This window comes from Variovorax sp. GW821-FHT09A10 (genome assembly GCF_059418385.1).
This window is the reverse complement of record NZ_JBWKPT010000004.1, coordinates 54,662-164,510: the sequence shown is the minus strand read 5'-3', so window position 1 is coordinate 164,510 and position 109,849 is coordinate 54,662. Positions and strand designations below refer to the sequence as shown.

Genomic DNA, 109,849 nt, shown 5'->3' with positions numbered 1-109,849 from the left:
CAGAGCAGTGCCGGGGTTATCCACAGAGTTGCCCCAGTTTTGTGGGGAGAACGCACAGAGGAACCTTCGGGCGCGGCGCGGACCCAATCGGCTCCTTCACATGACGAAAAATCTCGAACATGACACCTTCTGAAACAAAAGCGATCGTCACTTTGAGCCTGCTGGCGGCCTTCGTCGACGGCGAAAAGCACGAACGCGAGCGCGCCGAGATCAAGCGCATCGCCGAGGGCCTGTCGCAGGCCGACGGCGTGAACCTGCCGACGATCTACCAGGACGTGCTCATGAAGCGGGTGTCGCTGGCGTCGGTGGCCGGCGAGCTGAAAAGCGCCGAGTCGCGGCAGCTGGCGTACGAGATGGCGGTGTGCATGTGCGACGCCGACGGCGTGCAGTCGGAGCCCGAGCGGCTCTTCCTGATGGACGTGCGCAGCTCGCTGGGCCTGGACGCCTCGGCGGCGCAGTTCTCGCAGCGGGCGGAAGACATTGCCGCCGCAGTGCCGGCGGCGGTGGCGGTGACGGCCGGAGCGGCCGCAACCCCCGCGGCGCCGCAGGCGCCCGACAGCACCGAGCTCGACCGCGCGATCCTCAACGCCGCCATCCTCAACGGCGCGCTCGAACTGCTGCCCGAGACGCTGTCGACCATGGCGATCATTCCGCTGCAGATGAAGCTGGTCTACCGCATCGGCCAGGCGCACGGCTACCAGCTGGACACCGGCCACATCAAGGATTTCCTGGCCACCGTGGGCGTGGGCCTGACCTCGCAGTACCTGGAGCAGGCGGGGCGCAAGCTGCTCGGCGGCCTGTTGGGCAAGGTCGGCGGCGGCCTTCTGGGCGGTCTCGGCAAGCAGGCCGTGAGCTCGGGCATGAGCTTCGCGTCGACCTACGCCCTGGGCCATGTGGCCAAGCGCTACTACGCGGGCGGTCGCACGCTTTCCACGCAGATGCTGAAGGACGCGTTCTCCAGCGTGGTGAAGGAAGGGCAGGGCCTGCAGACGCAGTACCTGCCGGCGATCAAGGAACGGGCGCGCACCCTCGACACGAGCCAGGTGCTGTCGCTCGTGAAGAACGCCTGATCACAGGCTCGCCCCCAGGCTTCGCGCACTTCGTGTCGCTTCTCCAACCCCCTACCGGGGGCAACACCTGAGGCCCGGCAAAGCCGGTTCCTCGGTGTTCCACGAAGGGAGCGCCGGCTAGACCTGGCTGAGGTCGTCGAGGATCGGACAGTCAGGCCGCGCATCGCCATGGCAGCAATGCACGAGGTGCGCGAGCGTGCTGCGCATCGACTGCATGTCGGCGATGCGCTGCTCCAGTTCACCGAGGTGCTTTTGCGCGATGCGCTTCACGCTCGAGCTGGCGCGGCGGCGGTTGTGCCACAGGCCGACCAGTTCGGCGATTTCTTCCATCGAGAACCCCAGGTCGCGCGAGCGCTTGATGAAGCGCAGCGTGTGGATGTCGGCGTCGTTGTACTGGCGGTAGCCGCTCTCGGTGCGCGCCACCGCCGGCAGCAGGCCCAGGCCTTCGTAATGCCGGACCATGCGCGCCGACACGCCCGACAACCGCGCGGCCTCGCCGATGGCGACCTGGCGGCCGGGGGCGGAGGTCGCCGTCATCATTGAACGGTGTAGCCGGCGTTCTCGATCGCGGCCACGATGTCCTGGCGCGGCTGCTGGCTCAACACGTCCACATGGCCGGTTTCGAGATCGACCGTGACCTGCGCATGCGGATCGACCGTCTGTACCGCGTCTTGCACTGCGTCCACGCAGTGGCCGCAGCTCATGCCGGAGACCTGGAATTTCTGGCTCATCGTCGTTGCTCCTTGTGGGAATGAATGAAGGGTGGAAGGATTGAACACCCGAATCGGGGACAACGCCAATTTCAACCCTCTCACGATGTCAACGTCCAGCCCAGGGCTTTGAAAAATCCGCGCTTGACCTTGCCATGGTGTCAGGCTTTAGCCTCGGGACCATGGAACACATTCAGCCCCAACCTTCCGCAGTCGCCGCCACGCTGGACCTCTCGGTCGGCGGCATGACCTGTGCCTCGTGCGTGATGCGCGTGGAGCGCGCGCTCAAGAACGTGCCCGGCGTGCAGGACGTGAGCGTCAACCTCGCGACCGAGTCGGCCCGCATCGTGGCCACCGGCGGCGAGGACATGGCCTTGCTGCTGCGCCGCGCCGTGCGCGCCGCCGGCTACGAACCGCGGGCCGAAAGCACCGCGCAGGACGAAGCGGCCGCGATGTCGCCCTGGCACGGCTTCATGCCCGTGGCCGTCGGCCTGGCGCTGTCGATCCCGCTGATGGCGCCGATGCTCGGCAACCTGATCGGCCAGAGCTGGATGCTGCCGCCCTGGGTGCAGCTGCTGCTCGCGACGCCGGTGCAGTTCTGGCTCGGCGCGCGTTTCTACCGCGCGGGCTGGCATGCGGCCAAGGCCCGCACCGGCAACATGGACCTGCTGGTGGCGCTGGGCACCAGCGCGGCCTTCGGCCTGTCGCTGTGGCTGTGGTGGCGCGCCGCCACCGGCGAGCATGCGGGGCACGGCATGGTGCCGCACCTGTACTTCGAAGCCTCGGCGGTGGTGATCACGCTGGTGCTGCTGGGCAAGTGGCTCGAGGCGCGCGCCAAGCGCCAGGCCACCTCCGCGATCCGCGCGCTGCAGCAGCTGCGTCCCGAAGTGGCGCACCTGATCAACGCACGCGGCAAGGAAAGCGACGTGCCGCTGGCCGACGTGATGGTCGGCGACCGGCTCGCCGTGCGTCCCGGCGAGCGCGTGCCGGCCGATGCGCGCGTGCTCGAAGGGCAGTCCGAAGTCGACGAATCGATGCTCACGGGCGAACCGCTGCCGGTGGCCAAGAACCCCGGCGACAACTTGACCGGTGGCGCGGTGAACGGTGATGGCCGCATGGTCATCGAGGTGCGCGCGGTCGGCGCCGAGAGCGTGCTGGCACGCATCATCCGGCTGGTCGAGGACGCGCAGGCCGCGAAGGCGCCGATCCAGCGCATGGTCGACCAGGTGGCGGCGGTGTTCGTGCCGGTGGTGTTGCTGATCGCGCTCGTCACCTTCGCCGGCTGGATGGTCGCGGGCGCCGGTGTCGAGACCGCGCTGATCCATGCGGTGGCGGTGCTCGTGATCGCTTGTCCGTGTGCGCTGGGCCTCGCGACGCCGGTCGCGGTGATGGCAGGCACGGGCGTGGCCGCGAAGCACGGCATCCTCATCAAGGACGCGCGGGCTTTGGAAATTGCACACCGCGTCGACACCGTGGCCTTCGACAAGACCGGCACGCTGACCGTGGGCCGTCCGGTGCTCACGGCACTGCTGCCCTCGGCCGGTGCGCTGGCGAAGGAGAACGACCTGCTCGCCACGGCCGCCAGCCTGCAAGGCGGCAGCGAGCATCCGCTCGCACGCGCCGTGTTGTCTGCCGCTGCCGAACGCGGCGTGCAGGCGCCGCCGCTCGGTGCAATGCAGGCGATGCCGGGACGCGGCGTGCGCGGCGAAGTCAACGGCGCGACCTGGGCCATCGCCAGCCTGCGCTGGTGCCGCGAACTCGATGCGATGCCGGCTGAAGCCGACATCGAACGCCTGCAGTCGCAAGGCGCGACAGTCTCCGCACTGCTGCGCTTCGACGATGCCGGTTCCGCGCACGTGCAGGCGCTGCTGGCCTTCGCCGATGAGCCAAAGCCGCAGGCCGCCGAAGCGATTCGCACCTTGCGTGCGCGCGGCCTGCGCGTGGTGATGATCTCGGGCGACAACCTGCGCGCGGCGCAGGCGATGGCCGCGCGCCTGGGCATTCCGGCCGAGGACGTGCGCGCCGACGTGCTGCCGGCCGACAAGGCCGAGCAGGTGAGCGCGCTGCGCAAGAACGGCCATGTGGTCGCGATGGTCGGCGACGGTGCGAACGACGCGCCCGCGCTCGCCGCGGCCGATGTGGGCATCGCGATGGCGCCGTCGGGCGGCGGCACCGACGTGGCGATGGAAGCGGCCGGCATCACGCTGATGCGCGGCGACCTCGCGCTCGTGGCCGAAGCGCTCGAGCTCTCGGGCCGCACGGTGGCGAAGATCCGCCAGAACCTGTTCTGGGCCTTTGCCTACAACGTGGCCGGCATCCCGCTCGCGGCTTTCGGTTTGCTGAGCCCGGTGGTGGCCGGCGCGGCGATGGCGCTGTCGAGCGTGAGCGTGATGGCCAATGCGCTGTTGCTGCGGCGCTGGAAGCCCAAGCACCAACAACATTGACCCGACAGCGGATCAGTCGAACAGCAGCGCCATCAGGTGCTCGTCGATGAAGTCCGCTTCACCGGCCCGGCGGTAGAACTGGCGCAGCGTGCCCTCCTGCACGAAGCCCAGCCGGGCATAGAAACGCAGGGCCGTGGCGTTGTCGCTCTCGGCCATCAGCTCGACGCGGCGAACGCCTTCGGCCTTCAGCCGCGCGAGCACGTTGGTCACCATGGTCTGCGCGACGCCGCGGCCATGCAGATTCGGATCGACCGCGAGCGTGCCCAGGCTCGCCACATGCTGCGCACGGCCGGGGTAGCGCGTGACGCGGTAGAAGCCGGCGACCTGGCCATCGACTTCGAAGATGAAGAAAGCACCGCTGTCGAGCAAGCCCTGGAAGATCGGGCGAAAGTCGTCGCGCGGCATCGGGTCGTAGCCCAGGAAGGGCACGACTTTCTCATGCATGTAGAGATCGAAGACGGCGTCGAAATCGGAGGATGTGGCGAGGCGGTGCAGGGGCATGTCGCGCTTCTTCTATGAGGTCCGCAAGGATGGATGCGGCCGAGCATAGCCATGGCAAGGTGGTGCTGACAACCGCCCCGCTTTTTTCCTCCCCCGAAGTTCAACCCTCCGGGAAGCGCCGGCTGGCCACGATCACCGCGTTGGTGCCACCGAAGGCGAAGGAGTTCGACAGCACATGGCGCAGCCCCCGCGCCTCGCGCGCCGCGCCGCGCACGAAGTCGACGTTGCCGAATGCGGCGTCCGGCGTGTGCAGGTGGGCGATGGGCGGCAGGGTCTCGCGGGCCAGTGCGCGCAACGCGGCCACGAGTTCGATGGCACCGCCGCCGCCCAGCACGTGGCCGTGGATCGCCTTGGTCGCGCTGACCGGCGCGGCGTTGCCGAACAGTTCGCCGATCGAGGCAGCCTCGGCCGCGTCGCCGGCGCTCGTGGCCGTGCCGTGGGCGTTGATGTGGCCGATGTCCGAAGGCACGAGCCCGGCATCGCGCAGCGCGGCACGCATCGCGCGCACCTGGCCGGCCGGGTCGGGGTTGGTGATGTGCGTGCCGTCGCAGTTGCTGGCGTAGCCGCTGAGCACCAAGGGCTGCGCGCCGACACCACGGGCGCGTGCATGGGCTTCCGATTCGAGCACCAGCGCCGCGGCGCCCTCGCCGATGGCGAAGCCCGCGCGATCGGCCGAGAACGGACGGCAGGCGGTGGCGGGCGCATCGGCCGGCGGTGGCGCCATGACGCGCATTGCGTGCCAGCTGGCCATCACGCCGGGCGTGAGCATCGCGTCGTGGCCGCCGACGATGGCGATGTCGATCCAGCCGCCGCGGATGGCGCGCATGGCTTCGCCGATCGCCACCGCCGACGAAGCGCAGGCGCAGGCATACGCCAGCGCCGCGCCGCGCGCGCCGAAGTGCAGCGCCAGTTCGGCGACCGCGGCGTTGGGCATCACGGTGAGCACGGTGGTGGGACGCATGCGGCGCTGTTCGCCGTAGAGCGCGCGCGTGGTGGCGTCGAAGGTGCCGGCACCGGCCAGGCCGCTGCCCCAGAAGATGCCGAGGCGGTCGCGGTCGATGGCGTCGAGGTCGAGCCCTGCATCGGCCGCGGCATCCTGTGCGGCGGCCAGCGCCATCGCGGTGCCGCGGTCCAGCGGCAGGCGCGAGGCGCTGCGCACGCCGCTGGCGTCGAAGTCGCAGGTGGCGGCGGCGATGGCCATCGGGTCCATGCCCGGGATCTCGAGCGTCTGCGCGCGCACCGCGGAGCGGCCGGCGAACAGTGCGTCGTCGAAGGCTTCGATGCTGCGTCCGAGCGGCGTGACGAAGCCGAGGCCGCTCACGTGCACGGGCGCGGCGGCGGTGTGGGCCGTGGCGGTGGCCGCCAGCACGGCATGGGCGGCGCCGCTGCTCATGCCGCTGCTGCCATGGGCTCGCTGCGGACAGCGGCGGCTTCGCCTTCGGCATCGATCACTTCGCACAGGCGCTGCAGCGTGATGCCTGCCTCGCGCGGGTCGAGCCGGTCTTCGGGAATGCGCAGGTGGAAGGCGTCTTCCACGGCGAAGACGAACTCCATGAGCGCCAGCGAATCGAGGCCGAGGTCCGACAGCGCGGTGGCCGGCGAGATGTTCGCGCGTTCCACGCGGAAGTCGGTCTCGAGGATGGTGGCGATGCTGTTGAAGGTGGGAGAGGACGACATGGTCGGGTTCCTTTCGGTCGGGCCTGGGGTCAGGCGTGGAGAACGAGTCCGCGGGCGCGGAACACGGGTTCGGGCACCGGGCCGTGGGCCACGGTCTCGGCGAAGGCGAGGGTCTCGCGCACCACCTGCTGGCGGTCGTTGTCGATGCTGATCATGTGGTAGCTGTTGTTCAACACCACGGTGCGCAGCGAGGCGCAGCGCAGCCCGCGCACCAGCAGGTCGAGGTTCGACAGGCTGGCCACCTCGTCCTCGCGCGCATGCAGCGCCAGCACCTGCTCGCACTGCACCTGGTCCAGCCGGCGCCGCACGTGGCGGATCAGCCGGTCGTGCTCGCGCAGGTGGCTCACGCCGATCACCGCGCTGCCGGCGCGCGAGACCTGGCGATGGCGCAGCTCGCGCTCGATCCAGGTGCGCACGCGCTCGTTCTTCACGCCGTAGGGCGGACGCTCGCGGTACTGCCAGAGGCGGCCCAGCGGCGTGTAGAAGGCCAGCGGCAGCAAAAAGCGCGTGCGCGGCACGGCCCAGCCGTCGAAGCGCAGCGTGGTCGACATGAGTACCAATGCATCCACCTCGCGCCCGCAACGGATCGCGCCGCCCAGCGCCAGCGACGCACCCGCAGAGATGCCGACCAGCATCACGCGGTCGTGCGTGCGCCGCAGCGTCTTCACGTGCGCTTCGAGGGTGTCGAGCCAGCGCTCGAAGGGCACGGCCTGCTGCAGCGGCGCGGCGGCGTCGAACGAGTAGCCGGCGATGCTCAGCGGCTGCACCGCATACCCGTGGCGCTGCAGGGTCGATTGCACGGTCAGCAACTCGTCAGGCGTGCTGCATAAACCATGGAGCAGGACCACCGCGGTGCGCTGCACGGCGGGGGACACCAGGCTCAAGGGATCGGAGGGATCGCGTGCACTCATCGGGAGGTGTGTCGTATGCTCATGTCGCGTTTATCGCGGGGAGCGACTGACCGGCCGCTGACGCGTCCATCGCCAGGGCAGACCAACAAATCACCCACCACTCATTCACTCACCATGCGAATCCTGCTTGTGGAAGATGACACCGTGCTACGCGACGTGATGCTGCGCAGCCTCGCCGACGCCGGCCACCGGGTCGACGTGTCGACCAACGTCGAAGACGCCGACCACCTGTGGCGCGTGCAGCCCTTCGACGCCGTGCTGCTCGACCTCAACCTGCCCGCCACCGCCAGCCCCACCAGCGGCCTGGCGAGCGGCCTCACGGCCTTGCGACAGGCCCGTGCGCGCGGCGACCGCACGCCGGTGCTCGTGCTCACGGCACGCGGGCGCACCGAAGAACGCATCGCCGGGCTCGACGCCGGCGCCGACGATTACCTGGGCAAACCCTTCGACCTCGCCGAGGTCGAAGCCCGGCTGCGCGCCCTGGTGCGGCGCGCCAAGGGCACCGAAGACATCGTGGTGCTCGGCCAGCTCAAGCTCGACCGCAAGGCGCGGCGTTTCGCGGTCGCGAACGCACCGCTCGACCTGCCGGCGCGCGAGTTCGAGGTGCTGTGGGAACTCATGAGCCCGCCGGGGCGCACCGTGAGCAAGCGGGCGCTGTCGGACAAGCTCTCGGGTTTCGACGAATCGCTGGGGGACAACGCGCTCGAGGCCTTCATCTCGCGCCTGCGCAAGAAGCTGCTCGGCTCGGGCGCGGGCATCCGTACCTTGCGCGGCATCGGCTACCTGCTCGAAGCCGAGGTGTGAGAAGCGACCCGTGAGCGAGGCCACCCCACCGGTCACGCGCACCGCACCTTCGCTCACGCGGCGCGTGCTGCGCAACGTGCTGGTGCCGCTGGCGCTCACCTGGATGACCGGCGCGGTGATCGCGCTGGTCATCGCCAACTACTTCTCCGAGCAGGCCTTCGACCGCGGCATGCTCGACGACGCCTATGCGCTGTCGGCCAACGTGCAGGCCGGCGAGCGCGGCATCGAGCTGCTGCTGACGCCGCGCGAAGTGGCGACCGTGCTGTTCGACCAGACCGACAAGGTCTACTTTTCGGTGCAGCGGCTCGACGGCACGACGATCTCGGGCGATCCCGACCTGAAGGCGCCCCTGCCGGGCGAAAGCTCGCGCTACCGCTTCTCCGACATCGACTACGCCGGCCAGGTGCTGCGTGCCGTGGTACTCGACCACGACGCCGAGCCCGGCCTGCACGTGCCCTACCGCGTGATCGTGGCGCAGACCACGCTCAGCCGCGCGGCGCTCGTGCAGCGGCTGCTGTTCTATGCCATGGCACCGCAGGTGCTGCTGCTGGTGCTGCTGGCCGTGTGGCTCTGGCATGGCATCCGGCGCGACCTGCGACCGCTCGGCGAACTGCAGCGCGCACTCGACACCCGCGACGTGCGCGACCTCTCGCCGGTGACCGTGGCGCAGACCTCGAAGGAGCTGCAGCGCCTGGGCGATGCCGTCAACGCGCTGTTCGACCGGCTGCGCTACAGCGTGCGCGCGCAGCGCGAGTTCGTGGGCAACGTGGCGCACGAGCTGCGCACGCCCCTCGCGGGCATTCGCGCCCTGGCCGAGTACGGGCTCGCGCAGCACGACACCGGCGTGTGGCGCGAACAGCTGACGCGCGTGTCCGAGCGGCAGGCGCGCGCGAGCCACCTGATCGACCAGCTGCTCGCACTCGCACTGGCCGACGAGGCGCGCACCGACCTGCAGCGCACGCCCGTGCAACTCGACATGCTGGCCGAGCAGACCGTGCTGCGGCATCTGGCGCGTGCCGATGCGCGCGGCGTCGACCTGGGCGCACGCGGCCTCGACGAGGGCGGCGTGACGGTGCTTGCGAACGAAGCCCTGGTGGAGGGCATCCTCGACAACCTGATCGACAACGCGCTGCGCTACGGCGGGCGCACGATCACGGTCGAACTCGCGGGCCGCACGCTGAGCGTGATCGACGACGGGCCCGGCATTCCGATCGAAGCGCAGCGCGACCTGATGCAACGCTGGGCGCAAGGGCCCGCGGGCCAGAAGCTGGGGCAGGGCGCGGGCCTGGGGCTGTCGATCGTGGCGCGCTATGCCGAGCTGTTGGGGGCCGAGTTGCGACTCGAAGCCGCCGAGCCGACCGGTCTGCGCGTGAGCGTGACCTTCGGCGACGACGCCTGAGATTTCATGCGGCCGGCAGTGGCTTGCGCAGATAGACGCGCGTGCGCCCGTCGAGGGATTCGCGCCGGAACTCGACATAGCCGATGCGCTGGTAGAGCGCGAGGTTCTCGGTCATCTTCTCATTCGTGAACAGGTAGATCGATGCGTGGCCCTGGCGCAGTGCTTCGCGTTCGGCCAGTTCGAGCAGCGCGCGGCCCGCGCCGCTGCCCTGGTGGTCGGGGTGCACGGCGATCACGTCGATCAGGAAGCCTTCGTCGGTCACGTCAAGCAGCAGTGCCGCGCCGATCTGTTGCTCCGGCCGCTCGGCCACCCAGACCTGCAGGTGCGCGACGGCCTCGGCGTAGTCGCGTGTCATTGGCCTCGGTGTGAGGCCTAGGCGTGGGATGTAGGTGCGGAAAGCCTCGACGGCGCACGCGGTGACGGCCGCCACGTCGTCGGCGTTTGCGCGGCGCAGGGTCCAACGCGTTGCGTCGGCGCTCACACGTCGAACTCGACTTCGCCCTCGATCTCCACAGGGATGCCGAAAGGCAGCTCGGCCATGCCCACGGCGCTGCGCGCATGCGCACCGACCTCAGGGCCGAAGAGCTCGAGGATCAGGTCGGAAAACCCATTGATCACCGCTGGCTGCTGTTGAAAGCCAGGCGCCGAAGCGACCATGCCGAACACGCGTGTCCATGCGGTGATGCGGTCCAGGTCTCCGAGCGCGCGCTGCAGGCTGCCGAGCATCGCGAGTGCGGTGAGGCGCGCTGCGGTGTAGCCCTGCTCGACGGTCAGCTCGGCGCCGAGCTTGCCGAGTGGCGCGGCGATGCTGCCGTCGGCATTCAACGGGCCGTGGCCCGAGGTGATGGCGCGCCGGCCGATGAGGCGGACGAATTGGAAGGGGAGGAGGATGTCGGGAGGTGGCGTGACAGGGGGGGGAAGGATGAGACCCAGAGCGTGGAGGCGTTCGGCAATGCGTGTCATGGTCAGGATGCGTGCAGCAAATGACCAAGGGTACGCGCCGCGTGCTGCGAAGGCAATTCGTTCGGCGTAGGCACGCAGCGGGGAAGACGTGGCCGTGGGTGCGGCCACAGAGCACCGGCTATCGAGTGCCCATCCAATTGCTGCCGAACGACAGATCCTTGCTGAAGATCAGGAGGGTGCCCCAAAGAAGAAAAGATGCACAAAGCAGGCAGATGATGAAGATCAGAGCGCCTGCGAAGCTCGCAAATCCCGTCTTGTTTCGCGCCATCTTGAACCCGAGCACGATGCCACCCACTAGCAACCCAAGAAGAAGCCATGGGATGCCGCATAGAAGAAGGAGAAATGGATCTGTAAAGCAGCCGGTCATGTCGGTCCGATGTGGCAGCCGGCGAGCTTGTACTTGCCTATTTTTTTCGCGTGGGGACGGTTCATTGCGGCAGCTTGATGTTGGATCCGTCGAGCTTGAGACCGCCCAGCTTCTTCAAGTCGGTGCCACCAGTCTTCTTGAATTCGTGGACCTGGGTGTTGGACAGGTCCAGGGTCAAGGCAAAGACAGCCGAGCGCATTTCCAGCTTGCCGATGCGTGCGTCGTTCAAGCGCACGGAGTCCGCTTCGAATTCCTCCAGAAGCAGATGAGTCGCATGGGCGTACTGTAGGTCAAGCCGGGTGAACTTGCTCTTTCGAAAAACAAGGGACTCGGTCTGCGGGCCACCGCCAATGTCCACGAGGATGTTGTCTCCAAGAATGGCGGTGTTCTCGATCAGCACCTCCTGGGCATCATTGCTTGCGAGACTGAAAATGAACCGTCCGCCGGATGTGGGAGGAGTGAACTGGCTGTCTCGCACGGCGAGGCGTTTGGCGCCTTTGACGATCGCCTCGACGCTGCCGCCGCGCACGCGCTCCATCAGCAGTTCTTCCTTGATGGTGGCGCCGGTCAAGTCGAGTGTGTCGATGACGGTGTCGCGGATGGTGAGAGATTGGAGATTGGCCGCCACCAGCTTAAAAGTGCCGCGAAGCTTGGAGCCCTCGATACGAGCGGTGGCAGACAGAAATTCTTGGCCGCTGTTGCCGATGCTGTCGGTCAATATGGTGACGTCTTCGCATGTGCAGTCCGTGATCGAGAGTCTTTCGTTCCCGGTCCATGCGAACCACTTCGATCTGCATCGCACGAATTCCGCTTCGCCGTCTGATCCCACTGCGCCCTGGTGATTGCGGTTTGCGCTTGTCCCTGCGAAATTGCACTCCTCAAAAACGGTGGACTTGCTTCCCTTCTCTGCAAACATGACCGAGTTCCCGACCCAGGCGCAGCGTAGAAAATGCACGTTCGTCGTCACGCCATAGCTCAGAATTCCAGAAAATCGGCAGTCCTCGTAGCGGACATTGGTTGCTGTCTTTGGGTTGATCTCATAGGCGCCGACAAAATCGCAGTTTTTGAAGAGGACGTTGTGCCAATCCATCCCTTCAAACCTCTCGCCGCTGAATTCAGCGCCGTCGACGACAAGCAGAGAATGACCGTTCTCCCTGGTGCGAAGTGCCGGGTCCTTGAGGTGGGCAAAGGCCTTGCCGAAGGTTCTGATGTTTCGTTTGGAGGTCATGTTGCATCCGGTCAAGGCGGAGGCGGCGGAAAGCGCCAGTGTGCAAAGGGTGCTTCGACGGGTCGGAGAGTCGGTCATCGGCGATTGAGCCTGATGGCGCTGATGGCAGGGATGTATCCCTTGCTTCCAAAGTTGTCAGACAGAAATTCCCAATCCGGCACTTCCCCACGCTCTCCCATCGGTCGTCCAAAGTGCCACACAGCGTTCTTCGGACGCGCCGGGTTCGACTTGTCCAGGCTGAACCCGCCCATGTTCACGTTGCCGTCAATGAGTGCGATGTCCAGAGGAAACACCCAAGGGTCCGCATGGAGCATGTCTTTGGCCCAGTTCTCGCCTGCGTCAGTGGGGCTGGGTTCTTTCAGCGTCACTTCGCAGAAAGCCTGAACCAGTCGCTGGCGGAGCGTCACGTATTCGGTATTGGGGTGGTTCTCGACCACTGATCGGGGACTCCACGCCATCGCCAAGGCACCGTTGGAACTCACCGTCTTGGAACTCATCATCGACAACAGCATTGCCGTGTCTTCATCCTTGAAGCTCAGTGTGGTGCCTTTCAAGCTGGGCGCGATGAGATGCCAGGTCTTGGTTTCGCCGCGCGAACCGTCGGGACGCTTTGGGTTGTTCTTGTCGAACACCCACAACTTCACTTCTGTCACACACCCCAGCTTGCGTACTTGCTCGCTCAAGACCAGTTCCAGCTGACCGCTCTTGCCGAAGTACTCAGGCTTGAAGCGCAATGGCACACGGATGTTGCCTTTCTTGGGCAAGCCGCTCATGGCGTGCAGGTAGTCGAGTGCCACCGCCAACCGCGGCTTTTCGTTGAAGCCTTTCCCTTGAAATTCGCCCTGGATGTGACACCGATCGGTCTTCACCTGCCGGATCTCACCCGTCGCGGGATCGAGCGCGGTCCCCGCGGGTGGCCGGCCAGTCCAGGCGCTGAGTTCGCCGTCCAGGTTCTGGTAGCCGATGGGTCCGCCGCAGCTGGAGACGATCAGCGCCGTCACGGTGTTCGGTTTGACGGTTTGGGTGTTGTGGATGCCTGGGTCCTTGGCTTCTCGCACCTCGACGCGCCAGCCGTCTGACGCGTAGATGCCACGAGGGTCCCAACCGAGCTTGTAGACGCCCGAGCGATGGCTGTGGCCCGACAGATGCCAATCCACCTTGGGGTTGGGGCCGGTCTTCGCCTGCCCCATCGGCTGAACGTATTGGGCCAGGTAGGTGGCCTGGTTTTTTTCGCAGGTGCCCACGTTGACGTGGTTCAGCGCCGCCTTCATGCCCCAGACACCGGTGGCGCCGTCGCGGGGGTGGAAGAAGACCCGGTCCTTCTTCTTGGCCACGTTGCTGTAGGGCTCGGGTTCATCGAAGCTCACGATGGTGAAGTGCGTGGCAACGGTGAGCGTGCTCTCGCTCGCGGCCTTGTAGCTTCGAGCCTGTGTCAGCAGCTTCAGCTGGTCATGGCTGAAGGACTCGGTGGCACGTGGGAGTATTCCTGACCCTTGGCGGTCTACTCCCGCCTCGGCAACGCCCAGCAGGTTCTTGAAGTTTTCGTCGATGCCCCAGCCCAGCGCTGCAATCACTTGTCCGGCGTTGGCGCCCGGCTTGTCGGTGCTGTCCGCGCCGTAGGCATAGACCACGTCCGCGAGCGGCGTGAACAACGCATAGAACCAGTCGAACTGGCCGCCGTCGAAGTTGTACCCCGTCAATGCGTGACCGTAGGTGGGGCCATAGGCGAGACAGGCCTCGTAGATGGTCATGTTGTGGTCGCGGCTCATGCCTTCATTGGCCTTGCCGCGCGTCCAGGCGCTGGCCGCTTCGAATTGGGTGCGGTGGCGCTCCACGGCATCGGGCTGCGCAAGGGCTCGTTTTGCCCGTCGGGCCTCTGCCGGAACGTTGCCGTCGGGCCAGGACGTGCGGGCGTTCTCTTCCATGCGCTTGCGTGCGTCGCGGCTGTTGGGCGTAGTCGTCTCGAGCACGCCGAGCATGAACGCCCAGTTGTGCCGGTCACCTGCCTCCACGCGTGCGCTGATGCCGTAGGGCACCTGGTAGGCCTCGTGGTTGCCGCTGGTCATGATGATGGGCAACTGGTACTTGGGGTTGCGGTACATCTCGCGCACCAGGCTGAAGACCATCATGTCGTCCAGGCCCCTCGGATAGAGGCGGCGGCCTTTTTCCTTGTCGAAAACGTTGCCCAGCAGGTTGAAGGCTTTCCACTGCTCGCCGATCCTGCCCGGGCCACCGGGTTCTGCCATGGGATTGAAGTTGCGGTTGTAGTCGATCAGGTCTCCCGTGAGGAGCACGGCATCGACCCGGTCGCTGCCCGTGGCCATCGTCTCGAACAGCTTCTTGAGGGCCTCGAAGCTGTTGCAGACTTTGCTGCCGACGGGTCGGTTCCAGGCCGCGTCGGCCTCCTCGAGCACTTTGGCATCGCTGCGGCCCATGGCGTTCTGGCGCACGTTGATATGAACGTCGGAGAGATGCCCCAGCTTGAGCCGCGGCTTGGTCATGCGCTTGACGGGGTGCCAGCTCTTGAGCAGGGTGTCCAGCTCGGGGCTCTGGCCGGGCTTGCTCCAGCTGAAGGGCACGTCGGGCGGCGGCATGGCGAATTCGTGGAGCTTGTCGAAGTGCCAAGGGTCGCGCGTGGCCTGCTGTTGCAGGAAGCGTGCGATGGCAAGGTCTTGGGCCTCGGCGTATTTGACGTCTTTGAAGGTCTCGAGCTTCCTGTCTTCGGCGCTCAACCGGATCATCCAGGCGAGGCTTTTCATGGCGCCGGGCGTCTGCAGATCGGCGAAGGGCGGTGCTGACAAGTCGAGTTCGATCTCGTAGACGTCCTGCGCCTTGGTGTAGATCTGGGCCGCTGCAGGGGCGATGGTGGCGAAGGGGCGGCCGTGTCGATCGCTGACGAGCGCCCCAGGCCCGAAAGGGCCAACGAGCCAGGCCTTGATGCAAGGCTTGGCGACGGCGCACGCCATGCCGTCCTTGAAAAGGGTGCCGGTCCGCGTCGATCCCTCGACCTGCTCAGCCTCCTGTTTGCTTGCGAGGTCGACCACACGCAGGTGCTGGTCGACCAGCCTGTACATCTCGACGGCTTCACCGGTCGGGACGGCCGACTTGGCCTTGCTGCGCATGCTCGAAGGCGCGGCGATGAAGATGCTGGCCTTGACCTGGCCAGGGGCCAGCAGCAAAGGTGTGCCTAGGTTGGGGAACAGGATGACGGCTTCTTCTTCAAGCAGCGGTGTTTCGGAACAGTCGCAGACGCCGGGCTTGGGTTGGTAGGGCATGACGGATCGATCTGGGGTGAGGCGAGTGGGGAGATGTCGGCATCAGACGAGGGGCAGCGCGGCCGAAAACAGCGTGAAAAACGCATGGACGGCGTCGGGTGTGCTGCGTCGCGCTTGCAATGGCGCGAGAAAGCCAGACGCCCTCTGGGCCCACATGTGGGGCGCGGCATCCTGTTGTTGTTGCCACCACCTGGCCGGCTGCGCTTCAAGCACGTGGGCGAGCGTGCACCCCGCAACTCGCGCGTCGACCAGGCCTTCTGCAAGGCCGGGCAGATATGGCAGTTCGGGGTGCAGGCTCAATGACCGGTGCAGCAGCGTGACCCCGTCCTCGAAATCGGTCAGGCCGAGTTGCTGCACGGCTTGAAGCTGATCGAGAGCGATCCACCGCTGCAAGGCAGGGGCGATGTGCTGGAACGCTTGCGACCCGAGACAGTCGTGCACATGGGCGAGGAGCGCATCGGCCCGGTTGAGCGGAGCCATGGCGAGCAGCAGTTCCTTGTCCAATTGCAAGGGCTCGGTGCGTGCGGAACGTTGAGGCGCATGTGGTTTGCTGCACCGAAGACCACGCGGATGGAATTCGGCGCTCCATCCTGCCCAGGTGAACGCGCTCAAGAAGTCTTGCCGAGCGTCGTCGGGCCAACGGGCCACCATGTCGAAGCCGATGCGCGGATCGAACCAGCGAAGCACGGCGCCGACGGCCTCGTCGTCGTCGAGAGCCGGGTCCGGGGGTATCACGGCATCGAGCCAGCTGCGAAGGTGCGCGGCCAGCGTGATCGGCCGCAGTGGCGACGCCACGAGACTGAGTGCCTGCACGGCACCTGCACCGCGTGCGAGGTCATACAACCATGGGGCTGCGCCTGGCGATGTGGGCATGGGTGGCAGTTCAATCAGCCAAGGACCGACGCCGGCCGCGTCTGCTTCTTGCGTGTGGAGGAACAGGGGCATCGCGTCGAGTTGGTACTGCGCCACCAGACGCGCCGCCCACCCATCTTCTTGCCGGTTTTCTTCGACCGCCCCGCATTGGCCTGCGTTCACCAGTGCGTGACAACGTTGGCCCGTCTGGCGCGCGAGGCGGGAAAAACTGCCGATGTCCTGTGCGATGGTCTGCGAAATCTCGTCCTCGAACGCCTCGCGTTCGTACGCTGGAATTTCCATCGGTGTCGGTCTTGTCAAACGCGGGGCGCCACAGGCGAGGCCTGACGTGCGGCACGTGCCAGGCACTCCCAACACACGCTCTGAGCCGTGGGCCCCGGCTTCTTGTCCGGCCCCGGCGTTCCATGCATCGCGGCATGTTCGATCCATGTGCCCAACGTGCCGTGCCGGATGCCGCCTTCGCTCCATTCGCTGAAGCTGGTGCCGCCGTTGATCGTGACCTTCTTCTTGGCGGTGATGTACACCGTGTCTTCGGTGCTCACGATGTCGATGTCTTTCAAGGCGGTGGCCTCGATGGCGTCGCTTTGCGCTTCGATGCGGATGTCGCCTTGCGAGGCAAAGGCCTTGATGCCGCTCTTGAGCGTGAAGATGCGCATGCCTTCCGCCACGCTGGCGAGGATGCGCTGGGCGGCGCTCAGGGAGGTGTGGCCGGCGCTGGTGAGCTGGAGGTGTGTGCCGGTGTGCGCATGCAGGTGAGTGGTCGCCGTGGCTGCAATGCCTGCGGGACTGGCGAGCACGAGATGCGGTGCGGCCAACTCGGGGAAGCAGCCTTCGGTCGATGGACTGCCGTGGCCCCGGAGGTCTTCGTTCTGCTGCTTGATGGCCTGGGCGACGGTGGACTGGTCGTCGTTGCCGTCTTGAGCTTCGGCTGTGCGGGCCGCTTCGGCCAGACCTTCGATCTGGTCGCGTGCGCTCGTCAGGCGTTGGATGGTTTCGCCCATGTCCTTGGCGTGGCGGGCCGCATCGGGGCGGCCTTCGGTCGTGATGAGCATCCCGTCCTGCGCCCTGAGCACGCCATGGGCGTCCGTGCGCAGCTCGAAGCCCTCACCTCTTGGATCTTTTCTGCCCGCGTTGTCCTCGATGCGCGTGATCGCTCCCAGGCTCAGGCTTGAACTCTGGTGATCACTCTTGAGCTGCGCTTGGATCTTTTCGGCCGTGTCGTCCAGGATCAGATGGTTCGACCTGCCTGCCGCACTGTTGCCTCCACCTTCCGTCAGCTCCCGGCTCCTGAACCCGCTCAATGCGCTCTGGCCAGGAAGTTGCCACGGCGGCAGGTTCACCTGGTTGTGCACCCTGCCCATGCAGATCGGCAGGTCTGCGTCTCCCGCGATGAAGCCAATGACGACTTCCTGCCCGATGCGCGGAATCTGAATGCCCCCGAGCTGGTTGCCCGCCCAGGGTGAGCTCACCCGCACCCAACAGCTGCTGTGCTGGTTCTTTTCTCCCAGTCGGTCCCAAGGAAACTGCACCTTGATGCGGCCCAGCTCGTCCGTCCACAGGTTCTGCCCCTCGGGGCCCACCACCAGCGCCACCTGGGGGCCGACCATGGCGGGCTTGGGCTGGGTAGGCTCTGGGCGCAATGGTTCGGTCACCGGGTGGGCCGTGAAGTCCACCTGTACGCGCCACTGCTGCTTGCGGTCGACAGTGGCTTCGCGGTTCTGGCTGTCTTCGGCCACGTCCTCGATGAGGAGGCGGGTGTCCAGGATCAGGTACTCGGCATTGGCTGACTCCCTCGGGTGCTTCTTCAACTGGAAGGTGCATCCGGGCACCATGCCCCGCAGGTTGCCGCTGGCCTGGGCTCTGGCGCCCTGGGTGCGCAGTGCCTGCATGCGCAGCAGGGCAAGCAGACGGCCTTCGCCGTGAGGGTCGGTGCTTGTGTCTGCTCCTGCATTGGGCTGGGCGTAGTGGCTACCTCCTGCTTCGGATGCATGCCACTGGTAGACCTCGCCATCGGCCTGCCCCGTGGGGCGCGGATCAGTTCGAGAAATACTCAGGTCCGCCCTGGGCCGGGTGTAGTCATAGTCCCGAGTCGCGTACTTCCCACTCGTGAGTTGATGGGCAGGCACGAAGCTGTGGATGTACTCGGCATCGATCTTCCAGCCCGGGGCGTGATATTCCACCTGTTCGTACAGTGGGTCGCCAGCCGCATAGGCCCCCATGGCGTCCGAGAGCACCAGGCGGTGTTTGCCGTCCGAGTGTTCGAAGTGGTAGCTGACGCCCCATTCCTGGCACAGTCGGACAAAGAAGGCGAAGTCGCTCTCGTTGAACTGGGTCTGGTAGTCGCGCACCGGGTAGTGCTCGATCAGGCGCTTGTCCACGGGGAAAGCGTAGCCTGAGAGCTGGGCGTCCAGGATCTGCACGACGCTGAGGTTCTGGAAGATCCTGCAGTCGGTGCGCAGGGTGGCCAGGTGCAGCCAGGGGCGAAGGGTGAGCTTGTACTGGACGTGGCGGCCTTCTTCGCCCCACAGGGCCGCGTCGGTGATCAGGGCGTTGATCTGGCGAGGGGCAGAACCATCGAGTTCGATCTCGCAGCTGATCTCGCGGCCGATGAACCCATCGAGGTCGAAGTCGGCGCCAGAAGAGAAACCAGACAGGCCCAGCGCATCCGGGGTCTTGAGGAACAGCTCATAGGCAAACAGGCCATTGACCCCCTCATGCCCCGACAGCCGCACGGGCGCCAGTGCAGCCTGACCAAGAACAACAGGGATCGCAGCAGAAGAGACAGACAGCGTGCGCGGCATCGACGACTTCCTTGAGAGGAGGAGAGGTCGGCGCAGTCTGCAGGGACTGCGCGGCGCACACTGCGAACAATCGTCACCTCACGCGCTGCCCGCGAAAAAGGGCGAAGCAAGCGCGAAGAAGTTGACGCCGAAGGGCCGGCTCAGCCCAACGCCGGATAGTCCGTATACCCCTTCACCCCACCCCCATACATCGTCGCCTTGTCCAGCTCGTTCAGCGGCGCGTGCTCACGCAGGCGGCGCACCAGGTCGGGGTTCGAGATGAAGGGCTTGCCGAAGGCCACGAGGTCGTCGCCTTCCTTCACGGCTTCTTCGGCCAGGGGGCGGTCGTAGCCGTTGTTGACCATCCAGGCGGCCTTGCCGCCGGCGGCGCGGTAGGCGGCCTTGAGGGCTTCGTAGTCGAAGGGGCGGTCGGCGATTTCGCGCGGGCCGCCGGTGGCGCCTTCGATGATGTGGATGTAGGCCAGGTTCAGCGGCGCGAGCTGCTGCACGACGTAGGTGAACAGCGGCTGCGGGTCGCTGTCGTGCACGTCGTTGGCGGGCGTGACGGGCGACAGGCGGATGCCGGTCTTGCCGCCGCCGACGGCGTCGACCACGGCGCGCGTGGACTCCAGCAGCAGGCGCGCGCGGTTCTTGATGGAGCCGCCGTAGTCGTCGGTGCGCTTGTTGCTGCCGTCCTTGAGGAACTGGTCGAGCAGGTAGCCGTTGGCGCCGTGCAGCTCGACGCCGTCGAAGCCCGCGGTCTCGACGGCGTTGCGTGCGGCGGCTGCATAGGCGTGGACGATGCCGGGCAGCTCGGCCGCGTCGAGCGCGCGCGGCTCCGAGGTTTCGACGAAGGTGGGCACGCCGTCTTTGATGAGCACGGTCTTGGTCTTGGCGGTGATGGCCGAGGGCGCGACGGGCTTGCCGCCACCGGGTTGCAGTTCGGTGTGCGAGACGCGGCCCACGTGCCACAGCTGCACGACGATCTTGCCGCCCTCGGCGTGCACGGCGTCGGTCACGCGCTTCCAGGCGTCGAGCTGCTCGGTGCCGTAGAGGCCGGGCACGTCGGCGTAGCCCTGGCCCTGGTGGCTGATGGCCGTGGCCTCGGTGATGAGCAGGCCGGCGCTGGCGCGCTGGGCGTAGTAGGTGGCGGCGATGTCGGGCGGGATCGCGTTGGGCGAGCGGTTGCGCGTGAGAGGCGCCATCACGATGCGGTTGGCGAGCTGCAGGTCGCCGGCCTGGACGGGGTCGAAAAGGGTGGACATCGTGGATTGAGGGGCAGAGTTGAAACAGGCGCAAGGCTAAGCCGCCCGCCTCAACCCTGCTGTCGCACGGTTGTCCCGATTGGTGCTAGGGACGACAACAGGTCAGGGCAGCGCCAGGGCCTCGGGGATCAGCGACGCCCCGGCGTTGGCCCAGACGGCGAAGGGCATCTCGATGTCGGACACGAAGCGGTCGCCCCGGTACCAAAAGCGTCCCGCGAGCGCGATGCGGCCCTGGGTGTCGAACACACGCCGCTCCATGTGCGCGATGGGGGTGGCGAAGGAGCAGTGCAGGTACTGCGCGAGCAGCAGGTCGGCCGGCGCCACGGTGAGCGTCTGCTGCACCTTGTGCATGCGCTCGGCGGCGTGCTGTTCGAGCAGGTGGGCGATCTTGTGGTGCTGCTCGCTGTCGGGCGGAAAGAGCGCGTGGATCTCCGATGCCACATGGATTTCGACGAGGCAGAAGGGCTCGTCGTCGTGCACGTGGATCTTGCGGATGAAGGCGTAGTCCGCAAAAGTGGCGCTGCCGCGTGCCAGCCCGTCGGGCAGCGGCTGTTGGCGGCGCTGTTCGAGGATGTCGAAGCGGATGTTGCGCGCCCGCGGATCGTTGATGGCGTTGCGCAGCAGCGGGTCGGCGCAGGCAGCGGGCTGGGCGGCGACGAAGGTGCCGCGGCCGCGCTGGCTGGTGAGCAGGCCTTCGCGCGCGAGCACGCCGTAGGCCTGGCGCACGGTGACGCGCGCGAGCTTGTAGTCGGCCGCGAGCTGCGCCACGGTGGGCAGCTGCTGGCCGGCCTGCAGCTCGCCGTGGGCGATGCGGTGGCGCAGCACGCTGGCCAGCTGCAGGTACTGCGTGACGCCCGCGCCATGGTCGCCGCCCAGGGGCGAAGGAAGAGGGGACGCGGCGGGGAGGTTCATGTCGGGGGCGGTGCGCTGGGCGGCGTGGCGTGGCGGGACTGCGCCTCAGGGAGTGTCGATGCGCAGCGAGCGGATGAATGGTACCCATCGCGCGCGCTCGGCCCGCCCGTAGGCCTCGGCCTGCGCGGGCGTGGTCGGCCCCAGCGGGTCGGAAGCCCCTTGCGCGAGCCGCGCCTGCACGGCCGGCAGCGCCAGCGCCTGGTTGAGCGCGGCATTGAGCTTGGCGAGCACCTCGGGCGGCGTGCCGGCGGGTGTCATCAACTCATTCCAGGTGTAGGCCTCGTAGTCGCGCAGGCCCTGCTCGGCGAAGGTCGGCAGCGTCGGCGCCATCGGGCTGCGCCTGTCGCCCGAGATCGCGAGCATCTTCAGCTTGCCCTGCTTGGCCAGCGGCGCGGTGGAGATCAGCCCGTCGAACAGCAGCTTCACGTGGCCGCCCGAGAGGTCGACCAGCGCGGCGCCGTTGCCCTTGTAGGGCACGTGCAGCAGCTGCACGCCGGCGGCCTTGGCGAAGGCTTCGCCGACGACGTGGCTGATGGAGCCCGGGCCGCCCGAGCCGTAGCTGACCTGGCCCGGCCTGGCCTTCGCCAGCGCGATGAGGTCCGTCAGCGTGCCCGGCATGTCGGCGCTGGCCACGAGCACCAGCGGCGTGCGCGAGACCAGGCCGATGGCCTGCAGGTCTTTCTCGACGTCGAAGGGCAGCGAGCGGTACAGGCCCACGTTCATCACCAGCTGCGAGCTGGTGCCCAGGCCGATGGTGTAGCCGTCGGACGGGGCCTTGGCGACGGCCTCGGTGCCGATCACACCGCCGCCACCGCCGCGGTTTTCCACCACCACGCTCTGGCCGAGGCTTTGCGTCATCGCGACCGCGAGCTCGCGCGCGATGGTGTCGTTGCCGCTGCCGGTGCTGAAGGAGACGATGAGGCGGATCGGTCGCGACGGCCAGGCCGGCTGCGCCAGCGCATGCAGCGGCGCGCCGAGCACTGCGGCGCCGCAGCTGCCCAGCACCAGCTTGCGCCGCTGCATGCGCGCGGCGTTCATGGCAGCAGCGCCAGCAGGGCGGTGCTTGCGCGCACCGGCATCGCGAGCAGGATCTGTCCCATGCCCTTGCCCAGCGGGTCGTTGCGCAGCGAGGCCATGCCGCCGCCGCCGAGCGCCTGCTCGCAGACGAAGTTGAAGGCGTCGATGCCGGGCACGTCGTAGCGCGTGACGCGGCCCTTCACCAGGTGCGCGAGCCATGCGGCCACGCGGGCCTCGGTGAGCTGCGCACGCAGCAGCGGCAGCAGCGCGGGGTGGCGCGCGATGATGCCGATGTTGGAGGTGTCGCCCTTGTCGCCGCTGCGAGCCCAGGCCAGGCGGATCAGCGGTACCTCGATGCTGTCGGCGGTGTCGACGTCGGCCACGGTGGCTGCGGGGGCGACCGCCGCGCGTGCGGCGCCATCGCCCGCCAGCGTCGGCGGCACCTCGACCGGCGCGCCATCGACGGTGACGCGCGGTTGCACGCGCGCCTTGTCGAGCAGGAACGCGTACTGCCGGATCGACGGCGAGACCGACGCGCGTCCGCCGCCCGAGCCCGTGGTGCCCGGCGCCCACGAGGTGCCGGCCGGCGCGACCTCGCGTGCGAACAGCTCCAGGGCCTCCTTGCGCGGGTGCGTCACCGCGAGCCGGAGGATGGCTTCACGCGTGTGCGTGGCCTGGGCGTGCGGTCCGTAGCAGGACTCGGCGCCCAGCACTTCGAGCTGCGTGCCGCTGTAGGGCCCGAAGCCGGCGGCTGCGATCAGCTCGCTGGTGCGCGTGAGGATCGCCTCGCCGGTGCGCCGCGCCTTGGCCACCGCGTCGAAGCCCACGATGGTGAGTTGCGCCGCGGTCTTGAAGCCTTCGACGTAGGTGGCGCAGACCTTGTAGGTGGCCGTCGGTGCGCGCCCGCGCGCGCCGTGCACGGCCACGCGATGTTCGCCGGCCTGTTCGATGCGCACCTGCGTGAAGTCGGCCACCACGTCGGGCAGCAGGTAGCTTGCGGGGTCGCCGATCTCGTAGAGCATCTGCTCGCCGACCACCGCGGGCGTGAGCTTGCCGCCGGTGCCGGCGGGCTTGGTGACGACGAAGCTGCCGTCGGCGCTGCACTCGACGATGGGGTAGCCGATGTGGGGCCAGTCGGGCACGGTGTCCCAGTCGGTGTGCAGGCCGCCGGTGGCCTGGCAGCCGCATTCGATGATGTGGCCCGCGAGGCTGCCGGCCGCCAGCAGGTCGTGGTCGCCGGGTTGCCATTTGAATTCGTGCATCAGCACGCCGAGCGTGACGGCCGAGTCGACACAGCGACCGGTGATGACCACCTGCGCGCCCGCATCGAGCGCCGCCTGCACGGGCCGCGCGCCGAGGTAGGCGTTGGCGGTGAGCACGCGCTCGGGCAGGGCCGCGCCGCTTTGCAGTTCGCGCACGGGCGGTTGCGATGCGCGCAGCTCGGGCAGCAGCGGCGACACGTCGTCGCCGCTCACCACCGCGATCTTCAGCGTGATGCCTTGCTCGGCGGCGAGCGCAGCCAGTGCGTCCGCGCAGCCTTGCGGGTTGACGCCGCCGGCATTGCTCACGACACGGATGCCTTGTGCCACCACGTCCTTGAGCACGGCCTTCATGGCGACCGAGACGAAGTCGGTGGCGTAGCCCAGTTCGGGCTTTTTCAGCCGTGCGCCGGCAAGGATCGACATGGTGAGTTCGGCCAGGTAGTCGAACACCAGGTAGTCGATCTGTCCGCTGGCCACGAGCTGCGGCGCGCCCACGCTGCTGTCGCCCCAGAAGCCGGAGGCGCCGCCGATGCGGACGACGCGGTCCTTGTGGTTGCTGGTCTTGCTGTTCATCGGCCACTCCATTGCGGTTTGCGTTTTTCGCGGAAGGCGAGCTGGCCTTCCGCGGCGTCTTCGGTGAGGGCGAAGAGGGCGATCTGGCTTTCGGTGAAGGCCATCGATTCCTCGAAGGCCATGGCCTCGATCTTCTTCATGGTGTACAGGCCGCGGCGGATGGCGGCGGGCGACTTGTCGAGCATGCGCCCGAGCAGCCAGTCGACGCTCTCGTCGACGTCGTCGCTCACGCGGTTGACGAGGCCGTGTTCGAGCGCCTGGGCGGCGGTGATCGGTTCGCCGGTGATGCACATCTCGGACAGCACGCGGCGCGGCAGCAGGTCGCCGAGCACGCTGAGCACCTGCGCGGGAAAGAGGCCGACCTTCACCTCGGGCAGGCCGAACACGGCCTGGCTGCTGGCCACGGCCATGTCGCACATGCCCATGAGCCCCATGCCGCCGGCCATGCACGCGCCGTTGACGCGCGCGATGAGCGGCACGGTCGATTGCTTCGCCTGCCGGAACAGGTTGGCGAAGCCCTGGTAGGGCTGCGAGTAGTCGAACTTGAACGCGCTGCCGCTTTGCAGGTCGGCGCCCGCGCAGAAGGCGCGCGTGCCCGCACCGGTGATGACGACGGCGCGCACGTCGGTGTTGCGGTTGGCGCGCGCCAGCGCGTCGGACAGGCCCGCGAGCACGTCCGCGCTGATGGCGTTGCGGCGTGCTTCGCGGTCGATGGTGAGCCACATCACGGACCCGCGCATTTCCTCGCGCAGTTCGGTGGTGGACGGGGCGTGATCGGTCATGCGGTGGGTCCTTGAGTCAAGAGGAAGAAGAGGAAGGCGAGGCGGGCCACTGGAAGCGCGCCGGGCGGCGCTGCGTGAAGTCGTCGATGGCCTGGCGGTGGTCGTCGGTCGCGAAGGCCAGGCCCTGGGCCATGGCTTCGAACTCGAACATCGCGGCCATGTCGCTGTCGAACGTACGCTGCAGGCCCTGCTTGGTGAGGGCGATGGCGGTGGCGGGGCCGTTCGCCAGCGCGGCGGCGAGGGCTTGTGCATGCGGCAGCAGCGCATCGGCGGCGATGACTTCATGGACGATGCCCCAGTCCATCGCGGTCTGTGCGTCGAGCTCGCGCGCCGACAGCATCAGCGCCTTGGCGCGGTTCAGGCCCACGTTGCGCGCGAGCGTGAAGAGCGCGCCGCAGTCGGGCACGAGGCCGACCTTCATGAACGACATGCAAAAGCGCGCGCTGGGTGCGGCGAGCACGATGTCGGCCGCCAGCGCAAGACCGAAGCCGCCGCCGTAGGCGCAGCCCTCGACCGCCGCGATGACGGGCTTGTCGCTGTGCATCAGCAGGCGCATGCCGGCCTGTGCGTCCTTCATGCGCAGGCGGCCTGCGGCAGCTTCGAGGCGCTCGATCTCGCGCATGCCCTTGACGTCGCCGCCCGCGCAGAAGTGCCCGCCGCGCCCGGTGAGGACGATGGCGCGCACCTGTGGGTCTTCGACGGCATGGCGGATCGCATCGAACATCTGCGCGCGCATTTCGAGGTCGAAGGCGTTGCGGCGTTCGGGCCGGTCGAGCGCGAGGGTGGCGACGTGGCCGTCGATGTCGCAGGCGACGAAGGAAGAAGTGGTGGTGGTCATCAGGATGTGCGCACGGCGCGGTTGTGAATGAGGGTGTCGATGCGCGCGTCGTCGTAGCCCGCTTCGCGCAGCACCTCGCGGCTGTGCTGGCCCAGGCGCGGCGGCGGCGTGGCGGGGCCGGGCGGCGTGCCGGACCATTCGCTGGGCACGGCCATCTGGCGGATGCGGCCGACGTCGGGGTGGTCCATCTCGCTGAAGAAGCCGATGTCCTGCAGGTGGGCGTCGGTGAGCAGCGTGTCGAAGGTGTGCATCGGGAACACCGGGATGTCGGTGTCCGCGAGCAGGGCCTGGCACTCGGCGGTGGTGCGCGTGGCGAGCGCCTCGCCGACCATCGCGTAGAGCGCGTCGATGTGCCGCGTGCGCGCGCGGATGTCGGCAAAGCGCGGGTCGCTGTCGAACAGCGCGGACTGGCCGATGGCCGCGAGGAAGGCGCGCCACTGCGGGTCGGTGTAGATGAGGCAGCAGACGTGGCCGTCGCGCGTCGGGTAGGGGCGGCGTTCGGGCGAGAGCAGGCGCGGGTAGCCGAAGTCGCCCTGCGGCGGCACGAAGGTCTGGTTGTAGAGGTGGTCGCCGAGCACCTGCGGCACCATGGTCTCGAACATCGGCACGTCGATGCGCTGGCCGCGGCCGGTGCGCTCGCGGCCGTAGAGCGCGGCGCTGATCACGCCGAAGGCGTACAAGCCCACGCTGCGGTCGGCGATGGTGATGGGCAGGTAGCGCGGCGTGCCGTCGGGACTGCCCATGGCCATGGCCTGGGGCAGGGCGCAGGCGGCCTGGATGAGGTCGTCGAAGGCGGCGCTTGCGGCATGGCGTCCGCGCTGCGAGAAGCCGAACATGCCGACGTAGAGCAGGCGCGGGTTGAGCGCGGCGAGCGTGTCGTAGCCCAGGCCCAGGCGCTCCATGGCCTGCGGGCGCACGTTGTAGGTGAGCACGTCGGCGTCGCGCACGAGGTCGAGCAGCGCGGCGCGGCCTTCGGGCGACTTCAGGTCGAGCGCGATGCTGCGCTTGTTGCGGTTCATGCCCAGGAACAGCGGGCCCATCTTCTGCTGGCCCTGGGCGCCGATGCCGCGCACCACGTCGCCTTCGGGCGCTTCGACCTTGATCACGTCGGCACCGAGGTCGCCGAGCATCTGCGTGGCCGACGGGCCCATGAAGATGGTGGTGATGTCGACGACGCGCACGCCGGTGAGCGGGCCGCGTGCACAGGGTTCGTCCTGGGGGGAGGAAGGAGAAGACATCGGCCTCAATCTCTAAAGTTCTATTTATAGAGTTTATGAGGCGAAAGAAAAGCCGCGCAAGGCGGCTTCTGGCTGAATCGATCCGGGTTTTCCCCCAGATCGGTGGGCTTCGGCTTACTTCAGCAGGCCTTCGGCCTTCATCGCTTCCTGAACGGCGGGGCGGGCGGCCACGCGGGCGTGCCAGGCCAGCACGTTGGGGAAGCCCGAGATGTCCAGGCCCGTGGGCTTGGTCCAGTTGGTCACGGTGAACAGGTAGCCGTCGGCCACGCTGAAATGCTCGCCCATCAGGTACTGCTTGTTGGCGAGTTCGCTGTCGAGCCATTCGAAGCGGGCCTTGAGCTTGTCCTTGGAGATGGTCTTGGCTTCTTCGGGCATGGCCGGGTTGAACAGCGGGCTGAAGCCCTTGTGCATCTCGGTGCCGATGAAGGTCAGCCATTCCTGCAGGCGGTAGCGCGGCATCGTGCCGTTGGCGGGCGCGAGGTTCTTGGTGGGGGCGAGGTCGGCGATGTATTGCACGATGGCCGGGCCTTCGCGCAGGCGGGTGCCGTCGTCGAGCTCGAGCATCGGCACGTAGCCCAGCGGGTTGATGCCGTAGTAGTCGGTGCCGTCCTGCAGCTTGTGGCTCTTGGTGCTGGCCAGCACGGGCTCGAAGGCGATGCCCGCTTCGTGCAGCGCGATGTGCGGGGAGAGCGAGCAGGCGCCGGGCGAGTAGTACAGCTTCATTCGAAAACACTCCAATGGATAGAAGGAAAAGATCTGTGTGACCGCAGGGGATGCTAGCGGGTTTGGCCGCATCGCGTTTTTGTCCTACGGCGGCTTGCGCGCGCCGACTATCGGGTGGCTGGTCGGGGCTTCCTACAGTCCGGACACGGCGGCACATGCCCGCTGCAAAGCAACCAAGGAGTGGTTCACCATGCTCAAGTACGCGATCATTTTTGCGGTCATCTCGCTCGTGGCGGGTCTGCTGGGCTTCGGCGGCGTGGCGGCCGGTGCGGCAGGCATCGCCAAGCTGCTGTTCGGCCTGTTCCTCGTGCTGGCGGTGCTGTTCGTGGTGCTGGCCGCACTTGGTGTGGGCGCGGTGAAGAAGGCGCTCGATTGACCGCCTTGCCGCATGCCATGCACCTGTCGCACATCGACCTGCGCCTGAACTACGAGGTCGACGCCCTGGCGCATCTGCGGCTGAACATCGAGGCCGCGCGCACGGGCGCGCAGGCGGTGCTGGCCGAGACGCTGACCATCGAGCCGCCCGCGCGGCTGCGGGTGGGCTGCGAGGCCGACAGCGGCAACCGCTTCGTGCGTTTCGACGCGGTGCCCGGGCCGCTGACCATCGCCTACCGCGCGACGGTGCGGCGCCCGGTGGTGCATGTGCCGGCCACCTTGCCCGAGGCGCCGGTGAGCCAGCTGCCCGACGCGGTGCTGGGCGACCTGTTGCCCACGCGCTATTGCGAGTCCGACCTGCTGGCGCGCTGCGCGCAGCAGCTCTTCGGCGACCTGCCGCCGGGCATCGGCCGCGTGCAGGCGATTGCCGACTGGATCCACGACAGCATCGTCTACGTGCCGGGCAGCAGCGACTCGACCACCACGGCGCGCGAGGTGTTCGTGCAGCGCGCCGGCGTGTGCCGCGACTTCGCGCACCTGGGCATCACCTTCTGCCGCGCGCTCAACATCCCGGCGCGGCTGGTGGTGGGCTACGTGTGGTTCGACGAGCCACCGCAGGATTTCCATGCCGTGTTCGAGGCCTGGCTGGGCGGGCAGTGGGTGCTGTTCGATCCGACGCGCATGGCGCCCGTCGACCGGCTGGTGCGCGTGGGCACGGGGCGCGACGCGAAGGACGTGGCCTTCTCCACGATCTTTGGCGCCGTGCGCATGACCGACAAGAAGCTCACGGTGCAGGAACTGCAGGACGAACGCGCGGCGCCGCCGCGCACGCCGGCGCCCAGCGGCGAGTTGCGGGGCATCGAAAAGCCCGATCCGGTGCCGGAGCCTGCGCAAGCGCCCACCTGATGGGGGTTGTTTGCTATTAAATAAATAGCAAACTCCACAATGTCGACAGGGGTTCTGGCCATTTTTGGCGTGGCCCTCTAGCTTGTCCACACCGGGGGCACGACAGGGCATCGCCGCTTAAAATTAGTGCCCTTTTTTGCGCCGCGCACGCGTCCTGTGGTGCGCTCCCTTTTCCAATGCTGTACCCCGAAGAATTCGATGTGATCGTCGTCGGCGGTGGCCATGCCGGCACCGAAGCCGCGCTCGCTTCCGCACGCATGGGCGCCAAGACGCTGCTGCTCTCCCACAACATCGAGACGCTGGGGCAGATGAGCTGCAACCCGTCGATCGGCGGCATCGGCAAGGGCCACCTCGTGAAGGAGGTCGACGCGCTCGGAGGCGCCATGGCCATTGCCACGGACGAGGCGGGCATCCAGTTCCGCATCCTCAATTCGAGCAAGGGACCGGCCGTGCGCGCCACGCGGGCGCAGGCCGACCGCGTGCTGTACAAGGCCGCGATCCGCCACCGCCTGGAAAACCAGCCGAACCTGAGCCTGTTCCAGCAAGCCGTCGACGACCTGATGATCGAAGGCGACCGCGTCGTTGGCGCCGTCACGCAGGTGGGCATTTCTTTCCGCGCACGCACCGTGGTGCTGACCGCGGGCACGTTCCTCGACGGCCGCATCCACGTCGGCCTCGACAACTACCAGGCCGGCCGCGCGGGCGACCCGCCGGCGATCAGCCTGTCGGCGCGCCTCAAGGAACTGAAGCTGCCGCAGGGCCGCCTCAAGACCGGCACGCCGCCGCGGCTCGATGGCCGCAGCATCGACTTCTCGAAGTGCACCGAACAACCGGGCGACGGCATGCCCGGTGGGGCAGGGCCGATGCCCGTGTTCAGCTTCATGGGCAAGGTCGAGATGCACCCGCAGCAGATGCCGTGCTGGGTGACGCACACCAACCAGCGCACGCACGACATCATCCGCTCGGGCTTCGACCGCAGCCCGATGTTCACCGGCAAGATCGACGGCGTCGGTCCGCGCTACTGCCCGAGCGTCGAAGACAAGATCAACCGCTTCGCCGACAAGGACAGCCACCAGATCTTTCTCGAGCCCGAAGGCCTGACGACCAACGAGTACTACCCGAACGGAATCTCGACCAGCCTGCCGTTCGACATTCAGTACCAGCTGGTGCGATCGATGCCGGGCCTGGAAAACGCCCACATCCTGCGCCCGGGCTACGCCATCGAGTACGACTACTTCGATCCGCGTGAACTCAAGAGCAGCTTCGAGACCCGTGCGATCCGTGGCCTGTTCTTTGCCGGACAGATCAACGGCACCACCGGCTACGAAGAAGCGGCGGCCCAGGGCCTGTTCGCCGGCATCAATGCCGCACTGCAATGCCGCGGCGAAGACGCCTGGCTGCCGCGCCGCGACGAGGCCTACCTGGGCGTGCTGGTCGACGACCTGATCACCAAGGGCGTGACCGAGCCGTACCGCATGTTCACCAGCCGCGCCGAGTTCCGGCTGCAGCTGCGCGAGGACAACGCCGACATGCGCCTGACCGAAGCAGGGCGCAAGCTGGGCCTCGTGGACGACGCACGCTGGGATGCTTTCAGCCGCAAGCGCGACGCTGTTTCACGTGAAACAGAGCGACTCAAGTCGATCTGGGTGAACCCGCGCAACCTGCCGGCGACCGAGTCGGCCCGGGTGCTGGGCAAGGCCATCGAGCACGAATACAACCTGGCCGACTTGCTGCGCCGGCCCGACGTGAACTACGAAACCCTGATGTCGCTGGACGGCGGCAAGTACGCCGCCAGCACGGCCTTGGGCGAATCCGAGATCGAACAGATCGAGATCTCGGCCAAGTACTCCGGCTACATCGAGCGCCAGCACGACGAAGTGGAGCGCGCCGCCCACTTCGAGAGCCTGAAGCTGCCAGCCGATTTCGACTACGGCCAGGTCAAGGCCCTGAGTTTCGAGGTGCGCCAGAAGCTGGACAAGCACCGGCCCGAAACGCTGGGGCTGGCATCGCGCATCTCGGGCGTGACGCCCGCCGCGATCTCGCTGTTGATGATTCACCTGCGCAAGGGCGGGCACAAGGCCTTCGCCCGCGATGCCGCCGAGACGGCCACGACCACCGAAGCTGCTGCCACCGAGCCGCACACCGCCCCATGAGCACGACGCCCCTCGACACGCTGCGCGCAGGCGCAGCCGCCCTGGGCGTGGCCCTGTCCGACACACAGGGCGAACAGCTGCTGGCCTACGGCACGCTGATGCTCAAGTGGAACAAGGTCTACAACCTGACGGCGGTGCGCGACCCGGCCGGCGTCATGACGCACCACCTGCTCGACAGCCTCGCGGCCGTCGCACCGCTGCAGCGCGAGTGGGCAGGGAAGGGCAGGCTGCTCGACGTCGGCTCCGGCGGCGGTCTGCCGGGCGTGGTGATCGCCATCATGCGGCCCGACATCGAGGTCAGCTGCCTCGACGCCGTCGCCAAGAAAGCCGCCTTCGTGCAGCAGGTGGCGGCCGAACTGGAGCTGCCGAATCTGCGCGGCCTGCATGCGCGGGTCGAATCGCTGGCGGGCAGCTACGAGGTGATCAGCTCGCGCGCCTTCGCGTCGCTGCCCGATTTCTTCAACGGCTCGGTGCACCTGCTGGCACCGGGCGGTGTCTGGCTGGCCATGAAGGGCAAGGTGCCGACCGACGAACTGGCCGTCTTGCCGGCCGGCGTCGCAGTGTTTCACGTGGAACAACTGACGGTGCCAGGCCTGGATGCCGAGCGCTGCATCGTCTGGGCGCGCAAAGAGGCCGCCTGATTTCGTAAAAGATGCGACGGCGCCGGCAAAAGCCGGTGCCGGAGCAATCTTCCCGGCGCTGGCCTGCCTTAGACTCGAAGCCTCCCCCTGGCTCTCTTTTTCGAGGCAAATCCCATGTTCGGCATCGCTGACTACGGCGCATTCGTCGCCGCCATCGTCCTGTTCCTTCTGATTCCCGGCCCGGGCAATCTGGCGCTGATCACCTCGACCAGCAAAGGTGGCATCCGCGGCGGCCTGGCAGCGACCTTCGGCGTGATCCTGGGAGACCAGGTCCTGATGTGGGCGGCGGTGGCGGGCGTGTCCGCCGTGCTGGCTGCGTACCCGGCCGCCTTCAAGGCGGTGCAGTGGTTGGGCGCCGCCTACCTGGCGTGGCTCGGCTTCAAGATGCTCCTGGCCAAGCCCGGCGCGGCGCCGATCCTGAACATCCGCCCGAGCCATTTCCTGCGTCAGACCTTGATGATCACCTTGCTGAACCCCAAGGCGATCGTGTTCTACATGGCCTTCTTCCCGCTGTTCGTCGATCCGGCGCGCCACCAGGGCGTCGTCACCTTCGGCGCCATGGCCGTGACCATCGCCGTGTTGACCTTCCTGTACGGCCTGACCTCGACGCTGCTCACGCACTTCCTGGCCGAGCGCATCCGCGCCAATCCCCGCATTTCCGGCGTGCTCGAAAAGCTGGCCGGCACCTTCTTGATCGCCTTCGGCATCAAGCTCGCGATCTCGCGCTGACCGACCCCGACGACCCGCACTGACGACACATGGCCAAGATTTTCTGCATCGCCAACCAGAAGGGCGGCGTCGGCAAGACCACCACCACTGTCAATCTCGCCGCCGGCCTGGCCAAGGTGGGCCAGCGCGTGCTGATGATCGACCTCGATCCCCAGGGCAACGCCACCATGGGCTCGGGCATCGACAAGCGCCAACTGGAGCTCACGGTGTACGACGTGCTGCTCGAGTCGGCCTCGGTGGCCGAGGCGCGGGTGAAGTCCGACAAGCTCGTGGAGGCCGAAGCCAGCTACGACGTGCTGGGCGCCAACCGTGAGCTGGCCGGCGCCGAAGTCGAAATGGTGGCGCTCGACCGCCGCGAAAAACGCCTGCGCACCGCACTGGCCGCGGTCGGCGCCGAGTACGACTTCGTGCTGATCGACTGCCCGCCGAGCCTGAGCCTGCTGACGCTCAACGGCCTGTGCGCCGCCCATGGCGTGATCGTGCCGATGCAGTGCGAGTACTTTGCGCTCGAAGGGCTCACGGACCTGGTCAACACCATCAAGCAGGTGCACGCCAACCTCAACAAGAACCTGCAGATCATCGGCCTGCTGCGTGTGATGTTCGATCCGCGCATCACGCTGCAGCAGCAGGTGAGCGAGCAGCTCAAGTCCCACTTTGGCGACAAGGTGTTCGACACCGTGATCCCGCGCAATGTGCGCCTGGCCGAAGCACCGAGCTACGGCCTGCCGGGCGTGGTGTTCGACCCGGCCGCCCGCGGCAGCCAGGCCTTCATCGCCTTCGCGGAAGAGCTGGTCGCCAAGATGCCGCCCGCGAGCGCCTTTGCCTCCGGTGCGGTGGCGCCGCCGGTCACGCCGGCGCCGCGCGTGGTGCCCGACCTGCCGATTCCCGACGATGTGCTGGCCGCTGCGCCTTCCGCTTCCGTCGCCGACACCGACCCAAACCCCGTCTGACGCCCGCCCAAAGGGCGGCAGGCGCTATCAAGTTCGTAGCAACCAGCCATGAGTGAACCCCGCATCCTGCTGCTGCCCGGATGGCAGAACAGCGGCCCCGGCCATTGGCAGACCCGCTGGGAGTCGGTCTACGGCGACCACCGCGTCGACCAGCACGAGTGGATGCGCCCGCTGCGCGGCGACTGGTCGATCCGCCTCGAAGAAGAAGTCCTGGCCGCGCCGGGCCAAGTGGTGCTGGCTGCGCACAGCCTCGGCTGCATCCTCACCGCCGCCTGGGCGGCCCATTCGCGCAACACGCACAAGGTGCGCGGCGCGCTGCTGGTGGCCCCTGGCGACCTGGAGCGCGACGACCTGCGCCAACTGATTCCCGGCTGGGCGCCCATCGTGCGCCAGCCGCTGCCGTTTCCGGCCGTGCTCATCGCCGCCAACGACGACCCGTACTGCGAAGCCTCGCGCTCGAAGCAGCTGGCCAGCGACTGGGGCGCACGCTTCATCGACGCCGGCACCGGCGGCCACCTGAACGCCGAATCCGGCCTGGGCGACTGGCCCGAAGGCCGGCAACTCCTGAACGACCTCTCGAAAGACACGCACTGATGGCGACCAAGAAACCCAAGGGCCTGGGCCGCGGCCTCGAAGCGCTGCTCGGCCCGACGGCCGCACCCTCCGCCGATCCGCTCGGCAATGGCGGCGACCGCGCCACGGAAGAGGGCGGTGCACCGCAGAACCCCAACACCCTGAAGCTCGACCAGATGGTGGCCGGCGTCTACCAGCCGCGCACCCGCATGGACGAGGGCGCGCTCTACGAGCTGGCCGAGAGCATCAAGGTGCAGGGCATCATGCAGCCGATCCTGGTGCGCCGGCTCGATGCCGAATCGGCCGCGGCCAAGAACGCCGAGTACGAAATCATCGCGGGCGAGCGGCGCTTCCGTGCCGCCCGGCTCGCCGGCCTGGACACCGTGCCGGTGCTGGTGCGCGACGTGCCCAACGAGGCCGCCGCGGCCATGTCGCTCATCGAGAACATCCAGCGCGAAGACCTCAACCCGCTGGAAGAAGCCCAAGGCCTGCAACGCCTGGTGACCGAGTTTGGGCTCACTCACGAAATGGCGGCCCAGGCCGTCGGCCGTTCGCGCAGTGCCGCCAGCAACCTGCTGCGCCTGCTGAACCTGGCCGAGCCCGCGCAGCTGATGCTGATGGCCGGCGACATCGACATGGGCCACGCACGCGCGCTGCTGTCGCTCGACCGCGGCACACAGATCACCGCCGCCAACCAGATCGCCGCCAAGAAGATGTCGGTGCGCGAGGCCGAGGCGCTGGTGAAGAAGCTCGCGGCCGAGTTCACGCTCACGCCCTCGCGGCGCGGCAATGCCGGCGAGAAGTCGCGCGACCTGCAGCGCGTGGAAGAAGAGCTGGCCGACCTGCTGACGGCCGAGGTCGAGGTGCGCATCAAGAAGCGCACGAAGCGCGGCGAAAGCGGCGAGCTGGCGATCCACTTCGGCTCCATCGAAGCACTCAACGGACTCATCGAGCGCATCCGCCGAACGGCCTAGTTCGACCTGTGTTGCGAAGACGGACCCCAGCGTTCGTTTGATTGATTCCTGCAATCCTTTGCGCGTATCCTCGATCGCGGTTTTTCTTTCAGCCCTGCAAGACCACCACCATCGAAACGAGGGAGTCCACCATGCCGTTCTTCGCCACCAAGTTCCCACTCGCCGCAGTCGTCGTCGGCGCGCTGCTGCTCACGGGCTGCGCCACCACCGACATGCAGATGGGCAGCCAATCGGCCAAGACCATGGCCACCGGCAGCGCTGCGGGCGGTGCCACCTCGGGCGAGAGCAGCCAGCTCGAGCGCTGCGAATCGCCACTGGGCACCGTGTCGCTGGTCGAGAACGTCAACGCCGGCTGGTACACGATCCTCACGGGCGAGTACCGCCTGCCGCCTACTGCAAATCTGTTGCGTTTGCTGGTGCAGCAGTCGAACTGCTTCATCGTGGTCGAGCGCGGTGCCGCCGGCATGAACGCGATGACGCGTGAACGCGCGCTGCAGCAGTCGGGTGAGATGCGCGGCGGCAGCAACTTCGGCCGTGGCCAGATGGTGGCGTCCGACTACGGCCTGTCGCCCGAGATCGTGTTCAGCAACAGCGATGCAGGCGGCATCGGCGGCGCGCTCGGCGGCCTCGTGGGCGGCGGCCGTGGCCGTGCCATCGCGGCCGTCGGCGGCAGCATGCAGACCAAGGAAGCCAGCGCGCTGTTGACGCTCATCGACAACCGCTCGGGCGTGCAGGTTGCAGCAGCCGAAGGCAGCGCCTCCAAGACCGACTTCGGCGCCTTCGGCGGCCTGGCCGGTCGCAGCGGTGCCGGTGGCCTCGGTGGCTACACGAACACCGCGCAGGGCAAGGTGATTGCCGCAGCCTTCATGGACGCCTTCAACCAGATGGTTCGTTCGCTGCGCAACTACAAGGCGCAGACCGTGCGCGGGCAGGGCCTGGGTGGCGGCGGCCGCCTGGGCGTGGACGGCGGTGCGGCACCGTCGCAGACCTACGTGCCGCCGGAGCAGGCGCCGGCGCGCCGCCGCAAGTAAACAACGCGGGCCTTCGGGCCACGAAAAAAGCCCGGCGCTCTTGCGAGCCGTCGGGCTTTTTCATTGATGCGTGATCGCGAGGGGTCAGAGGCTGAAGATCTTGCCCGGGTTCATGATGTTCTTCGGATCGAGCGCGCGCTTGATCGTGCGCATCATGTCGATCGCGCCCACGCCGGCTTCGGTCACCAGGAAGTCCATCTTGTGCAGCCCGACGCCGTGCTCGCCCGTGCAGGTGCCTTCGAGCGCCAGCGCGCGGCTCACCAGCGCGTGGTTCAACTCTTCGGCCTTCACGCGCTCTTCGGGGATGTTCGGGTCGAGCAGGTAGCCGAAGTGGAAGTTGCCGTCGCCCACGTGGCCGACGAGGAAGTAGGGGATGCCGCTGGCATCGGCTTCGGCCACCGAGTCGAGCAGGCAGTCGGCCAGGCGCGAGATCGGCACGCAGGTATCGGTCGAGATCACGCGGCAGCCCGGGCGCGACTGCACGGCCGCGAAGTAGCTGTTGTGCCGCGCGGTCCACAGGCGGGTGCGCTCTTCCGGCGTGCTGGCCCACTCGAAGGCGTTGCCGCCGTGGCCGCTTGCGAGTTCCTGCACCGTCTCGGCCTGCTCCTTCACGCCGGCGGGCGAGCCGTGGAATTCCATCAGCAGCATCGGCTCTTCACGCAGGTTGAGCTTGGCGTAGGCGTTCACCATGCGCACCGTGTTCACGTCGATCAGTTCCACGCGCGCGATCGGCACGCCCAGCTGGATGGTCTCGATGGTGGTGCGCACCGCGGCCTCGATGCTCGGGAACGAGCAGATCGCCGCCGACACCGCCTCGGGCAGCGGGTAGATGCGCAGCGTGACCTCGGTCACCACGCCCAGCGTGCCTTCGCTGCCCACCATGAGGCGCGTGAGGTCGTAGCCGGCCGACGACTTCTTGGCGCGCGTGCCGGTGCGGATGATGTCGCCGCTGGCCGTGACCACTTCGAGCGCCAGCACGTTCTCGCGCATCGTGCCGTAGCGCACCGCGTTCGTGCCGCTGGCGCGCGTGGCCGTCATGCCGCCGATGGAGGCGTCGGCGCCCGGGTCGATGGGGAAGAACAGGCCCGTGCTCTTGATCTCTTCGTTGAGCTGCTTGCGCGTGACGCCCGGCTGCACCGTCACCGTGAGGTCGTCGGCGTTGATCGACAGCACCTTGTTCATGCGCGACACGTCGATGCTGATGCCGCCTTGCACGGCAAGCAGGTGGCCTTCGAGCGAAGAGCCTGCACCGAAGGGGATGACCGGCACGCTGTGCTCGCTGGCGAGCTTCACGGCATCGGCCACGTCCTGCGTGCTCTCGGCGAACACCACGGCCGAAGGCGGTGGCGCATCGAAGGACGACTCGTCGCGCCCGTGCTGCGTGCGCACCGCCATCGACGTGGAACAGTTGTCACCAAAACGTGTCTTCAGCCCTTCGAGAAGGCTGGCGGGGACGTCGCGCAGATGAAGCGCCGGCATCAGGTGCGAGGTGGAGGTCGGGGCGTTCATCGAGGCTGTCTCCTGAAGGGGAATGGGGTCGGGGATCGGCGATTATTTTAAGGAGCGAGCACCATAATGCGCTTCGGAAAAAAACATGAACCCCACGACATTCAACGCACTCGCGGCCTTTCCTTCGCAACTGGAGGCCCACTACGCGGTCATTCCCGAAGCCTTCCGGCATTGGGCGCCGCCGTCGTGGGAAGGCGTGCCCAGCGAAGCCTTCACCGCCATCGAGCAGCTGTGCCATGTGCGCGACATCGAGATCGAGGGTTACCACGTGCGCTTTCGCCGCACGCTCGCCGAGACCCATCCGACGCTCGCATCGATCGACAGCGAGCCGCTGGCCATCGAACGCCACTACGGCGCGGCCGACGCGGCGACGGTGCTCGCCGAGTTCCGCCTGGCGCGCGTGCAGACGATGGAAATCATCACGCAGCTGAGCGACGCGCAGCTCGCGCGCACCGCCGTGTTCGAGGGCTACGGCCCGCTCACGATGCGCAGCCTCATCCACTACCTGTGCAGCCACGACCAGCAGCATCTGGCCGGACTGCAATGGCTGGCCGGCAAGATCGACGCCGCCGGCCCTTCGACCTGAACCGAGGAGCGCCCATGGGCAACCGACTTTCCCAGATCGCCACCCGCACCGGCGATGACGGCACCACCGGCCTGGGCGACAACACCCGCGTGCCCAAGGACCACCTGCGCGTGCACGCGATGGGCGACGTGGACGAACTCAACTCGCACATCGGCGTGCTGCTGTGCGAACCGCTGCCAGAGCCCGTGCGCGAGCTGCTGGTCGATGTGCAGCACCAGCTCTTCAACCTCGGCGGTGAACTCTCGATGCCCGGTTTCACGCTGCTCAAGCCCGAGGCGCTGCTGCAGATCGACAACGCACTGGCCGACCACAACGCCGCCTTGCCGCGTCTGGCCGAATTCATCCTGCCCGCCGGCACGCGCGCCGCCTCGCTCGCGCACGTGTGCCGCACCGTGGCGCGGCGTGCCGAGCGCGCGGTGGTGTCGCTGGGCGCCACCACCGAACTCAACGACGCGCCGCGCCAGTACCTCAACCGGCTCAGCGACCTGCTCTTCGTGCTCGCGCGTGTGCTCAACCGCATGAACGGCGGCGACGACGTGTACTGGAAGAGCGAGCGCATGGCCCGCGCGGCCGCCGCCGAATCCGAAGACCACTCCCACGGGACGACGCCATGAAGAAGCTTCACATCACCACCGCATCGCTCGCCGCCATCGCCGCCGCGCTCTGGCTGCCCGTCACCGCGCAGGCGCAGAGCGCCGACAACCCGCCCCAGGCCCAACGCGCCCACACGATCAAGTCGCCCTCGCGCAGCGGCAAGGTCGTGGGCAGCGTGCAGCGCGGCACCAACGCCGCCGGCCGCGGCGTCAACCGCGCCGATGCGGCCACGCGGCGCGGCGTGAGCAACGTGTCGGAAAAGGCCAGCCGGCCCGTGCGCAACGTGGGCGAAGCTTTCGGACGCAAGCTGGCGCCGGGCTCGAGTGGGCGCGCGGCGCCACCGCCTGTGGGGCCGCAGGGCAACGCGCCTTGATTCGCTGTTGCTGAGTTGTTGTTCAGGGCGTCGCTCCCGCCGACGCGGTACCTTGCTCCGCGAATGTCCTCCGCCCTTCGGGCTCCCCCTTGATTTCGCTGCGCAAGGCACCGCATCGGCGTGAGCGTTGGGCAGTGCAGTCGTTGATCGACCGGCACAACGACAGCGCTCAGCGGGCGCAGGACACTGGGTGCTTCCCGCAGCGAAATCAAGGAGGAGGCCGTAGGCCGGGGGACATTCGCGGAGGGAAGTACCCAGTGTCCTGTGCACGCGCCCCGAACCCAGCCTCAAGAAAACGAGAAGACATGGCCAGAAACATAGAGATCAAGGCCCGCATCGACAGCGTCGACCGCATCGCAACCATCGTCGCGACACTCGCCGACCAGGGCCCCATCGAGATCGCGCAAGACGACACCTTCTTCCGCTGCGAACACAGCGCCGACCGCCTCAAGCTGCGCACCTTCGCGCCCGACCGCGGCGAGCTCATCTTCTACCGCCGCGCCGACAGCACCGGCCCGAAGGAATCGTTCTACCTGATCACGCCCACCGCCACGCCCGACGCGCTGCGCGAATCGCTCGCGCTCGCCTGGGGCCAGGCCGGCCGCGTGCGCAAGCAGCGCCGCCTGTTCCTCGCGGGCCGCACGCGCGTGCACCTCGACCGCGTCGAAGGGCTCGGTGAATTTCTCGAACTTGAAGTGGTGCTGCAAGAGGGCGAGTCCGCCGACGCCGGCGTGGCCGAAGCCCATGCGCTCATGGCCCGGCTCGGCGTGGCTGAAGACCAGCTGGTGCAGGGTGCCTACGTCGACCTGCTGCGGGCGCAGCAGCAAGCCGTCTGATTGATCAGCGCCAGCCCGCAGCCTTGAGCTGCTCGGCGAGTTGCTCCGCCACCTTGGCGTAGCCCTTCGCGTTCGCATGGATGCGGTCCGAGCGCAGGGCCGCGTCCGACAGCACGCTCGAATACACACCCGCAACCAGCAGCGCCTGCCCCGACTTCGCCACGACCTCTTCGTAGAACGGCGCGTCGCTGAGCGAGCCGACCACCGCGCGCATCGCATCGGGCGCCGGCGTGGCCAGCACCGCCACATGCGAGGTGTGCGCGCGCGCCTGCTCGATCAATGCCGCAAGGTTCTCGCGCGTGCTGGCGGGCGACACGCCGCGCAGCATGTCGTTGCCGCCGATGCCGATCAGGATCGCGTCGTAGCTGCCGGCGGACAGCAGCGCGGGCAGGCGCTCCAGTGCACCCGCCGAGGTGTCGCCGTTGACGCCCGCGTTCTCGACCTGCCAGCCCGTGAGCTCGCCCAGCTTCGCGGGCCACGCCGTCTCGGGCGATGCGCCGTAGCCGAAGGTCAGGCTGTCGCCCAGCGCCAGCACGCGGGCATCGGGCTTCAACGCGTTGGCTGAGGCCTTTCGTTTGCCGCATGCGGAGAGCAGCAGGGCGGAGGCCGGCACGCCGGCGAGCATCTGGAGGAGGTGGCGTCGCTTCATGTGGCGCGCAGCTTAAACGAGGCCGCGCGGCCGTTGGCGCTTGCCCCTTCGCTTGCTCGGAAAGCGCATAAGCCTCTCCGTTTTCGTTCCTTCCCGGCACGGGGACAGCGGCGAAGAATCGCGGCCCTGCACATCCCTTCACTGCCACCGAGGTCCGACGCCATGCTGCCGCCGCTGTTCACCCGCCATCGTTTCCTGCGCCATGCGGTCGCACTGTCCGCCGCCTTGCTCACCGCACCGCTCGCGGCCTGGGCTGCGCCCGCCAGCGGCGAGCCCGTGTGGTTCGGCGTGAGCGGTCCGCTCACCGGACAGAACGCGCAGTACGGCGCGCAGTGGAAGGCCGGCTTCGACCTTGCGCTGGAGCACATCAACGCGCAGGGCGGCATCCACGGCCGGCCGCTGGCCTACAACTTCGAGGACAGCCAGAGCGACCCGCGCCAGTCCGTCGCCATCGCGCAGAAGCTCGTGAACGACAAGCGCGTGCTCATCGAACTGGGCGACTTCTCCAGCCCCGCCTCGATGGCCGCCTCGCCCATCTACCAGCGCGCGGGCCTCGTGCAGCTGGGCTTCACCAACTCGCACCCCGACTTCACCAAGGGCGGCGACTACATCTGGAGTCCGTCGATCAGCCAGGCCGATGCGCAGCCGCTGCTGGCCGACTTGGCCGTGAAGACGCTGGGCTTCAAGCGCATCGCCGTGCTCTTCCTGAACACCGACTGGGGCCGCACCAGCAAGGACGTGCTCGTGAAGGCCGCGCAGGAGCGCGGCGCGCAGCTGGCCATTGCCGAGGGTTACCAGCCCGACGAGAAGGACTTCCGCTCGACCCTGGTGCGCGTGCGCGACGCCAACCCTGACGGGCTGGTGCTCATCTCGTACTACCCCGACGGCGCGCTCATCGCGGGCCAGGTGCGCAGCGTGGGCCTGAAGCAGCCCATCGCCGCCGTGGGCTCGGTGTACTCGCCCAAGTTCATCGAGCTCGGCGGCGCGGCCGTGAACGGCATCCACACCAACACCGCCTTCTTCCCCGAAGAGCCGCGCACCGAAGTGCAGGCCTTCGTGAAGAGCTTCCGCGCCAAGTACAGCAAGGAGCCCGACGCCTTCAACGCCTATGCCTACGACGCCGTGGTGTACGCCGCCGCCGCGCTGCGCGAAGCCGGCCCTAAGGCCGACCGCAAGGCCGTGCGCGATGCGTTCTACAAGATCAAGGACGTGCCCAGCGTCATCTTCGGCAAGGCCACCTTCGATGCGCAGACGCGCCGCGTGATCGGCGTGAAGAGCGTCAACCTGGTGGTGAAGGACGGCAAGTGGGCGCAGATCGACGAGAAGGCGGCGGCGCTGGCATCGGCCAAGTAGATGAGCTTCACCTCCTTCTTCGACCACACGGTCAACGGCCTGATCATCGGCAACATCTATGCGTTGCTGGCGGTCGGGCTCGCGCTGATCTTCGGCGTCTCGCACCTCATCAACTTCGCGCACGGCTCGGTCTACACCGTGGGCGCGTACATCGGCTGGGCGAGCATCACCTACCTGCACACGCCGCTGCCGGTCACCATCGCGCTGGTGGTGATCGGCTCGGGCGCGCTCGGCATGCTCATCGAGCGCGTGGGATTGCGGCCGTTGCAAGGCGCCGCGCGCATCGCGCCGCTGCTGGCCACCATCGGCATCAGCTTCGTGCTCGACATCCTCGTGCAGCTGGTGTTCAGCCCCGACCCGCGCGCGCTGCCCACGCAGCTGCCCGACTGGCGCCTGCAGATCGGCACCGGCACCATCGGCGCGCTCGACCTGCTGATCGCGGGCATCGGCATCGCGAGCGCGGCCGTGCTGTTCGGCTTCCTGCGTTTCACGAAGCTCGGCTGGGCCGTGCGCGCCACCGCGCAGGACCGCGACGCCGCGCAGCAGATGGGCGTGGACGTGAACCGCGTGAACCAGACCGTGTTCGCCATCGCCGCCGCACTGGGCGGGCTCTCGGGCCTGCTGGTGGGCATGTACTACAACAACATCAGCCCGGCGATGAGCTTCCAGGCCACGCTCAAGGGTGTGGTGGCCACAGTGGTCGGCGGCGTGGGCAATGTGCCCGGCGCCATCGTCGGCAGCCTGCTGCTGGGGCTCATCGAAAGCTACGGCGTGGCCATTCTAGGCACGCCGTACCGCAACCTGTTTGCGTTTGCACTGCTGCTGGTCATCCTGGTGTGGAAGCCCAACGGCCTCTTCGGCCGCCAGCGTGCGCTGCCGCCCGAGCCGCTCACCGGCACTTTCATCGCACCGAGCAAGCCGTGGCGCGTGCCGCCGCGCCTGTTGCTCGCGCTGTTCGCCGCGGCCGTGCTGCTGCCGCTGTTCGATCCGTCGCCCTACGTGCTGCAGACGCTCACCAACGCGTGGCTCTACGGTGCGCTTGCCCTGAGCCTCACGCTGGTGGCCGGCACCATCGGCCAGATCTCGCTGGGCCACGCGGGGCTGCTGGCCATCGGCGCGTACGCCTCGTCGCTGCTGGTGCTCGACCTGCACCTGCCCGTGGGCACGGGCATCGTGGTCGCGGGCGTGCTCACCTCGCTGATCGGCACGGCGCTGATCTTCCCGGCCTTCCGGCTGCGCGGGCACTACGTGTCGATCGCCACGCTGGGCATCGGCGAGATCGTGGCGCTGACCATCCTCAACTGGGAAAGCCTCACGCGCGGGCCCATCGGCGTGTCGGGCATTCCGCCGCTGTCGCTGTTCGGCCGCGATGCGTCGTCGAACGAGGCGATCTACTGGGCCTCGTTCGGTGCACTGGTGTTGCTGGCGTTGCTGCAGTGGCGCCTCTTGCGCTCGCACCTGGGCCGCACCTTCCGTGCGGTGCGCGAAGACGAGGTGGCCGCGCGCGCCTACGGCGTGAGCCCCGACCGCTACAAGGCGCTGGCCTTCGGTTTCGGCGGCTTCGCGGCGGGCGTGAGCGGGGCCTTCACCGCGCACATGTACTCGTACATCAACCACGAGACCTTCGGCTCGCAGATCTCGATCCTCGCGCTCACGATGGTGATCCTCGGCGGGCTCGGGAACATCAGCGGCGCACTGCTGGGTGCGGTCGCGCTCGTGAGCCTGCCCGAGCTGTTCCGCGTGACGGCCGAGTACCGCATGCTGATCTACGGCGTGGCACTGCTTCTGTTGATTCGCTTCCGTCCCCAAGGCCTGCTCGGCACCGTCTGAAAGAACCACACACCATGAGCCACCTCAACGACTACCTCGCCGAGAAACGCACCGCCGTGCTGGCCCGCAACGCCGCCGTCGCGGCCGGCACTGCGCAGCCCTCGCAGCTCAAGGCCAGCGTGCGGGCCGAAGGCCGCAGCGGCGTGCGCCGCCTGCGCATCCGCGAGCACCAGGTGATCAGCGACAGCCCGCCCGATTTCGCGGGCTACAACCTCGGCCCGAGCTCGCCCGAGCTGCAGCTGGGCGTGCTCGGCACCTGCGTCACGCACATCTTCCTGATTCAGGCGGCCGAACGGCAGGTGCCGCTCGAAAGCCTCGAGGTCGAGGTGACCGGCGTCATCGACCCGCGCGGCGGCAAGCCGGGGCACGAGCAGACACCGATCTGGCCGCACGAGATCGGCTACACCGTGCACATCGATTCGCCCGCCAGCCGGGAAGAGATCGACGCGCTGTTCGAAGCGGTGGAGCGCAACTGCCCCATCCTCAATCTGCTGCGCAACCCGCAGGCCATTCGCGCCGAGGTGAAGCTCGTGAACTCGAAGGCGAAGGTCGCCGATGCCGTCGCTGCTTGAGGTCCGAGGCCTTGTGCGCCGCTTCGGCGGGCTCACGGCCGTCAACGCCGTCGACCTGCAGGTGGGCGAGGGCGAACTGCTGAGCGTGATCGGCCCGAACGGTGCCGGCAAGACCACGCTGTTCAACCTCGTCACCGGCCTCGACAGGCCCGACGCCGGGCAGGTGCGCTTCGACGGCCACGACATCACCGGCCTGCCCGCGCAGCAGCTCGCGCAGCGCGGCCTCGCGCGCACCTTCCAGCACGGGCGCGTGTTTGCGAACCTCTCGGTGCTCGACAACGTGCTGGTCGGCGCCCACACGCGGCTGCGCGCCGTGAAACCGCGCGTGGGCGGTGTGCCGGGCCTTGGCGCGCTGGCCGAGCTGGCGCTCGCGCTGGTGCAGCCGGGGGCGGTGCGGCGCGAGGAAGAAGCGCTGCGCGACGAGGCGCGCGAGATCATCGCGCTCTTCGGCGAACGGCTCACGCCGCGCACCGACCATCCGGCCTACAGCCTCTCGTACGCCAACCGCCGCCGCGTGGAGATCGCGCGCGCCCTCGCGCTGCGGCCGCGCCTGCTGCTGCTCGACGAGCCCACGGCCGGCATGAACGAGAGCGAGACGGCCGAGATGCTGGAGATCATTCGCGGCCTCAAGGCGCGCGGCCAGACCATCCTGCTGATCGAGCACAAGCTCGACCTCGTGATGCAGCTGTCCGACCGCGTGGCCGTGCTCGACGACGGCCGCAAGATCGCCGAAGGGCTGCCCGACGACGTGCGCAATGACCCCGCGGTGATCGAGGCCTACCTCGGCCATCGCCAGGTCGGCGAAGCGCAGGAAGAAGCGGTGCCCGCATGATCGCCACCGTCGCGCGCACCGGCCTGTCGCCTTCTTCCCTCTGGGGAGAGGGAAGAAACGACGATCTGCCTGAACGCGCCATCGCGCAAGCTTCGGTGGGCGCTGTCCCGCCACTGCTGCAGCTCCAGAAGGTCAACAGCTTCTACGGCCCCGTGCAGGCGCACTTCGACCTCGACATCGAAGTGCGCAAGGGCCAGATCGTCAGCCTGCTCGGCGGCAACGCCAGCGGCAAGTCGACCACGATGAAGATCGTGCTCGGCCTGCTCAAGCCGCGCTCGGGCGAAGTCACGTTCAACGGCGAGTCGACGCTCGGCCTGAGCACGCCGCAGATCATCCGCAAGGGCATCGGCTCGGTGCCCGAGGCACGCCGCCTGTTCCCCGCGATGACCGTGCGCGAGAACCTGCTCATGGGCGCCTATGCGCGCCGCGACCGCGCGGGCGTGGCCGACGACCTGGAACGCATGCTCGAGCTGTTCCCGCGCGTGGCGCAGCGCCTGGGTTTCCTGGCCGGCACGCTCTCGGGCGGCGAGCAGCAGATGGTGGCCATGGCGCGCGCGCTCATGGGCCGGCCGCAGCTGCTGTGCATGGACGAGCCCACCATGGGCCTGTCGCCGCTGTACGTCGACAAGGTGCTCGAGCTCATCGCGCGCATCAACGCGCAGGGCGTCTCGGTCTTCATGGTCGAGCAGAACGCCAGCCTCGCGCTGCAGATCGCGCACCACGGCTACGTGCTGCAGACGGGCCGCATCGTGCTCTCGGGCCCGGCCCGCGCGCTGCTGGCCGACGCGCGCATCCGCGACGCCTACCTGGGCGGCGAAGGTGCCGCCCGCACCGCCTCCTGACCACGACGACCCCTTTGCCGCGAGGAAGACCTTCACCATGCCCCTGACCCTCGACCACGTCGTGATCGCCGTGCACGACCTCGAACGCGCCATCGCCGACTACGCCGCGCTCGGCTTCCACGTGCTGCGCGGCGGCGACCATCCGGGCCGCAGCACGCACAACGCGCTCGTCGTGTTCAGCGACGGCAGCTACTTCGAACTCATCGCATGGCGCGAACCGGCGCCCGCCGAGCGCTGGTGGCAGTTGCTGCAGCGGCACGGCGAAGGCATCGTCGATTTCGCCTTGCTGCCGCGCGACACCGCCGTCACCGTGGCCGACGCGAAGGCGCGCGGCCTCGTGCTCGAAGGCCCGCTCGACGGCGGACGCGTGCGTCCCGACGGCGAACACCTGCGCTGGCAGACCGCGCGCGCCCCGTCGGCCGACCTGCCGTTCCTGTGCGGCGACCTCACGCGGCGCGCCCTGCGCGTGCCCGAGGGCGCCGCCCGCGTGCATCCCAACGGCGTGCTCGGCGTGGCCAGCCTGGCCATCGCCGTGCGCGACCTCGACGCCACGCTGGCGCGCTACCGCGCCTTGCTGGGCACCGTGTCCGACGACACGGCCACGCACATCGGCGAGCCTGTGGCCGTGCCCGCCAGCCAGGTGCGCGTGGCGGTGATCGCATTGGGAAGCAGCGTGCTCGTGCTGTCGTCGCCGCGCGACCGTGCGCCGGCGGCGGAGCTGGGCGGCGACGCGCTCGCGCAGCGCCTCGCCGTGCGCGGCGAAGGCCCTTACGCGCTGGTGCTGCACACCGACCGGCCGCAATCGACCGGCACCTTCGACCTCGCACGCGCGCACGGCGCGTGGATCGAACTCGACTTGCCGCCGGTGGACGCGCTGGAGGCGCAAGGCCGCGTGCGTGCCGACGCGGCGAACAGCACGGTGGGCGGGTAGGGCCTTACCTGCCGCCCAGGTGCGCCTTGCGCAGCGCGGCGCGCATCTTCTTCTGCAGCGCCGGCCCGCCCTTTTCCAGCGCGGCCGCGGGCGCGCCGCTCTCGGCCGTCACCGGCCGGTGCTTGCGCCCCCAGATGCCGAGCTGCGTGATCACCGGCAGCAGGTCGATGCCCACCGGCGTGAGGCTGTAGAGCGCCTTCTGCTTGTGCGTGGGGTCGTCGGTCTTGCTGAGCACGCCGTGTTCGACCAGCGTGTTCAGCCGCTCGGTGAGGATGTTCGAGGAGATGCCTTCCTCGGACTGCAGGAACTCGCGGAAGTGCCGCTTGTCCGCAAACATCAGGTCGCGAACGATCAGCAGGCTCCAGCGGTCGCCGACGACTTCGAGCGCGAGGTTGATCGGGCACAGGGACTTCTGCTGGATGGCCATCGGGGTTCCGCCGGTTCAAGAAACTGCTTGCATTTTCGCATCGGTTTGAGAATACTGAAACTGCTTGCATTTCAAGAGCGGTTTTCGCAAGCGACTTTCAGGAGGCTCCGATGCGAAAGCTCATCGTGCAAATGCAGATGTCGGTCGACGGGTATGTGTCGCCGGCCAACGGCGATCTCGACTGGCAGCTGTGGGGGTGGGGCGACCGGTGGCGCTGGGATGCGGCGCTCAAGCGCGACTTCAACGCCGTGTTCGCGGGCGTCGACACGATCCTGCTGAGCCGCAAGATCATCGAAGAGGGCTACCTCGACCACTGGGGCCGCGCGGCGACGCGCTTTCCGGCGAACCCCGACTACGCCTTTGCCCAGCGGGTCATTGACGCACGCAAGGTCGTGCTCACCAACAAGCTGAAGGCCTCGCGCTGGGAGCGCACCGACATCGCACGCGGCGCCATGGCCGACGAGGTGAACGCGCTCAAGCGCCAGCCGGGCAAAGACATCCTGACCATCGGCGGTGTCGGCTTTGCGTCGTCGCTCACGTCGGCGGGGCTGGTCGACGAGTTCCAGTTCTTCGTGAACCCCACGGCCGTCGGCGCGGGCCGCTCGTTGTTCCACGACACGCGCCATGGCCATGCGCTGCGCCTGCTCGGATCGACCGCCTACGACTGCGGCATGGTGGTGAACCGCTACGCGCCTGCGTGAAATGCGTGACATGCGTCGTGGGCGTGCAGGACAACACGCCGCGCGGATACCTGCGCTTACCGTATTTCATCGGACGGCGACCTGAAGCATCGCAAGCAGACACATGCGCTGCACACAATGGAGGCGTCATCACAGACACACCAAAGGAGTTCCAGATGATCTTCCGTACCAAGCGCCTGACCACTGCCGCCGTTGCGGCGCTCGCACTGTCCCTGGCAGCAGGCAGCGCGCTGGCGCAAGATCGCCGGGGCGACGACCAACGCCCGGGCGGCGGGCGCTACGAGCAGCGCGATGACCACCGTCCTGGCGGCGGTCGTTATGACCAGCGCGACGATCACCGTTCGCACCGCGGCCCCCACGCCGGCTATCGCGGCGACCAGGACTTCCGTGACGGCCGTCAGTTCGACCGCCGGGGTTTCCCGCAGCCGCACACCGAATGGCGCCGCGGCGGCCGCGTGCCGACCGAGTACCGGGGCCGCAACTACGTGGTGAACGACTGGCGCGCCTACCGCCTGCAGCAGCCGCCGCGCGGCTACCAGTGGGTGGGTGTGGGCGGCGACTACGTGCTCGCGGCCATTGCCACCGGCCTCATCGCGCAGATCATCGCGGGTCAGTAAGCCTTCGCACCCCGCGTACGCCGCACATGCAAAAACCGCCACAGGAGACTGTGGCGGTTTTTCTTTGGGGGAGGAGGGTGTCAGGCCACCGCGGTGGCGGCCGACTGGGCGCACACGTTGCGCCCGGTGATGGTGAGGCGCAAACCGCCGCCATGCCATTCGAGCCAGTTGAGATCGACATAGGCGTCGATGTCGCGATCGTCGATGCGATCGGCCTGGCGGCTTTGCAGCAGCTCGACCGTGGCGGGCAGGGCACGTTTCAGGCGTTCGCGTTTCTCCGCTGCATCGGCCGCCTTTTGGGCGGCCCGGGTGGCCTGTAGTTGCTGCTGCTGCTGCGAAGTCGATGCCATTGCTGATCCGTTCCGGGAGCCAAGGAATTAACCCGAATGTACGCCGCTTGTGTGAAGCTGCGCGCATTCTTTTCAACCCTGGAGCCGGAAGTGTCGATTTCGTTGCGCTTGAGCTAAATCTCGTAGTGAGACACCTTGACCTCGTCGCCCAAGGCCTTCTCGACAATGGCGCGCGTCAACGTCGGCGCAAACGACTCGATGAACGCGTAGACATATTTGCGCAGGTAGGTGCCGCGCCGCACCGCCAGCTTGGTGAGGTTGATGCCGAACAGCCGTCCCGCATCGAGCGCGCGCAACTGCGTGTCGCGCTCGGCCTCGTAGGCCACGCCGGCGACGATGCCCACGCCCAGGCCCAGCTGCACATAGGTCTTGATGACGTCGGCGTCCATCGCGGCCAGCACGATGTTGGGCTGCAGACCGCGCTGTTCAAACGCCTCGTCGATGCGCGAGCGGCCCGTGAAGCCCGTGTCGTAGGTGATCAGCGGATGCTGCGTGAGTGCCTCCAGCGTGAGTGGCGCGTCGAGCAGCGGATGCCCCGGCGGCACGATCACCGAGTGCGTCCAGCGGTAGCAGGGCAGGGCGACCAGTTGCGGGTAGTCGCCCAGTGCCTCGGTGGCGATGCCCACGTCGGCCTCGCCGTCGAGCAGCATCTGCGCGATCTGCTTGGGCGAGCCCTGATGTAGGTGCAGTTTCACGTTCGGGAACTGCGCGCGGAATTCCTGCACCGCCACCGGCATCGCATAGCGCGCCTGCGAGTGCGTGGCTGCCACCGAGAGCAGGCCGCTTTGCTGCGCCACGAACTCCTGGCCCGCGTGCTTGAGGTTGCTGCTTTCCATCAGCATGCGCTCGATGATCGGCAGCACGTGGCCGCCAGGCTCGGTGAGGCCCGTGAGCCGCTTGCCGGCGCGCACGAAGAGCTCGATGCCGAGCTCTTCCTCGAGTTCGCGGATCTGCCGGCTCACGCCGGGCTGCGAGGTGTGAAGGGTGTGGGCGACCTCGGTCAGGTTGAAGCCGCAACGAACGGCCTCGCGTACCGAGCGCAGTTGTTGAAAGTTCATCGGGCGCGCAGGAGGTGAAAAGAGGTCCGGACCCCAGGTCGGGGCCGACCGGCGATTCTCGGCAGAAGCGCTTATGCGGGGAACGATGCGTTTGTTGGTTTCACATGAGCAAAACATCTATGAAGCCCTTCTGCATGGGGAAGTTGATATTTCGCACGACTGTGCTAAAGTTCGCCGCATGGACGCCAAGACCCAGAAAAGCGAACTCACCCGCGCCGCCATCGTCGGCGCGGCGATGCACCTCGCGCTGGCCGAGGGGTTGGAGGCCATTTCGTTGCAGGCCGTGGCGAGCCGCCTGGGGCTGTCCAAGAGCGGCGTGTTCTCGCGCGTGGGCTCGCGCGAGGCGCTGCAGAAGGCCGTCATCGAGGAGTACGGCCGCGGCTTCCTGGCCGAGGTGTTCGTGCCCGCCATGCAGAAGCCCAAGGGCCTGCCCCGCCTGAACGACATCGTCGCGCGCTGGATCGCCCGCACGCGCGACGTCGAAGCGCAGAACGGCTGCCTCTACGTGGCCGGCGCCTTCGAGTTCGACGACCGCGAAGGCGAGCTGCGCGACCTGCTCTTCGACGAGATCACGCGCTGGCGTGCCGCGCTGCGCCGCACGGTGCTGCAGGCGGTCGAAACCGGCGAGCTCCAGGCCGACACCGATCCCGCCCAGCTCGTGAGCGAGATCAACGGAATCATGATGAACCAGCTGCACGACGCGCGCTTCCTGCGCGACGGGCATGCGGCCGAGCGCGCGGGCCAGACCTGGCAGCGCCTTCTTTCCAGCTACCGCGCCTGAGGCGCACCCGCAGACGACGGCCACCGCCTCTTCGTTTGCCTTAATTTCGCACCACCGTGCGATAAAAAAAGGAGAAGCACCATGCTGATCATTGCCCTCTTTCTCGCCGCCTACGCGGTCCTCCTCGGTGTGCGCGGCGTGCAGGACACGCTGCGCAGCCTGCCGCGCAGCAACCAGGACTGGGTCTGGTATTGAGCCCCTGAACGAAAGCCTTCCCCATGACCACCACCACCCACACCACCGCCCCCGTGGGCTACTACAGCGCCAGCCCGTTGATGCGCGCGATGCGCTTCGGCCTCGGCGCCTCGCAGCGCCTGTGGCCTGCCCTCGGCGTGCGCGCGGCCTACCGTGTGTTCGGCACGCCGCTGCCGCCCAAATGGCTGTACCGCGGCCAGCAGCCCGGTGCCGACTGGCGCCGCGAGGCCTGGGCGTTCGAAGACGCCAACCTCGGCATCTACCACCTCGCCGCGCAGGACTCGGGCGCCGAGTCGGCGCCGGTCGTGCTGCTGGTGCACGGCTGGGGCGGCCACGCGGGCCAGATGCTGCCGCTGGCGCAGGCCGTCGCTGCGCAAGGCCTGCGGCCCGTGCTGCTGGAGATGCCGGCCCACGGCCGCAGCGCGGGCACGGCCAGCAACCTGCCGCAGTTCGCGCGCGCCATCGACTACGTGGCGGCGCGGCTCGGCGCCGACGGGCACGTGCTGCGCGCGGCGGTCGCGCATTCGCTGGGGGCCAATGCGCTGGCCTACGCGGCGGGGCGCGGGCTGCCGGCGCAGCGGCTGGTGCTGCTGGCACCGCCGGCCTCGCCGCGCGAGTACACGCGCTACTTCGCGCAGGTGTTCGGCCTCAGCGAGCGCACGCGCGCGGGCATGCAGCGCCTGATCGAGGCACGCGAGGGCATCCTGATGCAGCAGCTGGAGCCGGCCGCCGTGGGCCCGCGCATCGCGCAGCCGACGCTCATCGTGCATGACCGCGACGACCGCGTGAACCGCTTCGCCGACGCCGAGGCCTTTCGCGACGCGATCGCCGGCGCGCGGCTCTTTCCCACGCAGGGCTGGGGCCATCGCCGCATCCTCAAGGAGCAGGCCGTGCTCGCGCAGGTCACGCAGTTCCTGGCGTAGCGGCCGGCGGTCATGTGCGCGTGAAACGGCGCCCCTAAACTGGGCGCCACCCATGGCCTTCGCCGTGGACGACGCACACGACCACACATGGGCAATCGTTCCTGGCTCTATCTCGAACACAGTCTTCCCGACACCGAAGACGCATCGGCCGACGAAATCGCCGAAGCCAACAACAACTTCCCCGTGCTCTGGCAGCTCCTGCTGGCCGATGGCGCGGCCGGCGACGCCATCGACCACCAGCGCGTCTTCGGCGATGCGGGCACCGACAACCTGGTCAGCGACGCGCACGCCGCGCTCGCGCGCATCCGGCAGCTGCACGCCTTCGTCGAGCGGCACCCGATGCTGCACACGCTGCCGCAGATCGCGCTGCAGTTCGAGGCCGTGGCGCTGCACCTGGCCGAGCTGATCGACGACACGCCCGACGACAGCACGCCGCGCTTCTCGGCGAACCTCGACGAGTTGTCCTGGCTCGGCGGCGATGCGGATGGCGAGGGCTTCATCGAACGCAACCGCCGCGAGTGCAATGAACTGTGGGCCGAGGTGCAGCGCTGCATCGACAGCGGCAACCACCCGGGCGTCGACGCGGCGCTCGGCATCCAACGTTTCGCCGACTGGGAGTCCTGGGCCTGGCAGTTCGGCTTCGGCAGCCTGTCGCATCCGTACTTCGACGGCTACGAGGCGCCGCGCGACGAGCGCTTTGCCGACTTCGAACCCGAAGAAGACGAAGACGACGGCGAACGCCCCGACTACGACAACCACCTGGGCGGCGACCTCTGGCGCTTCGAGGTCGACGGCCGCTGGGGCGTGATGCGGGTGGTCTACGACGACGACGGGCGCAGCCAGCGCACCACCGTGGTCGAGCCCGCGTGGGACGACATCCGCTACGCCGGCGCCGACGATCCGCGCCTGCTCTGGATTTCGCAAGGCGAGCGCTCCGGCCTGCTGCTCGCCGACGCCGAGGCGCCGCGCGTGCTGCTCAAACCGCAGCTCGACGAGGTCTGGGCCTTCGAGGGCGACGTTGCGACGGCGCTGGTCGGCGACCACGTCGGCCTGCTGCGCACCGACGGCAGCTGGCTGCTCGCGCCCTCGGTCGACGAGGTCTGGAGCTTTGTCGAAGGCCGGGTGCGTGCCCGCGTGGGCGAGCGCATCGGGTACGTCGACCTGCAGGGCCAGTGGACGATTGCGCCCCGGTTCGAAGAAGCCGAAGACTTCACGCCTTTCGGCCTCGCGCCCGCGCGCGGTGACGAGGGCGGCTGGGGGCTGGTGCGCGCGGACGGCGAATGGGCCGTGCCGCCGCATTTCGAAAGCCTGCAGTGGCGCCACGACTGGGAGGGCTTCGACGCCAAGCGCGACGGCAAGAGCGGGCTGCTCGATGCGCAAGGCCGCGTCATGATCGAGCCGGTGTACGAGCAGGTCGACCTGCTCGAGGAATACCCGATCGAGATCCTGACGGCCGAAGACACCGATCCGTCGAACGAGCGCGGCACCCCGGCCCGGCCGAAGCGCTTCGCCGTGGAACGCTCCGACGGCCTGTGCGGCCTGATCGATGGGCAGGGCCGCGTGCTCGTGCCCTTCGACTACGGCCGCTTCGAAACCCTGGAGCCGCTGACCGGCGAGGAGCGCGCGCACGCCATGGTCCGGCGCGACCTGGTGCGCGTGGCGTCCAAGGGCGGGCGCACGGCGAAGAACGCGCCCTGGCTGCGCGGCATTTACGACGTGGCCGCCGGCCGCGAGCTGGTGCCGTGCCGGCACCGCACGCTGCAGCCGCTGGCCTGGGGCACGCAGGACATCGGCTGGCTGGTCGCCGATCCGGTGCCGCGCGCCGCGAAGGTCGAGAAGGGGCAACTCGCCGTGGGCGTGCTGCGCGCAGACGGCGCCGTGCTGCACCCGCAGGCCTACCCGTGGATCACGGCCGCGTTGTCGGTCGCCGACGGCTGGATGGCCGTCGCGGTCCGCTCGCAGCTGTGCAAGCGCTGGAGCGTAGGTGAGCCGGTGCAGGCCGCGCGCAACGACACCGGCCTGTACGTCTGGCTGCATGCCGACGGCCGCGAGCAGGCGCACACCGAACACATGGCCGCGCGTCATGCCGCCGGCGACCTGCGGGCCGCCTACGAGCTGGCCTGCCACCTGCGCGATGGCGAGGGCATCGAAGCCGACCCGCGCGAAGCCCTGCGCTGGATGGCACGCGCCGCCGGCGTGCGCGAGCCGGGCGACACCCCCGCCACCGCGTCGCCCGACGGTCTGCCCGTGGCGATGTGCGAGCTCTCGAAGATGCTGCGTTGGGACACGGCCGGCCTCGGCGCCGAACCCGCCTTGGCGCGCGCGTGGCTGCTGCACGCCATCGCCCATGGCGGCGAGGACGACGCCGCCACGCACGCCCATCTCGGCTACATGCTGAGCGAAGGCGAGGGGGGCGAGCGCGACCTGGAAGGCGGCATGCGGCACTACGAACGGGCCGCCGAGCACAACCACACGATGGCGCTCTACAACCTCGGCCTGGCGCACAAGCTCGGCGAACCGGGGGAGCCCGACCTGGCGCGGGCGATCGGCTACTTCCGCCGCGGCCACGAAGCCGGCGACGTCAGCGCCACGATGCAGCTGGGCCGCACGCTGTGCCGGCACGCCGGGGCGCTGGCCGAACAGGGCCAGGGAGAAGCGGAAGTGAAGGCCCTGTACGCCGAAGCCCTCTATGCGCTGCAGAAGGTGGCGGAAGACAGCACCCAACGCCAGCAGGGCTGGGCCTGCTACGAGCTGGGCTGGATGCGCATGCAGGGTCAGGGCGCGCCGGAAGACGCGGCAGCCGCCGAGCGCTGGCTGCTCAGCGGTGCCGCGCTCGATGACTGCGAAGAGAACCTGGAGAGCCAGCGCGCCTGCGTGGAATCTCTGGCAGAGCAGTTCTACGGCGACCGCGAAAGTCCGCTCTTCGACGAGGGCAAGGCCCGAGAGTGGGCGCAGCGGGTGGAGGCGCTGCCCGCTGCGGCCCCGGATCAACCGGAGTGAGCCGGTTGATCGGGGTTCTGGCGCTCAGCGCGCCGGAACCGGATCGGGCAGTTCGATCTTGATGTCCAGCACTTCGAGGTTGTCCTGGGTTTCCAGGTGCACCTTGATGTCGTCGGCGTTGATCGACACGTACTTGGAAATCACCGCCACCAGCTCGCGCTGGAGCTCGGGCAGGTAATCGGGGCGCTTCTTGCCGCTGAGGCTGGAGCGCTCGTGAGCGAGGATGATCTGCAGGCGCTCCTTGGCGACGCTCGCAGTCTTCTTCTTCTCACCAAGCAGGAACGAAAGAAACGACATGCCTACTTGCTCCCGAAAATCCGTTTGAAGAAGCCGGGCTTCTCGGCGTCGACAAAGCGCATCGGCTTGTCTTCGCCAAGGAAGCGCGCGACCACGTCGCTGTACGCCTGGGCCACGTCGGTGTCCTTGTCGTGGATGGCGGGCACGCCCTGGTTGGAGGCGTGCAGCACGCTTTCCGACTCGGGGATCACGCCGATCAGCTTGATGCGCAGGATGTCCTGGATGTCTTCCAGCGAGAGCATCTGGCCGCCGGCCACCCGGTTCGGGTTGTAGCGGGTGATCAGCAGGTGTTCCTTGATCGGCTCGCCGCCGTCCTTGGCGCGCTTGGTCTTGCTGCTGAGCATGCCCAGGATGCGGTCCGAGTCGCGCACCGAAGAGACTTCGGGGTTGGTGACGATCAGCGCCTCGTCGGCGAAGTGCATCGCCATCATGGCGCCGGTCTCGATGCCCGCGGGCGAGTCGCAGATGATGTAGTCGAACTCCATGGCCGACAGGTCGTTCAGGATCTTCTCGACGCCTTCCTGCGACAGGGCTTCCTTGTCGCGCGTCTGCGAGGCGGCCAGCACGAACAGGTTGTCGCACTGCTTGTCCTTGATGAGCGCCTGGCTCAGGTTGGCCTCGCCCTGGATCACGTTGATCAGGTCGTACACCACACGGCGTTCGCAGCCCATGATCAGGTCGAGATTGCGCAGGCCCACGTCGAAGTCGATCACGGCCGTCTTCTTGCCGGCGAGCGCAAGGCCCGACGCGAAGCTGGCGCTCGTGGTCGTCTTGCCGACGCCGCCCTTGCCCGAGGTCACCACCACAATTTTGGCCATCGCCATTCCTTCTTGTTTCGATTCAGTTGTCGATTGATGCTCAGCGCTGCCGCGTTCCTGGTTTTTCATCAGGGAATCGCGTCGATCGCTATTTTTTTGCCGTCCAGGCGCACCTGGGCGGGCTTGCCCAGCACGGGCTCGGGCAGCGGCACTTCGTTCGTGCGGTAGATGCCCGCAATGGCCACCAGCTGCGCTTCCATGCAGGTCGAGAAGATCCGCGCCTCGGTGTTCCCGCGCGCGCCGGCAATGGCCTTGCCGCGCAGCGGCGCGTACACATGCACGTTGCCGTCGGCAATGACTTCGGCGCCGAAGCTCACGATGGCCGTCACCACCACGTCGCCGCCACGCGCGTAGATCTGCTGGCCCGAGCGCAGCGGCTTGTCGATCAGCAGCGTGCCGTTGGCCGGCACCGGCAGCTCGCGCACGATCTGCGGGGCCTCGGAGGCCGCAGGCGCCTCGGCGGGCGGGGCCGGCGGCCGGGGCGCGGGCGCCGAGGGCATGGCGGCCACCGACAGGCCGGCTTCACGCGCCGCGGCATGCTGCTCGGGGCTGCCGCCGCGCACGGCGATCGGCTGGGTCTGGTGGCGCGCCAACAGGCTGCGCAGGGCGGCAAAGTCGATCTCGGGGGCGGGAGTGTCGGCCTCGGCCGCCAGTTCCTGCAGCATCGAGAGGTCGATCACCACCGGCTCCTGCTCGAAGAAGTCGGGCGAATCCGCCAACTGGGCGTCGAGCGCCTCGGCCAGCACGTCGAGGTCGGCTGTCTTGAGGATCACTGCGATCAGCGGCAGTGTGGCGCTCTTGAATTCGAAAACCGCCTTGGTACGAGCGGCGGAAACATCGGCCATTGGAAAACGTGTGTGAACGTCGGTGCGAAAAGCGTTGGAGTCTAACGGGCGCCGGCCAAAGCCCGGTGACCGGCGCCGTGTTCACTGACCCCGCACAACAGTTATTGCACGAGGTTTCACTTTGTCTGCTCTCAGGCGTTGCGCGAACGGCCGAGCAGGGCGTAAAGGATGATGGCCCCGAAAGTGGCGGTTCCGATGCCGCCGAGCGCGAAGTCGCCGAACTTCAGCGTGAAGTCGCCGGTGCCGATGATCAGCGTGATGGCGGCCACGATCAGGTTCTTGTTCTGCGAGAAATCGACCTTGTTGTCGACCCAGATCTTGGCGCCGGCAATGGCGATCAGGCCGAACACCACGATGCTCACGCCGCCCATCACCGGCAGCGGAATGGCCTGGATCAGCGCGCCGAACTTGGGGCTGAAGCCCAGCACCAGCGCAATCAGCGCCGCCACCACGAACACCGCCGTCGAGTAGATGCGCGTGGCCGCCATCACGCCGATGTTCTCGGCGTAGGTGGTCACGCCGGTGCCGCCCGCGGAACCGCTGATGACCGTGGCGATGCCGTCGCCGATGAAGGCGCGGCCCATGTACGGGTCGAGGTTGCGCCCGGTCATGGCCGTCACGGCCTTCAGGTGGCCGAGGTTTTCCGCCACCAGGATGATCGCCACGGGCGCGATCAGCAGCATCGCGTTGGCTGTGAACACCGGCGCCGTGAAGGTCGGCAGGCCGACCCAGGCCGCGTTGGCGATGCCGCTCAGGTCGACCGGCTTGCCCAGGCCCATGCCGTTGGTGAGCGCGGCGTACACCAGCGTGGCCAGGATCAGGCCGATAAGGATCAACAGGCGCTGCACCATGCCGCGTGTGAACACCGCCACCAGGCCCACGCACAGGAAGGTCACGGCCTGCATCCACGAGTCGAAGTTGCTGGCCGCCATGTTCTTGATGGGAATGCCCGCCAGGTTCAGCCCGATGACTGCCACCACGGCGCCCGTGACCACGGGCGGCATGAAGCGCTCGATCCAGCCCGTGCCCACGGCCTGCACGATGGCCCCGATCAGGATGTAGACCACCCCGCAGGCCACGATGCCGCCCAGCGCCACCGCGATGTTGGCGTTGGCCCCCTTGCCCGCGTAGCCGCTGGCCGCGATCACCACGCCGATGAAGGCGAAGCTCGAGCCCAGGTAGCTGGGCACCTTGCCGCCGGTCACGAAGTAGAAGATGAGCGTGCCGATGCCGCTCATCAGGATCGCGATGTTGGGGTTGAAGCCCATCAGGATCGGTGCCAGCACTGTGGCGCCGAACATGGCGATCACGTGCTGGATGCCCATCGCGCCGGTCTGCAGCCAGGGCAGCCGCTCGTCGGGCGCGATGACGGCGCCATTGGCCAGTGTGGACACCGGCTTTTCAGTCCAGTTGAACATGTGTTTTCTTCTCCTCGGTTGGTGTGTGTTTGGGGGTCGACGCGCTCCCTGGGGCGAGATTGTGGTCGATCCACCCCCTGCTGAACACGGGTGCCACCCGCAAGAGGCGTACCAGCGGGAGAAGAAAGAAAAGAAGCGCCCGGAAGGCGCAGCCCGCGCTCAGCGCGGCTGCAGCACCGCCATGGTGATGCGCGAGACGCAGGTCAGCTCGCCCGCCTCGTTGGTCAGGTCGATCTGCCAGACCTGCGTGGTGCGCCCGCGGTGCACCGGCCGCGCCGTGCCGGTGACCCAGCCGCTGGTGGCCGAGCGGATGTGGTTGGCGTTGATGTCCAGGCCCACCGCACGGTCGCCCGCGGGGGCCGAGTAGTGCGCGCCGCAGGAGCCCAGCGTCTCGGCCAGCACCACCGACACGCCGCCGTGCAGGATGCCGTAGGGCTGGCGGGTGCGTTCGTCCACCGGCACGCGGGCGCGGATGAAGTCGTCGCCCACCTCCAGGAACTCGATGCCCAGGGCGGCCACGGCCGTGCCCACGTGGTTGGCGGTCAGCGATTCGACCGAGATCTCTTTCTTCCAGATACGCATGCAGGGGTCTCCGATACAGGGGGTGCGAGGGCACTATAGCGACGACGGCTGACAACCGCAGTCGCCTTTGCGTGCTACCTTGGGTCGATGACCTTTTCTCCGTTGCGGCGGTGGCTCCTGGGCTCGGTGGCGGTGCTGCTGCTGGGCATCGGCGCGCTGGTGGCGTTTGTGAGTTCGCGGCTGCCGAGCGACGCCGAGGTGGCGGCCCGGATCTCCGAGGCCTTCGCGCAGCGATTCGGCGTCGGCCTGAAGGTCGGCGGCGCCCACTGGGCCTTGCTGCCGACCCCCGTGCTCGTGCTCTCGGACATCGCCACCGACCAGCCGCGTCCCGTCACGTTGCGCCGCGTCACGGCGCAGCTGCAGCTGTCGCCGCTGCTGCACCGCGTGATTGCCGTCGACGAACTCGAGATCGAAAGCCTCGTGCTGCCGCGCGAGTCGGTGCGCGCCTTCCGCGGCAAGGGCCCCAAACCGCAGGAGGGCGGCAACGTCGTCGCGCTGCCCGCGCCCTGGACGTTGGCGCCCGTCCCGCTGGAACGGCTGCGCTGGCGCGACGTGGTCTGGATCGACCGGCGCGACATCGCGCTCGCCTACGACGGCGAGATCGCCTTCGACGCGCAGTGGCGTCCGCGCCAGGTCCGCGTGGAGCGGGCCGGCGTGACGCCGCCTGCCCGCCTGCGCCTGGACCGCGAGGCCGGCCAGGACCGCTGGCGCACCCGCATCGACGTGGGCGGCGGCACGTGGAACGGTGTCTCGCGTTTCGAGACGCTGCCTGGCGGCACGCTGCGCCTGTCGGCCGAACTCGACCCGCACCAGATCGACATCGAAGGGCTGGTGCAGGCCTTCGGCCGGCGCACCTCGGTGGCCGGCAAGGTCAGCGGAAGTTCCACGCTCGTGGCCGAAGCCGACAAGGCGCAGGACCTGGGCGCGCTGATGCGCAGCCTGCACACGCGCACCACCTTCTCGGTGCAGCCCGCCACGCTGACCCGCCTCGACCTGGCCAAGGCCGTGACCACCGCCGGCATCAGCCGCGGCGGCACCACGGCGCTGGACGAACTCACTGGCACGCTCGACACCCAGGGCACCGAAGACGGCATCGTGATGCGCTACACGAACCTCAAGGCGCGCTCGGGCGTGCTCACGGCGAGCGGCAACCTGCGGCTGTTCAACCGCCAGATGTCGGGTGAGATCGCGGTGGACCTGGTCGATGGCGTGGTCGGCGTGCCGCTCAAGATCGGCGGCACCGTGGCCGAGCCCGAGGTGTCGATGACCGGCGGCGCGCTCGCGGGGGCGGCGGTTGGCAGCGCGGTGCTGCCGGGGGTGGGCACGGCGATCGGGGCGCGGGTGGGGCAGCAGGTGGAGAAGCTGTTCGGTGGGGATGAGCCGGCGAAGAAGAAGCCTGCATTGAAGCGCTGACTGGCTGCCGTCGCGTTCAGGGCGTGTGCCCAGGCCACCGGGTACTTCCCTCCGCGAATGTCCCCCGGGGCTTCGCCCCTCCTCCTTGATTTCGCTGCGGGAAGCACCCAGTGCCCTGGGCACTTGGACGCGCTGCTGGTGTGCGGCCGGCCGATCAGGAGAAGGCCTTGATCACCGCCGGCACCGTCAACACCGCCGTGTAGTAGCCCATGAACTGCACGCCCGTGTTGAAGCCGATGGCACGCGACAGCAGCCCGCCGAGCAGGCCCATCGTGAGGATCACCAGCAACCCGAGCAGCTGTCCCTCCCACACGCTGATCACCACGATCAACCCGACGAAGGTCGCGATGATCGCTTCGTGGCTCACCTTGCGCGAGACGAACAGCGCCGCGCGGCGCGCGAAGTTCATCGTGAAGGGGTAGGCCACCAGCGCCGCGAGCACCACGGCCAACATGCCGTAGCCCAGGAACTCCCAGTGGTTCAGCAGGTTGTGCAGGTTGTGCGTCTGGCCCGTGGCCGAGTCGATGGTGAACACCGGCGGCGCGTTGAACAGCGGCGCGGCGGGGCCGGCCGCCACGGGGCTCAGCGGCAGGCCGATGGCGATCAGCGGGATCAGCGCTTCGGCGATGTAGGTGGCCTCGGTCACGCCGTTGCGCGCGGCCAGCGTGGTGGTGAGGCGGTGGTACGCATGCTTGATGCGCGAGCCGACCAGCTCGCCCAGCACCACCGTCATCGCGACCGGGCTGAACACGAAGGTGGCGCTGGAGATCGCGGCGGTCGCGAAGGTCCACTTCACCTGGCCGCGGTCGAGCACCTTGAACGGGTTCGGGAAGTAGCCCGACCAGCCCTTCACGTCGGGCGCGAGCGAGAAGGTGCGGACCTTGTCGCGCTTCATGCGCGCACGCGCCGCGGGCGAGATCACCGAGAACAAATCGGCCACCAGCGGCCCGATGGCAATGCCCAGGAAGTAGCTGATGCTGAGCTTCACGCCGTACTTGCCGGTGAGCGCCTGCAGCGCCACGATCACCATCACGAACGGCACCAGCGTGGCCACCGAGGCCCAGCGCCCGCTCGAGAACCAGGCAATGGCCACGGCTGCCACCACGAAGATCCACGGCGCCGCCTTGGTGATGGCCGCGCCGTACGGCGCCAGCAGCACCGCGAACAGCACGGCCAGCGGCACCGCGAGAAAGGCCGCGATGATCGCGCCCGACACCATCTTGCGCAGCGCGATGTGCGGCACGCCCAGGTTGCGCAGCACGTTGGCGTCCTGCAGCAGCGGCGTGGCCATGGTGTCGCCCGGAATGCCCAGCAGCGCCGTGGGCACCGCGTGCGTCATGTGCTTGGCGACGGCAGCGGCCAGGAAGAAGGTGAACACGCCTTCGGGCGGCACGCCCAGCAGCACCACCAGCAGGGTGAGCGGTGCGAGCGTGGTGGTTTCGTCGGTGCCCGAGACGAGGCCGATGGCCGCGAACACGATGGCGCCCACGAGGCCCATGCCGGTGGCGACGAGGATCTGGTTGAAGAGAGCTGCGTCGATCACGAGGCGGCTCCTTCGGCGGCCTTGGCGGCCTGGGGCTTGTACGACGCGAACAGCTCGTAGATCTCGAGCTCCTTCATCTCGCGCACCACCACGGGCGGCAGGTCGTCCACCGAGCCCAGGTCGCCGTGCTCGGCGGCCAGTTCGGCCAGCACCTCTTCGCGCCAGCGCGGATCGGCGGCGGAGCCTTCGACCACTTCGCGCTTGGGCGTGAAGAGCTTCGCGCAGATCACGCCCGAGACCACGCAGCCGCCCAGGCCCGCGAGCATCGCGTAGGCCCGCGCCAGTTCGGGCGTGCTCACCACGCTCGCGAGCACGCGGCTCGCCACGAGGTAGCCCGTGAGGCTCACCGCGACGCCGATCGCGATCGACCACGCGAGGTGGCCCAGGTCGGCCGTGTCGCCCCATATCTCCACCAGCCGCCAGCGGGCGGGCGTTGCACTGTCTGCGTTCATTCGAGTTGTCTCCGTCTGTGGTTGTGTGACGGCCGCGTGCGCGACCGCCGCGGTGGGGGCCGCGGACCTTGGTGCGGGGCTCCCCCGCGGTGCTTACTTCTTGCGCAGTGCGTCGAGCAGTGCGACGGCGCGGTCGGTGCGCACGTCGTGCTCGGCGGCCATCTGTTTGGCGATGGCGTCGATCTCGTCGCCGGTGGCGCCCGCGACCAGCGCGATGTTGCGGGCGTGCAGCGCCATGTGGCCGCGCTGGATGCCTTCGGTGGCGAGCGCGCGCAGGGCGCCAAGGTTCTGCGCGAGGCCCACGGCCACCGCGACTTCGCCGAGTTCCTGCGCCGACTTCACGTCGAGGATCTTCAGCGCGAGCCGTGCGAGCGGGTGCGTCTTCGTCGCGCCGCCGACCAGGCCCACCGGCATCGGCATCTCGATGGTGCCGACCAGCGCGCCGCCCGCGTCCTTCTCCCATGTGGTGAGCGAGGTGTAGCGCCCGCTGCGGCAGGCATAGGCATGCGCGCCGGCCTCCACCGCGCGCCAGTCGTTGCCGGTCGCGACGATCACCGGGTCGATGCCGTTCATGATCCCCTTGTTGTGCGTCGCCGCGCGGTAGGGGTCGATGGCCGCGAAGGTGTAGGCGTCGATCACGCCCTCGACCACTTCTTCGCCGCTGCGCTCGCGCGTGGCCAGCACAGAGGATGCGAGCCGCACGCGCGCACGCGACAGCCGCAGGTCCGCCAGGTTCGACAGGATGCGCAGGCGCACCGTGCCGCCCGTGAGCTTCTCGACCAGCGGCGACACCGCCTCGGCCATCGTGTTGACCGTGTTCGCGCCCATCGCATCGCGCACGTCGACGATCAGGTGCATCACCACCATCGCGCCGCGCGGCGTGTCGCCGAACACATGCACCTCGATGTCGCGGCAGCCGCCGCCCAGGCCGATCAGCACCTTGTCGCGGCTGTTCGCCACGGCCAGGATCTCGTCGCGCGCACGCAGCAGCGCCAGCCGCGCACCGTACGGGTCGGTGATGCCGATGACCTGCACCTGCGCGCGCATCAGCGGTCCGGTGCTCGAGGCCTCGAAGCCGCCGCCTTCGCGCGCCAGCTTGGCCATGAACGAGGCGGCGGCGACCACCGAGGGTTCTTCCACCGCCATCGGCACGAGGTAGTCGCGCCCGTTCACGGTGAAGTTGCCGGCCACGCCCAGCGGCAGCTCGAAGGTGCCGATCACGTTCTCGACCATGCCGTTGGCGCGCTCCACGCCCAGCGCGCCGGGTTGCGCGAGCAGCGCCACCTCGTCGTCGGTGAGCGCGGCGGCCTGTGCGATGTGGGCCAGGCGTTGGGCGGGCGTGAGTGCGCGGAAATTGGGAATGCGGGAATCGGCGGCCATCGGTGCGTGTCTCTTCGGAAGGTGAATTCGGGAGCAGGCAATTTAGGCCGGCTGTACCGCCCGCGGAAGGCACAGTTTGGCGGGACAGTGCGGACAGTGGTGCGCCGCCACGCCTCGCTGTGTCACAGTCCAAACCCATGACCACGATCGCCGATTCGCTCGCCGACACCCTCGCGCGCCAGATCGCGAGCGGCGCCTACAAGGCCGGCGACAAGCTGCCCTCGCTGCGCGAACTCGCGCAGCTGCACGGCTATGCCAAGAACACCGTGGTGGCCGCCTTCGAGCTGCTGGTGTCGCGCGGCCTCGTCGAGCCGCGGCGCGGTTCGGGCTACTACGTGCTGGCACAGGCCACGGCCACGCCCAAGCCCGCCGAGGACGACGCCGGCAGCCTCGGCCGCGCGATGGACATCGTGTGGCTCATGCGCGAGCAGCTCAAGACGCAGCCCGATGCGGTCGCCGTGGGCGACGGCTTTCCGCCCGTCGAATGGCTGGCCGATGTGCGCCTGGACAAATACCACCCCAAGGTCGTGCGCACGGGGCTCGGCGCGCTGTTCCGCTATGGCAGCCGCTTCGGCTATGCGCCATTGCGCGACCACCTCGTGCGCAAGCTGGCCGACTTCGGCATCGGCGCCGAGCCGCGGCAGATCGTGCTCACGCACGGCGCCAACGAGGCGATGGACATCGTCATCCGCTACTTCGTGCCGCCCGGCGGCAAGGTGCTGGTCGACGACCCGGGCTACTACCCGCTGTTCGGCAAGCTCAAGCTCGCGGGTGCGCAGATGCTGGCGGTGCCGCGCCTGGCCGACGGGCCCGACCTCGAGGTGCTGGAGCAGCTGCTCATTGCCGAACGGCCGCGCCTGTTCTTCACGCAGTCGCTCGCACACAACCCCACGGGCTCCGACATCTCGCCGGCCAAGGCCTTTCGCGTGCTGCAGCTGGCGCAGAAGTACGACCTGCTGATCGTCGAGAACGACCCGCTGGCCGACTTCAAGCCCACGGCGCTGCCGCGCCTCTCGGCACTCGACCAGCTCGAGCGCACGATCTACATCGGCAGTTTCTCGAAGTCGTTCTCGGCGGCGCTGCGCGTGGGCTTCATCGCCTGCGGGGCGGATCTCGCGAGCGACCTGGCCGACCTGAAGGCGCTGATCCACGTGAGCAGCTCGGAGTACAGCGAGCGCACGGTGGACGTGATCCTGAGCGAGGGCCACTACCAGCGGCACCTCAAGCGGCTGCAGCAGCGGCTGGGCGAGGCCACGCGCGACGCGCTGAAGCTGTTCGACGCCGTGGACGCCGAGGTCTTCGCGCGCAGCCCGCAGTCGCTCTACATCTGGGCCGCGCTGCCCGGCGTGTACGACTCGCTGGCCTTCGCGAAGGAACTGCTGCCGCGCAAGATCGTGATGGCGCCGGGGCGCATCTTCAGCGTCGATTCGACGCAGGTCTCGCGCTGGTCGCGCTTCAATGTGGGCGCCATGGCCGACCCGCGCTTTGCGAAGGCGCTGCGCACCGCGTTGCGGCGGCGCGCAGGCTGACCGGCCGGCAGCGCACTAGCCGCGGTGCAGCTCGCGCAGCTGCCGGCGGTTGAGCTTGCCCACCGCCGTCTTCGGGATCTCGCGGGCGAACAGCACGCGCTGCGGCTTCTTGTACGAGGCGAGCTGGTCCGCCACGTGTGCGATCAATGCGGCTTCATCGGCCTGCTGGCCTTCGCGCAGTACCACCACCGCAGTGACGATCTCCACCCACTTCTCGTGCGGCAGGCCGATGACCGCGCACTCGCGCACGGCGGGGTGCGTCATGAGTGCGTTCTCGACCTCGCGCGGGTAGACGTTGTAGCCGCCGCTGATGATCATGTCGGAGGTGCGGTCCTTCAGGTGCAGGAAGCCGCGCGCGTCGAACTGGCCCACGTCGCGCGTGCGCACCCAGCCGCCGTCGACGAAGGTCTCGGCGTTGAGCCCGGCCGCGTTGTGGTACCCCGACACCGCCGAGGGCGCGCGCACCGCGATCTCGCCGGGCGTGCCGGGCGGCACGTCGTTGCCGGCTACGTCGACCAGCCGCAGCTCGACGTCGATCGCCGGCTGGCCGCAGGCGTCGAGCAGCTCGTCGGTGTGGTCTTCGGGGCGCAGCACCGCCAGGCACAGCGGCACCTCGGTCTGGCCGTAGTACTGCCAGAAGCGGTGCTGGCCCCAGGCCGCCATGGCGCGCCGGATCACCGCGCGCGGCATCGGCGAGGCGCCGTAGATCACGTAGCGCAGCGCGGCCACGTCGGTGTGCGCGATGTCGGGGTGCTCGAACAGCATCTGCAGCATCGTCGGCACGAGGTTGATCGCGGTGATGCGCTCGGCCTGCAGCGTGCGCAGGAAGGCGCCCGGCTCGAAGCCCGGCAGGATCACCGTGCGGCCACCGCGCAGCCAGAAGGGCAGCACGAACACGCCGCTCGCATGGATCAGCGAGGCCGCGTGCAGCATGGCGTCGTCGGGCGTGGCGGGCAGCAGGTTGAGCAGCACGTTGCGGCAGATCGCCGCGTACGAGGCCTGCGTGTGTTGCGCCGCCTTCAGCGTGCCGGTGGTGCCCGAGGTGAAGAGCGTGAGCACCACGTCGTCGGGCGGGGGCTCGAACGCCGGCGCCTGCGTGGCGCACGACAAGGCCTGCGCGAACAGGTCGGCGGCGCCGTCGAGCGACGCGCCCAGGCCCATGCAGGCCAGGCCCGACACGGCCTCGCGCAGGGCCGCCGCGCGATCGGCGAGGTCGGGGCCGAACACGAGGTGCGTGCAGCCGGTGTCGGCCACCATGCGCGCATGCTCGGCCAGCGAGAGCCGCGCGTTCAGTGGCACACGGTTGATGCCCGCCTTCACGCAGGCGAAGTCCAGCGGCACGCTGTGCAGGCCGTTGTTCAGCAGCAGCGCCACGCGCGTGCGCGGTGCGGCGCCGGCGGCATGCAGCGCATGGGCGAGCCGGCTGCTGAGCTGGTCGACCTCGGTGAAGGTCATCGACTGGTCGCCGTAGACGATGGCGGTGCGCGGGCCGTGCTGCAGGGCGCCGCGGCGGATCAGTTCAAGGTAGGTCGGGCCACGGGCGGGCGAGGGGGAAGGCAAGGCGTGTCTCCAGGAAGTTCTAGGTGTGCGAAATCGGAAAGGTGGCAGCGTCAGCGTTTGAACTCGCCGTGGCGCCCGGCGCCGCCGGCAAAGCGCGCGGCGCCGGCCTCGCCCTCGGCCGCGACGATCGGCACGCCCTGCGCGCCTTCGCGGCGCAATGCTTCGGCCAGCGGCAGGTCCCACTGCTCGAAGGCGGAGCGGCGGTCGGCCAGCATGCATTGCTGCGGGAAGGCGGCGATCTGCTGTGCCAGTTCCTGCGCGGCGGCGAGTGCGCCGCCCGGCGGCGTGGTGCGGTTCACCAGGCCCATCGCCAGCGCCTCGGCGGCAGACACCGGCCGGCCCGTGAGGATCAGGTCGAGCGCGCGCCCCATGCCCACGAGGCGCGGCAGCCGCACCGTGCCGCCGTCGATCAGCGGCACGCCCCAGCGGCGGCAGAACACGCCGAACACCGCGTCGTCGTCGGCCACGCGCAGGTCGGCCAGCAGCGCCAGCTCGAGCCCGCCCGCGACCGCGTAGCCGTTCACCGCCGCGATCAGCGGCTTGGACAGCGCCATGCGCGTCGGGCCCATCGGGCCGGCGCCGCCGCCGTCGGGGTCGAGTTCGTTGCGGCGCGCCGGGTCGCCCACGGCGCCCAGGTCGGCGCCGGCGCAGAAGTGGCCGCCGGCGCCCGTCAGCACGGCCACGCGCAGCGCGTCGTCGGCCTCGAAGCGCTCGAAGGCCGCGCGCAGCTGGGCGGCCACGGCGCCGTCGACCGCATTGCGTTTGTCGGGGCGGTTCAGCGTGAGCGTGCAGACGGGGCCGTCCACCTCCCAGGTCACGAAAGGCGTGGTCATGTGCGGGGTCCTTCCGGAGAAAAATGGCGGGAATCAGTCGGTCTCTGGCATCCTAGGAAACATTTCTTTATTTCGCAAACATGGACAAGGTATGTAATGTTCCCGTGGCGATGCCGAGCGCGCCGGAGCTGATCCTCGACCTGCTGGTGGCCGACGGCGGCACGCTGAGCTCGCAGGCGCTGTGCCGCGCGGGGGCGCTCATGGGCATCGGCGAGACCACCTTGCGCGTGGGGCTCACGCGGCTGGCGGCCGAAGGCAAGATCGCCCGCGGCGAGCGCGGCAGCTACAGCCTGAACCGCGCGGGGCCGGCGCTGTCGCGCGCGGTGGGCGACTGGCGGCACACGCGCGCGCAGGTGGTCGCGTGGCAGGGCGGCTGGCTCGCGGTGCACGACGCGGGCGTGGCGCGCGCCGACAAGACCGCGTGGCGCCGCCACAGCCTGGCGTTGTCGCTGCGCGGTTTCGCGGCGCTGCGCCCGGGCCTGCAGCTGCGGCCCGACAACCTGGCGGGCGGGCTCGAGGCCGAGCGTGCGCAGCTCGTGGCGCTGGGCCTGTCGCCGCACGCGCTGGTGTTCCGCCTGGCCGGCCTCGACCCGGCCGCGCAGGCGGCAGCGCGCGGGCTGTGGAACGTGCGCGCGCTGGCCGACGACTGCCGCCGCCTGCAGGCCGGGCTGGAGCGTGGCGAACAGCGGCTGCGCACCGTGCCGCTGGAGGTGGCGGTGCGCGAGTCGCTGCTGCTGGGGCGCGCAGTGATCGCGCACCTGGTGCGCGACCCGCTGCTGCCCGACGAACTGATGTCGCCCGCGCCGCGCACCGCGCTGCGCGCCGTCGCGCGGCGCTACCAGGACCGGGCGCGCAAGCTGTGGCGCCAGTGGCTGGCGCTGCCCGCCGCCTGAGGTCGCCGCTGTTTCAGAGCGGGCGGATCACGTCCGCATCGCCCGGCGCCGGCGCATGCAGCCGCGCCACCTCGGCCGCGCGCCGCGTGAGCACGGCGCGCTGGTTGATGTAGCCCTTGTCGGTGATCTCGCCCGCGTCGAGGCTGGGCGGTTCGGCCAGCACCAGCGCGCAGGCCGGGCACTGCGACGAGCCCGCGCCTTCGTCGCGCAGGGCGCGCAGCACTTCGGCGATGCGCGCGGCCAGCGCCCCGGGCGCGAGGGCGGCACCTTGCGGGCTGGCGAACACCAGCATGCCGATCGCGTTGCGGTCGTGGCCCGTGAGCACGATGTCCTGCACATGCGGCGCCAGCAGCGACACCAGCTTCACGCGCAGCGTGCCCACCGACACCCAGGTGCCGGTCGAGAGCTTGAAGTCTTCCGCCACGCGGCCGTTGAAGATCACGCCCTGCGTCGGGTCGCCGGGGTTCGCCAGAAAGCCGGCGTCGCCGATGCGGTAGTAGCCCTCGGCGTCGAAGGCAGCGGCGGTCTCGCGCGGCGCATCGCGGTAGCCGGGGAACACCGAGACGCCCTTGACGCGCATCTCCAGCTTCTCGCCGTTGGGCACGAACTTCAGCTCCAGCCCCGGCAGCGGCGCGCCGATGCAGCCGGCGCCGTCGAGCTGCCAGTGCGCCGAGGTGATCGCGGGCGAGGTCTCCGTCGCACCCCACGAGGTGGTGAGCCACAGCGGGCGCGCGGGCCGCACGCGCCGCGCCACGGCTTCGAGCCGCTGCCAGGTCGAAGGCGCCAGCGCTGCGGCCGCGTAGAAGGCCAGGCGCAGCCGCGAGAACACTTCGGCGGCGAGCGCGTCGTCGGCTTCGAGAAAGGGCAGCAGCATGTCGAAGCCGCGCGGCACGTTGAACAGCAGCGTGGGCTTCACCTCGCGCAGGTTGCGCACCGTCTTCTCGATCAGGCCCGGCGCGGGCCGGCCTTCGTCGATGTAGAGCGCGCCGCCATGGCACAGCACCATGTGCAGGTTGTGGTTCGCGCCGAAGGTGTGGCTCCATGGCAGCCAGTCGACGAGCACCGGTTTTTCTTGCGCGAGGAAGCGCCAGGTCTGCGCCATCATCTGCTGGTTGGCGCACAGCATGCGGTGCGTGTTGATCACCACCTTGGGCTGGCCGGTGGAGCCGGAGGTCAGCAGGTACTTGGCGTGCGTGTCGGGACCCACGGCGGCGAAGGCCTGCATGACGGCGGGCGTTTCCTTCGTCGCGCGCAACCGGTCGAAGGCCATCGCGCCGGGATGCGATTCCGCGTTGCGGCTGAACACGGTGACCGCCTCGACGCCGCAACCGGTGAGCGATGCGCCGTACACCTTCGCGTCGGAGGCGTAGATCAGCCCGGGCTGCAGCGCCTTCAACATGCCGTGCAGCCGCGACGGGTCTTTCGCCATGCGCGAGTAGGCGCTGGACAGCGAGCAGGCCGTGCGGCCGATGTGCATCGTCGCGAGCATCAGCACGGCATGGTCGATGGCGTTGTCCGAGAGGATCACGACCGGTCGGCCTGCGGGCAGGTCCAGGTCGAGCAGGCCTTGCGCGACGGCGCCGACGGCGGCGCGCAGCGCGCGGTAGTCGAGCGTGCGCCAGCCTTCGCCCGTTTCATCGCGCTCGGCGAAGGCCAACGCGTCGGGCGTCTCGCGCGCCCAGCGTTCGATCCATTCGCCGATGCAGCGCGCATACGGCTGCAGCGCCGTCGGCGAGCGCAGCACGAACGAGCCGTCGTCGAAGTCGATGCGCAGCGTGCGGGGCGGTGCGACCAGGGTGTCGTCGAGAAGGAAGTCGGTCATGTCAATCCAGCGTACCCGTCTCGGCCTTGGCGCGAATCAGGTTCAACAGCAGGGTGTCGCGCGCGGCTTCGAGGTCGGCGATGTGGCGCGTGCCCAGGGCCTCGTCCACGCCTTGCACCACCTGCTGCTTCAACGCGTCCGTCATCGAGGGCGCGCCCAGGTCCTTCCACCAGTCTTCGATGGGCCCGCCCAGGTGCGCCAGCAGGTGCTCAATGCCGCCCGCGCCGCCCGAGAGGTGCAGGTTCATGAACGGCCCCATCACGGCCCAACGCAGGCCGGGGCCGTGCGCGATGGCGGTGTCGATGTCGGCCACGCTCGCCACGCCTTCGTTGACGAGATGAAAAGCCTCGCGCCACAGGGCAGCCTGCAGGCGGTTCGCGATGTGGCCTTTCACCTCGCGCTTCACGTGGATCGGCCGCTTGCCGATGGCGGCATAGAAGGCCATCGTGCGGGCGATGGTGTCGGCCGAAGTCTGCTCGCCGCCGATCACCTCGACCAGTGGAATCAGGTGCGGCGGGTTGAACGGATGCCCCAGCACCACGCGCTGCGGGTGCGCGCAGCCCGACTGCACGCCGCTGATCGCCAGGCCCGACGAACTCGACGCAAGGACCGTCTCCGGCGGCGCGGCCGCGTCCATGCGGCGGAACAGGTCGATCTTGAAATCCATGCGCTCGGGGCCGTTCTCCTGCACGAAGTCGGCCACGGCCACGGCGTCTTCCAGGCTGTCGTGAAAGCGCAGGCGATCGACCGAGGCGCCCTCGGCGAGGCCGAAGCGTTCCAGCGTCGGCCAGTGCTGCGCCACGGCGGCGCGCAGCCGGTCTTCGGCACCGGGCGAGGGGTCGGTCGCGTTCACGTCGAGACCCTGCGCGAGGAAATGCGCGGCCCAGCTCGCGCCGATCACGCCGGTGCCGACGACGGCGACGCGCTTCACGTCGGTGGTGAGGTTCATGCCGATTTCCACCGCGCGCAGCGGCTCTCCGTCTTGGTGGTCCACGCGGCTTCGCCGGGGATGTTCTCGATCACCTTGTAATAGTCCCACGGCTCCTTCGATTCGGCCGGCGCCTTCACCTGCATGAGGTGCATGTCGTGCACCATGAGGCCGTCGTCGCGCAGCCAGCCGCCCTTGACGAACATGTCGTTGAGCTTCGTCTTGCGCAGCTGCGCCATCACCTTGTCGGCGTCGTCGCTGCCCGCGGCCTTCACGGCCTGCAGGTACTGCAGCGCGGCCGAGTAGTCGCCGGCATGGAAGGAGGAGGGCATGCGCTTGTGCTTGTCGAAGAAGCGCCGCGCCCAGGCGCGCGACTCGGGGCTCTGGTTCCAGTACCAGCTGTCGGTGAGGTACATGCCCTGCGAGGCCTTCAGGCCCAGCGCGTGCACGTCGTTGATGGTGATGATCATGCCGGCGAGTTTCATGTGCTTGCTGATGCCGAACTCCGCCGCCGACTTGATGGCGTTCACCGTGTCGCCGCCCGCATTCGCGAGCGCCAGCACCTGCGCCTTCGAGCTTTGCGCCTGCAGCATGAACGACGAGAAGTCGCTCGCGCCCAGCGGGTGCTTCACCGAGCCCGCCACCGTGCCGCCGCTGGCCTGCACGGTCTTGGTGGCATCGCTTTGCAGCGCGGCGCCGAAGGCGTAGTCGGCCGCCACGAAGTACCAGCTCTTGCCGCCGGCCTTGACCACCGCGCTCGCCGTGCCGCGCGCCATGGCCACGGTGTCGTAGGCGTAGTGCACGGTGTAGGGCGAGCAGTATTCGTTGGTGAGGCTCGACGCGCCCGAGCCCACCACGAAATACGGCTTCTTCTTGTCGGCCGCCACGCCGGCCATGGCAATGGCCGCGCCCGAGTTCACGCCGCCGATCAGCATGTCGACCTTGTTCACGTCGAACCATTCGCGCGCCTTGGCGGCGGCGATGTCGGGCTTGTTCTGGTGGTCGGCCGTGACCAGCTCGATCTTCTTGCCATTGATGGCGCCGCCCATGTCGGCGATGGCCATGCGGATCGCTTCGGCGCCGGCCGGGCCGTCGTAGTCGCGGTACAGGCCCGACATGTCGCTGATGAAGCCGATGCGGATGGTGTCGTCGGACACCTGGGCCGATGCGCCCGATGCGAATGCGGCGGCGAGTGCGAGAGCCAGGGCGGTGCGGGGGATGTTCATGTGCGTTGTCTCCGTTCGTTGTTCTTGTCTGTCGTCAACCGAGTGCGAACTCGGGCCGCGGGCCGCCCACGCGCGGCAGGCCCATGATCTGGCGCGCCTCGGACGGCGTGGCCACTTCCATGTCGAGCTCGTGGATCACGCGCACGATGCGCTCGGTGAGCTGCACGTTGGTGGCGAGTTCGCCGTGGCGGAAGTAGAGGTTGTCTTCCAGGCCCACGCGCGCATGGCCGCCCAGCAGCAGCGCCGCCACGTTGGCTTCGAGCTGCGACATGCCGATGCCGCTCACGCCGAAGATGGCGCCCCTGGGCAGCGTGTCGACCATCATCTGCAGGTTGCGCGGCGAGTACGGCATCGCGTTCTGGAAGTTGCGGTGCACGTTCATCACCAGGTTGACGAAGTAGGGCGCGTCGTCATGGCCTTCCTCGATCAGCGTGGTCGTGTCCTGCAGGATGTGCGTGGGGCTGAACACCTCCCACTCGGGCTTGATGCCGCGCGCCTTCATGCCGGCGGCCAGCTCGCGCCCGCGCGTGATGGGCGTGTCCATCAGGATCTGCTTGCCTTCGAAGCTCAGGTTGAGCGTGGTGGCGTCCAGCGTGCACATCTCGGCGCCGGCGTCCATGCCCTTGATGCGTTCTTCCCACGCGATCTCCCAGCGATCGCCCGCCAGCGGCTTCACCATGTCGCCGTGCACGCCGCCGCCGGTGGAGTTGTTGAGCACGATGTCGCAGCCGGCCGCACGGATGCGGCTGTTGATGTCGCGGTACACCTCGGCGTTGCAGGTGGCGCCGTCGTCGGGGCGGCGCGCGTGGATGGCGACCACGCTGGCGCCGGCGTTCCAGCAGCGCAGCACGTCGGCGGCGATCTCGGCGGGCTGGGTGGGGAGGTGGGGGTTCTGCGACTTGTGCGCCATGCCGCCGGTGGGGGCGATGGTCACGATCACTTTGCGCTTCGACATGCTCGGGAACTCCTGGTGTCTTTCATGGGGGCGCGCCATTATTTTTTGGAGTGCGTTCGTACTCAGTCATCGCGACGACATTCGGGGGCAGGGTTTACGCGGCGCCAGCCGCTAAAGTCGCCCCTGCGCCGTTGCGCACACAAGGAACCTCGCCATGAAATTTCTGCCCCTCGTGCTGGCCGCCGCGGCCGCGTTCACCACCCTCGGCGCCGCCGCGCAACCCGCCGGCCCCGCCACCTGCGACGCCAAGCGCGAGGCCATCGGCCGCGACATCGAGATGGCCCAGTCCAAGGGCCAGCAGCAGCGCGTGCGCGGGCTCGAGACGGCGCTGGCCGAAGTGAACCGCAATTGCACCGACGCCAAGCTGGCGGCCGAGCACCAGAAGCGCATCCGCGCCCAGGAGCGCAAGGTGGCCGAGCGCGAGCGCGACCTGCGCGCGGCCCAGGAGAAGGGCCGTGCCAGCAAGATCGCCGACCGCGAGAAGAAGCTGCACGAAGCGCAGGCCGAGCTGCAGCAGCTCAAGGGCGCGCAGTAAACAAAAAAGACAGCATGCCCCCGACCAAGCCGGCGATCCCCGCGGCCTCCCTGACCATTCCCCAGCTGCTGCAGGGCTCGGCCTGGTTCCCGCTGCTCGACGTGGGCGCGGGCGAGCGCGTGCTCGACGAGATGCGCGAGGTCGAGGTGGCCGCCGGCGCCGCGCTGTGCCGGCGCGGCGACACGCCGCTGCACTGGTACGGCACGCTCGAGGGGCTGCTCAAGTGGTCGATCACCTCCAGCGACGGCCGCTCGGTCACGCTGGGCGGGCTGTCGGTGGGCAGCTGGTTCGGCGAAGGCACGCTGCTGCGCGCCGTGCCGCGTTCGGCCGACATCATTGCGCTGCGGCCCAGCCGCGTGGCGCAGCTGCCGCTGGAGACCTTCGAGTGGCTGCACCGCACGCAGCGCGGCTTCGATCACTTCCTGCTGCAGCAGATCAACGAGCGGCTGCACTGGTTCATGGGCAGCTACGCCGCGCACCGGCTGCTCGACGCCGACAGCCAGGTGGCGCGCGCGCTGGCCGGCCTGTTCCACCCCTGGCTGCACCCGGGCAGCGAGCCGCACCTGCAGACCTCGCAGGAAGAGATCGCCAACCTGTCGGGCGTGTCGCGCCAGCGCTGCAACGCGGCGCTGAACCGGCTGAAGGAGGCCGGGTTCCTGCACATCGAGTACGGCGGCATCACCGTGACCGACCTCGAAGGCTTGCGCCGCTTCATCCAGGAATGAACGACTCCCTCTCCCCGAAGGGAGAGGAAGCCGGAGCCGCTCAGCGCTTGTGGTGCGACGCCGCCAGCGCGTACACCGGCGTGTCGATCCCTTCCATGCGCGCCTTCAGCTGCAGCGCCAGGAACTGCGAGTAGTGGCGCGACTGGTGCAGGTTGCCGCCGTGGAACCACAGCTGGGGCACCTGCGTCGGCTTCCACATGTTGCGCAGCTCGCCTTCCCACGGGCCCGGGTCCTTCGGCGTGTCGGAGCCCAGGCCCCAGCACTTGCCGACCTTGTCGGCGGTCTCGGGCGAGATCAGGTCGGCCAGCCAGCCGTTCATCGAGCCGTAGCCCGTGGCGTACACCAGCAGGTCGGCCGGCAGCTCGGTGCCGTCGGTGAGCGTGACCGAGCGTTCGTTCACGCGCTCGATGTTCACGCCGCTCTTGAGGTGGATGCTGCCGTTGGCCACCAGCTCCGAGGCGCCCACGTCGATGTAGTAGCCCGAGCCGCGCCGCAGGTACTTCATGAACAGGCCCGAGCCGTCCACGCCGAAGTCGAGCAGGAAGCCGGCCTTCTCCAGCCGCGCGTACAGGTCGGCGTCACGCTTCTTCATCTCCTCGTACACCGGGATGTGGAAGGTGTGCATGATCTTGTAGGGCACCGAGGCGAAGATCAGGTCGCCCTTGTGGTGGTCGATGCCGCTCTTCACCGCCTGCTCGGAGTACAGCCCGCCCAGCGCCAGCTCCATGAGCGACTGCGAGGGCGCGATGTGCGTGGACGAGCGCTGCACCATCGTCACGTCGGCGCCGTGCTCCCACAACGCCGCGCAGATGTCGTGCGCCGAGTTGTTCGAGCCCAGCACCACGCACTTCTTGCCCGCATAGGCCTCGGGCCCGGGGTGCTGGCTGGAGTGGTGCTGGTCGCCCAGGAAGTTCTCGGCGCCCGCCACCTTCGGCACGTTCGGGTAGCCCGACACGCCGAGCGCGAACACCAGCTGCTTCGGGCGCAGCGTCACGGGCTTGCCTTCGCGCTCCACCTGCACCTCCCAGCGCTGCGTGGCCTCGTCGAAGCGCGCCTTGGTCGCGTTGGTGGAGCTCCAGTAGTTGAGCTCCATGATCTTGGTGTACATCTCGAGCCAGTCGCCGATCTTGTCCTTGGGCGCGAACACCGGCCAGTCGTCGGGAAAGGGCATGTAGGGCAGGTGGTCGTACCAGACCGGGTCGTGCAGGCACAGCGACTTGTAGCGCTTGCGCCAGGAGTCGCCGGCCTTGGCGTTGCGCTCCACGATGATCGTCGGCACGCCCAGCCGCCGCAGCCGCGCCCCCAGCGCGATGCCGCCCTGGCCGCCGCCGATGATCACCACCTCGGGCTGCTCGGTGTAGCCCAGTGCGGCCTCTTCGTCGCGGCGCTTCTCGAGCCAGTTCTTGCGGCCCTTGTGCACGCCGTGCTCCGCGCCCTTGATGCGGTGGTCGCCCGTCTTTTCCTCGAAGCCCTTCAGCTCGGTCATGGTGGTGAGCAGCGTCCAGGCCTTGCCACCGCCATCATGTGAACGCAAGCGCAGGTGGCCGCGTCCGCGCGCCACGCGCGTCTCGAAGCCGAACCACGCATCGACCACGCCGTCGGCCTCGGTCGCCTCGCCCTCGAGCGCGAAGGCCGTGGGCTGCGTGTCGGCCAGGCGCGCCTGCAGCATCGCGCGGATGGCCCCCGCGCCTTCCTGCGTGCGGATGTTCCAGGTGAAGGCGACGAGGTCGCGCCAGTAGCTGTCGGCCTCGAACAGCGAGACGGCCGCATCGATGTCGCTGCGTGCGAGCGCGGCGGCGAAGTCGGCCAGCCATTGGGCGGCGGCCCGGGTGGGGCCGGTGGTCGGGTCTGTCATTGCATGTCTCCGTATGTCGTTGAACGAATCGAATCGAATTGCGGCGCGGCAAGGCGCACGCGGGGTTCGTGGTGCAGCTTTCGTGCCGTGCCGGGGGCGACGAAGAATCAAGGGGTTGGCGGCGGTTTTGTCGCAGGCGCCTGTCGCTGTCTCACCGAGACTGAGACGATGCATGAGAATTTGAACGACGTCTAAAATTGGACGACGTTCAAATTCAAGGGCCCAAAACCGTGACCGAACCAGAACCGCCAGGCCGCCGCGAGCGCCGCCGCACCCAGACGCTCGACCACGTCGCCGCCACCGCCATGCGCCTGTTCGAAGCCCAGGGCTACGACGCGACGACGATGGAGCAGATCGCGCAGCAGTCCGACGTGGCCAAGGGCACGCTCTACAACCACTTCGCGACCAAGGAAGCGATCCTGGCGCACTGGGTGCACCTCGAACTCGTGGTCGATGCGCAGCGCCTGCACGAGGCCATCGACCCGAAGGCGGGCTTCACGGCGCAGCTCACCGGCCTGCTCGACGCCTCGGCCGACTGGTCCGAGCACTACCGGGCCTACCTGCTCGACTACTTCCGCTTTCGTTTCCTCAACATCGAGAGCGAACTCGGCGGCGGCGACCGCGGCACACCGCGCGACCTGTCGGGGCTGTTCGAGGTGCTCATCGCCGCCGCCCAGCAGGCCGGCACGCTGCGCACCGACGTCTCGGCCGCGCACCTCGCGAGCCTGCTGCACCACCTGTACTTCGGCGCGCTGATGCGCTGGCTCACGCTGCCCGGCCTCGTGCTGCGCGACGAGTTCGCGGTGGTCGTCGACCTCTTCGTCGGCGGCGCGCGCACGGCCCCGAAGCCACCTGCTGCAAGGAGGCGCGCCCCATGAAACTCGCCGTGCTCACCTACGGCACCGAGGGCGATGCGCGCCCGCTCGCCGCGCTGTGCCGCGCGCTGGACGACGCGGGCCATGCGTCGGTGCTGCTGGCGGACGCGACCACGCTCGGCGCGGCCGAACGGCTCGGCGTGCGCTCGCAGGCACTGGCCGGCGACATCCGGCAGGCGCTCGGCGGCGTCATCTCGCAGGGCGACAAGCCGGCTGCCGCCGCCAAGGCGCTGGCGGACATCGCCAATGCCAACGCCACGCCCTGGCTGCGCCAGACCGTGGAGGCCGCGCAGGGTTGCGACGCGATCGTCTGCGCGGGGCTCGCGGCCTTCGTGGGGCTGTCGGCGGCCGAGGCGCTGGGCGTGCCGGCCATCGGCGCGGGCATGTTCCCGCTCACGCCGACGGCCGCGTTCGCCTCGCCCTTCCTGCCGCCCGCCCGCGTGCCGCGCTTTTTGAACCGCGCGAGCCACCACCTCGTCAACGGGCTGCTCTGGCGCGCCTTCCGGCCGGCCGTGAACGCCGCGCGCGCCGAGGTCTGCGGCCTGCCGCCGCGCCGCCGCCTGTGGACCACGCACCCCGCGCTCTATGGCTACTCGCCGAGCCTGCTGCCGCGCCCCGCCGACTGGCCGTCCAACGTTGCCGTGTGCGGCCAGTGGCTCGCGCCCGTGCCCGATTGGCAGCCGCCGCCGGCGCTGCGCGACTTCCTCGCGGCCGGCGAGGCACCTGTCTACATCGGCTTCGGCAGCATGACGGGCTTCGACAAGGCGCGGCTGCTCGCGGCCCTCGTCGACGGCATGGCCGGCCGGCGCGCGGTGCTGCATCCCGGATGGAGCGGCCTCGAAGTGGGGCAGCTGCCGCCGAACTTCCACGCCATCGGCGACACCCCGCACGACTGGCTGTTTCCGCAGATGGCGCTGGTGGTGCACCACGGCGGCTCGGGCACCAGCCACTCGGCCGCGCGCGCGGGCCTGCCCTCGGTGGTCGTGCCTTTCGCGGGCGACCAGGCGTTCTGGGCGCACCACCTCGCGCAGGCGGGCGTGGCGCCGCCTGCGGTGGCGGGTGGTCGGTTCGGTGCCGACGACCTGGCGCGCGGCATCGCCTTCGCGCACGACCCGCAGGTGCGCGCGCGGGCCCGTGCACTGGGCGAACGCATGCGCGCGGAAGACGGCCTGGGCACGGCCGTGCGCGCGATCGAGCGAATCCTGAGGCGTTAGCCGCGCTGCGGCGCCACGATGCCGAAACGCTTCATGTGCCGGTACGCGGTGGCGCGGCTGATGCCGAGCGCTTGCGCGGCCCGCGCCACATGCCAGCGGTGGCGCTGCAGCGCGTCGAGCAGGCGCGTGGCGTCGGCGGCGCTGTCATCGTCGATCGCAGTGGGCACGGCATCGTGGTGGTCAAGCGACGGCCGATGTGGCGCCAGGCGCAGTTCCTCGGGCGTGATGCTCGCCCCCGTGCAGAGCGCCAGCGCCAACCGCAGCACATTGCGCAACTCGCGCAGGTTGCCCGGCCAGTCGTGCGCCATCAGCCGCAGCATCGCGGCCTCCGACAGCCGCGCGGTCGAGCCCATCGCCGCCGCCTCTTCATGGAACATCGCTTCGATCAGATAACGCCGGTCGCGCCGCGCGCGCAGCGGCGGCAGCTTCAGCACCGCGCCGCACAGGCGGTAGTACAGGTCCTCGCGAAAGCGCCCGGCCGCGACCAGCGCCGACAGGTCGCGGTGCGTGGCCGCCACCACCGCAAGGTCCACGCGCTGCGGCGACTCCGCGCCCAGCGGCAGCACCTCGCCTTCGGACAGCACGCGCAGCAGCCGCGTCTGCAGCGCCATCGGCATGTCGCCGATCTCGTCGAGAAACAGCGTGCCGCGGTCGGCCTGCGCGATCAGCCCCTTCATGCCCTTGGCGCGGCCGCCCGTGAAGCTGCCGGGCGTGTAGCCGAAGAGCTCGCTCTCGATCAGCGAATCGGGAATGGCCGCGCAGTTCACCGCCACGAAGGGCAGCGCCGCACGCCGGCTCGCGCCATGCAGCGCGCGCGCCAGCACCTCCTTGCCGCTGCCGGTCTCGCCCTCGACCAGCACATGGATGCCGCGGTCCACCAGCCGGCGCGCCTGCGCGATCAGCTGCTGCATCGCGGGGTCGTCGTCGCCCGCGATGCGTTCGAGCGGCGGCAGGCGGTCCGAAGGCTGGGGTGCGGGCGATGTGGATGCGGTGACCGGCGAGCGCCGCAGGCGCGGCGCGATCAGCGAGGCGTGGTACTCGCCGCCACCGGGCAGCAGCACCGTGTGCGCGAACGGCAGGGCCGACGCGCCGCCGTTGCCCAGGCGCCAGATCGCGTCCATCGGCAGGTGCAGCAGCTCCGACACCGCACCGCCCAACAGTTGTTGCTGCGGCCCCGAGAAGACCTCGCGCGCGCCCCCGTTGGCGCCCACCACCGTGCCGCCCTCGTCGAAGGCCAGCATCACCTCGCCCGCCACGTCGACCAGCCCGAAGGCGCTGCCAAGCCGCAGGATCCAGTGGCCGCGAAAGTGCCGCAGGAAGTCGGCGTCCTCGATCATCCGCGCGTAGATCGACACCAGGTGGCGCACCAGGTGCTGGCTCTCGCGCGCCTCGGGCGAGCGCAGGGCCGACACGTCGAGGATGGCCGTGAGCTTGCCGCTGTGGTCGAACAGCGGCGCCGTCGTGCAGGTGAGCGCGATGTGCGTGGCGTCGAAGTGCTCGGTCTGGTGGCAGGTCATCGGCTGGCGCTCGATGAGGCAGGTGCCCACGCCGCAGGTGCCGGCGTGCGCCTCGTTCCAGTCGGCGCCCAGGTACAGGCCGGCGCGGCGCAACTGGTCGTCCCAGGCCGGGTTGCCGATGTAGTCGACCGTGATGCCCTCGGCATCGGTCAGCAGCACCATGTAGCCCAGCTCGGCCACGCGGCGGTAGATGTCTTCCATGCCTGCGCGCGCGGCGCGCAGGAAGTGCTCGAGCTGCTGCTGGTGCACGCGCACCTCCTGCGCCGGCAGGATGCGCGCGGGCGTCGGCCGCGACGGATCGAGCCCATGGTCGCGGACGCAGCGCGCCCACGACTTGTGCACCAGGCTCGCCGCCGGATCGGCCCGCAGCGCCGTGCCGGTGGCGATCGAATAGACGTTGTCGATGTGGCGCGATTGCAGGGACGTCATGCGCAGCCTCGTGCGTGGAGTGGGCGCGGCACGGGGAGGGGCTGCGCAGCCGGACATGATTCGGCTGTCGCGCTGTCGCAGGACAGAGGTGAAACCCGGTGGTGCTCCAGCGCTCGGTTACGCTTTCGGCCACGGACCGTGCGTCGTCATGGCCTCTCGGACTGCAAGAAAGGCACCGACAGTGAGCTTGTCATCCTTCCTCGAATACGCTTTTGAAAGCTTGACGTGCAAACATTGCGACGAACGGTTTCATTTCCCACGCCATCACTTTTCATACACAAGCCGCAGTGAACCGCAGGCGGAGCCGGAAGCGGCCCTGGAGGTTTATCCGATGCTGACGGAGCGGGCATGGTGCATTGCTTGTAACGGGCCGGCATACGTTGAACGCATTCCTGCCTTGCGGGAGTTCGAGAACGCTACAGCATTGGTTCGCAGAGAGGATGGTCGCAAGCCCTCAGAACTTGAGGACGAACTTCTTCACTTCGGGTTTCAGCTTGGTGCCGATGCGCTTCGATACTGGGAGGCTCGGCTGAACGCTCGAAGGGCAGACAAGCAGTGCCTGATGTGCGGTAGCAAGTACCTGGTGCTTGGTATCGAGGAAGGGCATCTGAGGCACGAGGGATGCGAGGGTGTCCTGGTGCCGGAATCCTTCTGGTTCATGCATGGCCCTGCCAGGGGTCCTTTCCGCTTTTATAGCTGGAGCGGACAGTTCCTCTGGGGAGAAGGGCGGCGTGCTGAAGAGACTCTCGGACCCCTTGCATGAATCTGGGAGGGGGTCGATTTGCAGGCCGCTGTGTAGCCCTCTAAACGCCCAGCAGCTCTTCCAGCACCTGCGGCTGCCCCAGCAACTCCGCCGACGCCCCATGCCGCACGATCTGCCCCTTCTCCATCACCACCGCCAGGTCCGTGTGCGCGAGCACCTTGCGGTAGTCGCGGTCGACGATCAGCGTGGCGATGCCGGTGGCGCGGATTTCGCTGATCACACGCCAGATCTCGGCCACGATCAGCGGCGCGAGGCCTTCGGTGGCTTCGTCGAGGATCAAGAGGCGCGGGTTGGTCATGAGCGCGCGACCGATGGAGAGCATCTGCTGCTCGCCGCCCGACAGCTGCTGGCCGCCGTGCGAGAGCCGTTCCGACAGGCGCGGAAAGGTGGCCATCACGCGGTCGAAGGTCCAGGCGCGCTGGCCGTCGATGCCGGCGCGTTCGCTCATCACGAGGTTCTCGCGCACCGACAGGTTCGGGAAGATGCCGCGCCCCTCGGGCACGTAGCCGATGCCCAGGCGTGCCATCTTCTCGGGCGGCAGGCCGGTGACGGTGCGGCCGTCGACCTGCACTTCGCCGGAGGCCGGGCGCACGTAGCCCATGATGGTGCGGATCAGCGTGGTCTTGCCCATGCCGTTGCGCCCGAGCAGGCCGACGGAGGTCGCCGCGGGAATGCCGGCGTGCACGCCGCGCAGGATGTGGCTGTTGCCGTAGTAGGTGTTGAGGTCGCGAACGATCAGCATCAGTGTTGCTCCTCGCCGAGGTAGGCCGTGCGGACCTCGGGGTTCTCGCGAATTTCTTGTGGGTTGCCCGTGGCGATGACAGTGCCGTTCACCATCACCGTGATGCGGTCGGCGATGCGGAACACGGCGTCCATGTCGTGCTCGACCAGCAGGATGGCGTGCGTGGCCTTCAGCCGCGCGAGCAGCGTGAGCATGCGGTCGGTTTCCTCGGCGCCCATGCCGGCGAGCGGCTCGTCCAGCAGCAGCACGCGCGGGTGGGTGGCCAGGCACATCGCCACTTCGAGCTGGCGCTGCGCGCCGTGACTCAGCGTGCCGGCGACGCGCCAGGCTTCGGCCGTGAGGCCGGCCGCTTCGAGCGCGGCGTCGGCCGAGGCGTTGCTGGTGGCGCAGCGCTGCGACGACTGCCAGATCGCCCACGGTTTTGCCGTGGCGGCCTGCGCGGCGAGGCGGCAGTTCTCGTGCACGGTGAACTCCGGGAAGATGGTGGTGCGCTGGTAGCTGCGGCCCACGCCGTCGCGGGCGCGGCGCGACTGCGCGCGCGCGGTGATGTCGACGCCGTCCAGCGCGATGCGGCCTTCGGAGGCCTCGATCTCGCCCGAGAGCATGTTGATGAGCGTCGACTTGCCGGCGCCGTTGGTGCCGATCACCGCATGCACCTCGCCGATGTGCAGGTCGAGCGTGACGGCGTTGACGGCCGTGAGGCCACCGAAGCGGCGTGTGAGCTTGTCCACGGACAGCAGTGCGGCGGTCATGCGCCTCCCTTCGGCGACAGGCGCTGCACCAGGCCGATCAGGCCCTTGGGCAGCAGCGCCACGAACACGATGATGGCAATGCCCAGTGTGAGCTGCCAATGGTCGGCCAGCGGGCCCATCACGGCGTGGGTGGAGAAGATTTCCTTGAGCAGCGTGAACGCCACGGCGCCGATCACCGCGCCGCGCAGGTGGCCGAGGCCGCCCAGGATCACCATCAGCAGCACCTCGCCGGAGTTGTGCCAGGCCATCAGTTCGGGGTTGACCACGCCGTCGCGCGAGGCCAGCAGAAAGCCCGCGAGCCCGGCCAGCGCGCCCGCGAGCACGAAGGCCGCGAGCTTGTAGCCGTACACGGCGAAGCCCGCCGCGCGCATGCGCTGCTCGTTCACGCGGATGCCCGCGAGCGCCGCGCCGAAGCGCGAGCGGCGGATGAGCGCCAGCAGGCCGTAGGTGAACACCAGCGCCGCCAGCACCACGTAGAAGAGTACCGTGCGGTTCTCCATGTCGAGCGCGCCGAGGGCCGGGCGCACGTACAGGTAGATGCCGTCGCTGCCGCCGCCGATCTTGGTGTCGTGGAACACGAAGAAGGCCATCTGCGCAAAGGCCAGCGTGACCATGATGAAGTACACGCCGCGCGTGCGCAGGCTCAGCGCACCGACGAACAGCGCATACAGCGCCGCCGCGCCCATCGACAGCACCAGCAGCACTGCGAAGTTGCCGCCCTCGTTGCCCGAGGCCAGCACGGTGACGTACGCGCCGATGCCGTAGAAGGCCGCATGGCCCAGGCTCACGAGCCCGGTCATGCCCACCAGCAGCTCCAGGCTGAGCGCGAAGATCGACAGGATCATCACCTTGACGATGAAGTCCGACGCGTAGTTGCCCAGCAGCGGGCCGGCCACGGCGAGCGCGATGGCGCACAGCACGGGCACGACGAAGGCACCACGCCGCGGCGACGACGGTGCGGATGCAACCACGGGGCTCATGGCCGCCTCCCCATCAAGCCTTCGGGCTTCCAGATCAGCACGATCGCCATCAGCAGGTAGATGCCGATGCCCGCCAGGTCGGCGAAGAACACCTTGCCGAAGGTGTCGACAAAACCCACCAGCAGCGAGGCCACGAGCGCGCCGGTGATCGAGCCGATGCCGCCGATCACCACCAGCACGAAGCAGATGATGAGCACGCTCGCGCCCATGTTCGGGTACACCGAGGACATCGGCGCGGCGATCATGCCGGCCAGTGCCGCCAGCGCCACGCCGGCCGCGAACACGATGCGGTACAGCCGCTTCACGTCGATGCCCAGGCCGCGCACCATGTCGCGGTTGCTGGCGCCGGCGCGGATCATCATGCCCAGGCGCGTGCGGTTCACCACGTAGTACAGGCCCACGGCCAGCACGATGCAGGCGGCCGAGGCAAACAGGCGATACCACGGGTAGCTCATGACATTGCCCAGCGCGAAGCTGCCGTCCAGCCACGCGGGCACCTTCACGCCATGCACGTCGTTGCCCACGAAGATGGAGCGCAGTTCCTCGAACACCAGGATGAGCCCGTAGGTCATGAGCACCTGCTGCAGGTGGTCGCGCTGGTAGAGATAGCTGAAGAAGGCCCACTCCAGCACGTAGCCGAAGATCGCGGCCAGCACCACGCCGGCCACCAGCATCAGCAAAAACTGGTCGCCGAACAGCGGCGCCAGCGAGAACGCCATGTAGGCGCCGATCATGTAGAAGCTCCCGTGGGCGAGGTTGATGACGCCCATGATCCCGAAGATCAGCGTCAGCCCCGAGGCCACGAGAAAGAGCAGCAGGCCGTACTGAACGGAGTTCAGGCACTGCACGAGAAAGGTTCCGAAATCCACCGTGAGATCCCAGTTGGTTGTGGTTGCCGCAAGGCGGCTCGCAGCCCCGTGAAATGGATCGGGGCCGCGAGGGAACGAGAGAGAACCGAAGGCCCGTGGCCTTGCTTACATCCGGCAGCCGCGTGCCGGATCGGACAGGCCCTTGATGGCCGTGCTGACGAGCTTGTTTTCCTTGCCTTCCACCTTGCGCAGGTAGATGTCCTGCACCGGGTTGTGCGACTTGCTCACCGTGAAGGTGCCGCGCGGGCTGTCGATCTTGGCCTTCTCGATCGCGCCCGTGAACTCGGCCTTCTTCGAGATGTCGCCCTTGGTGGCATTCAGGCCCACGCCCAGCATCTGCGCGGCGTCGTAGCCCTGCACCGCGTACACGTCGGGCTGCAGCTTGAACGACTTGGCGTACGCCACGCGGAAGGCGTTGTCGCGCGGGGTGTTCAGGCCGTCGGCGTAGTGCAGCGTGGTGAGCATGCCTTGCGCCGATTCGCCCTGCGCGTCGAGCGTGCCGTCGGTCAGGAAGCCGGGGCCGTACAGCGGGATGGTCTTGTTCAGGCCGGCGGCCTGGTAGTCCTTGACGAACTTCACCGCGCCGCCGCCCGCGAAGAAGGCGTACACCGCATCGGGCTTGGCCGCCGCGATCTCGGTCAGCAGGGCCTGGAACTCCACGTTGGGGAAGGGCAGGGTGAGCTGCTTGTCGACCTTGCCGCCGTTCTTCTCGAAGCCTTCCTTGAAGCCGTTGACCGACTCTTCGCCGGCCGCGTACTTCCAGGTGATGGTCATGACCTTCTTCTTGCCCTGCTGCTTGGCCGCCACCTCGCCCATGGCGTAGGCCGGCTGCCAGTTGCTGAACGAGCTGCGGAAGATGTTGGGCGCGCACATCGGTCCCGTCACCGCGTCGGCGCCGGCGTTCGGCACGATGAGCACGGTGCCGCTTTCCTTGGCGGCCTTGGCCATGGCCATCGCCACGCCCGAGTGCACGGTGCCGACGATCACGTCGACGTTGTCGCGCTTGATGAGCTTGTTGACGTTGTCGGTGGCCTTGGCCGGGTCGGACTCGTCGTCGACCTTGAAGTATTCGATCTCGCGGCCGGCGAGCTTGCCGCCTTGCTGTTCCACGTAGAGCTTGAAGCCGTTTTCAATGGCCACGCCCAGGGCGGTGTAGGTACCGCTGTAGGGCAGCATGAGGCCGACCTTGAGCTTTGCCGTGCCCTGTGCGCCGGCCGCGGAGGCCAGGGCGGCGAAGGCGATGGCCGTGAGCGCCAGGCGCGCGGTGCGAAGGTTCGTCATGGTGTCTGTCTCCTGTTGTTGGTGATGAAAGAAGCGGTCGCGACGATGACACGATCCGGCTGATCGCGATGCGGGGAATGCCCGCATTCAGGGATTTCGAGCAGCTCGCATTTCCCCGCCACGCGCGGGGCGATGTCGCGGATCTGCGCGAGCGTGCCGTACGCGTCGTCGATGCCCTGCACCGCGAGCACGGGGCAGCGGATGGTGGCCAGCTCGGCCTCGATGTTCCAGTCGCGAAAGGGCGGGTGCAGCCAGATGCGGTTCCAGCCCCAGAAGGCCGAGTCGGCGCTGTCGTGGTAGCGGCCGAGCTTGCCGGGCAGGTCGGTCGTGCGGTAGGCGTCACGTGCGATCTCGATGTTCGCGACGGTCTTGTCCTCCACGAAGATGTGCGGCGCGAGCACCACGAGGCCCGCGACCTTGTCGGAGAAGCGCGAGGCGTACAGCAGCGAGATCGAGCCGCCGTCGCTGTGGCCGAAGAGCCAGGGCTTCTCGTCGCTGAGCTTCAGCGCGGCGAACAGCGCGGGCAGCACCTCGTGCGCCTGGCGGTGCATGAAGTCGACGTCCCAGATCTCGTCCTCGGCGCGCGGCGTGGAGCGGCCGTAGCCGGGGCGCGAGAACACGAGCCCGCGCGCGCCGGCGGCCTCGCAGACCTGGGCGGGAAAGTCCTTCCACATCGCGACGGAGCCCAGGCCTTCATGCAGGAACACGATGAGCGGGGTGTCGGCGCCGCGCTCGGGGGCGATCCACTGGCACTCGATGCGCACGGTGCGCCCGCGCCAGTCGATGGTGGCGAAGTCGGTGGCAACCGTGGGCGTGCTCATGCCTGCTTCTCGCGTTCGCGCAGCCGGAAGCGCTGGATCTTGCCGGTGGCCGTCTTCGGCAGCTCGCTCACGAACTCCAGAAAGCGCGGGTACTTGTAGGGCGCCAGGCGCTCCTTCACGAAGGCCTTGAGCTCGTCCTCGGTGGCCGCGGCGCCGTCTTTCAGCACGACGAAGGCCTTGGTCTTCGTGAGCCCGTCGGCGTCGTCCTTGCCGATGACGGCGGCCTCGAGCACGGCGGGGTGCTGCATCAGCGTGGCCTCGACCTCGAAGGGCGAGACGTAGATGCCGCTGACCTTGAGCATGTCGTCGCTGCGGCCGGCGTAGGTGAAGTAGCCGTCGGCGTCGCGCGTGTACTTGTCGCCGCTCTTGGTCCAGCCGCCCTGGAAGGTGTCGCGCGACTTCTCGCGGTTGGTCCAGTACATGAGCGCCGAGCTCGGGCCGCGGATGTACAGGTCGCCCACCTCGCCGTCGGGCACGGGGCGGCCGTCCTCGCCGCGCAGCTCGACCTCGTAGCCGTCCACCGGCTTGCCCGTGGTGCCGTAGCGCACGTCGCCGGGGCGGTTGGAGATGAAGATGTGCAGCATCTCGGTCGAGCCGATGCCGTCGATGATTTCGCAGCCGAAGTGCGCCTTGAAGCGCTGCGCGATCTCGCCCGGCAGCGCCTCGCCGGCGGACGAGCACATGCGCAGCGCCACGGCCTCACGCGCCGGCAGCTTCGGCGAGGCGAGCATGCCCGCGAAGCCGGTGGGCGCGCCGAAGAACACGGTGGGTTGGTGCTCGGTCCAGCGGCGGAAGGTGGCGTCGGGCGTGGGCCGCTCGGCCATCAGCACCACAGTGGCGCCCACCGACAGCGGGAAGGTCAGCGCATTGCCCAGGCCGTACGCGAAGTACATCTTGGCGGCCGAGAAGCACACGTCGCCTTCGGTGAGGCCGAGCACCGGCTTGCCGTAGAGCTCGGCGGTCCACCACAGGTTGGCGTGCGTGTGCACCGTGCCCTTGGGCTTGCCGGTGGAGCCGGAGGAGTAGAGCCAGAAGCCGGGGTCGTCCGACGCGGTGAGCGCGGGTGCGGGCAGGGGCTCGACGGCGGCGAGCGCGGCTTCGAATTCCTGCGCGCCCTCGGGCAGCGCGCCCGTCGGTTGCGACACGAACAGCGTCTGCACTTCATGGCCGCCGCGCGCCATCGCGTCCTGCAAGGTCGGCAGCAGCGCGCCCGACACCAGCACCGCCTGCGCGCGGCTGTGGTCGAGCATGTAGGCGTAGTCGTCGGGCGTGAGCAGCGTGTTCACCGCCACGGGCACGATGCCCGCGTACAGGCAGCCCAGGAAACTCACGGGCCAGTCGTTGCCGTCGAGCATGAGCAGCAGCACGCGCTCTTCGCGGCGGATGCCCGCGGCCTTCAGCGCGGCGGCCAGGCGGCGCGCGCGGTCTTCGAGCTGGCCGTAGCCCAGCGTGCCGCGGTCGTCGATGTAGGCGGTGCGTGCGGCGCGGCCGCGGTTGAGGGCGAACAGGTGTTCGGCAAAGTTGAATCGTGCGGGCAGGCTGCTGTTCATCGTGTGTCTCCTTGGGGCCTGTGCGGGGACTAGAGGCCGAGGGCGGCGAGCACGCCGGGGCTCGCCTGCACCGCGCTCCTGCGGTGATAGAAATCGAGCGCGCGCAGGCCGCCCAGCTCGGCGCCGCCACCCGCGCGGCCGGGGCCGCCGTGCATCGACATCGGCATCACGTTGCCGTGGCCGGTGTGGGCCTGCGCCACCTCGGGCGTGATGACGTGCACGCGGCCGTGGCTCGGCGCGACCGACAGCGCGGCCTGGGCCAGCGCGGCATCGTCGCTGCCGTACAGCGAGGTCACGAGCGAGCCCTGGCCCCGGTGCGCGAGCGCGATGCCGTGCGCGAGGTCGTTGTAGGGCAGCAGCGTGGCGACCGGGCCGAACACTTCCACGTCGTGCACGCGCTGCGCCGCATCGGCATCGCGCGCGCCCAGCAGCACGGGGCCGATGCAGGCGGCCACGGCGGGGTCGGCGTCGACGAGGGGCTTGTTGCGGCTGTCGTGCAGCACGGTGGTCTGCGCGGCCAGGGCGTCGAGGCCGTCGCGCACCGCATTCAACTGTGCGCGGCTCACGAGAGAGCCCATGCGCACGCTCTCGTTGCGCGGGTTGCCGACCGTGACGCCCGCGAGCTTCGCGCCGATGGCTTCGGCGGCGGCGTCGTACACCTCGGCCGGCACCAGGATGCGGCGGATGGCGGTGCACTTCTGGCCCGACTTGACCGTCATCTCGCGCACCGCTTCGCGCACGAGCAGGTTGAAGGCCTCGCTGCCGGGCGCGGCGCCGGGCAGCAGCAGGGCGCTGTTGAGGCTGTCGGCCTCGATGTTCACGCGCACCGAACGCTCGGCCACGGCCGGGTGCGAACGGATGATGGCGGCCGTCTCGGCCGAGCCGGTGAACGAGACCACGTCGAAGGGCTGCAGCTGGTCCATCAGGCCGGCTGAGCTGCCGCAGATGACCGACAGCGCGCCGGCCGGCAGCACGCCCGCATCGACCACGTCTTTCACCATGCGCTGCGTGAGCCAGGCGGTGGCCGTGGCGGGCTTGACGATCACGGGCACGCCCGACAGCAGCGCGGGCGCGGCCTTTTCCCACAGGCCCCACGACGGGAAGTTGAAGGCATTGATGAACAGCGCCACGCCGTGCGTCGGCACCTGCAGGTGCTGCGACTGGAACACGGGCTCCTTGCCGAGCTTCACGGCGTCGCCATCGCGCAGCGCGCGCACGTCGCCGAGTGCATCGCCCCACTTGGCGTACTGGCCGAGCGTGAAGATCGCGCCGTCGATGTCGACGGCCGAGTCGTTCTTCACCGTGCCGCAGTTCGCGGTGGCGATCTCGTAGTACGCGTCGCGGTTGGCCTGCAGCACCTTCACGAGCGCGGCGAGCAGGCCGGCGCGTTGGCGGTAGGTGAGGGCGCGCAGCGCGCGGCCGCCTTGTTCGCGCGCAAAGGCGAAGGCCTCGGGCAGGTCGAGGCCGGTGGCGTCGACGCGTGCCAGTTCGGTGCCGAGCACCGGGTCGAACAGGGGCGTGCCGGCGCCCGTGCCGCTTTGCCAGCGGCCGGCGACGTGGTTGGCGAGAAGGTCGGTCATGAAGTGAACTTGATCTGCCCTTCGGGCAGCAAATAAAGGACGAGCGCGCGGCCCTGGGCCACGGTCGGGCGGTGTGCGGTGCCGGGCCCGTAGACGCACCAGCCCGCGGGCCGGCCGTCGAAGGTGGCGGCGGGGGTGTCGTCCAGCGGCATGATCAGGTCGATCTCGCCGTTGGGGTGCGTGTGGTGCGGGCCGGCGAGGTCCTGCATGTCGACCACGTCGACCGAGAAGCGGTGCAATGCGTCTTCGGCCTTGAAGACGCGGCCGTACTTGATGCCGCCGCCTTCGCGCTCGCACAGCCAGCCCTCGGCGACGCCGCCGATGCAGGCCTGGCGCAGTTGCGCAAAACGGGCGCTGCCGGCGCCGTGGGTGGCGTTGAGCCACTGGTCGAGCGTGGCGTCCAGCGGCTGGCCGGCGATCTCGGCGGTCAGGTCGGCGATCAGCTGGTGAAATGCCGCCTTGCCGGTGGCGGGCGTGGGGGTGTCGGACATCGTGGGCCTCGAACGGATGAACTATCGACTTCTTGCAGGAAGTCTGCGTGTGCAGTATCTTGCGTGTGATCGAACAATAAGCAGCGAGACAACAGGTGTCAAGCAATATAGTGCATCTATGGTGTTTACCCTGAGCGCGCACAATCCCGGCGAAGAACGAGGAATGGCATGAACGAGCATGTAGACGCGGTGCTGGCCACCGCGCCCGAGGGCGGCACCGGCAACCACGGCGCCGCCGTGGCCGGGGAGGCCAAGAACCCGCTGCTGGTGGCACTGGGCGACCGCGTGCGCAACCTGCGCGCGCAGCGCGGCCTCACGCGCAAGGCGGTGGCCCTGTCGGCCGACGTGTCGGAACGCCACCTGGCGAACCTGGAATACGGCATCGGCAACGCATCGATCCTGGTGCTGCAGCAGGTGGCCGGGGCGCTGCACTGCTCGCTGGCCGAGCTGGTGGGCGACGTGACGACCAGCTCGCCCGAGTGGCTGCTGATCCGCGAATTGCTCGAGCACCGCAGCGAGGCCGACCTGCGCCGCGTGCGCGTGGCGCTGGGCGAGATGCTGGGCACGGCCTCGGTCGACCCGGCGCGGCACCGGCGCATCGCGCTCGTGGGGCTGCGCGGCGCGGGCAAATCGACGCTGGGCCAGATGCTGGCCGAAGACCTCGAAATTCCGTTCATCGAACTGAGCCGCGAGATCGAGAAGCTGGCGGGCTGCAGCGTGCGCGAAATCCACGACCTGTACGGCACCAACGCCTACCGCCGCTACGAGCGCCGCGCGCTGGAAGAGGCGGTGCAGATCTACAGCGAGGTGGTCATCGCCACGCCCGGCGGCATCGTGTCCGACCCGGCCACCTTCAACGAGCTGCTCGCCCACTGCACCACCGTGTGGCTGCAGGCCGCGCCCGAGGAGCACATGGGCCGCGTGGCCGCGCAGGGCGACACCCGCCCGATGGCGGCCAGCAAGGAAGCCATGGAAGACCTGCGGCGCATCCTGAATGGCCGCGCTGCCTTCTATTCGAAGGCCGATCTGTCGGTCGATACCAGTGGGAAGACGTTGCCGCAGAGCTTCCAGGCGCTGCGCAGCGTTGCCCGGCAGTCGATGGGGCTGGCCTGAGTTTCTGACTGGGTTGTGTCGAGCGTTCGCTGTTCAGGGCGACGCTCCCGCCGACGGGGTACCTTGCTCCGCGAATGTCCCCCGGGGCCTCGCCCCTCCTCCTTGATTTCGCTGCGCAAGGCACCCCATCGGCGTGAGCGTTTCAGAGCAGTTGTTGATCGGCCGTGACCCGACCGCACGCCCCCTGATCCGTCGCGCGCCGCGCACAAGCCCTGCCCGATCCTGAAATCTGAAAAAAAGCACAACAGGCATTGACTTGCCTGTTTGCATGCAGCATGATGCATGTCATCGGAACAAGGAATTGCATTATTATTCCTGTTCACGGTTTTCTGAACACAGCCCCACAGGAGACTTCCGCATGACCGACACCACGCTCCAGGCGCCCCAGCGCGTCGACTACCGCATCGAACCCGCCCAGTACCGTCACTGGTCGCTGAGCTTCGACGGCGCCATTGCGCGCCTCACGCTCGACATCGCGGAAGACGGCGGCATCCGCCCCGGCTACAAGCTCAAGCTCAACAGCTACGACCTGGGCGTGGACATCGAGCTGAACGACGCGCTCAACCGCATCCGCTTCGAGCACCCCGAAGTGCGCAGCGTGATCGTCACCAGCGGCAAGGACCGCATCTTCTGCTCCGGCGCCAACATCTTCATGCTCGGCGTTTCCAGCCACGCCTGGAAGGTGAACTTCTGCAAGTTCACCAACGAGACGCGCAACGGCATGGAAGACACCTCCAAGCACTCGGGCCTGAAGTTCCTCGCGGCCGTGAACGGCGCCTGCGCCGGCGGCGGCTACGAGCTGGCACTGGCCTGTGACGAGATACTGCTGGTCGACGACCGCTCTTCTTCCGTCTCGCTGCCCGAAGTGCCCCTGCTCGGCGTGCTGCCCGGCACCGGCGGCCTGACCCGCGTGACCGACAAGCGCCACGTGCGCCATGACCTCGCCGACATCTTCTGCACCAGCGTCGAAGGCGTGCGTGGCCAGCGCGCGGTCGACTGGCGCCTGGTCGATGCGGTGGCCAAGCCCGCACAGTTCCCCGCCGCCGTGCAGGAACGCGCCACCCAACTCGCCGCCGGCAGCGACCGCCCCGCCGGCGCCAAGGGCGTGGCCCTGACCCGCGTCGAGCGCACCGACAGCGCCGACGGCATCGCGTACGCCAACGTCAATGTGCAGATCGACCGCAGCAAGCGCACTGCGACGATCACCGTGAAGGCGCCCGCCGGCGCGCAACCGGCCGACATCGCCGCCATCGAAGCCGCAGGCGCCGCCTGGTGGCCGCTGGCCGTGTGCCGCGAACTCGACGACGCCATCCTCAACCTGCGCACCAACGAACTCGACGTCGGCACCTGGCTGCTCAAGACCGAAGGCGACGCCGCCGCCGTGCTCGCATCCGATGCCGTGATGTTCGCGAACAAGGACCACTGGCTGGTGCGCGAAACCATCGGCGGCTTGCGCCGCACGCTGGCGCGCCTCGACGTGTCGTCGCGCAGCCTGTTCGCGCTGGTCGAGGCCGGCTCGTGCTTCGCCGGCACGCTGGCCGAGCTGGCCTTCGCGGCCGACCGCACCTACATGCTCGCGCTGCCCGACGACGCCGCGCGCGCACCCAAGCTCACGCTCAACGAATTCAACTTCGGCTTCTTCCCGATGGTGAACGACCAGAGCCGCCTGCAGCGCCGCTTCTATGAAGAGGCCGCGCCGCTCGAAGCCGCGCGCGCCGCCGCCGGCCAGGCGCTCGACGCCGACGAAGCCGTGAAGCTCGGCCTCGTGACCGCTGCGCCCGACGACATCGACTGGGACGACGAGATCCGCATCGCCATCGAAGAGCGCGCCGCCATGTCGCCCGACGCACTCACCGGCCTCGAAGCCAACCTGCGCTTCGCCAGCAAGGAGAACATGGCCACCCGCATCTTCGGCCGCCTCACGGCCTGGCAGAACTGGATCTTCAACCGCCCCAACGCCGTCGGCGAGAAGGGCGCGCTGAAGGTCTACGGCACCGGTCAAAAAGCCGGCTTCGACCTGAACCGCGTTTGAGCACAGAGCAGTCCGCACAACCCAAGGAACAACGATGAGCACGATCAACTACAGCGAGAAGATCCCCAACAACGTCAACCTCGGCGAAGACCGCACGCTGCAGCGCGCGCTCGAAGGCTGGCAGCCCAACTTCATCAACTGGTGGGACGACGTGGGCCCCGAAGGCTCGACCAACCACGAGGTGTACCTGCGCACCGCCGTGAGCGTCGACCCGCAAGGCTGGGCGCAGTTCGGCCACGTGAAGATGCGCGACTACCGTTGGGGCATCTTCCTGAACCCGGGCGATGTCAACCGCGAAGTGCACTTCGGCGACCACAAGGGCGAGAAGGTCTGGCAGGACGTGCCCGGCGAACACCGCGCCAACCTGCGCCGCATCATCGTCACGCAGGGCGACACCGAGCCCGCGTCGGTCGAGCAGCAGCGCCACCTGGGCCTCACGGCACCGTCGATGTACGACCTGCGCAACCTGTTCCAGATCAACGTCGAAGAAGGCCGCCACCTGTGGGCCATGGTCTACCTGCTGCAGAAGCACTTCGGCCGCGACGGCCGCGAAGAGGCCGACGCGCTGCTGCAGCGCACCTCGGGCGATGCGAACAACCCGCGCATCCTTGGCGCCTTCAACGAGAAGACGCCCGACTGGCTCGCGTTCTTCATGTTCACCTACTTCACCGACCGCGACGGCAAGTTCCAGCTGGCCGCATTGGCCGAGAGCGCGTTCGACCCGCTGGCGCGCACCACGAAGTTCATGCTGACCGAAGAGGCGCACCACATGTTCGTGGGCGAGAGCGGCGTGTCGCGCGTCATCGCGCGCACCGCGCAGGTGATGAACGAGTTGAAGACCGACGACGCGCAGAAGATCCGCGCCGCCGGCTGCATCGACCTGGGCACCATCCAGCGCTACCTGAACTTCCACTACTCGGTGACCATCGACCTGTTCGGCGCCGACCAGTCGAGCAACGCCGCCATCTTCTACAGCTCGGGGCTGAAGGGCCGCTACGAAGAAGGCAAGCGCGACGACGACCACGTGCTCAAGGGCCAGACCTACAAGGTGCTCGAGGTCAAGGACGGCCAGCTCGTCGAGAAGGACGTGCCGATGCTCAACGCCCTGAACGAAGTGCTGCGCGACGACTTCATCAAGGACTCCGTGGCCGGCGTCGGCCGCTGGAACAAGGTGCTCGAGAAGGCCGGCATTCCCACCCGCCTGGTCGTGCCGCACAAGGCCTTCAACCGACAGATCGGCGCACTCGCCGGCATCAAGATGTCGCCCGAGGGCCGCGTGGTGAACGACATCGAATGGGCCGCCAAGCGCGACGAATGGCTGCCGAGTTCCGAAGACTTCGCTTTCGTGGCATCGTTGATGGGCCGCGTGATCGAGCCGGGCAAGTTCGCAGGCTGGATCTCGCCGCCGGTGATGGGCATCAACCGCCAGCCCGTCGATTTCGAGTACGTGCGTTTCGGCTGAGCACCTGGATATGAAGCCCTCGTCCCCACGGCGAGGGCATGGAGAACAACATGGACATGGTCGTTGAAGCCGGGGTCATCAAGCAGCACCTGATCGACCCCGAGATCTGCATCCGCTGCAACACCTGCGAGGCGACCTGCCCCGTGAACGCGATCACGCACGACGACAACAACTACGTCGTTCGCGCGGACGTCTGCAATGGCTGCATGGCCTGCATCTCGCCGTGCCCCACGGGCTCGATCGACAACTGGCGCACCATGCCGCTGGTGCGTGCGTACACCATCGAAGAACAGCTCACGTGGGAAGAACTTCCCGCCGAGCTGTCGCCCGAAGAACTCGAAGCCGCGGGCGTGTCCGGCGCCGCCGCTTCGGCCGCGGAAGTGCCCGCCCAGACGCAGGCCCAGGCCGCCGTGCAGGGCACCGAGCCCGCCTTCAACTCCGCGCAGTACGGCGCCAGCGTGCCGCCCTGGTCGGCCGCGCACGCCTACACCAACCTCTTTCCGCCGAAGACGCCGACCACCGCCACCGTGGTGGGCAACTTCAACTGCACCGAGGCCGGCTTCGACAGCGAGACCCACCACATCGTGCTCGACTTCGGCGTGGTGCCGTTCCCCGTGCTCGAAGGCCAGTCGATCGGCATCGTGCCGCCGGGCGTCGACGCCATCGGCAAGCGCCACCATGCGCGCCAGTACTCGGTGGCCAGCCCGCGCAACGGCGAGCGGCCCGGCTACAACAACGTCTCGCTCACCGTGAAGCGCGTCACCGAGGACCACGAGGGCGACCCGGTGCGCGGCGTGTGCTCCAACTACGTGTGCGACCTCAAGGTGGGCGACACCGTGCAGGTGGTGGGGCCCTTCGGCGCCTCGTTCCTGATGCCGAACCACCCCAAGTCGCACATCGTGATGATCTGCACCGGCACCGGCAGCGCCCCCATGCGCGCCATGACCGAATGGCGCCGGCGCCTGCGCAAGAGCGGCAAGTTCGAAGGCGGCAAGCTCATGTTGTTCTTCGGCGCGCGCACGCAGCAGGAGCTGCCGTACTTCGGCCCGCTGCAATCGCTGCCCAAGGACTTCATCGACATCAACTTCGCGTTCTCGCGCACGCCGGGCCAACCCAAGCGCTACGTGCAGGACCTGATGCGCGAACGCGCCGCCGACCTGGCCGCGCTGCTCAAGGACGGCGCCAGCCACTTCTACGTGTGCGGCCTCAAGAGCATGGAAGAGGGCGTGGTGCTCGCACTGCGCGACGTGGCGAAGGAAGCGGGGCTCGACTGGGACACCGTCGGTGCGCAACTCAAGCGCGAAGGTCGGCTCCACCTCGAAACGTACTAAGCTGCGGCGGATGCAGTTCGCCGACTTCCACGCAGGCCAGGTCATCGAGGCCGGGCCGTATGTGCTCACCGAAGCCGAACTCGTGCAGTTCGCGCGGGCCTACGACCCGCAGTGGTTTCACACCGACGCCGAGGCGGCCGCCGACAGCCCCTTCGGCGGGCTCATCGCGAGCGGCTGGCATACCTGCTCGATCGCGATGCGGCTGGTGGTCGAGGCGGCGCTGGCCGGTTCCGAATCGTTCGCGTCGCCCGGGCTCGAGCACGTGCGCTGGCCGAACCCCGTGCGGCCCGGCGATGCGCTGCGGCTCGTGGCCGACGTGATCGAGGTGCGCCGCTCCGAGAAGCGCCCCACGCTCGGCATCCTGCGCTGGCGCTGGCGGCTGTTCAACCAGCGCGCGCTGGTGGTGCTCGACACCGAAGTCACCAGCCTCTTCAAGCTGCCTGCACCCGACCTCTGAACGACACAAGCCCGCAACGCGTTAGCGCTGCGGGCTTGATTTCTTGTGGAGCGATGCGTTGCAGCCGCCGCGTCCGGCCGCTGCAACGATGCGGGGTGCGACTTACTTCTTGTGCAGGTCGACCGCGCCCGAGCCCTGGGCCTTGCCGCTCGCCTTGGCGCCGGCCGTGGCCGGTTTCACGGCGCCGCCCACGGCGCCAGCGGCACCGGTCGCGCTGTTCACGGTGCTGCCCACGGTGTTGGTCACACCGCCGACGGCCTGCGTCGCGCCGCCCACGGCGCCAGTGGCACCGCCGACCGCACCCGTGGCCGTGCCGAGCACGCCACCGACGGCATTGCCCACGCCGCCGGTCGCGCCGGAGGTGGAGGTGTCCGCGTTGGCATCGGCCGACGCACCGGTCTGCGCGCGAGCGCCTGCTGCGCCGCCTTGTGGCGTCGCGCCGGTGCTGCCCGAGGCCTTCACATCGGCGTTGACCCCCACGCCGACCCCGACGCCTTGCGCCTGGGCCGTCCCGCCGAGGGCCAGCAGGCCCGCCAGCATGGCGCCGATGAAGATGCGGTTGGTTGCATGTGTAGTCATGAGTGACAGTTCCTTTCGTTGCTGAGTCACGGTTTGCAGAACCGACCGGGGTTCGATCGATTCGGGGGCAACCATGACGGGCCGGCAGGTTGTCGCCATGTGCGGCGCGTTCGCTCGACGCTGTGGGAATCGGCCGTCGGCGGAATGGGGGGCTCGTGCGTTAGGGCGGCGTTTGCAAATCCCCGCCCGATCCGGGGTTTCTCGGTGCGATGCGCCATGGCATCGAAAACATGCAACTCATAATGTTGCATGAAACGAGACGGCAAGCTTTCCGGCGTGCTCCACGTGCTGCTGCACATGGCCGAGCTGAACGCCCCCATCACCTCCGAAGCGCTCGCCGCGGCGATGCAGACCAACCCCGTGGTCGTGCGCCGGCTCATGGCGGGGCTGCGGCAGGCCGGCTTCGTCAGCTCGGCCAAGGGGCATGGCGGCGGGTGGGTGCTGTCGTGTTCGCTGGGTTCGGTGACGCTGGGCGACATCCACAACGCCGTCGGCGCGCCTGCGTTGCTGGCCATGGGCAACCGCACCGAGAGCCCGGGCTGCATCGTCGAGCAGGCGGTGAATGCGGCGCTCGACGGCGCCTGCCAGGAGGCCGAGGCACTGCTGCTGCGGCGGCTCAACGGGATCACGCTGGCCGATCTCTCCAGGGACTTTCATCGCCGCATGACGGGCGGCGGCTTCACCGCGAAGGACATCGCACATGCGTTTTGACGCACTCATCGTGGGCGGCAGCTTTGCCGGCCTCTCCGCCGCCATGCAACTGGCGCGCGCACGCAGGAAGGTCTGCGTCGTCGACGCGGGCGCGCCGCGCAACCGCTTCGCCGCAGCCTCGCACGGCTTCTTCGGGCAGGACGGCATGCCGCCGCTGCAGATGATTGCCGATGCGCGCGACAAGCTGCTCGCCTATCCGTCCGTCACCTTCGTCGAAGGCACGGTGACTGCGGCGACGGCCGATGGCGCGGAGGGCTTCACGGTTTCATTGAACAACAGGGAACAGTTGTCGACGCGCAAGCTGCTGCTGGCCTTCGGCGTGCAGGACGGCCTGCCGGACATCGCGGGCCTCGGCGAACGCTGGGGCCAAAGCGTGCTGCACTGTCCTTATTGCCACGGCTACGAGTTCGGCGACCGTCCGCTGGGCGTGCTCTTTCACAGCGCGCATCCGCCGGACCACGCGCTGCTGATCGCCGAGTGGGGCCCGACCACGCTCTTCCTGAATGGCGAGGCAGGGCCGGACGCCGAGGCACGCGCCCGGCTGCAATCACGCGGCGTGGCCGTGGAGCCCGGGCGCATCGCCGGCCTCGAAGGGCGGGGGACGGACCTGGCGGCCGTGCGCCTGGACGACGGGCGACGCGTGCCGATCGAGGCGTTGTTCGTGGCGCCGCACACGCGGCCGGCCAGTCCGCTGGCCGAGCAGCTGGGCTGCGCGTTCGACGACGGCCCCTCGGGCCCGGTGCTGCGCGTCGATGCGATGAAGACGACCACGGTGCCCGGCGTGTACGCGGCGGGCGATGTGGCGATGGCTTTTTCCAACGCCACGCTGGCCTCGGCCGACGGGCTGTTCGCCGGGGTGTCGATGCACCGCGCGCTGGTGTTCGGCGCCTGATTTCAAATTTTTTTGGGGGGAAGATGGCAAACCGCCTCAAACCACCCTATAATCTGAGGCTCACGCGGGAATAGCTCAGTTGGTAGAGCGCAACCTTGCCAAGGTTGAGGTCGAGAGTTCGAGACTCTTTTCCCGCTCCAAATCGCATGAAAAGGCCACCTCACCAGGTGGCCTTTTTCATTGGCGCGTCGCTTTCAACCTCGCGCCGGCAGCACGGTCCCCCGGCTCTCGCCGAAACCGATGCGCGCATGGCCGGGCTTCTCGCACCAGCCGCGCAGCAACACCGCATCCCCGTCTTCCAGGAAACCGCGCGTCTCGCCGTTGGTCAGCGTCACCGGGGTTTGGGCCGCGCGGGTCAGCTCGATGATCGCGCCGGCCTCGCCCTCGCCGGGGCCCGAGATGGTGCCGCTGCCGAACAGGTCGCCCGGGTTCAGGCTGCAGCCGCCCACCGTGTGGTGCGCCACCATCTGCGCCACGCTCCAGTACTGGTGCTTGAAGCTCGTGGCCGACAGGCGCGATGGTCCGGTCTTCTGCGCGCGCGCTTTCTCGCTTTCGAGCCACACCTCGAGCCGGATGTCGAGCGCGCCGCCTTCGCGGTTCGCGCTGCTCTCCAGGTAGGCCAGCGGTTGCGGCTCGTTCGCGGGCCGCGTCCACGCCTGGCGGTAGGGCGCCAGCGCTTCCATCGTCACGATCCACGGCGAGATCGTGGTGGCGAAGTTCTTTGCCAGGAAGGGCCCGAGCGGCGCCATCTCCCAGAACTGGATGTCGCGCGCCGACCAGTCGTTGAGCAGGCAGATACCGAAGATGTGTTCTTCCGCGCGCGCGAGCGGAATCGCCTCGACCTGCGCATTGCCCTGGCCGATCCACACGCCCAGCTCCAGCTCGTAGTCGAGCCGCGCGCAGGCCTGGTAGGTCGGCGCCTTCGCGCCGGGCGCCATGGCCTGGCCCATCGGCCGGTGAAAGCGCTGGCCGCTCACGCCGATGGTCGACACGCGCCCGTGGTACGCGGTCGGCACCCAGCGGAAGTTGGGCGTGACGTCGCCGTCGGGGTTCATCAGGCGGCTGATGTTCAGCGCGTGATCGATCGAGGTGTAGAAGTCGGTGTAGTCGCCGATGCGCGCGGGCACGGTGTATTCGACCTCGGCCTGCGGCACGAGGCAGCCGCGCAGGTCGTTCACTGTCGCGGCCGGCGCGTCGCTGTGCAGCAGCGCGAAGACCGCATGGCGCAGCGCCTGCCAGGCGGGCGGGCCGAGCGCGAAGAAATCGTTGAGCGCGGGCAGGGCGGCGGCGCGCGCCGCATCGAGCGCCAGGCCGTCGACGTGCGAGCCCGCGGCCAGCGCCGCGAGGTCGAGCACCTGGTCGCCGATGGCCACGCCACCGCGAAACGGCTCGGGGCTGCCGGTGCGGCGGAACATCGCATACGGCAGGTTCTGGATCGGAAAGTCGCTGCCCGCGACGTTGGCGGATTCGACCCAGCTGCGGGCGCCGACGTCGTGCGTGTGGTTGAGTTCGATCATGTTCACACCGACGCCATCAGCGCGTCATCGAAGATCGCCACCGCGCGCGTCCAGCCCGCCGAGGCGCCGCGGATCTTGTGCGGGAAGCAGCTGATGAAAAAGCCCGTGGGCGGCAGCACTTCGAGGTTGTGCAGCTTCTCGATGTGGCAGTAGCCGATGTCGCGACCGGCCTTGTGGCCTTCCCAGATCAGCGAGGCGTCGTGCGTCTCGCCGTACTTCTTGGCGGTGTGCACGAAGGGCGCGTCCCAGCTCCACGCGTCGGTGCCCGTGAGGCGCACGCCGCGCTCCAGCAAGTACATGGTGGCTTCGTAGCCCATGCCCGCGCCGGCCGACACGTAGTCGGGGTTGCCGTAGCGCGAGCCGGCGCGCGTGTTGACCACCACGATCTCCAGCGGGCTCAGCGTGTGGTTGATGCGCTTCAGCTCGGCCTCGACATCGGCCGCCGTGACCACGTAGCCGTCGGCGAAATGGCGAAAGTCGAGCTTCACGCCAGGCTGGAAGCACCATTCGAGCGGCACGTCGTGGATGGCGATGGCGGGCTTCTTTTCGCCCAGCGCCTTGTCCATGGTCGAGTGGAAGTGATAGGGCGCATCGAGGTGCGTGCCGTTGTGGGTGGACAGCTGCACCAGCTCCACGGCCCAGCCTTCGCCGTCGGGCAGGTCTTCCTTCTTCAGGCCGGGAAAGAAGGGCTCGATCTGCTCGAAGGTGTGCTCGTGCGTGAAGTACTGGATCTTCGGCGCGAAGGCCGGCGGATCGGACAGCACGTCGTTTTCGAGAAAGATCGACAGGTCGACGAACTTGCGTGGCATGGCGAGGCTCCTTGTGGGGTGTTGGATTGGAGGAAATCGGTCAGGGCTGCTGCCAGCGCAGCAGGCGCTTTTCTGCAAAGGCCAGCAGCGCGTTGCTCACGAAGCCGATGAGCCCGAGCAGCACGATGCCGGCGAACAGATCGCTGGCCCGGAAGGCACGCGCCGCCAGCAGGATGGCCTGGCCCAGCCCGCTTTGAGAGGCGATCATTTCGCCCACCACCGCGACGATCAGCGCGATGGTCAGCGCCAGCCGCATGCCGGCCAGGATGTCGGGCATGGCGTTGGGCAGGCCCATCTTCCAGATGTACGCGGTGCGCGACATCTGCAGGCAGCGCGCCACCTCCGACAGGCGCGGCTCCACCGCCGCGAAGCCGTGCACCGTGGCCAGCAGCACCGGCCACATCGCGCCGAAGGCGACCACGAACAGCACCATGCCGGGGTTCAGTCCGAAGATCGAAATGGCCAGCGGCAGCAGCGCCGAGGCAGGCAGCGGGCGGATGAACTCCAGCGTCGGCTGCACCCACGCGCGCACCGCGGGCGACACGCCGATGGCCGCACCCAGCAGCACGCCGAAGAGCGAGGCGAGCAGCCAGCCTTCGACCATGCGGCCGACCGTGGCCTGCGTGAAGGCCAGCAGTTCGCCGTTGCCTGAATTGCCCGAAGAGAGATTGAGCCCTTCGAGCAGGCTCGAGAAGGTGGCCTGCGGCGTCGGCAGGAACACGCGGCTGACCCAGCCCGCGTTGCTCGCCACCCACCACAGCGCGACCAGCGCGAGCAGCACGCCCACCGAGCCCAGCCACCCCAGACCCAGTCGGTCGTTGCGGTTGTTGTTCATGGCTGCACCCCCATGCGTCGCGCGACCCAGGCCTGCAGGCGCACCATGCCCGCGTTGACCGCGAAGCCCACCACGCCGATCCAGCCCAGCCAGGCGAGCATCAGCGCGGGGTCGAAGCTCTGCTGCGCGATCATCATCGCGTAGCCCATGCCGTGCGGATTGGCGGCGATCTCGACCGTCACCGCCACCACCAGCGCCACCGCCACACCGAGGCGCAGCGCGACGAACAGGCGAGGGACGATGGCCGGCAGCACGATCTTGAAGGCGCGTTCGCGCGCCGACAGCCCGAGCACGCGGCTCACCTCGAGCAGCCGGGGCTCGATCTGCTGCACCGCCGACTGCACCAGCACCAGCAGCGGCCAGAAGGTGGCGAAGGCGACGATGGCCACCTCCATGCGCACGCCGAAACCGAAGCCCAGCATCGCGAGCGGGATCAGCGCGACCGACGGCACGGGGCGCAGCACCTCGATGGACACGGCGCCCAACTGCGCCGCGCGGCGTGAGAGCCCGAGCACCAGCCCGAATGCAATGCCGAGCACCGCACCCAGCAGCAGGCCGAGTGCCGCCGTGCCGAGCGTGAAGCCCGTGGCCTGCCAGAGCGAGCCGTCCATCGCCGCGCCGACGAAGGCCTTGGCCGCCGCGCTCGGCGGTGCGAGCGCATCGCTGCCCAAGGCCGCTGCGCGCCGCGCGTACCACTCGAAGGCGCCGACCAGCAGTGCGGGAAACACCCACGGCCGCAGCCAGCGAAAGAGACGGCCTTCAGTCATGGCCCTGCTCGATGAAAGCGAACAGCTCACGCCGCAACTGCAGGTAGTCCGGGTGCTCCTTGGTCGTCAGCTGGTCGCGCGGGCGCGGAATTTTCACGTCGATCATCCGCGCGAGGCTCGGCCGTCCCGGCCCGGGATTGGCCTGCAGCGCGATCACGCGGTCGCCGAGGTAGATGGCTTCTTCGAGGTCGTGCGTGACGAAGAGCACCGTGAGCCCGTCGTCGCGCACCAGCCGCGCGAGCTCGTCCTGCAGGCCCTGGCGCGTGAGCGCGTCGAGCGCGCCGAAGGGCTCGTCCATCATCATCAGCTCGGGTTTCTGCGCGAGGCAGCGGGCAATCTGCGCGCGCTGCTGCATGCCGCCCGACAGCTGCACCGGAAACTTGTGCGCGTGCTTCGCGAGCCCGACCTTGCCGAGCACGTCGGCGATGCGCGGCGCGCGCTCGGCCGTGGGCACGCCGGCCGCTTCGAGCGCCAGGCTCACGTTGCCTTCGACCGTTCGCCACGGCAGCAGCGCGCGGCCGTAGTCCTGGAACACGAAGGCCACTTCGCGCGAGGGCGCCGTCATCGGCACGCCCTTGCGCCGCACCTCGCCGGCACTGGCCGTGACGAGGCCGCTGGCCGCACGCAGCAGCGTGGTCTTGCCGCAGCCGCTCGGGCCGACGATGCAGACGAACTCGCCGCGCGCCACGTCGAAGGACGTGGGCGACAGGATCTCGCGCCCGCCGAGGCGGATGGTGACGCCGTCGAAGCGCAAAAAGGAATCGGCGGCCGCGCTCACTTGGCGATCAGCTTCGCAACGTCGATGTTCGTCTTGAGCATGTCCTGCTCCTTCATGAGCCCGGTCCAGTAGCCCAGCTGCTTGTCGGTGACGACCGGGCCGGGCGGCGAGACCTGCACCTTGGCCAGCACCTCGGGCGGCAGCTTGATGTACTTGCCGATGGCCGTGCGCACCTTCGCGTCGTTCTTCGGCTGCTGGATGAAGGCGCCGGCCTCGACCAGCGCCTCGCGGAAGGCGCGCGCGGTGGCGGGGTTCTTCGCCACCCACTCGCGCTTGGCCGCGTGCACGATGGTCTGGTTGTTCTCGGGCAGGAAGGTCGAGTAGTACGAGGCCACGTAGCCCGCGCCGCTCTCGGTGATGCGGCTCATGAACGGGTCGGCCGACACCACCGCGTCGACCGAGCCGCCGCGCAGCAGGTCGGCGTGCTGGGGGAACGCGGCCTCGATGAAGTTGACCTTGCGGTAGTCGACGCCGCTGTCCTTCAGCCACGCGCGGAAGGTCACGTGCAGGAAGGCACCGAGCCCCGGCACGCCGATCTTCTTGCCCACGCAGTCCTGCGCGCTCTTGATGCCCGAACCCGCGCGCGCCACGAGGCCGAAGCCCGTGATCGTCTTCGAGGTGAGGCCGCCGCCGGCCACCAGCACCAGGTCGAGCCCGCCGTCCACCGCCTGCAGGAACACCGAGGGCGTGGGCCCGCCGATCTGCAGCGAGTCGGACTGCAGCGCGGCCGGGATGGTGGAGTTCAGCGGAATGAACTTCAGCTCCACGTCGAGGCTGCGCTTCTTGAAGTAGCCCTCTTCGGCCGCCACGAAGACCGAGGCGAAGTCGGTCACCGCCGTGTAGCCGAACACGATCTTCGGGTGGGCCTGCTGGGCATGCGAAGGCAACGAGGCGGTGGCCGATGCGGCCGCGAGCGCCGACAGCAGGGTGCGTCTTTTCATCATGGCTGGGGTCTCCTGGGGATGGTCTTTTTCGTGCGTGAGGGCTTGGCGGCGGCGGCCTTGGCGGCCGCTTTCGGTTTCGGCAGCGCGGCGCGCAGCCCGCCGACGATGAAGTTCACGAGCATCGGCGCCACGGCCGGGTCGGCGCGCGTGTTCTCGCCGCGCGAGAGCCGTTCGATGCGGCTGTCGTTCAGGTGGTGCAGCAGCGCGCCCAGCGAAAACTGGTAGCCCCACGCGACCTGGCCACGCGTGGCGTGCGGCAGCGCGACATGCAACGCGTCGATGTAGGCCTCGGCCAGCGGATCGAAGTAGCCGCGCAGCACGCGGTCGGCTTCCTCGGTCGCGTGGTACAGCTCGCGCGCCACCAGCAGTGCGTAGTACTCGCCCTCGGTGCTCGCGCGCAGCGCCAGCACGGGCGCGGTGAAGGCTTCGATAATGCGCGGCAGCGTGCGCGCGTCGTCGGGGTCGATGGTCACGGCCGCCAGGCGCGCGAGCCGCTCCTCGATGGTGTGGCTCCAGTGTTCGAAGATCGCGTGGAACAGCTCGTGCTTCGGGCCGAAGTAGTAGCCCACGAGCGCGAGCGGCACGCCGGCTTCTTCGGCGATCTGGCGGATCGTCACCGCGTGGTAGCCGTGCTGCGCGAAGAGCTTCTCGGCCGCCAGCAGGATCGCCTGGCGGCGGTCGGGCCGCGCGGGCTCGGGCGCGACGGTCGGGGCGCGTGATGCAGGCGAGGCGCTGCGTTTTCGGGCCGGCGGTGTGCGAGCGTTCATGGGGGCGTATTGAACGGCTGTACAAAAATGTTGAACACACGTACAAACCCTGAGGTCAACCCTCATTGAGCACGGCGGTTCGCGGCGCTACGCTCGTGGCATGCCCGCTCCCAACATCCCCCAGATCCGTCTTTATCAGAACTGGCTGCGCGACACGCGCGGCCTGGCCTTCGACAGCTACGACGCGCTGTGGCGCTGGTCCGTCACCGACCTCGATGCCTTCTGGCAGAGCATCTGGGACTACGCCGGCCTGCACTCGCCCACGCCGCACACCGCGGTGCTCGCCGAACGCCGCATGCCCGGCGCGCGCTGGTTTCCCGGCGCGCAGGTCAACTACACGCGCGAGGTGCTGCGCCACGCCGACGCGGCCCATGCGGCCGGCCTGCCCGCCATCGTGAGCGACAACGAACGCGGCGAGGTGCGCGAGCTGTCGTGGCCCGAGCTGCGCCGGCAGGTGGCCTCGGTGGCGCTCACGCTGAAGTCGCTCGGCGTGCGCCGCGGCGACCGCGTGGCCGCCTACATGCCGAACGTGCCCGAGACCATGGTGGCGTTTCTCGCGTGCTCCAGCATCGGCGCGGTGTGGAGCGTGTGCGCGCCCGACATGGGCACGGCCGCCGTGGCCGACCGCTTCCGCCAGATCGAACCCACGCTGCTCATCGCGGTCGACGGCGTGCACTACGGCGGCAAGCCGCTGGACCGCAGCACCGTGCTGCAGGAGCTGCGCGGCCAGCTGCCGAGCGTGCAGAAGCTGCTGCTCGTGCAGTCGCCCTTCGCCGCGAACGCGGTGGCGCACGATGTCGAATGGCAGCAGGCCATCGCGCGCGACGACGCCGAGGTTGCGGCCTTCGAACCCGAGTGGCTGCCCTTCGACCACCCGATCTGGATCGTCTATTCGAGCGGCACCACCGGCCTGCCCAAGCCCATCGTGCACGGGCAGGGCGGCATCCTGCTGACCATGCACGCCTGCGGCCTGCACAACGACGTGGGCGCGAGCTACGGCGCCAACAACTTCGGCGAGCGCTACCACTGGTACAGCTCCACGGGCTGGGTGATGTGGAACTCGCAGCTCTCGGGCCTGGCCTTCGGCGCCACCATTTGCATCTACGACGGCAACCCGGCGGGCAGCAAGGACAAGCCCGACTGGGGCGTGCTGTGGCGCTTCGTGGCGAAGCACCGCGTCACCTTCTTCGGCGCCGGCGCGGCCTACTTCACCAACTGCATGAAGGCGGGGCTCGTCGCGAAAGACTGCGGCGACCTGTCGCGCGTGCGCGCCCTGGGCAGCACCGGTTCGCCGCTGCCCGACGAGGTGCAGCGCTGGGGCTCGCAGCAGATCCTCGATGCGGGCTCGAAGGCGGTGTGGTGGTGCAACATCTCGGGCGGCACCGACTTCTGCGGCGCCTTCGTCGGCGGCAACCGCGAGCTGCCCGAAGTGCCGGGCCAGATGCAGTGCCGCGAACTCGGCCATGCGGTCGAGGCCTGGAACGAGCAGGGCCAGCCGGTCATCGGCGAGGTCGGCGAGCTGGTGTGCACGCAGCCCATTCCGTCGATGCCGCTGTACTTCTGGGGCGACGAGGGCAATGCGCGCTACGTGTCGAGCTACTTCGACACCTACCCGGGCGTGTGGCGCCACGGCGACTGGATCAAAGTCGGCAGCGACGGCGGCTGCATCATCTACGGCCGCAGCGACGCCACCATCAACCGCCAGGGCCTGCGCATGGGCACCAGCGAAATCTACAGCGCGGTCGAAGGCCTGCCCGAGGTGCTCGACTCGATGGTGGTCGACCTCGAATACCTGGGCCGCGACAGCTACATGCCGCTGTTCGTGGTGCTGCGCCCCGGCGTGGCGCTCGACGAGGCCATGCGCGCGCGCATCAACAATGCCATCAAGACCTCGCTGTCGCCGCGCTTCGTGCCCAACGACATCTTCCAGGTGGCCGAGATTCCGCGCACGCTGTCGGGCAAGAAGCAGGAGCTGCCGATCAAGAAGCTGCTGCTGGGTCAGCCCATCGAGAAGGTCGTGAACCGCGAGGCGATGGCAAACCCCGGCAGCCTGGACTGGTATGTGGCTTTTGCTGCACAGCGGGCCTCCGCATAATGGGGCGATGAAAAGACGCACCAGCCTCCTCATGCTCTCCGCCGTTGCCGGCGCCTCCGTCCTGAGCGCCTGCGCGGGCGGCTCGCCCGGCACGCCGGCCCAACCCGCCGCCGCACCGCTGCGCGTGACGGGCACCGTGGCCTACCGCGAGCGCATCGCGCTCGACCCCGCGGCCGAAGTGCGCGTGCAACTGCTCGACGTGTCGCGCATGGACGCACCCTCGGTCGTTCTGGCCGAGCAGCGCATTCCCGCCAACGGCAAGCAGCCGCCCTTCGCCTTCGAACTCAGCGTCGATGCCGCACGCATCGACCCGCGCATGCGCTACGCCGTGGCGGCGCGCATCACGCGCGGCGAGCAGCTGCTGTTCATCAACGATACGCAGTATTCGGTGCTCACGCAGGGCAACGGCACCACCGCCAACCTGATGCTGGTGCGCGTGGCCACGCCACCGCCGCCGCCGCGTCCCTCGCGCTGATCGAGCACCCGCGCGACACGACGTTCGCGCGGGTCAGTTCAGATCAGGTCAGCAACTCGTGGAGCACCATGCGCGTCTGCCGGCCGCGCAGCTCCACCAGCTCTTCGATGCGCCGCGTGGCCAGCCGGCCGTTCAGGGCCGCGTAGGTGACTTCCGAGATCAGCATGCGCGTGCCCAGCTGGCGGTTCGCGCCTTCGATGCGGCTGGCCACGTTCACCACGTCGCCGAACGCCGTGTACGACAGCCGGTCGTTCGAGCCCAGCACCCCCGCCACCACCACGCCCGTGTGAATGCCGATGTGCGTGCGGAACTCGGGCAGACCCTGTTCGGCCCACTGCCGGTTGAGCTGGTGCATTTCGGCATGCAGCTCCAGCGCGGCGCGGCAGGCCTTGTACTCGGCGTCTTCCAGGTCGGCCGGCGCGCCCCACAGCACCATGATGCCGTCGCCGATGAACTTGTCGATCACACCGCCGTGGCGCGCGAACACGTCGGCTGCGAGGTTGAAGTACTCGGTCAGCTGGCGCACCAGCACGTCGGCCGCGATCGATTCGGAGATCGACGTGAAGCCCTCCACGTCGGTGAACATCACCGTCACCTGGCGCGGCGAGCCGTTGGGCGCGAGCGCGTGGCCCTGTGCCACCAGCTGGTTGATCACGTCCACCGGCACGAACTTGCTGAAGGCCTTGAGGCTGCGCGCCGAATCGTCGAGCGCCTGGTCCAGGTGCTGGATCTCGAGCACGCGGCTGGGCTCGCGCGGCAGGTTGTCGAGCTCGAGGCGACCGATGCGGTGCGCGATGCGCGAGAGGTTCTCGACCGGCGCCGTCACCAGCTTCGACAGCTTGAGCGACATGTACAGCGCCAGCCCCAGGAACACCAGCGCCAGCAGCAGCGACCACGCCACCGCGCGGCGCAGGCCGCCCAGCAGCACGTCTTCGGGCACCCAGCTGACCAGCTGCCAACCGGTGGCGGGAATGCGCGAGGCCTGCACCAGGTAGCGCCGCCCCTCGTGGCTGAAGGCGAAGGCCTTGTCGCTGCCGCTGCCGGCGATGCCGTCGGCCGTCATCTGTGCGTCCAGCGCGCCGAGTGCGCCCGTGGGCGCTTCCAGCGTGTGCAGCACGCCCGGCATGTCGCTGCGCGCGAGCACCTTGTGGTCGGCACTCAGCAGCGCGCTGTTGCCGTTGCCGTTGCGGCTGAACAGGCGCACGAACTCCGACAGCCGGCCCAGCGACACGTCGCCCGCCACCACCATCGCCTGCGGGCTGCCTTCGGCCTGGCGGCGCTGGCTGGGCAGCGCGTAGGTCACGCCCAGCTCCTGCGCGGCGGCGAACACATAGGGACTGGTCCACACCGGCCCTTGCGTCTTGCGCGCCTGCACGAACCAGCTGCGTTGCGTCGGGTTGTAGTTGCTGCGGTAGGCCTCCACGCGCTGCGTGGCAAAGCGCTGCTGCACGTCGGCCTCGGAACCCAGCGGCAGCTTGTACTGCCAGGTCTCGGTGGTGAAGTCGGCGCTGCGCGCGATGTGCCGAATCGCCGGCACCGGGTAGCGCAGCGCCATCAGCATCTTGCCCTCGACGTTCGCGACGTAGACGCTGTCGAGTTCGGGCGATTGCTGCAGCAGCGTCCACAGGAGCTCGGCCGTGCGCTCGACGTTCTCGCCCGCGGGCGTGAGGCTGGGCGAGCTGCCGATCGCGCCGACCGCCGACTCGGCCTTGGCCAGGAAGGCCAGCACCTTGTCTTCGATGCGGTCGTGGTTCGACTTGTGCGCCGAGGTGCCGATCGTCGTCACCAGCCGCTGCGAACCCCAGTAGCCCAGCGTGACCAGCAGCAGCGACTGCGCGAGCGCAACGGCACTGACGATGGACCCGACATCGACCCGGAAGCGACGGGGGCGCCGGGGCGGTGGAATTTC

The 109,849-nt window shown here is 68.7% G+C and carries 105 protein-coding genes and 1 tRNA gene (1 of these 106 only partly in view); 46 read left to right on the top strand and 60 right to left on the bottom strand.

Going from position 1 to position 109,849, the window contains the following annotated elements; all coding sequences use genetic code 11:
- Positions 1–119 precede the first annotated feature (119 nt).
- Positions 120–1,070, top strand: coding sequence for a YcjF family protein (locus AC07Q9_RS17460; RefSeq protein WP_495310939.1), 951 nt, complete (start codon positions 120–122; stop codon positions 1,068–1,070).
- Between the two features lie 117 nt (positions 1,071–1,187).
- On the opposite strand, the gene cueR is transcribed toward AC07Q9_RS17460, so the two are convergent.
- Complete coding sequence (cueR, locus tag AC07Q9_RS17455; RefSeq protein ID WP_495302655.1) at positions 1,188–1,607, bottom strand: Cu(I)-responsive transcriptional regulator; 420 nt, start codon at positions 1,605–1,607, stop codon at positions 1,188–1,190.
- Entirely contained in the window at positions 1,607–1,801 is a 195-nt protein-coding gene (locus AC07Q9_RS17450; protein WP_192194276.1) for a heavy-metal-associated domain-containing protein, read from the bottom strand. The genes cueR and AC07Q9_RS17450 overlap by 1 nt, the downstream gene beginning before the upstream one ends.
- A 161-nt stretch (positions 1,802–1,962) precedes the next feature.
- Here AC07Q9_RS17450 and AC07Q9_RS17445 point away from each other — a divergent pair, with 161 nt between their 5' ends.
- Positions 1,963–4,224: a heavy metal translocating P-type ATPase gene (locus tag AC07Q9_RS17445; RefSeq protein WP_495310937.1), complete on the top strand. Its 2,262-nt coding sequence runs from the start codon at positions 1,963–1,965 to the stop codon at positions 4,222–4,224.
- 12 nt (positions 4,225–4,236) lie between these two features.
- Here AC07Q9_RS17445 and AC07Q9_RS17440 read toward each other — a convergent pair whose 3' ends face one another.
- The 4 genes from AC07Q9_RS17440 to AC07Q9_RS17425 all read right to left on the bottom strand — a co-directional run bounded on the left by AC07Q9_RS17440 (position 4,237) and on the right by AC07Q9_RS17425 (position 7,313).
- Positions 4,237–4,725, bottom strand: coding sequence for a GNAT family N-acetyltransferase (locus AC07Q9_RS17440; RefSeq protein ID WP_495310936.1), 489 nt, complete (start codon positions 4,723–4,725; stop codon positions 4,237–4,239).
- A 100-nt stretch (positions 4,726–4,825) separates the two neighbouring features.
- Positions 4,826–6,118, bottom strand: coding sequence for a beta-ketoacyl-[acyl-carrier-protein] synthase family protein (locus AC07Q9_RS17435; RefSeq protein WP_495310935.1), 1,293 nt, complete (start codon positions 6,116–6,118; stop codon positions 4,826–4,828).
- Positions 6,115–6,402 carry a phosphopantetheine-binding protein gene (locus AC07Q9_RS17430; protein ID WP_492681913.1) on the bottom strand — a complete coding sequence of 96 codons (288 nt, stop codon included), beginning with the start codon at positions 6,400–6,402 and terminating at the stop codon, positions 6,115–6,117. The genes AC07Q9_RS17435 and AC07Q9_RS17430 overlap by 4 nt, the downstream gene beginning before the upstream one ends.
- Before the next feature lie 29 nt (positions 6,403–6,431).
- Complete coding sequence (locus tag AC07Q9_RS17425) at positions 6,432–7,313, bottom strand: alpha/beta hydrolase (protein ID WP_495310933.1); 882 nt, start codon at positions 7,311–7,313, stop codon at positions 6,432–6,434.
- Positions 7,314–7,427: 114 nt separating this feature from the next.
- On the opposite strand from AC07Q9_RS17425, the gene AC07Q9_RS17420 reads away from it, so the two are divergent.
- Both AC07Q9_RS17420 and AC07Q9_RS17415 read left to right on the top strand, forming a co-directional pair.
- A complete protein-coding gene (locus AC07Q9_RS17420) occupies positions 7,428–8,117 on the top strand; it encodes a response regulator transcription factor (protein ID WP_056574813.1) in 690 nt (229 codons plus the stop codon).
- 10 nt (positions 8,118–8,127) lie between these two features.
- Positions 8,128–9,516 carry a sensor histidine kinase gene (locus tag AC07Q9_RS17415; protein ID WP_489060402.1) on the top strand — a complete coding sequence of 463 codons (1,389 nt, stop codon included), beginning with the start codon at positions 8,128–8,130 and terminating at the stop codon, positions 9,514–9,516.
- Positions 9,517–9,520: 4 nt separating this feature from the next.
- Here the strand turns inward: AC07Q9_RS17415 and AC07Q9_RS17410 are convergent, their stop codons facing one another.
- The 15 genes from AC07Q9_RS17410 to gstA all read right to left on the bottom strand — a co-directional run bounded on the left by AC07Q9_RS17410 (position 9,521) and on the right by gstA (position 27,612).
- A complete protein-coding gene (locus AC07Q9_RS17410) occupies positions 9,521–9,871 on the bottom strand; it encodes a GNAT family N-acetyltransferase (RefSeq protein WP_495310932.1) in 351 nt (116 codons plus the stop codon).
- Positions 9,872–9,993: 122 nt separating this feature from the next.
- Entirely contained in the window at positions 9,994–10,479 is a 486-nt protein-coding gene (locus tag AC07Q9_RS17405) for a RidA family protein (protein ID WP_495310931.1), read from the bottom strand.
- A 118-nt stretch (positions 10,480–10,597) separates the two neighbouring features.
- A complete protein-coding gene (locus tag AC07Q9_RS17400) occupies positions 10,598–10,846 on the bottom strand; it encodes a hypothetical protein (RefSeq protein WP_495310930.1) in 249 nt (82 codons plus the stop codon).
- A 61-nt stretch (positions 10,847–10,907) separates the two neighbouring features.
- Positions 10,908–12,074, bottom strand: coding sequence for a hypothetical protein (locus tag AC07Q9_RS17395; protein ID WP_495310929.1), 1,167 nt, complete (start codon positions 12,072–12,074; stop codon positions 10,908–10,910).
- Between the two features lie 74 nt (positions 12,075–12,148).
- A complete protein-coding gene (locus AC07Q9_RS17390) occupies positions 12,149–15,349 on the bottom strand; it encodes a metallophosphoesterase (protein WP_495310928.1) in 3,201 nt (1,066 codons plus the stop codon).
- A 42-nt stretch (positions 15,350–15,391) separates the two neighbouring features.
- Positions 15,392–16,504 (bottom strand): DUF4123 domain-containing protein, encoded by a 1,113-nt coding sequence (locus AC07Q9_RS17385; RefSeq protein ID WP_495310927.1) that lies wholly within the window; start codon positions 16,502–16,504, stop codon positions 15,392–15,394.
- A gap of 14 nt (positions 16,505–16,518) precedes the next feature.
- The gene (locus tag AC07Q9_RS17380) at positions 16,519–19,023 is read right to left on the bottom strand and encodes a type VI secretion system Vgr family protein (RefSeq protein WP_495310925.1); all 2,505 of its coding nucleotides are present in this window, start codon (positions 19,021–19,023) and stop codon (positions 16,519–16,521) included.
- 140 nt (positions 19,024–19,163) lie between these two features.
- Complete coding sequence (locus AC07Q9_RS17375; RefSeq protein ID WP_307696841.1) at positions 19,164–20,267, bottom strand: alkene reductase; 1,104 nt, start codon at positions 20,265–20,267, stop codon at positions 19,164–19,166.
- A gap of 102 nt (positions 20,268–20,369) precedes the next feature.
- Positions 20,370–21,179 (bottom strand): GntR family transcriptional regulator, encoded by an 810-nt coding sequence (locus AC07Q9_RS17370; protein WP_495310924.1) that lies wholly within the window; start codon positions 21,177–21,179, stop codon positions 20,370–20,372.
- A gap of 45 nt (positions 21,180–21,224) precedes the next feature.
- The gene (locus AC07Q9_RS17365; RefSeq protein ID WP_495310923.1) at positions 21,225–22,217 is read right to left on the bottom strand and encodes a Bug family tripartite tricarboxylate transporter substrate binding protein; all 993 of its coding nucleotides are present in this window, start codon (positions 22,215–22,217) and stop codon (positions 21,225–21,227) included.
- Positions 22,214–24,031 carry an acyclic terpene utilization AtuA family protein gene (locus AC07Q9_RS17360; protein WP_495310922.1) on the bottom strand — a complete coding sequence of 606 codons (1,818 nt, stop codon included), beginning with the start codon at positions 24,029–24,031 and terminating at the stop codon, positions 22,214–22,216. Before AC07Q9_RS17360 ends, AC07Q9_RS17365 begins: the two co-directional genes overlap by 4 nt.
- A complete protein-coding gene (locus tag AC07Q9_RS17355) occupies positions 24,028–24,813 on the bottom strand; it encodes an enoyl-CoA hydratase/isomerase family protein (RefSeq protein WP_492683267.1) in 786 nt (261 codons plus the stop codon). Before AC07Q9_RS17355 ends, AC07Q9_RS17360 begins: the two co-directional genes overlap by 4 nt.
- A 16-nt stretch (positions 24,814–24,829) precedes the next feature.
- Entirely contained in the window at positions 24,830–25,651 is an 822-nt protein-coding gene (locus tag AC07Q9_RS17350; RefSeq protein WP_495310921.1) for an enoyl-CoA hydratase/isomerase family protein, read from the bottom strand.
- Entirely contained in the window at positions 25,651–26,889 is a 1,239-nt protein-coding gene (locus AC07Q9_RS17345) for a CaiB/BaiF CoA transferase family protein (RefSeq protein ID WP_495310920.1), read from the bottom strand. Before AC07Q9_RS17345 ends, AC07Q9_RS17350 begins: the two co-directional genes overlap by 1 nt.
- Before the next feature lie 114 nt (positions 26,890–27,003).
- Positions 27,004–27,612 carry a glutathione transferase GstA gene (gstA, locus tag AC07Q9_RS17340; RefSeq protein WP_489062316.1) on the bottom strand — a complete coding sequence of 203 codons (609 nt, stop codon included), beginning with the start codon at positions 27,610–27,612 and terminating at the stop codon, positions 27,004–27,006.
- Between the two features lie 190 nt (positions 27,613–27,802).
- On the opposite strand from gstA, the gene AC07Q9_RS17335 reads away from it, so the two are divergent.
- From AC07Q9_RS17335 to AC07Q9_RS17295, 9 genes are all read left to right on the top strand, one after another.
- Entirely contained in the window at positions 27,803–27,988 is a 186-nt protein-coding gene (locus tag AC07Q9_RS17335) for a DUF1328 family protein (RefSeq protein ID WP_013538518.1), read from the top strand.
- Positions 27,985–28,893, top strand: coding sequence for a transglutaminase-like domain-containing protein (locus tag AC07Q9_RS17330; protein WP_495310919.1), 909 nt, complete (start codon positions 27,985–27,987; stop codon positions 28,891–28,893). The genes AC07Q9_RS17335 and AC07Q9_RS17330 overlap by 4 nt, the downstream gene beginning before the upstream one ends.
- Positions 28,894–29,069: 176 nt before the next feature.
- Entirely contained in the window at positions 29,070–31,046 is a 1,977-nt protein-coding gene (gene mnmG / locus AC07Q9_RS17325; protein WP_495310918.1) for a tRNA uridine-5-carboxymethylaminomethyl(34) synthesis enzyme MnmG, read from the top strand.
- On the top strand, positions 31,043–31,687 hold the full coding sequence (rsmG, locus tag AC07Q9_RS17320) for a 16S rRNA (guanine(527)-N(7))-methyltransferase RsmG (RefSeq protein ID WP_495310917.1): 645 nt from the start codon (positions 31,043–31,045) through the stop codon (positions 31,685–31,687). The genes mnmG and rsmG overlap by 4 nt, the downstream gene beginning before the upstream one ends.
- Before the next feature lie 114 nt (positions 31,688–31,801).
- Positions 31,802–32,416 carry a LysE family transporter gene (locus tag AC07Q9_RS17315; RefSeq protein WP_495310916.1) on the top strand — a complete coding sequence of 205 codons (615 nt, stop codon included), beginning with the start codon at positions 31,802–31,804 and terminating at the stop codon, positions 32,414–32,416.
- Positions 32,417–32,445: 29 nt separating this feature from the next.
- Entirely contained in the window at positions 32,446–33,366 is a 921-nt protein-coding gene (locus AC07Q9_RS17310; RefSeq protein ID WP_495310915.1) for a ParA family protein, read from the top strand.
- 48 nt (positions 33,367–33,414) lie between these two features.
- Positions 33,415–33,960 carry an RBBP9/YdeN family alpha/beta hydrolase gene (locus AC07Q9_RS17305; protein ID WP_495310914.1) on the top strand — a complete coding sequence of 182 codons (546 nt, stop codon included), beginning with the start codon at positions 33,415–33,417 and terminating at the stop codon, positions 33,958–33,960.
- Positions 33,960–34,913 (top strand): ParB/RepB/Spo0J family partition protein, encoded by a 954-nt coding sequence (locus tag AC07Q9_RS17300; protein WP_062473760.1) that lies wholly within the window; start codon positions 33,960–33,962, stop codon positions 34,911–34,913. The genes AC07Q9_RS17305 and AC07Q9_RS17300 overlap by 1 nt, the downstream gene beginning before the upstream one ends.
- Before the next feature lie 131 nt (positions 34,914–35,044).
- Positions 35,045–35,944: a CsgG/HfaB family protein gene (locus AC07Q9_RS17295; RefSeq protein ID WP_495310913.1), complete on the top strand. Its 900-nt coding sequence runs from the start codon at positions 35,045–35,047 to the stop codon at positions 35,942–35,944.
- Positions 35,945–36,028: 84 nt separating this feature from the next.
- Here AC07Q9_RS17295 and AC07Q9_RS17290 read toward each other — a convergent pair whose 3' ends face one another.
- Entirely contained in the window at positions 36,029–37,453 is a 1,425-nt protein-coding gene (locus AC07Q9_RS17290; RefSeq protein WP_492683258.1) for an FAD-binding oxidoreductase, read from the bottom strand.
- 85 nt (positions 37,454–37,538) lie between these two features.
- Between AC07Q9_RS17290 and AC07Q9_RS17285 the strand changes: the two genes are divergently transcribed.
- The 4 genes from AC07Q9_RS17285 (at position 37,539) to AC07Q9_RS17270 (ending at position 39,842) form a co-directional block, all read left to right on the top strand.
- Positions 37,539–38,039, top strand: coding sequence for a DinB family protein (locus AC07Q9_RS17285; RefSeq protein ID WP_495310912.1), 501 nt, complete (start codon positions 37,539–37,541; stop codon positions 38,037–38,039).
- A 14-nt stretch (positions 38,040–38,053) separates the two neighbouring features.
- Positions 38,054–38,653 (top strand): cob(I)yrinic acid a,c-diamide adenosyltransferase, encoded by a 600-nt coding sequence (locus AC07Q9_RS17280; RefSeq protein WP_495310911.1) that lies wholly within the window; start codon positions 38,054–38,056, stop codon positions 38,651–38,653.
- A complete protein-coding gene (locus tag AC07Q9_RS17275) occupies positions 38,650–39,006 on the top strand; it encodes a hypothetical protein (RefSeq protein ID WP_495310910.1) in 357 nt (118 codons plus the stop codon). The genes AC07Q9_RS17280 and AC07Q9_RS17275 overlap by 4 nt, the downstream gene beginning before the upstream one ends.
- A gap of 305 nt (positions 39,007–39,311) precedes the next feature.
- Positions 39,312–39,842: a class IV adenylate cyclase gene (locus tag AC07Q9_RS17270; RefSeq protein WP_495310909.1), complete on the top strand. Its 531-nt coding sequence runs from the start codon at positions 39,312–39,314 to the stop codon at positions 39,840–39,842.
- Positions 39,843–39,846: 4 nt separating this feature from the next.
- Here AC07Q9_RS17270 and AC07Q9_RS17265 read toward each other — a convergent pair whose 3' ends face one another.
- A complete protein-coding gene (locus AC07Q9_RS17265; protein ID WP_495310908.1) occupies positions 39,847–40,491 on the bottom strand; it encodes a GDSL-type esterase/lipase family protein in 645 nt (214 codons plus the stop codon).
- 162 nt (positions 40,492–40,653) lie between these two features.
- Between AC07Q9_RS17265 and AC07Q9_RS17260 the strand changes: the two genes are divergently transcribed.
- Genes AC07Q9_RS17260 through AC07Q9_RS17235 form a run of 6 tightly spaced genes read left to right on the top strand, consistent with a single transcriptional unit; the run spans position 40,654 to position 46,851 of the window.
- A complete protein-coding gene (locus tag AC07Q9_RS17260; RefSeq protein ID WP_495310907.1) occupies positions 40,654–41,844 on the top strand; it encodes an ABC transporter substrate-binding protein in 1,191 nt (396 codons plus the stop codon).
- Positions 41,845–43,674 carry an ABC transporter permease gene (locus AC07Q9_RS17255; protein WP_070061430.1) on the top strand — a complete coding sequence of 610 codons (1,830 nt, stop codon included), beginning with the start codon at positions 41,845–41,847 and terminating at the stop codon, positions 43,672–43,674.
- 14 nt (positions 43,675–43,688) lie between these two features.
- Positions 43,689–44,246: an OsmC family protein gene (locus AC07Q9_RS17250; protein ID WP_489062294.1), complete on the top strand. Its 558-nt coding sequence runs from the start codon at positions 43,689–43,691 to the stop codon at positions 44,244–44,246.
- Entirely contained in the window at positions 44,230–45,078 is an 849-nt protein-coding gene (locus AC07Q9_RS17245; protein WP_139704721.1) for an ABC transporter ATP-binding protein, read from the top strand. The genes AC07Q9_RS17250 and AC07Q9_RS17245 overlap by 17 nt, the downstream gene beginning before the upstream one ends.
- Complete coding sequence (locus tag AC07Q9_RS17240; RefSeq protein ID WP_495310905.1) at positions 45,075–45,920, top strand: ABC transporter ATP-binding protein; 846 nt, start codon at positions 45,075–45,077, stop codon at positions 45,918–45,920. The genes AC07Q9_RS17245 and AC07Q9_RS17240 overlap by 4 nt, the downstream gene beginning before the upstream one ends.
- Positions 45,921–45,957: 37 nt before the next feature.
- Positions 45,958–46,851, top strand: coding sequence for a VOC family protein (locus AC07Q9_RS17235; protein ID WP_492730006.1), 894 nt, complete (start codon positions 45,958–45,960; stop codon positions 46,849–46,851).
- 4 nt (positions 46,852–46,855) lie between these two features.
- On the opposite strand, the gene AC07Q9_RS17230 is transcribed toward AC07Q9_RS17235, so the two are convergent.
- Positions 46,856–47,278, bottom strand: a complete 423-nt coding sequence (locus AC07Q9_RS17230) for a winged helix-turn-helix transcriptional regulator (RefSeq protein ID WP_062473733.1) — start codon at positions 47,276–47,278, stop codon at positions 46,856–46,858.
- 110 nt (positions 47,279–47,388) lie between these two features.
- Here AC07Q9_RS17230 and AC07Q9_RS17225 point away from each other — a divergent pair, with 110 nt between their 5' ends.
- Both AC07Q9_RS17225 and AC07Q9_RS17220 read left to right on the top strand, forming a co-directional pair.
- Entirely contained in the window at positions 47,389–47,979 is a 591-nt protein-coding gene (locus tag AC07Q9_RS17225) for a dihydrofolate reductase family protein (RefSeq protein WP_495310904.1), read from the top strand.
- A gap of 155 nt (positions 47,980–48,134) precedes the next feature.
- Positions 48,135–48,596 (top strand): RcnB family protein, encoded by a 462-nt coding sequence (locus tag AC07Q9_RS17220; RefSeq protein ID WP_489062286.1) that lies wholly within the window; start codon positions 48,135–48,137, stop codon positions 48,594–48,596.
- Between the two features lie 80 nt (positions 48,597–48,676).
- Here AC07Q9_RS17220 and AC07Q9_RS17215 read toward each other — a convergent pair whose 3' ends face one another.
- Both AC07Q9_RS17215 and AC07Q9_RS17210 read right to left on the bottom strand, forming a co-directional pair.
- Positions 48,677–48,946: a hypothetical protein gene (locus tag AC07Q9_RS17215; RefSeq protein WP_070061423.1), complete on the bottom strand. Its 270-nt coding sequence runs from the start codon at positions 48,944–48,946 to the stop codon at positions 48,677–48,679.
- 113 nt (positions 48,947–49,059) lie between these two features.
- Positions 49,060–50,004 (bottom strand): CysB family HTH-type transcriptional regulator, encoded by a 945-nt coding sequence (locus tag AC07Q9_RS17210; RefSeq protein WP_062473726.1) that lies wholly within the window; start codon positions 50,002–50,004, stop codon positions 49,060–49,062.
- 178 nt (positions 50,005–50,182) lie between these two features.
- Here AC07Q9_RS17210 and AC07Q9_RS17205 point away from each other — a divergent pair, with 178 nt between their 5' ends.
- The 3 genes from AC07Q9_RS17205 (at position 50,183) to AC07Q9_RS17195 (ending at position 54,903) form a co-directional block, all read left to right on the top strand.
- Positions 50,183–50,785 carry a TetR/AcrR family transcriptional regulator gene (locus AC07Q9_RS17205; protein WP_062473724.1) on the top strand — a complete coding sequence of 201 codons (603 nt, stop codon included), beginning with the start codon at positions 50,183–50,185 and terminating at the stop codon, positions 50,783–50,785.
- 218 nt (positions 50,786–51,003) lie between these two features.
- Entirely contained in the window at positions 51,004–51,903 is a 900-nt protein-coding gene (locus AC07Q9_RS17200; protein ID WP_070061422.1) for an alpha/beta fold hydrolase, read from the top strand.
- Positions 51,904–51,990: 87 nt separating this feature from the next.
- Entirely contained in the window at positions 51,991–54,903 is a 2,913-nt protein-coding gene (locus AC07Q9_RS17195) for an SEL1-like repeat protein (RefSeq protein WP_495310902.1), read from the top strand.
- Positions 54,904–54,927: 24 nt separating this feature from the next.
- Here the strand turns inward: AC07Q9_RS17195 and minE are convergent, their stop codons facing one another.
- The 5 genes from minE to AC07Q9_RS17170 all read right to left on the bottom strand — a co-directional run bounded on the left by minE (position 54,928) and on the right by AC07Q9_RS17170 (position 58,863).
- Positions 54,928–55,200, bottom strand: a complete 273-nt coding sequence (gene minE / locus AC07Q9_RS17190) for a cell division topological specificity factor MinE (protein WP_056574726.1) — start codon at positions 55,198–55,200, stop codon at positions 54,928–54,930.
- 2 nt (positions 55,201–55,202) lie between these two features.
- Positions 55,203–56,018 carry a septum site-determining protein MinD gene (gene minD, locus AC07Q9_RS17185; RefSeq protein ID WP_095747381.1) on the bottom strand — a complete coding sequence of 272 codons (816 nt, stop codon included), beginning with the start codon at positions 56,016–56,018 and terminating at the stop codon, positions 55,203–55,205.
- Positions 56,019–56,086: 68 nt separating this feature from the next.
- Entirely contained in the window at positions 56,087–56,863 is a 777-nt protein-coding gene (gene minC / locus AC07Q9_RS17180; RefSeq protein WP_099794337.1) for a septum site-determining protein MinC, read from the bottom strand.
- 131 nt (positions 56,864–56,994) lie between these two features.
- Positions 56,995–58,281, bottom strand: coding sequence for a solute carrier family 23 protein (locus AC07Q9_RS17175; RefSeq protein WP_489062283.1), 1,287 nt, complete (start codon positions 58,279–58,281; stop codon positions 56,995–56,997).
- A 159-nt stretch (positions 58,282–58,440) separates the two neighbouring features.
- Positions 58,441–58,863, bottom strand: coding sequence for a hotdog fold thioesterase (locus AC07Q9_RS17170; RefSeq protein WP_495310900.1), 423 nt, complete (start codon positions 58,861–58,863; stop codon positions 58,441–58,443).
- 87 nt (positions 58,864–58,950) lie between these two features.
- On the opposite strand from AC07Q9_RS17170, the gene AC07Q9_RS17165 reads away from it, so the two are divergent.
- Positions 58,951–60,276 (top strand): AsmA family protein, encoded by a 1,326-nt coding sequence (locus tag AC07Q9_RS17165; RefSeq protein ID WP_495310898.1) that lies wholly within the window; start codon positions 58,951–58,953, stop codon positions 60,274–60,276.
- A gap of 154 nt (positions 60,277–60,430) precedes the next feature.
- Here the strand turns inward: AC07Q9_RS17165 and AC07Q9_RS17160 are convergent, their stop codons facing one another.
- The 3 genes from AC07Q9_RS17160 to AC07Q9_RS17150 form a co-directional block, all read right to left on the bottom strand.
- Positions 60,431–61,774 carry a tripartite tricarboxylate transporter permease gene (locus AC07Q9_RS17160; RefSeq protein WP_159274353.1) on the bottom strand — a complete coding sequence of 448 codons (1,344 nt, stop codon included), beginning with the start codon at positions 61,772–61,774 and terminating at the stop codon, positions 60,431–60,433.
- Positions 61,775–61,815: 41 nt separating this feature from the next.
- The gene (locus AC07Q9_RS17155; protein ID WP_495310897.1) at positions 61,816–62,271 is read right to left on the bottom strand and encodes a hypothetical protein; all 456 of its coding nucleotides are present in this window, start codon (positions 62,269–62,271) and stop codon (positions 61,816–61,818) included.
- 93 nt (positions 62,272–62,364) lie between these two features.
- Positions 62,365–63,651 (bottom strand): hydroxymethylglutaryl-CoA reductase, degradative, encoded by a 1,287-nt coding sequence (locus AC07Q9_RS17150; RefSeq protein ID WP_495310895.1) that lies wholly within the window; start codon positions 63,649–63,651, stop codon positions 62,365–62,367.
- A gap of 137 nt (positions 63,652–63,788) precedes the next feature.
- Between AC07Q9_RS17150 and AC07Q9_RS17145 the strand changes: the two genes are divergently transcribed.
- Positions 63,789–65,180: an aminotransferase-like domain-containing protein gene (locus tag AC07Q9_RS17145; RefSeq protein ID WP_495310894.1), complete on the top strand. Its 1,392-nt coding sequence runs from the start codon at positions 63,789–63,791 to the stop codon at positions 65,178–65,180.
- A 15-nt stretch (positions 65,181–65,195) separates the two neighbouring features.
- Here AC07Q9_RS17145 and AC07Q9_RS17140 read toward each other — a convergent pair whose 3' ends face one another.
- Together AC07Q9_RS17140 and AC07Q9_RS17135 are read right to left on the bottom strand one after the other, a co-directional pair.
- Positions 65,196–66,740, bottom strand: coding sequence for a class I adenylate-forming enzyme family protein (locus AC07Q9_RS17140; RefSeq protein ID WP_495310893.1), 1,545 nt, complete (start codon positions 66,738–66,740; stop codon positions 65,196–65,198).
- Between the two features lie 50 nt (positions 66,741–66,790).
- On the bottom strand, positions 66,791–67,573 hold the full coding sequence (locus AC07Q9_RS17135; protein ID WP_495310892.1) for a crotonase/enoyl-CoA hydratase family protein: 783 nt from the start codon (positions 67,571–67,573) through the stop codon (positions 66,791–66,793).
- 110 nt (positions 67,574–67,683) lie between these two features.
- Here AC07Q9_RS17135 and AC07Q9_RS17130 point away from each other — a divergent pair, with 110 nt between their 5' ends.
- The gene (locus AC07Q9_RS17130) at positions 67,684–68,466 is read left to right on the top strand and encodes a PaaX family transcriptional regulator (RefSeq protein ID WP_495311414.1); all 783 of its coding nucleotides are present in this window, start codon (positions 67,684–67,686) and stop codon (positions 68,464–68,466) included.
- Positions 68,467–68,479: 13 nt separating this feature from the next.
- Here the strand turns inward: AC07Q9_RS17130 and AC07Q9_RS17125 are convergent, their stop codons facing one another.
- The 4 genes from AC07Q9_RS17125 to AC07Q9_RS17110 are packed head-to-tail and all read right to left on the bottom strand — an operon-like array spanning position 68,480 to position 73,397.
- A complete protein-coding gene (locus AC07Q9_RS17125; RefSeq protein WP_495310890.1) occupies positions 68,480–70,288 on the bottom strand; it encodes a feruloyl-CoA synthase in 1,809 nt (602 codons plus the stop codon).
- 1 nt (position 70,289) lies between these two features.
- Positions 70,290–71,237: a 3-hydroxyacyl-CoA dehydrogenase NAD-binding domain-containing protein gene (locus AC07Q9_RS17120; protein ID WP_495310889.1), complete on the bottom strand. Its 948-nt coding sequence runs from the start codon at positions 71,235–71,237 to the stop codon at positions 70,290–70,292.
- Entirely contained in the window at positions 71,234–72,442 is a 1,209-nt protein-coding gene (locus tag AC07Q9_RS17115) for an ABC transporter substrate-binding protein (RefSeq protein WP_495310887.1), read from the bottom strand. The genes AC07Q9_RS17120 and AC07Q9_RS17115 overlap by 4 nt, the downstream gene beginning before the upstream one ends.
- Positions 72,443–72,476: 34 nt before the next feature.
- On the bottom strand, positions 72,477–73,397 hold the full coding sequence (locus tag AC07Q9_RS17110; RefSeq protein ID WP_495310886.1) for a beta-keto acid cleavage family enzyme: 921 nt from the start codon (positions 73,395–73,397) through the stop codon (positions 72,477–72,479).
- A 154-nt stretch (positions 73,398–73,551) separates the two neighbouring features.
- Between AC07Q9_RS17110 and AC07Q9_RS17105 the strand changes: the two genes are divergently transcribed.
- A complete protein-coding gene (locus AC07Q9_RS17105; protein ID WP_495310885.1) occupies positions 73,552–73,932 on the top strand; it encodes a DUF1090 domain-containing protein in 381 nt (126 codons plus the stop codon).
- A gap of 14 nt (positions 73,933–73,946) precedes the next feature.
- Positions 73,947–74,657 (top strand): Crp/Fnr family transcriptional regulator, encoded by a 711-nt coding sequence (locus AC07Q9_RS17100; RefSeq protein ID WP_070061409.1) that lies wholly within the window; start codon positions 73,947–73,949, stop codon positions 74,655–74,657.
- Between the two features lie 40 nt (positions 74,658–74,697).
- On the opposite strand, the gene AC07Q9_RS17095 is transcribed toward AC07Q9_RS17100, so the two are convergent.
- The gene (locus tag AC07Q9_RS17095) at positions 74,698–76,512 is read right to left on the bottom strand and encodes an NAD(P)-binding domain-containing protein (protein ID WP_495310883.1); all 1,815 of its coding nucleotides are present in this window, start codon (positions 76,510–76,512) and stop codon (positions 74,698–74,700) included.
- A 230-nt stretch (positions 76,513–76,742) separates the two neighbouring features.
- Here AC07Q9_RS17095 and AC07Q9_RS17090 point away from each other — a divergent pair, with 230 nt between their 5' ends.
- Together AC07Q9_RS17090 and AC07Q9_RS17085 are read left to right on the top strand one after the other, a co-directional pair.
- A complete protein-coding gene (locus AC07Q9_RS17090; RefSeq protein ID WP_495310882.1) occupies positions 76,743–77,390 on the top strand; it encodes a TetR/AcrR family transcriptional regulator in 648 nt (215 codons plus the stop codon).
- Complete coding sequence (locus tag AC07Q9_RS17085) at positions 77,387–78,601, top strand: glycosyltransferase (RefSeq protein WP_495310881.1); 1,215 nt, start codon at positions 77,387–77,389, stop codon at positions 78,599–78,601. Before AC07Q9_RS17090 ends, AC07Q9_RS17085 begins: the two co-directional genes overlap by 4 nt.
- Here AC07Q9_RS17085 and AC07Q9_RS17080 read toward each other — a convergent pair.
- Complete coding sequence (locus tag AC07Q9_RS17080; RefSeq protein WP_495310879.1) at positions 78,598–80,547, bottom strand: sigma-54-dependent Fis family transcriptional regulator; 1,950 nt, start codon at positions 80,545–80,547, stop codon at positions 78,598–78,600. The genes AC07Q9_RS17085 and AC07Q9_RS17080 overlap by 4 nt on opposite strands.
- Before the next feature lie 181 nt (positions 80,548–80,728).
- Here AC07Q9_RS17080 and AC07Q9_RS17075 point away from each other — a divergent pair, with 181 nt between their 5' ends.
- Positions 80,729–81,310 carry a hypothetical protein gene (locus AC07Q9_RS17075; protein WP_495310878.1) on the top strand — a complete coding sequence of 194 codons (582 nt, stop codon included), beginning with the start codon at positions 80,729–80,731 and terminating at the stop codon, positions 81,308–81,310.
- A 40-nt stretch (positions 81,311–81,350) separates the two neighbouring features.
- On the opposite strand, the gene AC07Q9_RS17070 is transcribed toward AC07Q9_RS17075, so the two are convergent.
- The 9 genes from AC07Q9_RS17070 to AC07Q9_RS17030 all read right to left on the bottom strand — a co-directional run bounded on the left by AC07Q9_RS17070 (position 81,351) and on the right by AC07Q9_RS17030 (position 90,376).
- A complete protein-coding gene (locus AC07Q9_RS17070; protein ID WP_062470291.1) occupies positions 81,351–82,052 on the bottom strand; it encodes an ABC transporter ATP-binding protein in 702 nt (233 codons plus the stop codon).
- Positions 82,052–82,804 carry an ABC transporter ATP-binding protein gene (locus AC07Q9_RS17065; RefSeq protein WP_495310877.1) on the bottom strand — a complete coding sequence of 251 codons (753 nt, stop codon included), beginning with the start codon at positions 82,802–82,804 and terminating at the stop codon, positions 82,052–82,054. Before AC07Q9_RS17065 ends, AC07Q9_RS17070 begins: the two co-directional genes overlap by 1 nt.
- Positions 82,801–83,784: a branched-chain amino acid ABC transporter permease gene (locus AC07Q9_RS17060; RefSeq protein WP_495310876.1), complete on the bottom strand. Its 984-nt coding sequence runs from the start codon at positions 83,782–83,784 to the stop codon at positions 82,801–82,803. The genes AC07Q9_RS17065 and AC07Q9_RS17060 overlap by 4 nt, the downstream gene beginning before the upstream one ends.
- Positions 83,781–84,653 carry a branched-chain amino acid ABC transporter permease gene (locus tag AC07Q9_RS17055; RefSeq protein WP_062470301.1) on the bottom strand — a complete coding sequence of 291 codons (873 nt, stop codon included), beginning with the start codon at positions 84,651–84,653 and terminating at the stop codon, positions 83,781–83,783. Before AC07Q9_RS17055 ends, AC07Q9_RS17060 begins: the two co-directional genes overlap by 4 nt.
- A gap of 105 nt (positions 84,654–84,758) precedes the next feature.
- The gene (locus AC07Q9_RS17050) at positions 84,759–85,934 is read right to left on the bottom strand and encodes an ABC transporter substrate-binding protein (protein WP_070061398.1); all 1,176 of its coding nucleotides are present in this window, start codon (positions 85,932–85,934) and stop codon (positions 84,759–84,761) included.
- Entirely contained in the window at positions 85,931–86,755 is an 825-nt protein-coding gene (locus AC07Q9_RS17045; RefSeq protein WP_495310875.1) for an alpha/beta fold hydrolase, read from the bottom strand. The genes AC07Q9_RS17050 and AC07Q9_RS17045 overlap by 4 nt, the downstream gene beginning before the upstream one ends.
- Entirely contained in the window at positions 86,752–88,305 is a 1,554-nt protein-coding gene (locus AC07Q9_RS17040; RefSeq protein ID WP_495310873.1) for a benzoate-CoA ligase family protein, read from the bottom strand. The genes AC07Q9_RS17045 and AC07Q9_RS17040 overlap by 4 nt, the downstream gene beginning before the upstream one ends.
- Before the next feature lie 29 nt (positions 88,306–88,334).
- Positions 88,335–89,885: a 3,4-dehydroadipyl-CoA semialdehyde dehydrogenase gene (locus AC07Q9_RS17035; RefSeq protein WP_495310872.1), complete on the bottom strand. Its 1,551-nt coding sequence runs from the start codon at positions 89,883–89,885 to the stop codon at positions 88,335–88,337.
- Entirely contained in the window at positions 89,882–90,376 is a 495-nt protein-coding gene (locus AC07Q9_RS17030) for a 4-hydroxylaminobenzoate lyase (protein WP_495310871.1), read from the bottom strand. The genes AC07Q9_RS17035 and AC07Q9_RS17030 overlap by 4 nt, the downstream gene beginning before the upstream one ends.
- Positions 90,377–90,544: 168 nt before the next feature.
- Between AC07Q9_RS17030 and AC07Q9_RS17025 the strand changes: the two genes are divergently transcribed.
- The 5 genes from AC07Q9_RS17025 to AC07Q9_RS17005 all read left to right on the top strand — a co-directional run bounded on the left by AC07Q9_RS17025 (position 90,545) and on the right by AC07Q9_RS17005 (position 96,771).
- Entirely contained in the window at positions 90,545–91,489 is a 945-nt protein-coding gene (locus AC07Q9_RS17025; RefSeq protein ID WP_492699772.1) for a helix-turn-helix transcriptional regulator, read from the top strand.
- A 358-nt stretch (positions 91,490–91,847) separates the two neighbouring features.
- The gene (boxC, locus tag AC07Q9_RS17020; protein ID WP_495310869.1) at positions 91,848–93,521 is read left to right on the top strand and encodes a 2,3-epoxybenzoyl-CoA dihydrolase; all 1,674 of its coding nucleotides are present in this window, start codon (positions 91,848–91,850) and stop codon (positions 93,519–93,521) included.
- Positions 93,522–93,555: 34 nt separating this feature from the next.
- Complete coding sequence (gene boxB / locus AC07Q9_RS17015; protein WP_495310868.1) at positions 93,556–94,983, top strand: benzoyl-CoA 2,3-epoxidase subunit BoxB; 1,428 nt, start codon at positions 93,556–93,558, stop codon at positions 94,981–94,983.
- A gap of 50 nt (positions 94,984–95,033) precedes the next feature.
- Entirely contained in the window at positions 95,034–96,314 is a 1,281-nt protein-coding gene (gene boxA, locus AC07Q9_RS17010; protein ID WP_495304412.1) for a benzoyl-CoA 2,3-epoxidase subunit BoxA, read from the top strand.
- 10 nt (positions 96,315–96,324) lie between these two features.
- On the top strand, positions 96,325–96,771 hold the full coding sequence (locus AC07Q9_RS17005; RefSeq protein ID WP_495303152.1) for a MaoC family dehydratase: 447 nt from the start codon (positions 96,325–96,327) through the stop codon (positions 96,769–96,771).
- Between the two features lie 102 nt (positions 96,772–96,873).
- Here the strand turns inward: AC07Q9_RS17005 and AC07Q9_RS17000 are convergent, their stop codons facing one another.
- On the bottom strand, positions 96,874–97,350 hold the full coding sequence (locus AC07Q9_RS17000; RefSeq protein ID WP_062470328.1) for a hypothetical protein: 477 nt from the start codon (positions 97,348–97,350) through the stop codon (positions 96,874–96,876).
- A 249-nt stretch (positions 97,351–97,599) separates the two neighbouring features.
- On the opposite strand from AC07Q9_RS17000, the gene AC07Q9_RS16995 reads away from it, so the two are divergent.
- From AC07Q9_RS16995 to AC07Q9_RS16985, 3 genes are all read left to right on the top strand, one after another.
- The gene (locus AC07Q9_RS16995) at positions 97,600–98,061 is read left to right on the top strand and encodes an Rrf2 family transcriptional regulator (protein WP_095948477.1); all 462 of its coding nucleotides are present in this window, start codon (positions 97,600–97,602) and stop codon (positions 98,059–98,061) included.
- Positions 98,051–98,953: an NAD(P)/FAD-dependent oxidoreductase gene (locus AC07Q9_RS16990; protein ID WP_495310867.1), complete on the top strand. Its 903-nt coding sequence runs from the start codon at positions 98,051–98,053 to the stop codon at positions 98,951–98,953. Before AC07Q9_RS16995 ends, AC07Q9_RS16990 begins: the two co-directional genes overlap by 11 nt.
- Before the next feature lie 64 nt (positions 98,954–99,017).
- Positions 99,018–99,093, top strand: a tRNA-Gly gene (locus tag AC07Q9_RS16985).
- Positions 99,094–99,147: 54 nt separating this feature from the next.
- On the opposite strand, the gene fahA is transcribed toward AC07Q9_RS16985, so the two are convergent.
- The 7 genes from fahA to AC07Q9_RS16950 are packed head-to-tail and all read right to left on the bottom strand — an operon-like array spanning position 99,148 to position 105,370.
- On the bottom strand, positions 99,148–100,470 hold the full coding sequence (gene fahA, locus AC07Q9_RS16980) for a fumarylacetoacetase (RefSeq protein ID WP_495310866.1): 1,323 nt from the start codon (positions 100,468–100,470) through the stop codon (positions 99,148–99,150).
- A 2-nt stretch (positions 100,471–100,472) separates the two neighbouring features.
- On the bottom strand, positions 100,473–101,279 hold the full coding sequence (locus AC07Q9_RS16975; RefSeq protein WP_095743084.1) for a cyclase family protein: 807 nt from the start codon (positions 101,277–101,279) through the stop codon (positions 100,473–100,475).
- A gap of 40 nt (positions 101,280–101,319) precedes the next feature.
- Entirely contained in the window at positions 101,320–102,114 is a 795-nt protein-coding gene (locus tag AC07Q9_RS16970; RefSeq protein WP_495310864.1) for an ABC transporter permease, read from the bottom strand.
- Complete coding sequence (locus AC07Q9_RS16965) at positions 102,111–102,881, bottom strand: ABC transporter permease (RefSeq protein WP_070061386.1); 771 nt, start codon at positions 102,879–102,881, stop codon at positions 102,111–102,113. Before AC07Q9_RS16965 ends, AC07Q9_RS16970 begins: the two co-directional genes overlap by 4 nt.
- Positions 102,874–103,659 (bottom strand): ABC transporter ATP-binding protein, encoded by a 786-nt coding sequence (locus tag AC07Q9_RS16960; RefSeq protein WP_495310863.1) that lies wholly within the window; start codon positions 103,657–103,659, stop codon positions 102,874–102,876. The genes AC07Q9_RS16965 and AC07Q9_RS16960 overlap by 8 nt, the downstream gene beginning before the upstream one ends.
- Complete coding sequence (locus tag AC07Q9_RS16955; RefSeq protein WP_495310862.1) at positions 103,656–104,603, bottom strand: ABC transporter substrate-binding protein; 948 nt, start codon at positions 104,601–104,603, stop codon at positions 103,656–103,658. The genes AC07Q9_RS16960 and AC07Q9_RS16955 overlap by 4 nt, the downstream gene beginning before the upstream one ends.
- Positions 104,600–105,370, bottom strand: a complete 771-nt coding sequence (locus tag AC07Q9_RS16950) for a TetR/AcrR family transcriptional regulator (RefSeq protein WP_495310861.1) — start codon at positions 105,368–105,370, stop codon at positions 104,600–104,602. The genes AC07Q9_RS16955 and AC07Q9_RS16950 overlap by 4 nt, the downstream gene beginning before the upstream one ends.
- A gap of 100 nt (positions 105,371–105,470) precedes the next feature.
- Between AC07Q9_RS16950 and AC07Q9_RS16945 the strand changes: the two genes are divergently transcribed.
- The gene (locus AC07Q9_RS16945) at positions 105,471–107,465 is read left to right on the top strand and encodes an acetoacetate--CoA ligase (protein ID WP_495310859.1); all 1,995 of its coding nucleotides are present in this window, start codon (positions 105,471–105,473) and stop codon (positions 107,463–107,465) included.
- A 31-nt stretch (positions 107,466–107,496) separates the two neighbouring features.
- On the top strand, positions 107,497–107,940 hold the full coding sequence (locus tag AC07Q9_RS16940) for a YbaY family lipoprotein (RefSeq protein ID WP_082817958.1): 444 nt from the start codon (positions 107,497–107,499) through the stop codon (positions 107,938–107,940).
- A 43-nt stretch (positions 107,941–107,983) separates the two neighbouring features.
- On the opposite strand, the gene AC07Q9_RS16935 is transcribed toward AC07Q9_RS16940, so the two are convergent.
- Positions 107,984–109,849: the 3' portion of an adenylate/guanylate cyclase domain-containing protein gene (locus tag AC07Q9_RS16935; RefSeq protein WP_492683197.1), read on the bottom strand. Its footprint extends 99 nt past the window's final position; the window shows 1,866 of its 1,965 coding nt (coding positions 100–1,965); its start codon lies beyond the right edge, outside the window; its stop codon occupies positions 107,984–107,986.

What these genes read in the sequence shown, in the direction of transcription:
- AC07Q9_RS17005 (WP_495303152.1), top strand. Translation starts at nt 96,325, where the DNA reads ATGCAGTTCGCCGACTTCCACGCAGGCCAGGTCATCGAGGCCGGGCCG.
- AC07Q9_RS17265 (WP_495310908.1), bottom strand. Translation starts at nt 40,491, where the DNA reads ATGAAGCGACGCCACCTCCTCCAGATGCTCGCCGGCGTGCCGGCCTCC.
- AC07Q9_RS17285 (WP_495310912.1), top strand. Translation starts at nt 37,539, where the DNA reads ATGAACCCCACGACATTCAACGCACTCGCGGCCTTTCCTTCGCAACTG.
- AC07Q9_RS16995 (WP_095948477.1), top strand. Translation starts at nt 97,600, where the DNA reads ATGAAACGAGACGGCAAGCTTTCCGGCGTGCTCCACGTGCTGCTGCAC.
- AC07Q9_RS17360 (WP_495310922.1), bottom strand. Translation starts at nt 24,031, where the DNA reads ATGAACAGCAAGACCAGCAACCACAAGGACCGCGTCGTCCGCATCGGC.
- AC07Q9_RS17065 (WP_495310877.1), bottom strand. Translation starts at nt 82,804, where the DNA reads ATGACCGCCGCACTGCTGTCCGTGGACAAGCTCACACGCCGCTTCGGT.
- AC07Q9_RS16945 (WP_495310859.1), top strand. Translation starts at nt 105,471, where the DNA reads ATGCCCGCTCCCAACATCCCCCAGATCCGTCTTTATCAGAACTGGCTG.
- AC07Q9_RS17260 (WP_495310907.1), top strand. Translation starts at nt 40,654, where the DNA reads ATGCTGCCGCCGCTGTTCACCCGCCATCGTTTCCTGCGCCATGCGGTC.
- AC07Q9_RS17215 (WP_070061423.1), bottom strand. Translation starts at nt 48,946, where the DNA reads ATGGCATCGACTTCGCAGCAGCAGCAGCAACTACAGGCCACCCGGGCC.
- boxC (WP_495310869.1), top strand. Translation starts at nt 91,848, where the DNA reads ATGACCGACACCACGCTCCAGGCGCCCCAGCGCGTCGACTACCGCATC.
- AC07Q9_RS17400 (WP_495310930.1), bottom strand. Translation starts at nt 10,846, where the DNA reads ATGACCGGCTGCTTTACAGATCCATTTCTCCTTCTTCTATGCGGCATC.
- AC07Q9_RS17050 (WP_070061398.1), bottom strand. Translation starts at nt 85,934, where the DNA reads ATGACGAACCTTCGCACCGCGCGCCTGGCGCTCACGGCCATCGCCTTC.
- AC07Q9_RS17370 (WP_495310924.1), bottom strand. Translation starts at nt 21,179, where the DNA reads ATGAACCTCCCCGCCGCGTCCCCTCTTCCTTCGCCCCTGGGCGGCGAC.
- AC07Q9_RS17390 (WP_495310928.1), bottom strand. Translation starts at nt 15,349, where the DNA reads ATGCCCTACCAACCCAAGCCCGGCGTCTGCGACTGTTCCGAAACACCG.
- AC07Q9_RS16965 (WP_070061386.1), bottom strand. Translation starts at nt 102,881, where the DNA reads ATGACTGAAGGCCGTCTCTTTCGCTGGCTGCGGCCGTGGGTGTTTCCC.
- AC07Q9_RS17000 (WP_062470328.1), bottom strand. Translation starts at nt 97,350, where the DNA reads ATGACTACACATGCAACCAACCGCATCTTCATCGGCGCCATGCTGGCG.
- AC07Q9_RS17175 (WP_489062283.1), bottom strand. Translation starts at nt 58,281, where the DNA reads ATGTTCAACTGGACTGAAAAGCCGGTGTCCACACTGGCCAATGGCGCC.
- AC07Q9_RS17235 (WP_492730006.1), top strand. Translation starts at nt 45,958, where the DNA reads ATGCCCCTGACCCTCGACCACGTCGTGATCGCCGTGCACGACCTCGAA.
- AC07Q9_RS17275 (WP_495310910.1), top strand. Translation starts at nt 38,650, where the DNA reads ATGAAGAAGCTTCACATCACCACCGCATCGCTCGCCGCCATCGCCGCC.
- AC07Q9_RS17160 (WP_159274353.1), bottom strand. Translation starts at nt 61,774, where the DNA reads ATGGGCCTCGTGGGCGCCATCGTGTTCGCGGCCATCGGCCTCGTCTCG.
- AC07Q9_RS17025 (WP_492699772.1), top strand. Translation starts at nt 90,545, where the DNA reads ATGAACGAGCATGTAGACGCGGTGCTGGCCACCGCGCCCGAGGGCGGC.
- AC07Q9_RS17170 (WP_495310900.1), bottom strand. Translation starts at nt 58,863, where the DNA reads ATGCGTATCTGGAAGAAAGAGATCTCGGTCGAATCGCTGACCGCCAAC.
- AC07Q9_RS17200 (WP_070061422.1), top strand. Translation starts at nt 51,004, where the DNA reads ATGACCACCACCACCCACACCACCGCCCCCGTGGGCTACTACAGCGCC.
- AC07Q9_RS17045 (WP_495310875.1), bottom strand. Translation starts at nt 86,755, where the DNA reads ATGAGCACGCCCACGGTTGCCACCGACTTCGCCACCATCGACTGGCGC.
- AC07Q9_RS17305 (WP_495310914.1), top strand. Translation starts at nt 33,415, where the DNA reads ATGAGTGAACCCCGCATCCTGCTGCTGCCCGGATGGCAGAACAGCGGC.
- AC07Q9_RS17280 (WP_495310911.1), top strand. Translation starts at nt 38,054, where the DNA reads ATGGGCAACCGACTTTCCCAGATCGCCACCCGCACCGGCGATGACGGC.
- AC07Q9_RS17230 (WP_062473733.1), bottom strand. Translation starts at nt 47,278, where the DNA reads ATGGCCATCCAGCAGAAGTCCCTGTGCCCGATCAACCTCGCGCTCGAA.
- AC07Q9_RS17335 (WP_013538518.1), top strand. Translation starts at nt 27,803, where the DNA reads ATGCTCAAGTACGCGATCATTTTTGCGGTCATCTCGCTCGTGGCGGGT.
- AC07Q9_RS17095 (WP_495310883.1), bottom strand. Translation starts at nt 76,512, where the DNA reads ATGACAGACCCGACCACCGGCCCCACCCGGGCCGCCGCCCAATGGCTG.
- AC07Q9_RS17085 (WP_495310881.1), top strand. Translation starts at nt 77,387, where the DNA reads ATGAAACTCGCCGTGCTCACCTACGGCACCGAGGGCGATGCGCGCCCG.
- AC07Q9_RS17255 (WP_070061430.1), top strand. Translation starts at nt 41,845, where the DNA reads ATGAGCTTCACCTCCTTCTTCGACCACACGGTCAACGGCCTGATCATC.
- AC07Q9_RS17105 (WP_495310885.1), top strand. Translation starts at nt 73,552, where the DNA reads ATGAAATTTCTGCCCCTCGTGCTGGCCGCCGCGGCCGCGTTCACCACC.
- minC (WP_099794337.1), bottom strand. Translation starts at nt 56,863, where the DNA reads ATGGCCGATGTTTCCGCCGCTCGTACCAAGGCGGTTTTCGAATTCAAG.
- AC07Q9_RS17350 (WP_495310921.1), bottom strand. Translation starts at nt 25,651, where the DNA reads ATGACCACCACCACTTCTTCCTTCGTCGCCTGCGACATCGACGGCCAC.
- AC07Q9_RS17060 (WP_495310876.1), bottom strand. Translation starts at nt 83,784, where the DNA reads ATGAGCCCCGTGGTTGCATCCGCACCGTCGTCGCCGCGGCGTGGTGCC.
- AC07Q9_RS17450 (WP_192194276.1), bottom strand. Translation starts at nt 1,801, where the DNA reads ATGAGCCAGAAATTCCAGGTCTCCGGCATGAGCTGCGGCCACTGCGTG.
- AC07Q9_RS17355 (WP_492683267.1), bottom strand. Translation starts at nt 24,813, where the DNA reads ATGACCGATCACGCCCCGTCCACCACCGAACTGCGCGAGGAAATGCGC.
- AC07Q9_RS17380 (WP_495310925.1), bottom strand. Translation starts at nt 19,023, where the DNA reads ATGCCGCGCACGCTGTCTGTCTCTTCTGCTGCGATCCCTGTTGTTCTT.
- AC07Q9_RS17210 (WP_062473726.1), bottom strand. Translation starts at nt 50,004, where the DNA reads ATGAACTTTCAACAACTGCGCTCGGTACGCGAGGCCGTTCGTTGCGGC.
- AC07Q9_RS17395 (WP_495310929.1), bottom strand. Translation starts at nt 12,074, where the DNA reads ATGACCTCCAAACGAAACATCAGAACCTTCGGCAAGGCCTTTGCCCAC.
- AC07Q9_RS17315 (WP_495310916.1), top strand. Translation starts at nt 31,802, where the DNA reads ATGTTCGGCATCGCTGACTACGGCGCATTCGTCGCCGCCATCGTCCTG.
- AC07Q9_RS17035 (WP_495310872.1), bottom strand. Translation starts at nt 89,885, where the DNA reads ATGACCGACCTTCTCGCCAACCACGTCGCCGGCCGCTGGCAAAGCGGC.
- AC07Q9_RS17445 (WP_495310937.1), top strand. Translation starts at nt 1,963, where the DNA reads ATGGAACACATTCAGCCCCAACCTTCCGCAGTCGCCGCCACGCTGGAC.
- AC07Q9_RS17125 (WP_495310890.1), bottom strand. Translation starts at nt 70,288, where the DNA reads ATGACCGACTTCCTTCTCGACGACACCCTGGTCGCACCGCCCCGCACG.
- AC07Q9_RS17110 (WP_495310886.1), bottom strand. Translation starts at nt 73,397, where the DNA reads ATGTCGAAGCGCAAAGTGATCGTGACCATCGCCCCCACCGGCGGCATG.
- AC07Q9_RS17310 (WP_495310915.1), top strand. Translation starts at nt 32,446, where the DNA reads ATGGCCAAGATTTTCTGCATCGCCAACCAGAAGGGCGGCGTCGGCAAG.
- AC07Q9_RS17460 (WP_495310939.1), top strand. Translation starts at nt 120, where the DNA reads ATGACACCTTCTGAAACAAAAGCGATCGTCACTTTGAGCCTGCTGGCG.
- AC07Q9_RS17375 (WP_307696841.1), bottom strand. Translation starts at nt 20,267, where the DNA reads ATGTCCACCCTTTTCGACCCCGTCCAGGCCGGCGACCTGCAGCTCGCC.
- AC07Q9_RS17410 (WP_495310932.1), bottom strand. Translation starts at nt 9,871, where the DNA reads ATGACACGCGACTACGCCGAGGCCGTCGCGCACCTGCAGGTCTGGGTG.
- AC07Q9_RS17030 (WP_495310871.1), bottom strand. Translation starts at nt 90,376, where the DNA reads ATGTCCGACACCCCCACGCCCGCCACCGGCAAGGCGGCATTTCACCAG.
- AC07Q9_RS17135 (WP_495310892.1), bottom strand. Translation starts at nt 67,573, where the DNA reads ATGACCACGCCTTTCGTGACCTGGGAGGTGGACGGCCCCGTCTGCACG.
- AC07Q9_RS16975 (WP_095743084.1), bottom strand. Translation starts at nt 101,279, where the DNA reads ATGCCACGCAAGTTCGTCGACCTGTCGATCTTTCTCGAAAACGACGTG.
- AC07Q9_RS17290 (WP_492683258.1), bottom strand. Translation starts at nt 37,453, where the DNA reads ATGAACGCCCCGACCTCCACCTCGCACCTGATGCCGGCGCTTCATCTG.
- AC07Q9_RS17420 (WP_056574813.1), top strand. Translation starts at nt 7,428, where the DNA reads ATGCGAATCCTGCTTGTGGAAGATGACACCGTGCTACGCGACGTGATG.
- gstA (WP_489062316.1), bottom strand. Translation starts at nt 27,612, where the DNA reads ATGAAGCTGTACTACTCGCCCGGCGCCTGCTCGCTCTCCCCGCACATC.
- AC07Q9_RS17430 (WP_492681913.1), bottom strand. Translation starts at nt 6,402, where the DNA reads ATGTCGTCCTCTCCCACCTTCAACAGCATCGCCACCATCCTCGAGACC.
- AC07Q9_RS17345 (WP_495310920.1), bottom strand. Translation starts at nt 26,889, where the DNA reads ATGTCTTCTCCTTCCTCCCCCCAGGACGAACCCTGTGCACGCGGCCCG.
- AC07Q9_RS17440 (WP_495310936.1), bottom strand. Translation starts at nt 4,725, where the DNA reads ATGCCCCTGCACCGCCTCGCCACATCCTCCGATTTCGACGCCGTCTTC.
- AC07Q9_RS17120 (WP_495310889.1), bottom strand. Translation starts at nt 71,237, where the DNA reads ATGAACCTCACCACCGACGTGAAGCGCGTCGCCGTCGTCGGCACCGGC.
- AC07Q9_RS17070 (WP_062470291.1), bottom strand. Translation starts at nt 82,052, where the DNA reads ATGCTGATCGTTCGCGACCTCAACACCTACTACGGCAACAGCCACATC.
- fahA (WP_495310866.1), bottom strand. Translation starts at nt 100,470, where the DNA reads ATGATCGAACTCAACCACACGCACGACGTCGGCGCCCGCAGCTGGGTC.
- boxB (WP_495310868.1), top strand. Translation starts at nt 93,556, where the DNA reads ATGAGCACGATCAACTACAGCGAGAAGATCCCCAACAACGTCAACCTC.
- AC07Q9_RS17245 (WP_139704721.1), top strand. Translation starts at nt 44,230, where the DNA reads ATGCCGTCGCTGCTTGAGGTCCGAGGCCTTGTGCGCCGCTTCGGCGGG.
- cueR (WP_495302655.1), bottom strand. Translation starts at nt 1,607, where the DNA reads ATGACGGCGACCTCCGCCCCCGGCCGCCAGGTCGCCATCGGCGAGGCC.
- mnmG (WP_495310918.1), top strand. Translation starts at nt 29,070, where the DNA reads ATGCTGTACCCCGAAGAATTCGATGTGATCGTCGTCGGCGGTGGCCAT.
- AC07Q9_RS17405 (WP_495310931.1), bottom strand. Translation starts at nt 10,479, where the DNA reads ATGACACGCATTGCCGAACGCCTCCACGCTCTGGGTCTCATCCTTCCC.
- AC07Q9_RS16955 (WP_495310862.1), bottom strand. Translation starts at nt 104,603, where the DNA reads ATGATGAAAAGACGCACCCTGCTGTCGGCGCTCGCGGCCGCATCGGCC.
- AC07Q9_RS17225 (WP_495310904.1), top strand. Translation starts at nt 47,389, where the DNA reads ATGCGAAAGCTCATCGTGCAAATGCAGATGTCGGTCGACGGGTATGTG.
- AC07Q9_RS17145 (WP_495310894.1), top strand. Translation starts at nt 63,789, where the DNA reads ATGACCACGATCGCCGATTCGCTCGCCGACACCCTCGCGCGCCAGATC.
- AC07Q9_RS17150 (WP_495310895.1), bottom strand. Translation starts at nt 63,651, where the DNA reads ATGGCCGCCGATTCCCGCATTCCCAATTTCCGCGCACTCACGCCCGCC.
- AC07Q9_RS16990 (WP_495310867.1), top strand. Translation starts at nt 98,051, where the DNA reads ATGCGTTTTGACGCACTCATCGTGGGCGGCAGCTTTGCCGGCCTCTCC.
- AC07Q9_RS16950 (WP_495310861.1), bottom strand. Translation starts at nt 105,370, where the DNA reads ATGAACGCTCGCACACCGCCGGCCCGAAAACGCAGCGCCTCGCCTGCA.
- AC07Q9_RS17250 (WP_489062294.1), top strand. Translation starts at nt 43,689, where the DNA reads ATGAGCCACCTCAACGACTACCTCGCCGAGAAACGCACCGCCGTGCTG.
- AC07Q9_RS17300 (WP_062473760.1), top strand. Translation starts at nt 33,960, where the DNA reads ATGGCGACCAAGAAACCCAAGGGCCTGGGCCGCGGCCTCGAAGCGCTG.
- AC07Q9_RS17220 (WP_489062286.1), top strand. Translation starts at nt 48,135, where the DNA reads ATGATCTTCCGTACCAAGCGCCTGACCACTGCCGCCGTTGCGGCGCTC.
- boxA (WP_495304412.1), top strand. Translation starts at nt 95,034, where the DNA reads ATGGACATGGTCGTTGAAGCCGGGGTCATCAAGCAGCACCTGATCGAC.
- AC07Q9_RS17295 (WP_495310913.1), top strand. Translation starts at nt 35,045, where the DNA reads ATGCCGTTCTTCGCCACCAAGTTCCCACTCGCCGCAGTCGTCGTCGGC.
- AC07Q9_RS17195 (WP_495310902.1), top strand. Translation starts at nt 51,991, where the DNA reads ATGGGCAATCGTTCCTGGCTCTATCTCGAACACAGTCTTCCCGACACC.
- AC07Q9_RS17130 (WP_495311414.1), top strand. Translation starts at nt 67,684, where the DNA reads ATGCCGAGCGCGCCGGAGCTGATCCTCGACCTGCTGGTGGCCGACGGC.
- AC07Q9_RS17435 (WP_495310935.1), bottom strand. Translation starts at nt 6,118, where the DNA reads ATGAGCAGCGGCGCCGCCCATGCCGTGCTGGCGGCCACCGCCACGGCC.
- AC07Q9_RS17080 (WP_495310879.1), bottom strand. Translation starts at nt 80,547, where the DNA reads ATGACGTCCCTGCAATCGCGCCACATCGACAACGTCTATTCGATCGCC.
- AC07Q9_RS17165 (WP_495310898.1), top strand. Translation starts at nt 58,951, where the DNA reads ATGACCTTTTCTCCGTTGCGGCGGTGGCTCCTGGGCTCGGTGGCGGTG.
- AC07Q9_RS17100 (WP_070061409.1), top strand. Translation starts at nt 73,947, where the DNA reads ATGCCCCCGACCAAGCCGGCGATCCCCGCGGCCTCCCTGACCATTCCC.
- rsmG (WP_495310917.1), top strand. Translation starts at nt 31,043, where the DNA reads ATGAGCACGACGCCCCTCGACACGCTGCGCGCAGGCGCAGCCGCCCTG.
- AC07Q9_RS17240 (WP_495310905.1), top strand. Translation starts at nt 45,075, where the DNA reads ATGATCGCCACCGTCGCGCGCACCGGCCTGTCGCCTTCTTCCCTCTGG.
- AC07Q9_RS17270 (WP_495310909.1), top strand. Translation starts at nt 39,312, where the DNA reads ATGGCCAGAAACATAGAGATCAAGGCCCGCATCGACAGCGTCGACCGC.
- AC07Q9_RS17205 (WP_062473724.1), top strand. Translation starts at nt 50,183, where the DNA reads ATGGACGCCAAGACCCAGAAAAGCGAACTCACCCGCGCCGCCATCGTC.
- AC07Q9_RS17155 (WP_495310897.1), bottom strand. Translation starts at nt 62,271, where the DNA reads ATGAACGCAGACAGTGCAACGCCCGCCCGCTGGCGGCTGGTGGAGATA.
- AC07Q9_RS17425 (WP_495310933.1), bottom strand. Translation starts at nt 7,313, where the DNA reads ATGAGTGCACGCGATCCCTCCGATCCCTTGAGCCTGGTGTCCCCCGCC.
- minD (WP_095747381.1), bottom strand. Translation starts at nt 56,018, where the DNA reads ATGGCCAAAATTGTGGTGGTGACCTCGGGCAAGGGCGGCGTCGGCAAG.
- AC07Q9_RS17365 (WP_495310923.1), bottom strand. Translation starts at nt 22,217, where the DNA reads ATGAACGCCGCGCGCATGCAGCGGCGCAAGCTGGTGCTGGGCAGCTGC.
- AC07Q9_RS17040 (WP_495310873.1), bottom strand. Translation starts at nt 88,305, where the DNA reads ATGAACAGCAGCCTGCCCGCACGATTCAACTTTGCCGAACACCTGTTC.
- AC07Q9_RS17385 (WP_495310927.1), bottom strand. Translation starts at nt 16,504, where the DNA reads ATGGAAATTCCAGCGTACGAACGCGAGGCGTTCGAGGACGAGATTTCG.
- AC07Q9_RS16970 (WP_495310864.1), bottom strand. Translation starts at nt 102,114, where the DNA reads ATGAACAACAACCGCAACGACCGACTGGGTCTGGGGTGGCTGGGCTCG.
- AC07Q9_RS17115 (WP_495310887.1), bottom strand. Translation starts at nt 72,442, where the DNA reads ATGAACATCCCCCGCACCGCCCTGGCTCTCGCACTCGCCGCCGCATTC.
- minE (WP_056574726.1), bottom strand. Translation starts at nt 55,200, where the DNA reads ATGTCGTTTCTTTCGTTCCTGCTTGGTGAGAAGAAGAAGACTGCGAGC.
- AC07Q9_RS16940 (WP_082817958.1), top strand. Translation starts at nt 107,497, where the DNA reads ATGCTCTCCGCCGTTGCCGGCGCCTCCGTCCTGAGCGCCTGCGCGGGC.